The organism is uncultured Paracoccus sp. (assembly GCF_947487305.1).
Lineage (GTDB): Bacteria > Pseudomonadota > Alphaproteobacteria > Rhodobacterales > Rhodobacteraceae > Paracoccus.
In genome coordinates this window covers 1-109,200 of sequence record NZ_CANKWH010000007.1, presented here as the reverse complement: position 1 = coordinate 109,200, position 109,200 = coordinate 1, and the positions used below count along the sequence as shown (strand labels likewise).

Annotated in this window: 111 protein-coding genes and 1 tRNA gene; 54 read left to right on the top strand and 58 right to left on the bottom strand. The window is 65.8% G+C overall.

The window, feature by feature from the left end; genetic code table 11:
* Window positions 1-227: 227 nt before the first annotated feature.
* Window positions 228-488 (top strand): GlsB/YeaQ/YmgE family stress response membrane protein, encoded by a 261-nt coding sequence (locus tag Q1A36_RS10570; RefSeq protein WP_299843297.1) that lies wholly within the window; start codon window positions 228-230, stop codon window positions 486-488.
* A 149-nt stretch (window positions 489-637) separates the two neighbouring features.
* Entirely contained in the window at window positions 638-2,266 is a 1,629-nt protein-coding gene (locus Q1A36_RS10565; protein ID WP_299843294.1) for an MFS transporter, read from the top strand.
* 17 nt (window positions 2,267-2,283) lie between these two features.
* On the opposite strand, the gene Q1A36_RS10560 is transcribed toward Q1A36_RS10565, so the two are convergent.
* A complete protein-coding gene (locus Q1A36_RS10560; protein ID WP_299843291.1) occupies window positions 2,284-2,670 on the bottom strand; it encodes a helix-turn-helix domain-containing protein in 387 nt (128 codons plus the stop codon).
* A 79-nt stretch (window positions 2,671-2,749) separates the two neighbouring features.
* Between Q1A36_RS10560 and Q1A36_RS10555 the strand changes: the two genes are divergently transcribed.
* Complete coding sequence (locus Q1A36_RS10555) at window positions 2,750-3,598, top strand: SDR family oxidoreductase (protein ID WP_299843288.1); 849 nt, start codon at window positions 2,750-2,752, stop codon at window positions 3,596-3,598.
* A 9-nt stretch (window positions 3,599-3,607) separates the two neighbouring features.
* Here the strand turns inward: Q1A36_RS10555 and Q1A36_RS10550 are convergent, their stop codons facing one another.
* The 4 genes from Q1A36_RS10550 to Q1A36_RS10535 form a co-directional block, all read right to left on the bottom strand.
* Entirely contained in the window at window positions 3,608-5,185 is a 1,578-nt protein-coding gene (locus tag Q1A36_RS10550) for a dipeptide ABC transporter ATP-binding protein (protein WP_299843285.1), read from the bottom strand.
* Complete coding sequence (locus Q1A36_RS10545) at window positions 5,182-5,994, bottom strand: ABC transporter permease (protein WP_299843282.1); 813 nt, start codon at window positions 5,992-5,994, stop codon at window positions 5,182-5,184. The genes Q1A36_RS10550 and Q1A36_RS10545 overlap by 4 nt, the downstream gene beginning before the upstream one ends.
* The gene (locus tag Q1A36_RS10540; protein ID WP_299843279.1) at window positions 5,991-6,932 is read right to left on the bottom strand and encodes an ABC transporter permease; all 942 of its coding nucleotides are present in this window, start codon (window positions 6,930-6,932) and stop codon (window positions 5,991-5,993) included. The genes Q1A36_RS10545 and Q1A36_RS10540 overlap by 4 nt, the downstream gene beginning before the upstream one ends.
* A gap of 270 nt (window positions 6,933-7,202) precedes the next feature.
* Complete coding sequence (locus Q1A36_RS10535; protein WP_299843276.1) at window positions 7,203-8,861, bottom strand: NAD+ synthase; 1,659 nt, start codon at window positions 8,859-8,861, stop codon at window positions 7,203-7,205.
* A 138-nt stretch (window positions 8,862-8,999) separates the two neighbouring features.
* Here Q1A36_RS10535 and Q1A36_RS10530 point away from each other — a divergent pair, with 138 nt between their 5' ends.
* Together Q1A36_RS10530 and Q1A36_RS10525 are read left to right on the top strand one after the other, a co-directional pair.
* A complete protein-coding gene (locus Q1A36_RS10530; protein WP_299843273.1) occupies window positions 9,000-10,547 on the top strand; it encodes a 2-isopropylmalate synthase in 1,548 nt (515 codons plus the stop codon).
* A gap of 136 nt (window positions 10,548-10,683) precedes the next feature.
* Entirely contained in the window at window positions 10,684-11,841 is a 1,158-nt protein-coding gene (locus Q1A36_RS10525; protein WP_299843270.1) for a GAF domain-containing protein, read from the top strand.
* 12 nt (window positions 11,842-11,853) lie between these two features.
* Here the strand turns inward: Q1A36_RS10525 and Q1A36_RS10520 are convergent, their stop codons facing one another.
* Together Q1A36_RS10520 and Q1A36_RS10515 are read right to left on the bottom strand one after the other, a co-directional pair.
* Window positions 11,854-13,017: a TIGR01620 family protein gene (locus Q1A36_RS10520; RefSeq protein WP_299843267.1), complete on the bottom strand. Its 1,164-nt coding sequence runs from the start codon at window positions 13,015-13,017 to the stop codon at window positions 11,854-11,856.
* Complete coding sequence (locus Q1A36_RS10515; protein ID WP_299843264.1) at window positions 13,014-14,384, bottom strand: YcjX family protein; 1,371 nt, start codon at window positions 14,382-14,384, stop codon at window positions 13,014-13,016. Before Q1A36_RS10515 ends, Q1A36_RS10520 begins: the two co-directional genes overlap by 4 nt.
* Before the next feature lie 105 nt (window positions 14,385-14,489).
* On the opposite strand from Q1A36_RS10515, the gene hrpB reads away from it, so the two are divergent.
* On the top strand, window positions 14,490-16,913 hold the full coding sequence (gene hrpB, locus Q1A36_RS10510; protein ID WP_299843261.1) for an ATP-dependent helicase HrpB: 2,424 nt from the start codon (window positions 14,490-14,492) through the stop codon (window positions 16,911-16,913).
* Window positions 16,914-17,015: 102 nt separating this feature from the next.
* Window positions 17,016-17,309 carry a hypothetical protein gene (locus Q1A36_RS10505; RefSeq protein WP_299843258.1) on the top strand — a complete coding sequence of 98 codons (294 nt, stop codon included), beginning with the start codon at window positions 17,016-17,018 and terminating at the stop codon, window positions 17,307-17,309.
* A gap of 43 nt (window positions 17,310-17,352) precedes the next feature.
* Here Q1A36_RS10505 and dinB read toward each other — a convergent pair whose 3' ends face one another.
* The 3 genes from dinB to Q1A36_RS10490 are packed head-to-tail and all read right to left on the bottom strand — an operon-like array spanning window position 17,353 to window position 20,954.
* Entirely contained in the window at window positions 17,353-18,480 is a 1,128-nt protein-coding gene (gene dinB, locus Q1A36_RS10500; RefSeq protein WP_299843255.1) for a DNA polymerase IV, read from the bottom strand.
* On the bottom strand, window positions 18,477-19,208 hold the full coding sequence (locus Q1A36_RS10495) for a folate-binding protein (RefSeq protein WP_299843252.1): 732 nt from the start codon (window positions 19,206-19,208) through the stop codon (window positions 18,477-18,479). The genes dinB and Q1A36_RS10495 overlap by 4 nt, the downstream gene beginning before the upstream one ends.
* Before the next feature lie 3 nt (window positions 19,209-19,211).
* Complete coding sequence (locus Q1A36_RS10490) at window positions 19,212-20,954, bottom strand: ABC transporter ATP-binding protein (RefSeq protein WP_299843249.1); 1,743 nt, start codon at window positions 20,952-20,954, stop codon at window positions 19,212-19,214.
* A gap of 131 nt (window positions 20,955-21,085) precedes the next feature.
* On the opposite strand from Q1A36_RS10490, the gene Q1A36_RS10485 reads away from it, so the two are divergent.
* Complete coding sequence (locus Q1A36_RS10485; protein WP_299843246.1) at window positions 21,086-22,258, top strand: aminotransferase class V-fold PLP-dependent enzyme; 1,173 nt, start codon at window positions 21,086-21,088, stop codon at window positions 22,256-22,258.
* A 15-nt stretch (window positions 22,259-22,273) separates the two neighbouring features.
* Here the strand turns inward: Q1A36_RS10485 and Q1A36_RS10480 are convergent, their stop codons facing one another.
* The 3 genes from Q1A36_RS10480 to Q1A36_RS10470 form a co-directional block, all read right to left on the bottom strand.
* Window positions 22,274-22,558 (bottom strand): DUF305 domain-containing protein, encoded by a 285-nt coding sequence (locus Q1A36_RS10480; protein WP_299843243.1) that lies wholly within the window; start codon window positions 22,556-22,558, stop codon window positions 22,274-22,276.
* Window positions 22,559-22,640: 82 nt separating this feature from the next.
* On the bottom strand, window positions 22,641-23,207 hold the full coding sequence (gene rsmD / locus Q1A36_RS10475; protein WP_299843240.1) for a 16S rRNA (guanine(966)-N(2))-methyltransferase RsmD: 567 nt from the start codon (window positions 23,205-23,207) through the stop codon (window positions 22,641-22,643).
* Window positions 23,204-24,406 carry an FAD-dependent oxidoreductase gene (locus Q1A36_RS10470; RefSeq protein ID WP_299843237.1) on the bottom strand — a complete coding sequence of 401 codons (1,203 nt, stop codon included), beginning with the start codon at window positions 24,404-24,406 and terminating at the stop codon, window positions 23,204-23,206. The genes rsmD and Q1A36_RS10470 overlap by 4 nt, the downstream gene beginning before the upstream one ends.
* Before the next feature lie 76 nt (window positions 24,407-24,482).
* On the opposite strand from Q1A36_RS10470, the gene Q1A36_RS10465 reads away from it, so the two are divergent.
* Together Q1A36_RS10465 and Q1A36_RS10460 are read left to right on the top strand one after the other, a co-directional pair.
* On the top strand, window positions 24,483-24,971 hold the full coding sequence (locus Q1A36_RS10465; protein WP_299843235.1) for a peroxiredoxin: 489 nt from the start codon (window positions 24,483-24,485) through the stop codon (window positions 24,969-24,971).
* The gene (locus tag Q1A36_RS10460; protein ID WP_299843232.1) at window positions 24,968-25,564 is read left to right on the top strand and encodes a class I SAM-dependent methyltransferase; all 597 of its coding nucleotides are present in this window, start codon (window positions 24,968-24,970) and stop codon (window positions 25,562-25,564) included. The genes Q1A36_RS10465 and Q1A36_RS10460 overlap by 4 nt, the downstream gene beginning before the upstream one ends.
* On the opposite strand, the gene Q1A36_RS10455 is transcribed toward Q1A36_RS10460, so the two are convergent.
* On the bottom strand, window positions 25,561-26,490 hold the full coding sequence (locus tag Q1A36_RS10455) for a LysR family transcriptional regulator (protein ID WP_299843229.1): 930 nt from the start codon (window positions 26,488-26,490) through the stop codon (window positions 25,561-25,563). The genes Q1A36_RS10460 and Q1A36_RS10455 overlap by 4 nt on opposite strands.
* 100 nt (window positions 26,491-26,590) lie before the next feature.
* Between Q1A36_RS10455 and Q1A36_RS10450 the strand changes: the two genes are divergently transcribed.
* Window positions 26,591-26,947 (top strand): hypothetical protein, encoded by a 357-nt coding sequence (locus tag Q1A36_RS10450; protein ID WP_299843226.1) that lies wholly within the window; start codon window positions 26,591-26,593, stop codon window positions 26,945-26,947.
* A 76-nt stretch (window positions 26,948-27,023) separates the two neighbouring features.
* Here the strand turns inward: Q1A36_RS10450 and Q1A36_RS10445 are convergent, their stop codons facing one another.
* The 10 genes from Q1A36_RS10445 to Q1A36_RS10400 form a co-directional block, all read right to left on the bottom strand.
* Complete coding sequence (locus tag Q1A36_RS10445) at window positions 27,024-27,992, bottom strand: nitronate monooxygenase family protein (RefSeq protein WP_299843223.1); 969 nt, start codon at window positions 27,990-27,992, stop codon at window positions 27,024-27,026.
* A 100-nt stretch (window positions 27,993-28,092) separates the two neighbouring features.
* The gene (locus tag Q1A36_RS10440; RefSeq protein WP_299843221.1) at window positions 28,093-28,347 is read right to left on the bottom strand and encodes a hypothetical protein; all 255 of its coding nucleotides are present in this window, start codon (window positions 28,345-28,347) and stop codon (window positions 28,093-28,095) included.
* 90 nt (window positions 28,348-28,437) lie between these two features.
* Window positions 28,438-29,880, bottom strand: a complete 1,443-nt coding sequence (locus Q1A36_RS10435; RefSeq protein ID WP_299843218.1) for a DUF692 family multinuclear iron-containing protein — start codon at window positions 29,878-29,880, stop codon at window positions 28,438-28,440.
* Between the two features lies 1 nt (window position 29,881).
* The gene (locus Q1A36_RS10430; protein ID WP_299843215.1) at window positions 29,882-30,304 is read right to left on the bottom strand and encodes a hypothetical protein; all 423 of its coding nucleotides are present in this window, start codon (window positions 30,302-30,304) and stop codon (window positions 29,882-29,884) included.
* A 208-nt stretch (window positions 30,305-30,512) separates the two neighbouring features.
* Window positions 30,513-30,833 (bottom strand): L-rhamnose mutarotase, encoded by a 321-nt coding sequence (locus tag Q1A36_RS10425; RefSeq protein WP_299843212.1) that lies wholly within the window; start codon window positions 30,831-30,833, stop codon window positions 30,513-30,515.
* A gap of 60 nt (window positions 30,834-30,893) precedes the next feature.
* Window positions 30,894-31,673 (bottom strand): SDR family oxidoreductase, encoded by a 780-nt coding sequence (locus Q1A36_RS10420; protein ID WP_299843209.1) that lies wholly within the window; start codon window positions 31,671-31,673, stop codon window positions 30,894-30,896.
* A 66-nt stretch (window positions 31,674-31,739) separates the two neighbouring features.
* Window positions 31,740-32,666 (bottom strand): ABC transporter substrate-binding protein, encoded by a 927-nt coding sequence (locus tag Q1A36_RS10415; protein ID WP_299843206.1) that lies wholly within the window; start codon window positions 32,664-32,666, stop codon window positions 31,740-31,742.
* A gap of 82 nt (window positions 32,667-32,748) precedes the next feature.
* The gene (locus Q1A36_RS10410) at window positions 32,749-33,744 is read right to left on the bottom strand and encodes an ABC transporter permease (RefSeq protein ID WP_299843203.1); all 996 of its coding nucleotides are present in this window, start codon (window positions 33,742-33,744) and stop codon (window positions 32,749-32,751) included.
* Window positions 33,741-35,261 (bottom strand): sugar ABC transporter ATP-binding protein, encoded by a 1,521-nt coding sequence (locus Q1A36_RS10405; RefSeq protein WP_299843200.1) that lies wholly within the window; start codon window positions 35,259-35,261, stop codon window positions 33,741-33,743. Before Q1A36_RS10405 ends, Q1A36_RS10410 begins: the two co-directional genes overlap by 4 nt.
* Entirely contained in the window at window positions 35,258-36,262 is a 1,005-nt protein-coding gene (locus Q1A36_RS10400; RefSeq protein WP_299843197.1) for a zinc-binding alcohol dehydrogenase family protein, read from the bottom strand. The genes Q1A36_RS10405 and Q1A36_RS10400 overlap by 4 nt, the downstream gene beginning before the upstream one ends.
* Before the next feature lie 108 nt (window positions 36,263-36,370).
* Between Q1A36_RS10400 and Q1A36_RS10395 the strand changes: the two genes are divergently transcribed.
* Together Q1A36_RS10395 and Q1A36_RS10390 are read left to right on the top strand one after the other, a co-directional pair.
* On the top strand, window positions 36,371-37,273 hold the full coding sequence (locus Q1A36_RS10395; protein ID WP_299843194.1) for a GntR family transcriptional regulator: 903 nt from the start codon (window positions 36,371-36,373) through the stop codon (window positions 37,271-37,273).
* Window positions 37,274-37,360: 87 nt separating this feature from the next.
* The gene (locus Q1A36_RS10390; RefSeq protein WP_299843191.1) at window positions 37,361-38,191 is read left to right on the top strand and encodes an amidohydrolase family protein; all 831 of its coding nucleotides are present in this window, start codon (window positions 37,361-37,363) and stop codon (window positions 38,189-38,191) included.
* Between the two features lie 62 nt (window positions 38,192-38,253).
* Here Q1A36_RS10390 and clpB read toward each other — a convergent pair whose 3' ends face one another.
* Window positions 38,254-40,890: an ATP-dependent chaperone ClpB gene (gene clpB, locus Q1A36_RS10385; protein WP_299843188.1), complete on the bottom strand. Its 2,637-nt coding sequence runs from the start codon at window positions 40,888-40,890 to the stop codon at window positions 38,254-38,256.
* Between the two features lie 162 nt (window positions 40,891-41,052).
* On the opposite strand from clpB, the gene pyrF reads away from it, so the two are divergent.
* From pyrF to Q1A36_RS10370, 3 genes are all read left to right on the top strand, one after another.
* Window positions 41,053-41,730, top strand: coding sequence for an orotidine-5'-phosphate decarboxylase (gene pyrF, locus Q1A36_RS10380; protein WP_299843185.1), 678 nt, complete (start codon window positions 41,053-41,055; stop codon window positions 41,728-41,730).
* 212 nt (window positions 41,731-41,942) lie between these two features.
* Window positions 41,943-42,383, top strand: a complete 441-nt coding sequence (locus tag Q1A36_RS10375; RefSeq protein WP_299843182.1) for a hypothetical protein — start codon at window positions 41,943-41,945, stop codon at window positions 42,381-42,383.
* 94 nt (window positions 42,384-42,477) lie between these two features.
* Window positions 42,478-43,197, top strand: a complete 720-nt coding sequence (locus tag Q1A36_RS10370) for a hypothetical protein (protein WP_299843180.1) — start codon at window positions 42,478-42,480, stop codon at window positions 43,195-43,197.
* 27 nt (window positions 43,198-43,224) lie between these two features.
* Here Q1A36_RS10370 and Q1A36_RS10365 read toward each other — a convergent pair whose 3' ends face one another.
* From Q1A36_RS10365 to Q1A36_RS10345, 5 genes are read right to left on the bottom strand one after another with little or no spacing between them, the layout of a single operon-like run.
* Window positions 43,225-43,695, bottom strand: a complete 471-nt coding sequence (locus Q1A36_RS10365; RefSeq protein WP_299843177.1) for a ferritin-like domain-containing protein — start codon at window positions 43,693-43,695, stop codon at window positions 43,225-43,227.
* A 43-nt stretch (window positions 43,696-43,738) separates the two neighbouring features.
* Window positions 43,739-44,197: an NUDIX hydrolase gene (locus tag Q1A36_RS10360; protein WP_299843174.1), complete on the bottom strand. Its 459-nt coding sequence runs from the start codon at window positions 44,195-44,197 to the stop codon at window positions 43,739-43,741.
* Window positions 44,190-44,465, bottom strand: coding sequence for a hypothetical protein (locus tag Q1A36_RS10355; protein ID WP_299843171.1), 276 nt, complete (start codon window positions 44,463-44,465; stop codon window positions 44,190-44,192). Before Q1A36_RS10355 ends, Q1A36_RS10360 begins: the two co-directional genes overlap by 8 nt.
* Window positions 44,462-45,352: an SPFH domain-containing protein gene (locus tag Q1A36_RS10350; RefSeq protein WP_299843168.1), complete on the bottom strand. Its 891-nt coding sequence runs from the start codon at window positions 45,350-45,352 to the stop codon at window positions 44,462-44,464. The genes Q1A36_RS10355 and Q1A36_RS10350 overlap by 4 nt, the downstream gene beginning before the upstream one ends.
* A gap of 36 nt (window positions 45,353-45,388) precedes the next feature.
* Window positions 45,389-46,255 carry an N-formylglutamate amidohydrolase gene (locus Q1A36_RS10345; protein ID WP_299843165.1) on the bottom strand — a complete coding sequence of 289 codons (867 nt, stop codon included), beginning with the start codon at window positions 46,253-46,255 and terminating at the stop codon, window positions 45,389-45,391.
* Between the two features lie 163 nt (window positions 46,256-46,418).
* Here Q1A36_RS10345 and Q1A36_RS10340 point away from each other — a divergent pair.
* The 6 genes from Q1A36_RS10340 to rpsO all read left to right on the top strand — a co-directional run bounded on the left by Q1A36_RS10340 (window position 46,419) and on the right by rpsO (window position 49,628).
* A tRNA-Val gene (locus tag Q1A36_RS10340) sits at window positions 46,419-46,493 on the top strand.
* Between the two features lie 74 nt (window positions 46,494-46,567).
* Window positions 46,568-46,693, top strand: a complete 126-nt coding sequence (ykgO, locus tag Q1A36_RS10335) for a type B 50S ribosomal protein L36 (protein WP_101460224.1) — start codon at window positions 46,568-46,570, stop codon at window positions 46,691-46,693.
* A gap of 76 nt (window positions 46,694-46,769) precedes the next feature.
* Window positions 46,770-47,291: a DUF1643 domain-containing protein gene (locus tag Q1A36_RS10330; protein ID WP_299843156.1), complete on the top strand. Its 522-nt coding sequence runs from the start codon at window positions 46,770-46,772 to the stop codon at window positions 47,289-47,291.
* Between the two features lie 90 nt (window positions 47,292-47,381).
* A complete protein-coding gene (locus Q1A36_RS10325) occupies window positions 47,382-48,293 on the top strand; it encodes a calcium-binding protein (RefSeq protein ID WP_299843154.1) in 912 nt (303 codons plus the stop codon).
* A gap of 39 nt (window positions 48,294-48,332) precedes the next feature.
* Window positions 48,333-49,217: a hypothetical protein gene (locus Q1A36_RS10320; RefSeq protein ID WP_299843151.1), complete on the top strand. Its 885-nt coding sequence runs from the start codon at window positions 48,333-48,335 to the stop codon at window positions 49,215-49,217.
* A 141-nt stretch (window positions 49,218-49,358) separates the two neighbouring features.
* Window positions 49,359-49,628, top strand: coding sequence for a 30S ribosomal protein S15 (gene rpsO / locus Q1A36_RS10315; RefSeq protein ID WP_101753788.1), 270 nt, complete (start codon window positions 49,359-49,361; stop codon window positions 49,626-49,628).
* 64 nt (window positions 49,629-49,692) lie between these two features.
* Here rpsO and Q1A36_RS10310 read toward each other — a convergent pair whose 3' ends face one another.
* Both Q1A36_RS10310 and Q1A36_RS10305 read right to left on the bottom strand, forming a co-directional pair.
* Window positions 49,693-50,631 (bottom strand): DMT family transporter, encoded by a 939-nt coding sequence (locus Q1A36_RS10310; RefSeq protein ID WP_299843146.1) that lies wholly within the window; start codon window positions 50,629-50,631, stop codon window positions 49,693-49,695.
* A 10-nt stretch (window positions 50,632-50,641) separates the two neighbouring features.
* A complete protein-coding gene (locus Q1A36_RS10305; protein WP_299843143.1) occupies window positions 50,642-51,220 on the bottom strand; it encodes a peroxidase-related enzyme in 579 nt (192 codons plus the stop codon).
* Between the two features lie 570 nt (window positions 51,221-51,790).
* Here Q1A36_RS10305 and Q1A36_RS10300 point away from each other — a divergent pair.
* Window positions 51,791-52,561 carry a LytTR family DNA-binding domain-containing protein gene (locus Q1A36_RS10300; protein WP_299843140.1) on the top strand — a complete coding sequence of 257 codons (771 nt, stop codon included), beginning with the start codon at window positions 51,791-51,793 and terminating at the stop codon, window positions 52,559-52,561.
* Window positions 52,562-52,576: 15 nt separating this feature from the next.
* On the opposite strand, the gene Q1A36_RS10295 is transcribed toward Q1A36_RS10300, so the two are convergent.
* The gene (locus Q1A36_RS10295) at window positions 52,577-53,416 is read right to left on the bottom strand and encodes a LysR family transcriptional regulator (RefSeq protein ID WP_101754422.1); all 840 of its coding nucleotides are present in this window, start codon (window positions 53,414-53,416) and stop codon (window positions 52,577-52,579) included.
* 110 nt (window positions 53,417-53,526) lie between these two features.
* Between Q1A36_RS10295 and Q1A36_RS10290 the strand changes: the two genes are divergently transcribed.
* The 10 genes from Q1A36_RS10290 (at window position 53,527) to rpmE (ending at window position 59,488) form a co-directional block, all read left to right on the top strand.
* The gene (locus Q1A36_RS10290) at window positions 53,527-54,114 is read left to right on the top strand and encodes an NAD(P)H-dependent oxidoreductase (protein WP_299843134.1); all 588 of its coding nucleotides are present in this window, start codon (window positions 53,527-53,529) and stop codon (window positions 54,112-54,114) included.
* Window positions 54,115-54,315: 201 nt separating this feature from the next.
* The gene (ffh, locus tag Q1A36_RS10285) at window positions 54,316-55,812 is read left to right on the top strand and encodes a signal recognition particle protein (protein ID WP_299843131.1); all 1,497 of its coding nucleotides are present in this window, start codon (window positions 54,316-54,318) and stop codon (window positions 55,810-55,812) included.
* On the top strand, window positions 55,812-56,336 hold the full coding sequence (locus Q1A36_RS10280; RefSeq protein ID WP_299843128.1) for a GNAT family N-acetyltransferase: 525 nt from the start codon (window positions 55,812-55,814) through the stop codon (window positions 56,334-56,336). The genes ffh and Q1A36_RS10280 overlap by 1 nt, the downstream gene beginning before the upstream one ends.
* A gap of 100 nt (window positions 56,337-56,436) precedes the next feature.
* A complete protein-coding gene (locus Q1A36_RS10275) occupies window positions 56,437-56,733 on the top strand; it encodes a chorismate mutase (RefSeq protein WP_101753794.1) in 297 nt (98 codons plus the stop codon).
* Between the two features lie 48 nt (window positions 56,734-56,781).
* Entirely contained in the window at window positions 56,782-57,144 is a 363-nt protein-coding gene (gene rpsP, locus Q1A36_RS10270) for a 30S ribosomal protein S16 (RefSeq protein ID WP_101753795.1), read from the top strand.
* A 3-nt stretch (window positions 57,145-57,147) separates the two neighbouring features.
* Complete coding sequence (gene rimM, locus Q1A36_RS10265; RefSeq protein ID WP_299843123.1) at window positions 57,148-57,672, top strand: ribosome maturation factor RimM; 525 nt, start codon at window positions 57,148-57,150, stop codon at window positions 57,670-57,672.
* The gene (locus tag Q1A36_RS10260) at window positions 57,669-58,010 is read left to right on the top strand and encodes a hypothetical protein (RefSeq protein WP_299843120.1); all 342 of its coding nucleotides are present in this window, start codon (window positions 57,669-57,671) and stop codon (window positions 58,008-58,010) included. The genes rimM and Q1A36_RS10260 overlap by 4 nt, the downstream gene beginning before the upstream one ends.
* Window positions 58,007-58,861 carry a tRNA (guanosine(37)-N1)-methyltransferase TrmD gene (trmD, locus tag Q1A36_RS10255; RefSeq protein ID WP_299843118.1) on the top strand — a complete coding sequence of 285 codons (855 nt, stop codon included), beginning with the start codon at window positions 58,007-58,009 and terminating at the stop codon, window positions 58,859-58,861. Before Q1A36_RS10260 ends, trmD begins: the two co-directional genes overlap by 4 nt.
* A 4-nt stretch (window positions 58,862-58,865) precedes the next feature.
* Entirely contained in the window at window positions 58,866-59,255 is a 390-nt protein-coding gene (rplS, locus tag Q1A36_RS10250; RefSeq protein WP_101753798.1) for a 50S ribosomal protein L19, read from the top strand.
* An 11-nt stretch (window positions 59,256-59,266) separates the two neighbouring features.
* Window positions 59,267-59,488 carry a 50S ribosomal protein L31 gene (gene rpmE, locus Q1A36_RS10245; protein ID WP_299843113.1) on the top strand — a complete coding sequence of 74 codons (222 nt, stop codon included), beginning with the start codon at window positions 59,267-59,269 and terminating at the stop codon, window positions 59,486-59,488.
* A gap of 79 nt (window positions 59,489-59,567) precedes the next feature.
* On the opposite strand, the gene Q1A36_RS10240 is transcribed toward rpmE, so the two are convergent.
* The 3 genes from Q1A36_RS10240 to Q1A36_RS10230 form a co-directional block, all read right to left on the bottom strand.
* Window positions 59,568-59,837 (bottom strand): hypothetical protein, encoded by a 270-nt coding sequence (locus tag Q1A36_RS10240; RefSeq protein WP_299843110.1) that lies wholly within the window; start codon window positions 59,835-59,837, stop codon window positions 59,568-59,570.
* Window positions 59,834-60,076: a hypothetical protein gene (locus Q1A36_RS10235; RefSeq protein WP_299843107.1), complete on the bottom strand. Its 243-nt coding sequence runs from the start codon at window positions 60,074-60,076 to the stop codon at window positions 59,834-59,836. The genes Q1A36_RS10240 and Q1A36_RS10235 overlap by 4 nt, the downstream gene beginning before the upstream one ends.
* Before the next feature lie 120 nt (window positions 60,077-60,196).
* Window positions 60,197-60,664 (bottom strand): Rrf2 family transcriptional regulator, encoded by a 468-nt coding sequence (locus Q1A36_RS10230; protein ID WP_299843104.1) that lies wholly within the window; start codon window positions 60,662-60,664, stop codon window positions 60,197-60,199.
* Between the two features lie 145 nt (window positions 60,665-60,809).
* On the opposite strand from Q1A36_RS10230, the gene Q1A36_RS10225 reads away from it, so the two are divergent.
* The 3 genes from Q1A36_RS10225 (at window position 60,810) to Q1A36_RS10215 (ending at window position 66,027) form a co-directional block, all read left to right on the top strand.
* Window positions 60,810-61,580, top strand: a complete 771-nt coding sequence (locus Q1A36_RS10225) for a division plane positioning ATPase MipZ (RefSeq protein WP_299843613.1) — start codon at window positions 60,810-60,812, stop codon at window positions 61,578-61,580.
* 182 nt (window positions 61,581-61,762) lie between these two features.
* Window positions 61,763-62,974, top strand: coding sequence for an efflux RND transporter periplasmic adaptor subunit (locus tag Q1A36_RS10220; RefSeq protein WP_299843102.1), 1,212 nt, complete (start codon window positions 61,763-61,765; stop codon window positions 62,972-62,974).
* Complete coding sequence (locus Q1A36_RS10215; RefSeq protein WP_299843100.1) at window positions 62,971-66,027, top strand: efflux RND transporter permease subunit; 3,057 nt, start codon at window positions 62,971-62,973, stop codon at window positions 66,025-66,027. Before Q1A36_RS10220 ends, Q1A36_RS10215 begins: the two co-directional genes overlap by 4 nt.
* A 396-nt stretch (window positions 66,028-66,423) precedes the next feature.
* Here Q1A36_RS10215 and Q1A36_RS10210 read toward each other — a convergent pair whose 3' ends face one another.
* The 6 genes from Q1A36_RS10210 to Q1A36_RS10185 form a co-directional block, all read right to left on the bottom strand.
* Window positions 66,424-67,734: a pyruvate dehydrogenase complex dihydrolipoamide acetyltransferase gene (locus tag Q1A36_RS10210; protein WP_299843097.1), complete on the bottom strand. Its 1,311-nt coding sequence runs from the start codon at window positions 67,732-67,734 to the stop codon at window positions 66,424-66,426.
* A gap of 12 nt (window positions 67,735-67,746) precedes the next feature.
* On the bottom strand, window positions 67,747-69,129 hold the full coding sequence (locus Q1A36_RS10205) for a pyruvate dehydrogenase complex E1 component subunit beta (protein WP_299843094.1): 1,383 nt from the start codon (window positions 69,127-69,129) through the stop codon (window positions 67,747-67,749).
* A gap of 15 nt (window positions 69,130-69,144) precedes the next feature.
* Complete coding sequence (pdhA, locus tag Q1A36_RS10200; RefSeq protein WP_299843091.1) at window positions 69,145-70,191, bottom strand: pyruvate dehydrogenase (acetyl-transferring) E1 component subunit alpha; 1,047 nt, start codon at window positions 70,189-70,191, stop codon at window positions 69,145-69,147.
* A gap of 159 nt (window positions 70,192-70,350) precedes the next feature.
* Window positions 70,351-70,644, bottom strand: coding sequence for a septum formation initiator family protein (locus tag Q1A36_RS10195; RefSeq protein WP_299843088.1), 294 nt, complete (start codon window positions 70,642-70,644; stop codon window positions 70,351-70,353).
* Between the two features lie 29 nt (window positions 70,645-70,673).
* Window positions 70,674-72,869, bottom strand: coding sequence for a hypothetical protein (locus Q1A36_RS10190; RefSeq protein ID WP_299843085.1), 2,196 nt, complete (start codon window positions 72,867-72,869; stop codon window positions 70,674-70,676).
* Window positions 72,870-72,948: 79 nt separating this feature from the next.
* Window positions 72,949-74,217, bottom strand: a complete 1,269-nt coding sequence (locus tag Q1A36_RS10185) for an acetylornithine deacetylase/succinyl-diaminopimelate desuccinylase family protein (RefSeq protein ID WP_299843082.1) — start codon at window positions 74,215-74,217, stop codon at window positions 72,949-72,951.
* Between the two features lie 130 nt (window positions 74,218-74,347).
* Here Q1A36_RS10185 and Q1A36_RS10180 point away from each other — a divergent pair, with 130 nt between their 5' ends.
* The 11 genes from Q1A36_RS10180 (at window position 74,348) to Q1A36_RS10130 (ending at window position 85,887) form a co-directional block, all read left to right on the top strand.
* Complete coding sequence (locus tag Q1A36_RS10180) at window positions 74,348-75,421, top strand: hypothetical protein (RefSeq protein WP_299843079.1); 1,074 nt, start codon at window positions 74,348-74,350, stop codon at window positions 75,419-75,421.
* 2 nt (window positions 75,422-75,423) lie between these two features.
* Window positions 75,424-76,557 (top strand): hypothetical protein, encoded by a 1,134-nt coding sequence (locus Q1A36_RS10175; protein ID WP_299843076.1) that lies wholly within the window; start codon window positions 75,424-75,426, stop codon window positions 76,555-76,557.
* A 3-nt stretch (window positions 76,558-76,560) separates the two neighbouring features.
* Window positions 76,561-77,121 carry a putative glycolipid-binding domain-containing protein gene (locus tag Q1A36_RS10170; RefSeq protein WP_299843074.1) on the top strand — a complete coding sequence of 187 codons (561 nt, stop codon included), beginning with the start codon at window positions 76,561-76,563 and terminating at the stop codon, window positions 77,119-77,121.
* On the top strand, window positions 77,122-79,047 hold the full coding sequence (locus tag Q1A36_RS10165) for an ATP-binding protein (RefSeq protein WP_299843071.1): 1,926 nt from the start codon (window positions 77,122-77,124) through the stop codon (window positions 79,045-79,047).
* Between the two features lie 105 nt (window positions 79,048-79,152).
* The gene (locus tag Q1A36_RS10160) at window positions 79,153-79,569 is read left to right on the top strand and encodes a YbjQ family protein (protein ID WP_299843068.1); all 417 of its coding nucleotides are present in this window, start codon (window positions 79,153-79,155) and stop codon (window positions 79,567-79,569) included.
* A gap of 211 nt (window positions 79,570-79,780) precedes the next feature.
* A complete protein-coding gene (locus Q1A36_RS10155) occupies window positions 79,781-80,137 on the top strand; it encodes a hypothetical protein (RefSeq protein ID WP_299843065.1) in 357 nt (118 codons plus the stop codon).
* The gene (locus tag Q1A36_RS10150; RefSeq protein ID WP_299843062.1) at window positions 80,134-81,522 is read left to right on the top strand and encodes a DUF6638 family protein; all 1,389 of its coding nucleotides are present in this window, start codon (window positions 80,134-80,136) and stop codon (window positions 81,520-81,522) included. The genes Q1A36_RS10155 and Q1A36_RS10150 overlap by 4 nt, the downstream gene beginning before the upstream one ends.
* Window positions 81,519-81,800, top strand: coding sequence for a hypothetical protein (locus tag Q1A36_RS10145; RefSeq protein WP_299843059.1), 282 nt, complete (start codon window positions 81,519-81,521; stop codon window positions 81,798-81,800). Before Q1A36_RS10150 ends, Q1A36_RS10145 begins: the two co-directional genes overlap by 4 nt.
* Window positions 81,801-81,809: 9 nt before the next feature.
* Window positions 81,810-82,502 carry a DUF1523 family protein gene (locus tag Q1A36_RS10140; protein ID WP_299843055.1) on the top strand — a complete coding sequence of 231 codons (693 nt, stop codon included), beginning with the start codon at window positions 81,810-81,812 and terminating at the stop codon, window positions 82,500-82,502.
* Between the two features lie 93 nt (window positions 82,503-82,595).
* On the top strand, window positions 82,596-83,546 hold the full coding sequence (gene deoC, locus Q1A36_RS10135) for a deoxyribose-phosphate aldolase (protein ID WP_299843052.1): 951 nt from the start codon (window positions 82,596-82,598) through the stop codon (window positions 83,544-83,546).
* 7 nt (window positions 83,547-83,553) lie between these two features.
* The gene (locus tag Q1A36_RS10130; protein ID WP_299843049.1) at window positions 83,554-85,887 is read left to right on the top strand and encodes an aldehyde dehydrogenase family protein; all 2,334 of its coding nucleotides are present in this window, start codon (window positions 83,554-83,556) and stop codon (window positions 85,885-85,887) included.
* A 13-nt stretch (window positions 85,888-85,900) separates the two neighbouring features.
* Here Q1A36_RS10130 and Q1A36_RS10125 read toward each other — a convergent pair whose 3' ends face one another.
* The 13 genes from Q1A36_RS10125 to Q1A36_RS10065 form a co-directional block, all read right to left on the bottom strand.
* Entirely contained in the window at window positions 85,901-86,662 is a 762-nt protein-coding gene (locus Q1A36_RS10125) for an aldolase/citrate lyase family protein (protein ID WP_299843046.1), read from the bottom strand.
* An 81-nt stretch (window positions 86,663-86,743) separates the two neighbouring features.
* On the bottom strand, window positions 86,744-87,781 hold the full coding sequence (locus Q1A36_RS10120) for a Gfo/Idh/MocA family oxidoreductase (protein WP_299843043.1): 1,038 nt from the start codon (window positions 87,779-87,781) through the stop codon (window positions 86,744-86,746).
* Between the two features lie 4 nt (window positions 87,782-87,785).
* A complete protein-coding gene (gene aroQ / locus Q1A36_RS10115; protein WP_299843040.1) occupies window positions 87,786-88,220 on the bottom strand; it encodes a type II 3-dehydroquinate dehydratase in 435 nt (144 codons plus the stop codon).
* Window positions 88,221-88,461: 241 nt separating this feature from the next.
* Window positions 88,462-89,970 (bottom strand): malonyl-CoA synthase, encoded by a 1,509-nt coding sequence (locus Q1A36_RS10110; RefSeq protein WP_299843037.1) that lies wholly within the window; start codon window positions 89,968-89,970, stop codon window positions 88,462-88,464.
* A 31-nt stretch (window positions 89,971-90,001) separates the two neighbouring features.
* The gene (locus Q1A36_RS10105; protein ID WP_299843034.1) at window positions 90,002-91,318 is read right to left on the bottom strand and encodes a TRAP transporter large permease; all 1,317 of its coding nucleotides are present in this window, start codon (window positions 91,316-91,318) and stop codon (window positions 90,002-90,004) included.
* Window position 91,319: 1 nt separating this feature from the next.
* Window positions 91,320-91,829: a TRAP transporter small permease gene (locus Q1A36_RS10100; protein ID WP_299843031.1), complete on the bottom strand. Its 510-nt coding sequence runs from the start codon at window positions 91,827-91,829 to the stop codon at window positions 91,320-91,322.
* A 55-nt stretch (window positions 91,830-91,884) separates the two neighbouring features.
* Window positions 91,885-92,871, bottom strand: coding sequence for a TRAP transporter substrate-binding protein DctP (dctP, locus tag Q1A36_RS10095; protein WP_299843028.1), 987 nt, complete (start codon window positions 92,869-92,871; stop codon window positions 91,885-91,887).
* Between the two features lie 165 nt (window positions 92,872-93,036).
* A complete protein-coding gene (locus tag Q1A36_RS10090; protein WP_299843025.1) occupies window positions 93,037-93,927 on the bottom strand; it encodes a hypothetical protein in 891 nt (296 codons plus the stop codon).
* Window positions 93,928-94,068: 141 nt separating this feature from the next.
* Window positions 94,069-94,911: an NAD(P)-dependent oxidoreductase gene (locus Q1A36_RS10085; protein WP_299843023.1), complete on the bottom strand. Its 843-nt coding sequence runs from the start codon at window positions 94,909-94,911 to the stop codon at window positions 94,069-94,071.
* On the bottom strand, window positions 94,908-97,028 hold the full coding sequence (locus Q1A36_RS10080) for a xanthine dehydrogenase family protein molybdopterin-binding subunit (RefSeq protein ID WP_299843021.1): 2,121 nt from the start codon (window positions 97,026-97,028) through the stop codon (window positions 94,908-94,910). Before Q1A36_RS10080 ends, Q1A36_RS10085 begins: the two co-directional genes overlap by 4 nt.
* Window positions 97,025-98,035, bottom strand: a complete 1,011-nt coding sequence (locus Q1A36_RS10075) for a xanthine dehydrogenase family protein subunit M (RefSeq protein WP_299843018.1) — start codon at window positions 98,033-98,035, stop codon at window positions 97,025-97,027. The genes Q1A36_RS10080 and Q1A36_RS10075 overlap by 4 nt, the downstream gene beginning before the upstream one ends.
* The gene (locus Q1A36_RS10070; protein WP_299843610.1) at window positions 98,032-98,541 is read right to left on the bottom strand and encodes a 2Fe-2S iron-sulfur cluster-binding protein; all 510 of its coding nucleotides are present in this window, start codon (window positions 98,539-98,541) and stop codon (window positions 98,032-98,034) included. The genes Q1A36_RS10075 and Q1A36_RS10070 overlap by 4 nt, the downstream gene beginning before the upstream one ends.
* 87 nt (window positions 98,542-98,628) lie before the next feature.
* Window positions 98,629-99,081, bottom strand: a complete 453-nt coding sequence (locus tag Q1A36_RS10065; protein WP_299843015.1) for a nucleoside deaminase — start codon at window positions 99,079-99,081, stop codon at window positions 98,629-98,631.
* A 154-nt stretch (window positions 99,082-99,235) separates the two neighbouring features.
* Between Q1A36_RS10065 and Q1A36_RS10060 the strand changes: the two genes are divergently transcribed.
* Window positions 99,236-100,879 (top strand): pseudouridine synthase, encoded by a 1,644-nt coding sequence (locus Q1A36_RS10060; RefSeq protein ID WP_299843012.1) that lies wholly within the window; start codon window positions 99,236-99,238, stop codon window positions 100,877-100,879.
* A gap of 3 nt (window positions 100,880-100,882) precedes the next feature.
* Here the strand turns inward: Q1A36_RS10060 and Q1A36_RS10055 are convergent, their stop codons facing one another.
* The gene (locus tag Q1A36_RS10055) at window positions 100,883-101,059 is read right to left on the bottom strand and encodes a hemin uptake protein HemP (protein WP_101753830.1); all 177 of its coding nucleotides are present in this window, start codon (window positions 101,057-101,059) and stop codon (window positions 100,883-100,885) included.
* Window positions 101,060-101,182: 123 nt separating this feature from the next.
* Window positions 101,183-102,100 carry a zinc ABC transporter substrate-binding protein gene (locus Q1A36_RS10050; RefSeq protein ID WP_299843007.1) on the bottom strand — a complete coding sequence of 306 codons (918 nt, stop codon included), beginning with the start codon at window positions 102,098-102,100 and terminating at the stop codon, window positions 101,183-101,185.
* A 90-nt stretch (window positions 102,101-102,190) separates the two neighbouring features.
* Here Q1A36_RS10050 and Q1A36_RS10045 point away from each other — a divergent pair, with 90 nt between their 5' ends.
* The 5 genes from Q1A36_RS10045 to Q1A36_RS10025 all read left to right on the top strand — a co-directional run bounded on the left by Q1A36_RS10045 (window position 102,191) and on the right by Q1A36_RS10025 (window position 107,419).
* Window positions 102,191-102,703 carry a Fur family transcriptional regulator gene (locus tag Q1A36_RS10045; RefSeq protein WP_299843003.1) on the top strand — a complete coding sequence of 171 codons (513 nt, stop codon included), beginning with the start codon at window positions 102,191-102,193 and terminating at the stop codon, window positions 102,701-102,703.
* The gene (locus Q1A36_RS10040) at window positions 102,700-103,506 is read left to right on the top strand and encodes a metal ABC transporter ATP-binding protein (RefSeq protein WP_299843000.1); all 807 of its coding nucleotides are present in this window, start codon (window positions 102,700-102,702) and stop codon (window positions 103,504-103,506) included. Before Q1A36_RS10045 ends, Q1A36_RS10040 begins: the two co-directional genes overlap by 4 nt.
* Window positions 103,499-104,281, top strand: coding sequence for a metal ABC transporter permease (locus Q1A36_RS10035; RefSeq protein ID WP_299843608.1), 783 nt, complete (start codon window positions 103,499-103,501; stop codon window positions 104,279-104,281). Before Q1A36_RS10040 ends, Q1A36_RS10035 begins: the two co-directional genes overlap by 8 nt.
* 192 nt (window positions 104,282-104,473) lie before the next feature.
* Complete coding sequence (locus tag Q1A36_RS10030) at window positions 104,474-104,683, top strand: hypothetical protein (RefSeq protein ID WP_299842998.1); 210 nt, start codon at window positions 104,474-104,476, stop codon at window positions 104,681-104,683.
* Window positions 104,684-104,992: 309 nt separating this feature from the next.
* A complete protein-coding gene (locus Q1A36_RS10025) occupies window positions 104,993-107,419 on the top strand; it encodes a hypothetical protein (protein ID WP_299842995.1) in 2,427 nt (808 codons plus the stop codon).
* Between the two features lie 144 nt (window positions 107,420-107,563).
* Here Q1A36_RS10025 and Q1A36_RS10020 read toward each other — a convergent pair whose 3' ends face one another.
* Window positions 107,564-108,478, bottom strand: coding sequence for a LysR family transcriptional regulator (locus tag Q1A36_RS10020; protein WP_299842992.1), 915 nt, complete (start codon window positions 108,476-108,478; stop codon window positions 107,564-107,566).
* Window positions 108,479-108,545: 67 nt separating this feature from the next.
* Between Q1A36_RS10020 and Q1A36_RS10015 the strand changes: the two genes are divergently transcribed.
* Window positions 108,546-109,154, top strand: coding sequence for an NAD(P)-binding domain-containing protein (locus tag Q1A36_RS10015; RefSeq protein WP_299842989.1), 609 nt, complete (start codon window positions 108,546-108,548; stop codon window positions 109,152-109,154).
* Window positions 109,155-109,200: the final 46 nt, after the last annotated feature.

Below are 109,200 nucleotides of genomic sequence, written 5' to 3'. Positions count from 1 at the left end.
AAGTTCGGAACCGCGCCGACGGCAGAGCCAGCGTGATTCGAGCCAATCTTTATCAGCCTGTCGGTGCCGTGTGGCGTCAACCCTTGCAGGCCATTCGGCTCGAATTAGCCGCAACACTGTTGCCATTCGGCAAGGTCGGTACCCGAAGCGGAACTTTTCGCCGGCATAATAGTTAAATTGCATGATTTCCGGTGCTTGCGCCGGATGACCTGCACAGGAGCGCAACTATGACTGTTACCGGACTTCTCATTACCCTGCTGATCGGTGCGATCGCGGGCTGGCTGGCTGGCGAGATTGTGAAAGGGCACGGACAGGGGCTGGTGATGAACATCGTCATCGGCATCCTCGGCGCGGTGATCGCGTCCTTCCTGTTCCCGGCCCTCGGTCTCGCCATCGGCGGCGCCGGCTCGATCATCGGCTCGATCATCTATGCCACCATCGGCGCAGTGATCCTGCTGCTCATTGTCAGGCTGGTCAAACGCGCCTGACGACCGATCCCAACGTTGAACGAGTGTTACGGCCCCGCCCTCCCCAAGGGCGGGGCCTTTTTCCACGCTCGCCGACCCGCGCGCAGGCGCATTGCCCCGCCCGGAACATCCGCCTAGTCTGACCCCAGACCCGTAGCCCGGTAGCCGTCTTGCCCAGTCAGCCCTCTGCCCTCGCGCCATTCCGCCATGTCGATTTCCGCACGCTCTGGGCGGCGACGCTGGTGTCGAATTTCGGCGGGCTGGTGCAGCAGGTGGGCGCGGCCTGGATGATGACCCAGCTGACCGACAGCGCCACGCTGATCGCGCTGGTGGCGGCCTCGAACACGCTGCCGATCATGCTTTTGGCGCTGATGTCGGGGGCGCTGGCCGACATGTTTGACCGCAAGACGCTGCTCTTGACGGCGCAGGTGTTGATGGCAAGCTTCTCGGCGCTTCTGGCCCTCGCCGCCTGGCAGGGAATCCTGACGCCTTGGCTGCTTCTGGGCTTCACCTTCCTGATCGGCGCGGGGCAGGCGCTCTATAACCCGCCCTGGCAGGCCAGCATGGGCGACCTGGTCCCGCGCGAGGATCTGCCGGCGGCGGTGACGCTGAATTCGGTCGGGTTCAACCTGATGCGCAGCGTCGGACCGGCGGCGGGCGGGCTGATCGTCGCGGTCTTTGGCGCCGCGGCGGCGTTTTTCGTCAATGCGTTCAGCTATATCCCGCTGCTGGCCGCGCTTGTCCGCTGGTCGCCGCCCAAGCGGCCCGTGACCCATACGCGCGAACCCTTCATCAGCGCTGTCGGCACTGGGCTGCGCTATGTCGCGCTGTCGCCGAACCTCCTGCGCGTCATCGGACGGGCGGCTTTGTTCGGCTTCGGCGCGGTCTCGGTGCTTGCGCTGCTGCCGCTGGTCGCCAAGGCCCATCCGCAGGGCGGATCGATGCTGTTCGGCGGGCTTCTGGGCTGTTTCGGTCTGGGTGCGATCAGCGGGGCGATCCTGAATCCGCGCATCCGCGCGCGCATGGATAACGAGCATGTCATCCGCCTGGCCTTCCTGGGCTTTGCGCTGGCGACCTTGGCGCTGGGGCTGACCGATACGATCTGGCTGCACGCGCTGGCAATGCTGCCGGCGGGTGCCTCATGGGTGCTGGCGTTGTCGCTGTTCAATGTGACGGTGCAGCTCTCGACCCCGCGCTGGGTGGTGGCGCGGGGGCTGGCGCTTTACCAGACGGCCACGTTCGGCGGCATGGCGGCGGGGTCATGGATCTGGGGCGGGGTGGCCGGGGCGCATGGCGTCGGCTCGGCCTTCGTCTGCGCCTCGGCGGTACTGGGTCTGGGCCTGCTGATCGGCTTCGTGTTCAAGGCGCCGGAATTCGGCAATCTCGACCTCGACCCCGCCGATCGCTTCCGCGAGCCGCCCTTGGCGCTGGATCTGCGCGGGCGCTCGGGGCCGATCAAGATCATGGTCGATTACCAGATCGCCCTGAAGGATGTGCCGGAATTCCTGCGCCTCATGCGCCAGCGCCGCGTGATCCGCCGCCGCGACGGCGCGCGGGCCTGGAGCCTGTTGCGCGATCTGGAACATCCCGAGATCTGGTCGGAAAGCTATCAGATCGCCACCTGGGACGATTACGTCCGCCACAACCTGCGCCGCACCAAGACCGACAACGAGGTCACGCAGGCGCTGCGCCAGTTGCATCGCGGCGAGGCTGATCCGCTTGTCCACCGGATGATCGAGCGCCACACCGTCAGCCCCAGCGACGACGTGCCGCTGGTCGGCAAGATCGAGGTGCCCTGAGCAAGGCTGTCTGCGGCTCAGCCCGTTCCGGGTTCCGCGTCTCGCGCCGCAATGATCTCGGGCAGGCTGGTCTCGATCCAGTCGGCCAGCCCCCTGACCCGCTCTGCCGCCTGCAGACCCAGCGGCGTCGGCCGGTAATCGACATGGGGCGGCACCACCGCATAGGCGGTGCGCTGCACCAGCCCGTCGGCCTCGAGCCATTGCAACGTCTGCGCCAGCATCCGCTCGCTGACCCCGCCGATCATCCGGCGCAATTCGCCGAAGCGCCGGGTCTCGCTTTCAAGCGCCATCAGCACCAGCACGCCCCAGCGGCTGGTCACATGTTTCAGCACCTCGCGCGAGGGGCAGTCGGCTGACATCAGGTCGCCACGACGCAGCTTTTCCGACAGGGACATTTTCTCCATACTTACAAGAATGTGCGTTCTTACTTTTCGTAAGTAGGCACTCCAGATCGGTTTCACCAGAACCGAAAAGGAGACAGACATGACCATTGCCGTGACAGGCGCGACCGGCCAACTGGGCCGGCTGGTGATCGAGGCGCTGAAATCCAGAGTGCCGGCATCCGAGATCGTTGCGCTCGCGCGCAGCCCGGAAAAGGCCGCCGAACTGGGCGTAACGGCGCGCGCTGCCGATTACACCGCACCCGAGGCGCTGGAGCAGGCGCTGCAGGGGATCGATACGCTGCTGCTGATCTCGTCGAACGAGATCGGCCAGCGGGCGGCGCAGCACGCCAATGTCATCGCCGCTGCCAAGGCCGCAGGGGTGGGTCGCATTGTCTATACCAGCCTCCTGCATGCTGATCGCTCTCCCCTCAGCCTTGCAGAGGAGCATCGGCAGACCGAGGCGGCGCTGAAGGCGTCTGGTCTTGCCCACAGCATCCTGCGCAACGGCTGGTATAGCGAGAACCATACCGGCTCGATCCCGGCGGCGCTGGTCGGCGGTGCGTTTCTGGGCAGTGCGGGCGAGGGACGCATTTCCGCCGCTACCCGGGAAGATTTCGCCGAGGCGGCGGCGGTGGTGCTGACCGGCGAGGGGCACGAGGGCAAGACCTATGAGCTTGCCGGGGATGAGGGCTTCACGCTGGCCGATCTGGCTGCCGAACTGTCGCGCCAGACCGGGCGGGATATCCCCTATCGCAACCTGCCCGAGGCAGAATATGCCGCGATCCTGCAGGGTGCCGGTCTGCCCGCACCGCTGGCCGAAGCCATTGCCGGTTGGGACGCCGACGCGGCGCAGGGCGCGCTGCAGGAGGATGGCCGCGCTTTGTCGCGGCTGATCGGTCGTCCGACCACGCCCTTGCGCGATGCGGTGGCGGCGGCACTGGCGGGGTAGGGCGCGGCCTCACACCCAGCCTGCAGGAATCTCGGGCGCGGCGGCGATAAGCTGCCGCGTATAGGGATGGGTCGGCGCGTCCATGACCTTGGCCGTTGGCCCCTGTTCCACGATCCTGCCGTTCTGCATGACCAGCACCCTGTCGGTCACGCCGCGAACCACGGACAGGTCATGGCTGATGAACAGATAGCTGAGGCCATGGCTGCGGCGCAGGTCGGTCAGCAGATCCAGCACCTGCGCGCGCACGCGGACATCCAGCGCGCTGACCGCTTCGTCCAGCACGATCAGGCGCGGGCGGATGATCAGCGCGCGGGCGATGGCGATGCGCTGGCGCTGGCCGCCGGAGAATTCGTGGATGTATTTGCGCGCGTCGTTCGCGGCCAGCCCGACCTCTTCCAGCGCCGCCCCGACCCGCGCCCGCCAATCACGCGGGCGGCCGGTCAGGTGGAAGGGTTCGGCCACCAGATGCTCGACCCGCCAGCGCGGATCGAAACTGCCGAACGGGTCCTGAAACACCACCTGCATCTTCGCGCGCAGATCGCGCGGCATGGCCCGCCCCGCCGTCACCGCCTGCCCATCCAGCCAGATGCGCCCGCCCTGCAGTGGATCGAGACCCAGAATGGCGCGGGTCAGGGTGGATTTGCCTGAACCGGATTCGCCGACCAGCCCGACGCTTTCGCCATCGGCAATCTCGAAACTCACCCCGTCCACCGCGCGCAGCACTGCAGGCGCCGCTAGGGCCGATGCGCGGGGCAGGGAATATTCCCGCCGCGCCTGCTCGACCCGCAGGATCGGCGTCTCGTCGGGTGCGACCGGCACACGATCCGGCACATGGCGCGAGGCGGCGAAAAGCTGGCGCGTATAGGGATGGGTCTGGGCGCGGAACAGCGCCTCGGTCTCGCCCTCCTCGACGATCTCGCCCGCCTTCATCACCGCCACCCGGTCGGCCATGCCCGCCACCACCGCAAGGTCATGGGTGATGAGGAGCAGCGCCATGCCCTCGTCGCGGACCAGTTCGCGCAACAGGGCCAGAATTTGCGCCTGCGTGGTCACATCCAGCGCCGTGGTCGGCTCGTCGGCGATCAGCAGGTCCGGGCGCAGCGCGATGGCCAGCGCGATGGCGACGCGCTGCCGTTGGCCGCCCGACAGCTCGTGCGGGTAGAGGCTGAGCGGAAAGCGCGGCGCGGTCAGGCCGACGCGATCCAGCCGCTCGCGTGCGCGGGCCAGCGCCTCCGCGCGGGCCATGTCCTGATGGATCCGCAGAGTCTCGGCCACCTGATCGCCGATTGTCATCAGCGGGTTCAGCGCCGTCATCGGTTCCTGGAAAATCATTCCGATGCGCCGGCCGCGGATGCCGCACAGCGCGGCTTCCGGCAGGTCGAGCAGGTTCTGCCCGTCGAGCAGCACCTGGCCCGACGCGGCGGCCCGCCCCGGCAGCAGCCCCATCATGGCCAGCGCGGTCATCGACTTGCCGGAACCGGATTCGCCCACCAGCCCGGTGATCGTCCCGGGCATCAGCCGCAGATCGACATCGCGCAGCAGGCGCGCCGCGCCGATGGTGACGGCCAGATCGCGGATCTCGATCACCGCATCACCCTCAGCCGCGGGTCCAGCGCATCGCGCAACCCGTCGCCCAGCAGGTTCAGGCCCAGCACGGTCAGAAGGATGCAGAGGCCGGGAATGACCGCCACATGCGGTGCGATGGTGACCATGGTCTGCGCCTCGGCCAGCATCCGGCCCCAGCTTGGCGTCGGCGGCTGCGCACCTAGGCCGACATAGGAAAGGCCCGCTTCCGCCAGAATGCCAAGCGAAAACTGGATGGTGCCCTGCACGATCAAGAGGTTGGCGATATTCGGCAGTACATGTTCAAGGCTGATGCGCCCGCGCGACTTGCCGGCGACTTCCGCCGCGCGGATGTAATCGAGCGTCCAGAGCGGCAGCGCACCGCCGCGCGTGACCCTTGCAAAAACCGGGATATTGAAGATGCCGATGGCGATGATGGCATTGACCGCCGAGGGGCCGAAGACGGCGGTGATCAGGATGGCGATGACGAGGCTGGGAAAGGCGAAGATCAGGTCATTGCCGCGCATGATGATCTCGTCCAGCCAGCCGCCCCGGTTCGCGGCAGCCAGCAGGCCAAGCGGCACGCCGAAGCCCATGCCGATCCCCACCGCGACCAGTGCCACGGCGATCGAGGTGCGCGCGCCGACCATGACCATCGACAGGATGTCGCGGCCGTAATGGTCGGTGCCCAGCCAATGCGCCATGCTCGGCGGTTGCAGCTTGTCGGCGATGGCCATGGTGGTGACATCATAGGGTGTCCAGACCAGCGACAGCAGCGCCGCCAGCAACGCCAGCCCGGACAGCAGTCCGCCAAGGATAAGCCCCCATCTCATCGCTTGCGCAGCCTCGGATCGACAGCGGCATAAGCCAGATCGACAAGGAAGGTGACGGCGATGACCGCGAAGACCAAGACCAGCACTGCCGATTGCACCACGATCAGGTCGCGTTGGGTGATGGCCTGAAAGATCATCCGGCCAAGGCCGGGCAGGTAGAAGACATTTTCGATGATGATCGCCCCGGCCAACAGGAAGGAGAACTGCATCCCCAGAATCGTCAGCACCGGGATCAGCGCGTTCCTCAGCGCATGGCGGCGCAGGGTCTGGCCACGGGTCAGGCCCTTGGCGCGGGCGGTGCGGATGTAATCCTGCTCCTGCGTCTCGATCAGGGCCGAGCGCAACACGCGCGCGAGGATGGCGGCTTGCGGCAGGGCCAGCGCGATGGCGGGCAGCAGCAGCGACCTCAGCGCCGCCAGCGGATCACCCCAGCCCGAGAAGCCGCCCGCCGGCAGCCATTGCAGCTTCACCGCGAAGAGAAGGACCAGCAGCATCGCGAACCAGAAATTCGGCAGCGCGATGCCGATCTGCGTGGCACCCATCACCGCTGCATCGCCAGCCCGGCCCCGCCGCGCCGCTGCATAGAGGCCCACGGGAAAGGCAATCAGGGTCGACAGCGCCAGCGCCATCAGCGCCAGTGGCAGCGACACCTGCATCCGGTCGGCGATCATCCCGGCAATCGGCGTCTTGTAGGTGAAGCTCTGGCCGAAATCGCCCTGCAGGATACCGCCGATCCATTGGGCATAGCGCAGCGGCAGCGGCTGATCGAGACCCATCTGCTGGCGCAGCGCGGCGACGGTTTCGGGCTGCGCCCCGGTCCCCAGCATGAAGCTGGCCGGATCGCCCGGCACCAGCTCGACCACCGAAAAGATCAGCGCCGAGGCAACCGCGAGGCTGACCCCCAGCACGATCAGGCGGCGGATGACATAGCGCAACATGGGGCGACGCTAGACCGGGGGACGGCAGCTCTGCAAGCGGCGGCTATCGGGGGTGGGTGGGACGCCATATCCCCGATCCGCGACGTTTCTTGTCAGGGATCGGGGCAGTATGGGGTAATGTCCGACGAACGCCCTGCCTGGCTTGGGCAGGCAGGGCGCCCGCTTCGGTCACGGTGATCGGCGTTATGCCTGTTCCGTAGGGCGAGACTATCCGCCGAAAGGTTAACAAATCCCTAACACGGCAGGGGTCTCAGCAGATTTTCTGCGGGCTCAGCTTTCGTCGCGCCAGCGGTTGACCAGCGGATAGCGGCGATCGAGCCAGAAGGCCTTGGTGGAAATGCGCGGTCCGGGGGCGGCCTGATAGCGTTTCCACTCGCTGCCATAAAGCAGCTTTTCGACCTGCTTCACCACCTCGGGGTCAAAGCCCTGCGCCACCAGGTCCTTGCGGGCAAGATCCTTCTCGACCAGCCCTTCGAGGATCGCGTCCAGCACCTCATAGGGCGGCAGGCTGTCCTGATCCTTCTGGTTCGGGCGCAGCTCGGCCGAGGGCGGCTTGCTGATGATCTGCGGCGGGATGACCTCGCCCGCGTGGCCCATCATCCAGTCGCGGTGATTGGCGTTGCGCCAGCGGCAGGTCTCGAACACCCTAGTCTTGTAGAGATCCTTGATCGGGTTATAGCCGCCGGCCATGTCGCCATAGATGGTGGCATAGCCCACGCCGACCTCGGACTTGTTGCCGGTGGTCAGCAGCATCTCGCCGAACTTGTTCGAGATCGCCATCAGCATCAGCCCGCGCAGGCGGGACTGGATGTTTTCCTCGGTGGTGTCGGGCTTGGTGCCCTCCATCAGATGCGCCAGCGCGTCCTCGACCGCATCCCGCGCCCCGTCGATCTTCACCGTGTCCAGCCGCACCCCCAGACGGGTGGCGCAATTGGCGGCATCGTCCAGCGAGGCCTGCGAGGTGTATTCCGAGGGCAGCATGACGCAGCGCACGTTCTCGGGTCCGATGGCATCGGCGGCGATGGTGGCGACCAGCGCGGAATCGATACCGCCCGAGAGGCCCAGCAGCACCTTCTTGAAGCCCGACTTGCGCAGGTATTCGCGCAGGCCCAGCATCATCGCGTTGTAATCCTGTTCCCATTCGTCGGGCTGGGTCTCCATCACCCCTGGCTCGGCCAGCCAGCCATCGGGGCCACGGGTGAAGTCGACATGCACCACGCGCTCCTGGAACGGGGCCAACTGCACGACCTTCTTCGCGCCCGGGTTCAGCACGAAGCTCGCGCCGTCATACAACTGGTCGTCCTGCCCGCCAACGAGGTTCAGATAGACCAGCGGCAGGCCGGTCTCGATACAGCGCCCGACCATATGGCCCATGCGCAGGTCCAGCTTGTTGCGGTGATAGGGCGAGCCGTTCGGCACCAGCAGGATCTCGGCCCCGGTCTCGGCCAGCGTCTCGGCCACGTCGGGATACCAGCTGTCCTCGCAGATGGGCGAGCCGATGCGGATCGGGCCGATGCGATAGGGACCGCTGACCGGGCCGGAATCGAACAGGCGCAGTTCATCGAACAACTGTTTGTACGGCAGGTGATGCTTCAGCACCCGCGCGACCAGCTTGCCATGCTGGTAGACGTAATAGGCGTTGTAGCGGTTGTCGCCCTCGACATAGGGGCCGCCGATGCCGATGGCCGGGCCGTCGACCAGCTCCTCGCCAAGCGCCTTGACCGCTGCCATGGCGTCCTCGACGAAGGCGGGCTTCAGCACCAGATCCTGCGTCTGGTAGCCGGTGATGAACATTTCGGGCAAAGCCAGCATGTCGGCGCCGGCCGCCTTGGCCTCGGCCCAGGCCTCGCGCGCCTTCTGCGCATTGCCGGCCAGATCGCCGACAGTGGCGTTCAATTGGCCAAGGGTCAGGCGGAATTTATCGGTCATGGTCGCCTCATTTGCCTCTCGGCCCCGTGATAGGGGAAGGCCGCGCAAAGGGAAAGTCGGGCTTTGCGCGCGCGCGCCGGCTGCGCTACACCATGGGCCGATCATCGAGAACCTTGGCCAGAACGGAAGGCGGGCGGAATGAAGGCAGGCATGGGCGGGCTGGCGCTTCTGATCGCCATTGCCGGGACGGGGATTTCTGCGGGCGGCAATATGGCCTTCGCGCAGGACATCGTGACCCGGCAATACGAGGATGGCGCCATCTACGAAGGCACCTTCCGCAATGGCCGCCAGCACGGGCGCGGCACCTATACCCTGCCAAGCGGATATCGCTACGAGGGCGACTGGGTCGATGGCGAGATCAAGGGTCAGGGTCTGGCGAAATATCCCAATGGTTCGGTCTACGAGGGGCGCTTTGCCGGCGGGTTGCCGGATGGCAAGGGCAAGATCACCTATGCAGACGGCTCGACCTACGAGGGCGACTGGCTGGCGGGTGACATCACCGGCGCGGGCGTCGCCACCTATGCCAATGGCAGCAGCTATACCGGGCAATTCGTCAAGGGGCTGCATCAGGGCAAGGGCGTGATGAGCCAGCCCAACGGCTTCCGTTACGATGGCGACTGGGTCAGCGGCGTGAAGGAGGGTCAGGGCAAGATCACCTATCCCGACGGCTCGATCTACGAGGGCGGGATGCTGGCCGGGCAGCGCGCGGGTCGGGGCAAGCTGACCATGCAGGACGGCACCGTCTATGACGGCATCTGGGCCGCCGGGCAGATGGCCGGCACCGGCCGGCTGACGCAGGACGGTACCGGCTATGCCTACGAGGGCCAGATGGCCGATGGCAAGCGCGAGGGGCAGGGGATCGAGACCTATGCCAATGGCGATGTCTATGACGGCCAGTTCAAGGCCGACCAGCGCCACGGCACCGGCACCTTCACCGGCAAGGGCGGCTATGTCTATACCGGCACCTGGGTCGAGGGCCGCATGGAAGGGCAGGGCACGCTGACCTATGCCGATGGCTCGGTCTATCAGGGCCAGATGAAGAACGACCTGCCGGATGGCAGCGGCAAGATCACCTATGCCGATGGCTCGACCTATGAAGGGGCTTGGCTGAACGGGCTGATCACCGGCGATGGCAAGGCCAGCTATGCCAATGGCATGGTCTACGAGGGCAGCTTCCGCGATGCGCGCTATCAGGGGCAGGGGCGGATCACCTATCCCAACGGCTATGTCTATAACGGGGCCTGGGCCGACGGCAAACGCGAGGGGGCCGGACAGGCGACCTATCCCGATGGCACGGTTTATACCGGCGATTTCGTCGGCGGGCTGCGCGAGGGCAAGGGCAAGCTGACCTCGCCCGACGGCTTCACCTACGAGGGCGGCTGGCGCGAGGGCCAGATCGACGGCGAGGGCGTGGCGACCTATGCCAATGGCGACAGCTATACGGGCCATTTCGAGGCCGGGAAGCGTCAGGGCGAGGGTGTCCTGCGCTATGCCTCGGGTGAGGTGGCGGCGGGAGAATGGGACGATGACCGGCTGACCCGCGAGGCCGCGCCCGAAGGCGGGGGTCAGGCACCGGCCACCGAGGGCAGCGATGTGGAAGGCGCGCCGGAAGCACCGGCCACCGCCCCCGTCACGCCCGAGGACGAGGCCACCGATGCGCAGGTCGGCGAAGCGGCGGGCAACTGACCGCTGCCTGTGATCGGTCCGGAAAGTTACGTTGCGTCGCCCGGCGCTGCGGCGGAATGCCGCAATAATCGGTGGACGGGCGCGCGAATGTCTTTATGACAGAACCTTGCGCAGCTGTTCCGGCGACTCCCCCAACGTGATACATCCCTTTCCCGATACCGAGACCGAGGCCCATCGACGGGAGCTTGCCAGCCCTGACCGGCTGGCTGCGGTAACGGCCACCGGATTGATCGACAGCCTGCCGGAAGAAGCCTTCGACCGGGTGGTTCGGCTGGCGACCAAGGTGACGGGCGTGCCAGTGGGGTTGTTCACGCTGGTCGATGACCGGCATCAGGCCTTCAAGGCGCGCGAGGGGCTGGCAGGCGAGAATGCCACCGTCACCGAGACCCCGCTGTCCAGTTCGTTCTGCCAATATGTCGTGACCTCGGATCAGCCGCTGGCAGTCAGCGATGCCCGCACACATCCGCTGCTGTCGCAGAACGGCGCGGTGGCGGGGCTGGGGGTCATCGCCTATCTGGGCGTGCCGATCCACGCGCCGGGCGGGCAGGTGATCGGTTCGCTCTGCGCCATCGATCATGAGCCGCAGGACTGGACCGAGGATCAGGCCGCGTCGCTGCGCGATCTGGCGGCAGTGGTCGAGACGGAGCTGGCCCTGCGTCACAGCATGGCCGAGCGGGCAATGATCCTGACCGAGCTGAACCACCGGGTGAAGAACCTCTTTGCCATGGTCGGCGGCATGGTGCGGCTGGCCCGGCGCGAGCATCAGGATGTCGAGGCGCTGGCCGGCGATATCGAGGCGCGGGTGAATGCGCTGGCGCGTGCGCACCAGTTGATCGTGCCGACTTCGGCGCTGGACCCTGCTGCGGCAGCCGGTGTGCCGCTGGACGAGCTCTTGGCCTCGCTTCTCGCGCCCTATGACCAAGAGAGCGATGCGCACCGGATCGAAGCGATCGGCCCGGACGTGCCACTTGGTCCCAAGGCCACCACCCATCTGGCGCTGGCACTGCACGAACTGGCGACGAATTCGGTGAAATACGGGGCGCTGTGCCTGCCCGATGGCCGCCTGCGGCTTGGCTGGCGCCTTGGCGCGGATCATCTGCAACTCGACTGGATCGAGCAGGGCGTGGCCACGGCCCAGCCTGGTACCGAGGGGCCGGCGAACGGCTCGGGCTTCGGTTCGCAGTTGCTGGAAATGACCATCGAGGGTCAGTTGCAGGGGCAGTTCGAGACCAGCCGCAGCGAGGCCGGCCTCAGTCACCGGATCAGCATTCCCCTGCCGCAACTGGCGCGCTGAGCCGCAAGCGGCTCAGTCCTCGCGCTCGGGCCTTGGCTGTTGCGCCGCCGGGCTGTCATCAGTGCCGAAAAGCCCGCGCAGCCCCCGCGTGACCAGATTGCCGACCTTTGGGCGGGGCTGGTGGATGAAGGGCAGCGGGCGGCAGACCTCCATCGCGGCAATGCCCACGCGGGCGGTCAGCGCGCCATTGACCACGCCCTCGCCAAAGCGGCGGCTGACCTTGGCCAGAACGCCGCCGCCGGCCATGGTGTGGATCAGGTCATCGCCCGCCGCCACTGCGCCGGTGGCGACCAGATGGGTCATCACCGTGCGCGCCAGCCGCCAGCCGCCGACCGCGCCGGCGCGGCCGCCATAGATCTCGGCCATTCGCCGGATCATCCGCAGGTTGGCCGCCAGCGCCGCCAGCACATCCGCGAGCGCCAGCGGGATCAGCGCGGTGGCGGCGGCGACGGTGCGGGCGGCGGCCTCGATCTCGCGCCGCGCCTGCTGGTCCAGCGGCGCCAGCAGGTTGGTCTCGGCCATGCCAAGCAGGGTTGCCGCGTCGAAGGCATCGCCCTCGCGGTCCTTCAGGTTCTGCCGCGCCCAGTCCAGTTCGGGCCGCTTGCCATAAAGCGATTGCAGCTGGCCCGTGACCTGCCGCGCCGCCGCCAGATCGCCATTGGCCAGCGCCGTTCCCGCCGCGCGGTGGATCTGGTCGATCCGCGCGAACCGTGCCCAGGCCCGGTATTCGCGGAAGGCCATCAGCAGCGCGGCAAAGGTGAACAGCGCGAATAGCGCCACCCCGATCCAGCCCAGAAGCGGATAGGCGTTCATCAGCCGGTTGATGAAGTTCAGCGCGGCGATGGACAGAAGAAAGGTGAACAGCGCCACCCCGCTGTTGATGAAAAAGCGGGTGAGCGGCGAAGGGCCGCTGCCCACCAGCCGGGTCACCATCTCCATCGTCCGCGGGCGGGGCAGGGCGGCCATGCCATCATCGATGGGTGCGGCATCGGCCGGGTTCGGCGTGCTGTCGCGGCTCTCGGTCCGGGCCTCGACGCGCGGGGCGGCGGGGCGGGGCTGCGGCGCAGGCTCTGGCTCGTCACCGGCAAAGGGGCGCGGATCCGGGCGCGGGGCGCGCGACGGCTCGCCCAGTTCGATCAGCACCGGGCCGCGTTTCTTGGATGTCTCGTCGCTCATATCCGGTCCCCGATCAGGAATTCAGCAGCGCGGTCCAGCCGGATATGCGGCGGCCCGTCGCCTTGCCGCGCGGTCTGGGCGGCGGGGGCAAAGTTCATGATGGCATAATCCGCATCCAGCCAGTGCTCGGCCCCCTCGCGGGCGGGATGCAGCAGCACCGCCGGATCGGCGGGCAATTCGCCGGGATAGAAGGCCGCCTGCCGCCCGTCCATCAGCGTGCCGCGCACGGCCGGCAGCTCTTCGTCGCCCTGCCGGATCACGTCCTCGGTGGTGGTGCGCAGCGCGGCGATCGACATGGCCTCGGTCCGCGCGCCCGAAAAATCGGCGCGGTCGCGGGCCTCGCGCAGCATCGCGGTCAGGATATTGGTCAGGCGCGGATGCTGGACATGGTTCAGATGGTCGGCCTTGGTAGCAGCGAACAGGATGCGCTCGACCCGCCGCGTGCCCAGAAGCTGCGACAGCCAGCCGGCGCGGCCGGGGCGGAAGGCGGTCAGGATATCGGCCATGGCCCGGCGCATGTCTTCGACCGCCTGCGGCCCCTGATGGATAGCACCCAGCACATCAACCAGCACCACCTGCCGGTCGATCCGGGCGAAGTGATCGCGGAAGAAGGGCTTCACCACCCGCGACTTGTAGGCGTCGAAGCGGCGGCGGAATTCACGGTAAAGCGGGCTGCCCGACAGGGTCGCCGGCAGCGGCGCAAAAGTCAGCGCGGGCGAACCCGCCATCTCGCCCGGCAGAAGGAAGCGGCCCGGGGTGCAGTCAGAGAATCCGGCCTCGCGCGTCTCGCGCAGATGCGCGGTATAAATCTCGGCCAGCCGCTGCCCCGTGGGTTCGTCAAAGCGCGCCTCGGGGTTGATCGCCGCCAGCGTGGCCTCATAAGCCTCGGTTCCGGGGCGTCCCTGCATCCGGTCCAGCGTCTCGGCCGACCATTCGGCAAAGTCACGCTCCATCAGCCGCAGGTCCAGCAGCCATTCGCCGGGGTAATCGACGATATCGAGATGGATGGTCTGCATCCCCTTCAGCCCGGCAAACAGGCCTTGCGGCTGCACCCTGAGCGACAGGCGTAGCTGGCTGACATGGCGCGTGCCCTCGGGCCAGTGCGGGTCGGGGCCGGTCAGTGCGGCAAGGTGGCGTTCATAGTCGAAACGCGGCACGGTATCGTCGGGCTGGGGCTGCAACCATGCGGATTTGATACTGCCATCGGCGGCGGCGCGCAGCGCGTGCATCCGCCCGCGATCCATCAGGTTGGCAACGAGGCTGGTGATGAACACGGTCTTGCCGGCACGGCTGAGCCCGGTGACGCCAAGCCGGATGACCGGGTCGGAAAGACCCAAGCCCTGCATCAGATCGCTGCCAATACCCATGCCTGCCTCTGTTTTTCTTGTCGGCCCGGTGAAGATAGCCACGGGGCGCCTGATTTCCTAGGGCCGGACTTTCACGACCTGCCACGCTCTGCCATAACCCCCGACATGCTGGATCGGTTGCCCATAGATGATGCTTTGCCCGCGCTGCGTGCGGCGCTGGCGGCGCATGGCCGGGCGGTGCTGGTGGCGCCGCCGGGTGCGGGCAAGACGACGCGGGTGCCGCTGGCGCTGCTGGATCAGGTGCCGGGCAAGATCATCATGCTGGAGCCGCGCCGCCTGGCAGCGCGGGCGGCGGCGGAGCGGATGGCCTCGACCCTGGGCGAGCCGGTGGGGCAGCGCGTCGGCTATCGCATCCGGGGCGAGACGGTGGCGGGCAGCCGCATCGAGGTTGTGACCGAGGGGATCCTGACCCGGATGATCCAGTCCGATCCGGGGCTGGACGGCGTCGGCTGTGTCATCTTCGACGAGTTTCACGAACGCAGCCTGAATGCCGATCTGGGTCTGGCGCTGGTCTGGGAGGCGCGCGGCGCGCTGCGTCCCGATCTGCAATTGCTGGTCATGTCGGCGACGCTGGAGGCCGAGCCGGTGGCGGCGCTGCTGGAGGATGCGCCGGTGGTCCGGTCCGAAGGTCGCGCCTTTCCGGTCGAGACCCGCTGGCTGGACCGGCCCCTGCCGGCAGGCGCGCGCTTCATCGACGCGGCGGCGCGGCTGATTGCCGAGTCCGAGGCCGAGACGCGCGCGACGGGGGGCACGGTTCTGGCCTTCCTGCCGGGCGAGGGCGAGATCCGGCGAGTCTCGGGCTTGCTGGGTAGCACCGGCTGCGAGGTGCTGCCGCTTTATGGTGCGCTCGATGCCAAGGCGCAGCGAGCGGCGCTGTCGGTGCCGGGGACGCAGCGGCGGATCGTACTCGCGACCTCGATTGCCGAAACCTCGTTGACCATCCCCGAGGTGCGGGTGGTGGTTGATGCCGGTCGGGCGCGGCGGGCGCGCTTTGACCCGGGCAGCGGCATGTCGCGGCTGGTGACAGAGCGGGTCAGCCGGGCCGAGGCCGATCAGCGGCGCGGCCGTGCGGGCCGGGTGGCGCCGGGGGTCTGTTACCGCATGTGGGCGCGCGCCGAGGAGGGCGGCTTGCCCGCCTTCGCCCCGCCCGAAATCGCCGTGGCCGATCTGGCCGGGCTGGCGCTGGAACTTGCGGCCTGGGGGGCGGAACCGGGCGCTCTGGCTTTCCTGACGCCGCCGCCCGAAGGTGCGCTGACCGAGGCGCGGGCGCTGCTGTCGGGGCTGGGGGCGCTGGATGCCGCAGGGCGGATCACCGATCACGGCAAGGTGCTGGCGCGCCTGCCGCTGCATCCCCGTCTGGCGCATATGCTGACGGTCGCCGGCCCGGAGGCAGCGGATCTGGCGGCGCTGATCGGCGATCGTGATCCGCTGCGCGGCGCGCCCTCGGACTTGTCGCTGCGTCTGACCGCGATCCGCGATCCCAAGGTGCGGCTGGCGCACGACGCCTCGTTACCCGCGCTGCACCGCATCCGCGACGAGGCGAAACGTCTGAAGCGACTGGTGGCCTCCTGCGAGGGGCGGGGGGCCGCCGCGCTGTCGCCGGGGGCGATGGCGGCGCTGGCCTATCCCGACCGGATTGGTCTCAGGCGCAAGGGCGACGAGCCGCGTTTCGTGCTGTCGGGCGGCAAGGGCGCGGTGCTCGATGTCGGCGATCCACTGGCCGGGCAGCGGCTGATCGTGGCGGTCGATCTTGACGGCGACGCGCGCGAGGCGCGGGTGCGGCTGGCCGCACCGATCCGCGAAGACGAGTTGCGCGACCTTTACGGCGAGCGGATCGAGGCGGTGGCGCTGTGCGACTGGTCACGGCGCGAGGGCCGGGTGCGCACCCGCCGGCAGGAACGGCTGGGGGCGCTGGTCCTGTCAGATCAGGTCTGGCCCGATGCGCCCGAGGACGCGGTGGCGCGGGCGGCGCTGGAAGGGCTGCGGCTCGACGGGCTGACATGGAAGCCCGCGGCGGCGCGGCTCAGGGCGCGGATCGCGCTGGTTCCGGGCATGCCCGCCGTGGATGATGCCAGCCTGCTGGCCGAGGGTGACTGGCTTCTGCCCTGGCTCGGCAAGACGCGGACGCTGGCCGACCTGAGGGCGCTCGACCTGACCCAGCCGCTGCTGGCGCTGATCGGGTGGGACGGGCAGCAGCGGCTGGACCGCGAGGCACCGCCGCATTTCACCACCCCGCTGGGGCGCAAGGTGCCGATCGATTACGACCACGAGACGCCCTCGATCGAGCTGCGGCTGCAAGAGCTCTTCGGCGTCACCCGCCACCCGACCGTCGGCGGGCGGCCGCTGCGGATTTCGCTGCTGTCACCGGGCGGCAAGCCGGTGCAGGTGACGATGGACCTGCCGGGTTTTTGGGCCTCGTCCTATTCCGATGTCAGGAAGGACATGCGCGGGCGCTATCCGCGCCACCCCTGGCCCGAGGACCCGACCGAGGCCGACCCGACCACGCGGGCCAAGCCGCGCGGAACCTGACCTTGCGTCACGCCCCTGAAATCTCTTGCGTTAATCTTTGTTAATGATCCAATCCCGCCAGCCACACTCCGCGAAAAGGAGGGGCATCAACGGGAGGAAGATATGGAACAGATACTGGGGCAGCTGATCGGCGGTATTGCCGGCGGCGCCGGGGGCGGCAAGATCGTCAAGGGCTCGGACATGGGCGGTCTCGGCAACATGATCGCCGGGGCGCTCGGGGGGCTGGGCGGGGGGCAGATCCTCGGCGGGCTGCTGAATTCGGGCGCGGCGGATGCTGCAGCCGCGACCGGCGGCATGGATATCGGCGCGCTGGCCTCGAACCTGGTGGGCGGCGGCGTCACCGGGATGATCCTGCAGATTGTCGTCGGGATCGTGCTGAAGAAGATGCGCGGCTGAACCGCCCTGTGAACTGGCCCCTTCCGGGCACGGGCGGGGCCGTTCAGTCGAAGAGGTCAAGCTGCGTCATCTCGGCCTCGCTCTCGGGGTGATCGAAGCCCGAAAGGGTGATCCCCAACAGCCGCGCCCCGCGCGGATCGGGCAGCACCGTCGCCGCCAGTTCGCAGGCGATGGCCAGCATTTCGGCCTCGGATGCCACCGGTCGGGGCAGGCTGCGGGCGCGGGTGATCTGCTGGAAATCGGCGAACTTCACCTTCAGTGTCACCGTTCGCCCGTGCAACTCGCGCTGGTCGAGATGCCGCCAGACCTTGCCGGCCAGCGGCGCTAAGGCCTCGGTGATCTCATCAAGCGTCATCAGATCGGTAAAATAGGTGTTCTCGGCCCCGACGGATTTGCGGATGCGGTCGGGGCGGACCTGCCGATGGTCGATGCCGCGCGAGATGTTCCAGTAATATTGCCCGGACTTGCCAAAGCGCTTTTGCAGGAACTCCAGCGGCTGCGCCCGCAGGTCCGCGCCGGTGGCGATTCCCATGGCCTGCATCTTCTTCGCCGTGGCCGGGCCGACTCCGTGGAACTTGCCGACCGGCAGCGACAGCACGAACTCCGGCCCCTTCTCGGGCGGAATGACGCACAGCCCGTCGGGCTTGTTCTGGTCCGAGGCGAGCTTTGCCAGGAACTTGTTATAGCTGACCCCGGCGCTGGCGGTCAGTCGGGTGGTCTCGCGGATGCGGGCGCGGATCTCGCGGGCGACCTCGGTGGCGGTCTGGCCGGGCCAGAGATGATCGGTCACGTCCAGATAGGCCTCGTCCAGCGACAGCGGCTCGACCAGCGGGGTGTAATCCTTGAAGATGTCGCGGATCTGGGCGCTGACGGCCTGATAGACATCGAAGCGGTGTTTTACAAATATCAGGTCGGGGCAGAGCCGCTTGGCCGTGACCGAGGGCATGGCCGAGCGCACGCCAAAGACCCGCGCCTCGTAACTCGCCGCCGCCACCACGCCGCGCAGGGACGAGCCACCCACGGCCACCGGCTTGCCGCGCAATTCGGGATGGTCGCGCTGCTCGACCGAGGCAAAGAAGGCATCCATGTCGATATGGATGATCTTGCGCGTGACCGGGCGCGTGACCGGGACGGGCGGCGCGCCGGGGGGCGGTTCCGCCCCGGGGCTCATTCCAGAAAGACCCGCGCCTCGCCTGCCTGCATCCCCTCGCCCAAGCGGTCGAAGCGGACATGGGCGATGCCCCGCCCGCCGGATTGGGTATAGAGGGTACCGACCTCTTTCCCGTCGCGGGTGATCGGCGTGCCCATGGGCGCCTCGCCCTCGACGCGCAGGGTTCTGAGGCCTTTCCGCAGCTCGGTCTTGTGCTTCATCCGCGCCGTCACTTCCTGCCCGACATAGCAGCCCTTGCGGAAATCGACGCCATGCAGGCGCTCGAACCCGGCTTCCAGCGGGTAGGTGTCGTTGGGGATCAACTCGGCCAGCGTCTCGGGGATGGTGTGCTCGACGCGGATGGCGTCCCAGTTGCTGCCGTCATCGCCCGTGCCGCCATAAAGCCGCCAGCCAAGCGCCGGGTGGCGCGGATCGGCAATGGCGCCATCCGGCGCGGGGCCGGTGCCGCGAGCGACGGTCAGGTCAGTCAGTTCCAGCCCGATCTTGGCGCGCAGCCTGTACATGGTCAGCCGGCGCATCAGATCCTCGGCCAGCCGCGCATCCACATCCAGCAGCAGGCTGTCGCCATCGGGAATGGTCAGGAAATCGGCCAGATATTTGCCCTGCGGCGTCAGCAGTGCCGACCAGGCGGGGCCGTGCGAAATGTCGTTCGTGACGAGGTTCTGCAGAAACGGAACCCGGTCCTCGCCGGTGACGCGGAAGATGCGGCGATCAGTATTGAGGGACATAGTTCACTCTTCCCCGAATTGAAGGCGGACAAGGCGGGCATAGGCGCCGCCCTTGTCCATCAACTGGTCATGCGTGCCCTCTTCGACAACCCGTCCGGCCTCGAGCACCACGATCTTGTCGGCTTGGCGGATTGTCGACAGGCGATGCGCGATGACCAGCGTGGTGCGGCCCTGGGACAGCGTGTCCAGCGCCTCCTGCACCATGCGCTCGCTGGCGGTGTCCAGCGCGCTGGTCGCTTCATCCAGCAGCAGGATCGGGGCATCGCGCAGCACCGCGCGGGCGATGGCGACGCGCTGGCGCTGCCCGCCCGACAGGTTCGAGCCGCGCGGACCGGCGGGACTGTCGAGCCCGGCAGGAAGGCCCTCGGTGAATTCGGCCACATGGGCGGCGGTAACGGCGCGGGACAGATCGGCGCTGTCGGCGCCGGGGCGGCCCATGATGATATTGTCGCGCAGGGTTTCATCGAACAGCGCCGATTCCTGCGCCACGGTCGAGAACTGGTCGCGCAGTGTCTCCAGCGTGAAGTCGCGCACCGGCACGCCGCCAAGAGTGATTTCGCCACTGTCGGGATCGATCATCCGGGTGATCAGGTTGAAGACCGTGGACTTGCCCGCGCCCGAGGGCCCGACCAGCGCGGTGGTCTGGCCGGCCTCGGCGGTGAAGCTGAGGCCCTGCAGCACCGGATGGCCGTCAAAGCCCAGCCAGACATCCTCGATGCGGATGGTGGTGTCGGCCGGCGGCTCGCTGCGCGGGCCGGAAAAGACGGTCGGGCGGGTGTCGAGGATCTGGTAGATCCGCTCGAGGCTGGCTGCGGCCGTCTGCCAACTGCCGGCCAGAAGGCCCAGGCGGCGCAGCGGCTGGAAGGCCAGCGACATGGCGGTGAAGAAGGACATGAAATCGCCCACCGTCCGCTCGCCCCGCGTGACCTCGGCCCCGCCAAGGGCCAGCACGCCGACGAAACCGAGGCCCGTCACGATGTCGATCAGCGCCGGGATCGTGGCGCCGATGGTGGCGACCTTGACCTGTGCCTCCTTGATGCGCTCGACGATCTGGCCATAGCTGGCGGTCTGCGCCTCTTCCATCCGGTTCAGCCGCACGGCGCGGATGCCATGCAGCACCTCGTCCAGCCGCGTGGCGCGGGCGCTGGCCTGTTCGCGGGTCTGGCGCATCTTGCGGCGGATATAGCGCTGTACCATCAGCATCGGCAGGATCAGCACCGGCGCTCCGATCAGCGCGGCCAGCGTCCACCACGGGTCGATGATGATCGCCACGGAAAACAGCGAGACCAGCGCCACCACGTCGCGCCCCGCCCCGGTGATCAACGTGGACCAGATCCCCTGAACGGCGGTGGTGTCGCCCTGCACCCGCTCGATCAGCGCGCCGGGCGGATTGACCTGGAAGAAGCGCGAGTCGAGCGTCAGTATATGGCGCAGCATGTCGGTCTGCATCGCCGTCGAGACCGATAGCGAGACCCGCGTCAGAATGGTGCGGTTGAAGATCAGCGTGATGGCGCGGATCAGGAACAGGCTGAAGATGATGCCGCCCACCCACCAGATCGCGCCGGTTTCGCCGCCGACAAAGACCCGATCGAAAAGCGGTTTCAGCATCCAGGACAGCACCGCGAGGGTCGAGCCCTCGATGGTCATCAGGATGAAGGCCAGCGTCATCGACGGCCAGTGCGGGCGCAGATAGTCCTGCCACATGCGGGCGAACAGGCCGGGCGTTCTGTCGGGTTTCGTGCTCATGCCTGTCCGTTCGGGTCGCTTGCTCCCTGTTAGCGCAGGAGAGCGCCGCGCGGCAAGGCGCGGCTGCGGGGCGTTGACGATGGCGGATGCGCGGCTTAGCGATTGGCGCGGAACATAAAACAGGTCCCCCCATGCGCCTTGCCACCGGACATCCCGTCATCGCCATTCCCGGCCCCTCGCCGACGCCCGACCGGGTGCTCAGGGCGATGCACCGCGCCTCGCCCGACATCTATGGCAAGGGGATGCAGGCCGCGATCGAAAGCGTTGTGGCGCGGCTGAAGCAGGTTGCGGGGACCAAGGCCAACCTCGCCTGCTATATTGGCAATGGCCATGCCGGATGGGAGGCGGTGACGGCGAACCTGTTCAACCGCGGCGACCGGGTGCTGGTGATCCAGTCCGGGCATTTCGGCCGCAGCTGGGCCGAGGTGATGGCGCGGCAGGGCGTGGCGGTCGAGGCGATGGATTTCGGCCTCGCCCCGCCCGATCCGGCGCGGCTGGCCGCGCGGTTGGCGGCGGCTGATGCAGAGGGGATCGTCGCGGTCTGTGTCTGCCAGACCGATACCGCCAGCTCGGCGCGGGCCGATATTCAGGCGCTGAAATCGACCATGGGCGATCACCCGGCGCTGCTGGTCGTGGACGCCATCGCCTCACTGGGTTGCGCGCCGATGAAGATGGACGACTGGGGCGTCGATGTGCTGATCGCCGCCAGCCAGAAGGGGCTGATGTGCCCGCCGGGTCTGGCCTTCGCGTGGTTCTCGGACCGGGTAGAGGGGCGCGGCCCGACCGATCTGACCACGCCCTATTGGGACTGGCATCCCCGTGCCTCGGCCGAAGCCGCCTGGCAATATTGGGGCGGCACACCGCCGGTGCAGCTTGTCTATGGGCTGGACGAGGCGCTGCGGATGCTGCTGGAAGACGAGGGTCTCAAGGCGGCCTGGGCGCGGCATCAGCGACTGGCCGAGGCCTGCTGGGCAGCCTTCGATGCCTGGGGCGCGGACCATCCGGCGATCCGGCTTGTCGTGGCCGATCCGGCGCGCCGGGCGCAATCGGTGACGGCGGCGACGGTGCCGCAGGCCGATGCGCTCAGGGCCTGGCTGAGCGACAACCTGGGCGTGACGCTTGGCGTGGGCCTCGGGGCCGAGGATCCGGCGACCGGGCTGCGCGTGGCCCATATGGGCTATTGCAACGCCGCCATGCTGCTCGGGACGCTGGCGGCGATGGAGGCCGGGATGATCGCTCTGTACATCCCGCATGGCAGCGGCGCGGTCGAGGCGGCGGCGCGGGTGATCGCCCGGCGGGGCTAGGCGCGGAGCGGAAGCCTAGACGGATGCCTGGCCGCGATCATCCAGCCATTGCCGCATCAGCGCGAGGTCCTGATCCTGCGCGGCGATGACCTCGCGGGCGAGGGCAAGGATTTCGGGGTCGCTGCCCTGCTCCAGCACGGTCCGCGCCATGGCCAGCGTGTCCTGATGATGCGGGATCAGGCTGCGGACGAAATCAATATCGGCATTGCCTGTCGGGCCGGCCTCCTGCGCATAGGCGCCAAAGGCCAGCGCGAAGAGAATGGGGCTGAGGGCGGCGACGGCGGCGGTCTTGCGGGTCATGATTGGCCTCGTTCGTTGTGCTCGTGGCGCAACTGAGCCTGTGACGGCGCGGCAAGGCAAAACAAACCCCGCTCACCGGGGATCACATGGATGGCATCCGGGCGAGGGTGACGATGCTGTCGCCATAGCGCCGCTGATCGATCTGGGTCAGCGGGGCGGGGATCACGGGCGGACGCGATTCCTCCCACACGATCATCGCGCCGGGCGCGATCCAGCCGCCGGCAAGGGCCGAGGCGATGGCGCGCTCGCCAAGTCCCTGACCATAGGGCGGATCGAGGAAAATCAGGTCATATGCGGCACCACGGTTTTCGCCCAATGCGGTGGCATCGCGCCGCCACAGGTCGGTGACGCCCATGGCGCGGGCCTTCTCGACATTGCTGCGGATCAGCGCCCGGGCCTTCACCCCGTCATCGACAAAGGCCGCCCGCGCCGCGCCGCGCGACAGCGCCTCGAGCCCCAGCGCGCCGGTGCCGGCGAAGAGATCCAAGACCCGCGCGCCGGGGACCGGGTTGCCATGGGTGCCGTTGATCAGCAGGTTGAAGATCGCCTCGCGCACCCGGTCGGGGGTCGGGCGCAGATGGGCGGCGGCATCGCCCTCGCCGACATCGGCAAGCTTCAGCCCGCGCAGGTTGCCGCCGACGATCCTCATTTCAGCAGGGCCTTGAGGTCGGTGGTCGCGGCAAGGGTCTCGGGCGCGATCGAGCGTCCAGCATCGATCAGGCGCTTGCCGACCATATAGGCGCGGGCGTCGTTCAGCGCATCGACGGCGATCAGCTGGCCCTCGCGGAAATACCAGGTGCTGCCGCCATGGTCGCCCTCGCCGGGGCGGCTGATCGTGCGGTCATAGCCGGTATTCAGCCCGGCGATCTGTAGCTTGGCGTCGAACTGGTCAGACCAGAACCATGGTTTCGCGACATAGGGCGTGGCGGCACCCAGCAGGTTGTCCGCCACAGCCTCGGCCATGTCGATGGCATTGCCGACGCTTTCCAGCCGGATGCGCTGGCCGTGCTGGGGGAAGCTGGCGCAGTCCCCCGCCGCCCAGATGGCGGGATCGGAGGTCTGGCCGAAGGCGTCGGTGGCGATCCCGTTGTCGAGGGTCAGCCCGGCAGAGGCGGCCAGCGCGGTATCGGGATCGATACCGATGCCCATGACGACCAGATCGGCCGGAAGGTGGCGGCCATCGGCCAGTTCCACGCCATCGGCGCGGTCCTCTCCGGTGATCCGGGAAAGCGCGGTGGCTTCGAGAATCTCGGTTCCATGGGCGCGGTGCAGGGCGCGGATCATATCGGCGGTCTCGGGCGCTGCGACCCGGCCGAGGATGCGCGGGGCGGCTTCGATCAGCACCACCTCGAGCCCCAGCTTGCGGGCGACCGCCGCGGCCTCGAGCCCGATATAGCCACCGCCGATGACGATCAGCCTGCGACCGGGCTGCATCAAGGGCGCGATGGCGGCGATATCGGCGAGGTCGCGGATGGTGAAGGTGCCGGGCAAATGGCCGCCCATGGACGCCGGCAGGCGGCGCGGCGTGGCACCGAGCGTCAGCGCAAGTGCGTCATAGTCGTGACGGCCCCGGTCGGTGGTGACGGTCCGCGCGGCGGGGTCGATGGCAAGGGCGCGTTCTCCCAGATGCAGGTCGATGCCATTCTCGGCCCACCACTCGGCCCCGCGCAGCATCAGCCGGTCCAGCCCCATCTCGCCCAGGAGATAGGCCTTGGACAGCGGCGGGCGCTGATAGGGGGCGACCGGCTCGGCGCCGATCACGCTCAGTGGGCCGTCATGGCCCTTGGCGCGGAGCCGCGCGGCCAGCGAGGCTGCCGCCTGACCGGCGCCGATGATGAGAATGCGCATGGAGGCCCCTGCTGGTCTGTGTTCGGCCTGCACCCTATATTCGCCGCGAATCTGTTGCAATTGATGGAGAGAGCGCATGACGATCAAGGTTGGTGACACGCTGCCCGCGGGCAATCTGATGCGGCTGAACGAGAGTGGCCGGCCCGAGCCGGTGGACATGGCCGAACTGGCCTCGGGCCGCGTGGCGATCTTTGGTCTGCCCGGTGCCTATACCGGCACCTGCACCACCGCGCATATGCCCAGCTTCATCCGCACCGCCGACCAGTTCCGCGCCAAGGGCGTCGACCGGATCATCTGCCTGACCGTGAACGACGCCTTCGTCGCCACCGCCTGGGGCAAGGAAACCGGCGCCGATGCCGCCGGGATCGAGGTTCTGGCCGATGCCGATGGCAGCGTCACCCGCGCCATGGGCCTTGATTTCGACGCCCCGCCGGCCGGCCTTTATGGTCGCTGCAAGCGCTGCGCCATGCTGACCTCGGACGGGTCGGTCGAGGTGATCCAGATCGAGGAGTCGCCCGGAGTCTGCACCGTCTCCGCAGGCGAGGCGCTGCTGGAGCACGCGTGAGCCGCTTCTCGGATGACGAGACCCTGCGCTTTTATGCGCAGTCGTCTTCCGACTATGCGAATGAGGGGGCCGGCCGGATCTGGGCCGGCCTTTCTGATTTCATCGCCCTGCTGCCCGAGGGGGCCGAGGTGCTGGAACTGGGTTGCGGTGCCGGGTGCGAAGCGGCGGCCTTGCTTGCGGCGGGATTCCGGGTCGACGCGACCGATGGTTCGGCCGAGATGGTGGCCGAGGCGCGGGCGCGGACCGGGATGAGCGTGCGCCGGATGCGCTTCGATGAACTGGCGGTCGTGGCGCGCTATGATGCCGTGCTGGCCAATGCCAGCCTGTTGCATGTCCCGTTTGCAGGCCTGCCCGAAATCCTTGTCCGGGTTCGCCGGGCCCTGAGGCCCGCCGGGGTTCTGGTCGCAACCTTCAAGACCGGGGGCGAGGCGGGCCGGGATGCTGCCGGACGCTATTTCAACCGACCCGCGCGCGAGGCGCTGGAAATCGCGTTCCGCAGTGCCGGCTTTGACGATCTGTCCATCGGTCAGGCGCGTGGCGGCGGCTATCGTGGCGAGCCGACCGAATGGCTGACGGTGGTTGCGCGGCCCTAGCTCGGGGACCCGCCCCCCTGCCGCTCGAGCCGGCGGCAGGTGTCGATGGTCAGCTGTCGCAGCCAGTGATGCGCGCGGTCATTGCGGAAGCGCGGATGCCAGCCAAGGCTGATGGCCGGCGGGTCCTGCGCGAAGGGCAGAGGGGATGAGACCAGCCCATCGCCGTCGAAATCGAGGATGGTCTCGGGCAGCACGGCGATGAAATCCGTGGCCCTGACCAGCGACGGCGCCAGCACATAGCTGGAGATCGAGGCGCTGATCCGGCGCTTCTTCCCCATCGCAGTCAGGATCTGGTCGATCGGACCCTGAAAGCTGCCCTCGACCGGGGTGACATTCAACTGCGGCAACTCGCAGAACTGATCAAGCGTGATCTCACCCGTCAGGCGCGGATGGCCCTGCCGCCAAATCACGCAATTCGGGGCGGTCAGCAGGCGGGTGGTCTGGAAACCCTGCGGCATCCGAATGGCCGCCGTGATGACCAGATCGAGTTTCCCGGCCTCGGCCGCCGCCACCATGTCGTCATGATCGAGCGAGCCGGTGGTGATGCGGATGCCCGGTGCCTGGGCGCAGATCGTGTTCAGCACCGAGGGCAAGATCACCGCCAGCGAGACATCGGTGGCGGCGATGTGGAAATGCCGGTTGCCGGTGGTGGGGTCGAAATCGGTCTCGGCAAAGATCAGGTCGGACATGTCCGAGAGCAGCGCGTGCAGCGGCGCTTGCAAAGCCTGCGCGCGTGGGGTGGCAACCATGCCATGCGCGTTGCCGACGAGGATTTCATCCCCCATCAGGTCGCGCAGCCGCGCGAGTTGAGCCGACAGCGCCGGCTGGCTGATGCCGAGGCGGCGGGCGGCGGCGGTCACGCTGCGCTCGGTCAGCAGCGCGTCGAGCGAGACCAGCAGGCCGAGATCGCTGCGGCGTAAATCCATTTTGGTTATGCCAATCATATCGTGGATCGATTTTTATTATTCTTCGGGAAGCCCCACTTGTCCAGTCATCGAAATACTGCATCTCAATGGGAGACCCGACATGACCCTGAAACTTGCCACCGCCGCCCTGCTGGCGACCCTCGCCCCCGCCGCCGTTCTGGCCGAGAGCGTTACCCTGACCGCGCCGCAGAATGGTGTCACCCTGCAGGGCGAGAGCGTCGACATGAGCCTCTATTTCACCGATGGCGAGGCCGGCGCCTACGAGTTGGTCGCCACCTATGTCAGCGACGCCGCGCCCGATCAGCCGCAGCGGCTGGTGATGGCGCTGAGCGATGGCGATGATGTCAGCTTCTCGCTGCCCGGGCACGAGGAAACCCTCTACAATTTCCAGCGGGTTGGCAGCATCGTGACCGTCACCGGCGAGCCGGCGACCTTCTCGGCGGCGAATAACAGCTAGATCCGAGCTGACATCCGATAGCAGAAGGCCCGCCGGTCAAACGGCGGGCCTTTGGTCGTTTCGGGGGACGCGCCACTTACATCGCGGCGAGTTCGGCCTTGGCAGCGGCATATTCGCCTGCCAGACGGTCGACCAACTGCCCCGCTGGCTGGATCTCGCGTACCGCGCCGATCCCCTGACCCGATCCCCAAATGGTGCTCCACGCTTTGGGCTTCGACGAACCTTGGCCGAAATCCATGCTGCTCGCGTCGGCATGGGCCAGCGCCTCGGGGTCGAGGCCGGCATTGCGGATCGAGGGGGCGAGGTAGTTGCCCGACACCCCGGTAAAAAGCGAGGAGGTGACGATATCCATCGCGTCCGATTCGACGATCATGTCCTTGTATTCGGCGGGCGCGTTGGCTTCCTCGGTGGCGATGAAGGGGCTGCCGATATAGGCCAGATCGGCACCCATGGCACGGGCCGCCAGAATGGCGCGGCCGGTGGCGATGGCGCCCGACAGCAGCAGCGGTCCATTGAACCAGTCGCGAATCTCCTGGATCAGCGCGAAAGGCGATTGCGGGCCGGCATGGCCACCGGCACCGGCGGCCACGGCGATCAGCCCGTCGGCGCCCTTCTCGATGGCCTTCTTGGCGAAGACATTGTTGATGATGTCATGCAGCGCGATGGCGCCGCAGTCATGGGCGGCGGCATTCACCTCGGTCCGGGCACCAAGCGAGGTGATCCAGATCGGCACCCGGTGGCGGTGGCAGATCTCGATATCGCGTTCCAGCCGGGCATTGCTGCGGTGGACGATCTGGTTGACGGCGAAGGGCGCGGCCGGGCGGTCGGGATTGGCCTGATTGTGGCGATCCAGTTCCTCGGTGATCCGCGTCAGCCAGGCTTCCAGCTGGATCGGATCGCCGTCCTTCTCGCGGGCATTCAGCGCCGGAAAGCTGCCGACGATGCCGGCCTTGCACTGGGCGATCACCAGATCCGGGCCGGAAACGATGAACATGGGCGAGGCGACGACGGGAATGCGCAGGTTCTGCAGGATCGGCGGCAGCATGGGGTCCTCCTTGACGTTCGCGTCAATATGCGGAGGTCGCCCCGTCTCGGCAAGCGTGACGCGAGGGCAATGCCTGCGCCGCCGCCGCGTCACGTCACGTTCAGCACTTGCCCTTGAAGCTCCACACGTCCTTCTTGCTCGTCAGCTTGAAGGTCGCCGGTTCCGCCCCGCCACAGACCGAGGTTGCGGCCTCCCGTTTCAGCTCGGCGCCGGTCCATTCCGGTCCGGCCTTGCCGCTGAACTTGCCGCCGCCGTCATTCTCAAGCTGCAGTTCGTTCGAGGCGGGGGCATCGCCGGAACAGGCGGCCAGCGTGGCGAGAAGGGCGAGGCAGGGCAGGGCGGCAAAGAGGCGCATGGGCGGAACTTCCGGGCTGGTGAAACAGCGCGGGTGTCGCCGCAGGGTGCCGTCCTGTCAATGGCTTGCGTGAGCTTGTTCAAAGTGACGTTACAGCGCCGCCGCACCGGGGGTGAAGTCGGCGAGGGTGAAGCCGTCGGGCAAGATTTCAACCTCCCATTCCGGGCCGTCAGGCAGGTTCGCGGGCAGGCGCGCGACCGCAAGCGCCTCGAACAAAGTCGTAGGGTCGCCGGGAAAGCGTACGAGTTGCGCCTTGCCCTGCCGCACGATCCTGAGGAATGCGAGATCGTAGCTGAGAAGCGCCAGCAGCCACGGATCACCCTCGCCCTCGCCGATCAGGTAGTCGGCAAAGCTCTCGGCCTCGAGCGGGGTGAACAGGCGCGGGTCGCGGGCGGTGTGAAAGCGGCCCAGCACGGTCTCGGTGCCATTTCCGTCGCGCAAGAGCAGATAGCGCAGCGAGCGCGGCATGGCGCGGACCAGCATCGAGCCGCGGAAGCTGCGGGCGAGTTTGGCGTAAAGCCGCAGCGCCTCGGCGTCATCGGGCCAGGGATGCTGATCGGGATCGGCCTGCCAGACCGCACGGGTCGCGCCCTCTTCCCAATCCGCCGAGGCAGGGCCGGGGGCGTTTGGACGGGGACGAAGCGCAGATGGCGGCGCGTCCGAGCGGCTGATGCCGGCGCGGTCCCAGATTTCGCGTAATTCACCCACGGTATTGTCCAGCTCTTCGGCTGCCATGCGCTCGAGAAAGGTGTCGTAGATTTCAAAGTTCAGCGCGCCGAGATTGGGCAGGCTTTGCACCACCTCGCGCGAGAAGGCGGCAAGATCGACCGGCATTTCGCCGGAATGGCTGTCCAGCCAATAGCCGTCCATTTCCTGCCCGCCGGCCAGATGGATTTCCCAGACCCGGTCCAGCGGGATCTGTGCCAGAAAAGCCTGCATCCGGATGCGGCCGTTGCGTTCGTTGCAATAGAGGTTGTGCAGGTCCAAGAGGATGCCGCAGCCGGTTTCCTCGCAGATGCGCGCGACGAATTCACCATCGGGCATCTCGAACTCCTTGCGGGCGAAATAGGCGACGCCGGTTTCAATGGCGACGGGGCGGCCGACACCTTCGGCAAAGGCGCGGATGTTCCGGGCGGCGATCTGGACGCCCTCATCGGTCTGCAGCGGCGGCAGGAGAAAGCCCGCCGCCTTGTGCGGAGTGCCCGCGATCGACAGATGCTCGCTGACCCAGGTGCTGTCCAGCCGCTCGGCCACGCGGCGCAGCAGCGACAGTTGCGACGGATGCGGGCGGCGGGTGCCGCCGATCGGCATGCCGACCGAATGCACGAGCTTCTTCTGCGGCAGTTCGGCAAGCATGTCGAAGGCCGGGGTGAATTCGAAGAAGGGCCCGTCGAACGGGTCATCGGCCAGCCAAAGCGTCTGTGGCTCGATCTCCAGCACGTCCAGTGCGGTGGGACGGCGCTGCAGGAAGGGCTTCAGCGCCGTCGAGAAGATCATGCCGATTCCGAGCTTGGGGGCCTGGAATGCAGCCATGTCAGCCAATGGTCATCACCTGTTCGCGAAGGTTCATCCGGGCGTCGAGCACCAGCGAGCGTTCGAGGTTGAAGCGCCAGTCGCAGCCGGTGGCGCAGGCGACATGGCCGGTCAGTTCGGCCAGCTTGTCGATGGCGGCAAAGACCGTGTCGATATTGCCGGCGGCGTCGGGGTTGAGGCCGATATCGAGGGTCTTGCCGGCGGCAAGCCCGCGCCGACCGGGCATCGACACCGGATGCTCGCGCACATCCTTTTCAAAGATGAAGTCGCGCTGCAGTTCGAACAGGATGTCGTGACCCGAGCAGCAGGCCTGGCAGCCCAGATGGCCCAGCACGCTGCCGACCGCCTTTTTCAGCCGGTCGATATCCGAGGCGACGCTGGCCGGCAGCGAGACCCGGACGGGGTTGGTTGCGATGTCTTTCATAATCGATCCCTACTCCAGAGATATTTGCGCGAATCTGCGCAAATTAATAAATATCATAATTATTTTAGAATGGAGATTTAATTTAAATAAGTGACATTATAATAATATCATTATTAACGATAACATCCGCGAAAATTCGCCCGCAGTCGTGCGGGTCATGCATATCCGGGGGCCTGTGCCGATACGTTCGGGCTATGCCCGTGGAGCGCTAGTCATGATGAAACACCTCGTCCATCATCGCCCACCACTCACCCGGTGCGCGGCTTGGCAGCGGTTCCTGGCAGGGATCGGTCAGCCGCCACCAGTCTTGCGTTACCGGATCGGCGGCGATGGCGGCCATGTCGGCGGCGAAATCGGTGCCGTGGTATTCCCATGTGCCGAAGAGGATATTTTCCGGCTCGCGCAGGAAGATGGTATAGTTGCGGATGTTCGATGCCGAGATCCGCGCAAGGACGGCGGGCCAGACCGCCGCGTGAAGCGCCTTGTACTCCGCCAGCTTCTCGGGCTTCAGCCCGATCATCATGCCCATGCGTTGCATCGGGATACCTCGCTCGTTTACCTCAACTTTGTGCCCGAGATCCGACGGGTCTCACGCGCCGACCCCGGCCAAGGCGCGGTCCAGATGGGTATAGCCGCCATCGACGAACAGCCATTGCCCGGTCAGGTGCCGGGCGCGGTCCGAAAGGGCAAAGACCGCCATCGCGGCGATCTCGTCAGCCTCGGTCATCCGCTGCCCCAGCGGGATGCGGGCGGTGATCTCGGCCAGCTTGGCGTCCGGGTCGTCGAAACCCGCGATCCAGCGGGCATAAAGCGGCGTCATCACTTCGGCCGGGATGACCGCGTTCACCCGCACGCCATGGGGCGCGAAGGCCGCCGCCCATTCCCGCGTCAGACCCAGCTGCGCCGCCTTGGCCGCGACATAGGCCGAGGTATTGCCCTGTCCGGTCACGGCGGTCTTGGAACTGATGTTCACGATCGCGCCGGCGCTGGCCTTGAAATCATCGGCCAGCAGGTGAACCAGCGTGTAGTAATGGATCAGGTTCTGGTCCAGCGAGGCGCGAAAGGCCTCTGGCCCGGCCTCGATGCCCACGCCATCATTGACGCCGGCATTGTTGACCAGCCCGTAGATTTGGCCGAAACGCTGGCGCGCCTCGGCCGCGGCGGCCCGGCACTGATCGTCATCCGCCAGATCGACCTTGATCCACCCGGCACGCGGCCCCAGCCCGGCCAGCCAGTCGGGATCGGGTGCCCGTCGCGAGAGGATCACCGGCACCGCACCCTCGGCCGCCAGCGCCTCGGAAATGGCACCGCCGATCCCGGCACCGCCGCCGGTCACGATCACGGCTTTTCCGGCAAGTCCCATATCCATCACGAAAGTCCTTGTCAGAGGGCCGGCCCCGAACCGGGACCGGCATTTTGCCTGCGTGCCGGAGCCTCAGTCGTAGAGGACCGCCGCAACCTCGGGATCGTCGATATTCGTCTTGTCATACCACTTGAAGCCCGAGTCGATGGTCTTGGGCAGCGTCTCGCCCTTGGTCGCCGCGATGGCGGCCTTGACGGTCTCGTAGCCGATGCCGACCGGGTTCTGGGTGATGGCGCCGGCCATGGCGCCGGAACGGATCGCCTCTTTTTGCGCCGCGCCCGAGTCATAGCCGATCACCACGACGCCGGTGGTACCGGTTTCCTTGATCGCGTTCAGGACACCGATGGCCGAGCCCTCATTGGCGCCGAAGATGCCCTTGAGGTCGGGATTGGCGGTCAGGATCGCCTTGGTGATCTCGGTCGATTGCAACTGGTCGCCGGCGCCATACTGGATGTCGACGATCTCGATATCCGGATGTCCCTCTTTCATCCGGTTCACGAAGCCATCGCGCCGGTCGATGCCGGTGCGCGAGGTCTGGTCATGCACGACCAGCGCCACCTTGCCGGCCCCGCCGATCAGCTCGGCCATCTTGTCCGCCGCCATCCCCGCCGCCGCGAGGTTGTCGGTTGTCACGGTCGTCGCCGGAATGTCGCTGTCGACGCCCGAGTCGAAGGCGATGACCGGGATACCCGCATCCTGCGCCTGCTTCAACAGCGGCGTCGCGGCCTGGCTGTCCAGCGCGGCAAAGCCGATGGCGGCGGGCTTTTTCGCCAGTGCGGCGGCCAGCATGTCCATCTGCTTGTCGACCTGCGCCTCAGTATCCGGCCCCTCGAAGGTCACGTCGACGCCGAACTCGGCCGCCGCCTTGTCCGCGCCGGCCTTCACGGCCTGCCAGAACTGGTGCTGGAACCCTTTCGAGACCAGCGGGATGTACATCTTGTCCTGCGCCATGGCGAGGCTGCTGGTCGCCAGCAGGGTGCCGGCGGCCAGTGCGGCCATGAGGGATCTTCTGTTCAGCATCTTGATTACCTCCTGGTTGGGATGGGTGTTGGGGTCTGGAACGTTGTCCGTTCTCTGTGGTTCATCCGGCGCGACGCCGGCGCAGCATGTCAGCGTAAACGGCGAAGATGATGATCGCGCCGGTCACGACGGTCTGCCATTCCTGCGCTACGGACATGATGCGCAGGCCGTTCAGCAGCACGCCCATGATGAGCGCGCCGATAATCGTGCCAAGGATCGAGCCGCGCCCCCCGGCCAGCGAGGTGCCGCCGATCACCACGGCGGCGATGGCGTCCAACTCGTAGCCTTGCCCCAGCGCAGGCTGCGCCGAATTGAGCCGCGAGGCGATCAGCAGCCCGGCAATGCCGCAGATGCCGCCGGCCAGCGCATAGATCGCGACCTTCCAGCCATCGGCATTCACGCCCGACAGCCGCACCGCCTCTTCGTTCGAACCGAGCGCAAAGCAATAGCGGCCAAGCGTGGTGCGGTTCAGCATCCAGGAAATCGCCAGCGCCAGCAGGAACAGGATCAGCACCCCATTCGGCACCGGCACCGCCGGAAAGATCGACCCGATCAGCGAGCCTGTCGAGATCAGCGGGAAGGACGGGGTGTCGTTGAAATAGATCGGTTTCGTCCCCGAGATGACCAGCGACAGGCCCTTGAGGATCAGCATCATCCCCAGCGTGGCGATGAAGGGCGGGATCTTCATGCGGGCAACCAGCGAGCCCGAGATGAAGCCGCAGGCGGTTCCCGCCGCGATGGCGGCGATGACGCCAAGCGGCATCGGCAGGCCCCAGAAGGTCAGCACCACCCCGGCGATGACGGCGGTGAAGGTCATCAGCGTGCCGACCGACAGGTCGATCCCGCCGGTGATGATGACCAGCGTGGCGGCGATGGCCAGCACCCCGTTCACGCTGGTCGCCTGCAGGATCGCAAGGATATTCGCAGTTTGCAGGAAATTCGGCGAGGCCAGCGAGAAGAAGACCAGAAGCGCGATCAGGCTGGCAAAGGCCAGAAGCTTCTGTTGCGCCCCCGAGGCGATGGCCCGGGGCTTGGCGGCGACGGGGGTTGCGGTCATGCGGATGCTCCTTCTGCGGCGTGGTCGCGCCGGGTGGCGAGGCGCATGATCTCGTGCTGGCTGGTGGCGGGGCCGCCGGGCAGGATGCCGGTCAGCCGCCCCTCGCACATGACGGCGATGCGGTGCGACAGGCGCAGCACCTCGGGCAGTTCCGAAGAGATGACGATGATCGCCTTGCCGGCCTCGGCGAGGCTCTGCAGCAGGCGATAGATCTCGGCCTTGGCACCGACATCGATGCCGCGTGTGGGCTCGTCGAAGATCAGGATGTCGCAGTCACGCAACAGCCATTTGGCGATGACCACCTTCTGCTGGTTCCCGCCCGAGAGCAGCCGCACCTCCTGCTGGTCCGAGGGCGTGCGGATCGCAAGGCTGGCGATATAGCTGGTGGCGACCTTGGCCAGCCCGGCTTCGTTCACCCTGAGGAAACGGTCCGAAAAACGGTCGAGCGAGGTCAGCGCGATATTGCCCCGCACGTCGATGCCAAGGGCCAGCCCGAATTGCTTGCGATCCTCGGACAGATAGCCGATGCCCGCGCCCACCGCGTCGCGCGGGTTGCGGATCGTGCGGGCACTGCCATGAACCAGGATCTCGCCCCCCTCGCGCGGATCGGCGCCAAAGATCACCCGCGCCACCTCGGTCCTGCCTGCGCCCATCAACCCGGCAAATCCCAGGATCTCGCCGCGCCGCAGGGTGAAGCTGACATCGCGCACCATCCGCCCGGCGCTCAGGCCCCGCACCTCCAGCGCCACGGGCGCATCGCCGAGATCGGGGATCGCGATGCTGGTCTGTTCGAGTTCGCGCCCGACCATCATCGAGATGATCGTCTCGATCGGCGTATCCTCGGCGGTGACGGTGCCGACATAGGCACCGTCGCGCATGATCGTCACCCGGTCCGAGATGCGGCGGATCTCGTTCATCTTGTGGCTGATATAGACAATCGCCACGCCCTCGGATTTCAGCCGGCGGATGATGGCGAACAACTCCTCCGTCTCGGTCTCGTTCAGGGCCGCCGTCGGCTCGTCCATGATCAGGATGCGCGAACGGAAGGACAGCGCCTTGGCGATCTCGACCATCTGCTGCTTGGCGATGGTCAGCCGGCGCACCTCGGCGGTGGGGTCCAGCGGCACCTTCATCGCGGCAAAGATCGCCTCGGCGTCACGGTTCAGCTGCGCCTCGTCCAAGACGCCCCAGCGGTTGCGCGGCTCGCGGCCGATGAAGATGTTCTGCGCGACCGTCAGATCGGGCATCAGCGCCAGTTCCTGATGGATGATGCCGATGCCCAGATCCTGTGCCGCGCGGGGACCATTGATGCGGACCTCGCTGCCGTTCACCTGCACGCTGCCGCTATCGGCGCTGTAGATGCCGGCGAGGATCTTCATCAGCGTCGACTTGCCGGCGCCATTCTCGCCCATCAGCGCATGAACCTCGCCGGCCTTCAGATCAAACTGCGCATTGCGCAGGGCATGGACGCCGGGAAAGTGCTTCTCGATGGCGCTCATGCGGATGACTTCGGTCATACCGCCGCCTCCATGGTGACGATGGCCTTGATCAGCCGACCACGGTCGGCGGCGAGATCCGGCAGGCGCCGGGGCAGGTCGGCCAGCGCGATCTGTTCCGACAGCAGCGCATCGGCCTCGATCGCGCCCGAGCGCAGCGCCGCCATCACCGTCTCGAAATCGTTGGCGGTGGCGTTGCGCGAGCCGATCAACCGCATCTCGCGCTTGTGGAATTCGGGATCCGAGAAGCCGATGCGGTCCTGCACGATGGAGATCAGGACATAACTCCCGCCATGAGCCACATGGGCAAATCCCGCCTCCATTGCACCTGCATGGCCAGTGGCGTCGAAGACCACGTCGAAGCCATCAGAGGCTGCCGGGTCGATGCTGCCGTGCAGCTGGTGAAACCCCAGCCCTTCCGCCTGCGCCAGCCGCGCGGGCGTGGTGTCCAGCAGATGCACCTCCGCCCCCCTCAGCCGCGCGAAGAGCGCCGCGCCAAGCCCGATGGGACCGCCGCCGGTGACCAGCACCCGGTCGCCCGCCGCGACCTCGCCCCGGCGCACCGCATGGGCGCCGATGGCCAGAAACTCGACCATCGCCGCCGCGTGCAGGGGCAGATCGCCCGCCGGGTAGAGATTCGCCGCCGGCACTGATATCCTTGCGCAAAGACCGCCGTCGCGATGCACGCCCAGCACCTCGATTCGGGCGCAGCAATTCGGCTTGCCACGCTGGCAGGCTCGGCAGTCACCGCAGGCGAGATAGGGGTTGATGACCACCGCATCGCCCTTGGCCCAGCCTGCCGCAGGGGCGGTGACCCGGCCCGACAGCTCGTGACCGATCACGCGCGGATAATTCAGGTAGGGATGCTTGCCCGCGAAAATGTGGAAATCTGTGCCACACAACCCCACGGCGGCGATGTCGACCAGCACCCAACCCTCGGGCGCGGTTTCCGGCAGATCGGCCTCGGTCAGCGCGAACTGGCCCGGGGTGACGCAGGTGCCGCAGAGCATCGTCCTTGCCATTCCAAGCGCCTCCCGTCGCTTTCGGGCTTTTATGATAAAGAACACTAGACGAAGGAATTCGGCGCTGTAAACTGTTTTTAATCGATCAGTACAAATGTACAGGACAGCATGGCCCGGACCGACAGCCGATTTCGTGCGGCCTACAATCAGGCCTTGGATCATCTGGGCGGTCTGACGCCAGGCGATGCCCTGCCGTCCGAGATGAAACTGGCCGAAACGCTGAAGGTCAGCCGGACGGTGGTGCGTGCCGTGCTGAAACGGCTGGCGGAAAGCGGCATCATCGGGCTTGATGGCCGGCACAAGCCGCTGCTCAGGGCGACGCGCAAGAAGGACCGGCTGGCCGAGCGCGAAGACTATATCTCGCTGCGCGAGTTGGAGCGCCGCTTTCTGGAATGGGTCCTGCGCTTCGATGTGCCGGCCGGCACACCGCTGAACGTGGCGCGTCTGGCCAAGCGATTCTCGGTTCCGCCACATCTCTTGCAGGAATTCCTCGCGGGCCTCGGCCAGTTCGGACTGGTCGAGCGGCGCTCGCGCGGTGGCTGGCGGCTTCTGGGCTTTACCGCCGATTATGCCGTGGAGCTGTCGGATTTCCGGCTGCTGCTGGAAGTGAACGCGGCGCGCTGTGTGACCCAGTTGCCAGACAGCCATCCGGTCTGGGCCGAACTGGACCGGCTCGACCGCGCGCATCTGGACCTGCTCGACCGGATCGACAGCGATTTCCACGCCTTTTCACGGCTGGACGAGGACTTTCATGCCGTGGTGAACGGTGTTGTCAGGAACCGCTTCATCGCCGACTTCCAGAAGGTCATCTCGCTGATCTTCCACTACCATTACCAATGGGACAAGCAGCTGGAGCGCGACCGGAACAAGGCGGCCATCGGCGAGCACCGGCGGGTCATCGCGGCGATGCGGTCCCGCGATCCGGTTGCGGCGCAGGCCGCGATGCAAGCGCACCTGGCGACCTCGAAGGAAACGCTGATCGCCTCGCTGCGGGTGAACCAGCTGGCGTGACCGCCAGACCGATTGACAGGGTATTTGCCGTCTCGATAGTGTTTTTTATCATTATGGACGAACGGTCCGGAACGGAGAGGGCTTCGCATGATCGATGCACATCAGCATTTCTGGCAATTGGGTCGCGGTGATTATGCGTGGCCCAACGCGGATGTGGAGCCGATCTTCCGTGATTTCGGCCCGTCGGACCTTGCGCCGCTGATCGAGGCGGCGGGGATCGACCAGACCGTTCTGGTTCAGGCGACGCCAACGGTGGCCGAAACGGAATTCCTGTTGCAGATCGCCGCCCGCACGCCGTTTGTCGCGGGGGTGGTGGGCTGGGTTGAGCTGACCGCGCCGGATGCGGTTGCCACAATCGAACGGCTGCAGGCAGACCCGGCGCTGAAGGGATTGCGGCCCATGCTGCAGGGCATCGAGGACACGGACTGGATCCTGCAGGCGGCAGCCGAGCCCGCCTTGCGCCACATGGCGGCGACCGGCCTTTGCTTTGATGCTCTGGTCCAGCCGCGCCATCTGGAGGCGATCGCGCGCATCGCCACCCGACATCCGGATCTGCGCATCGTCATCGATCACATGGCGAAGCCACACATGGGAGGCGGGCGGGCACCCGAGGCTGTCTGGCTCAACGGCATGGATGCGCTGGCGGCCCTGCCGAATGTCTGGTGCAAGCTGTCGGGTATGATCACCGAGATCGGACCGGACTGGACCATGGCTGGCCTGACCGCCCATGCAGCGCATGTGCTGGACCGCTTCGGTGCGGGCCGGGTCATGTGGGGCAGTGACTGGCCGGTGGTGAACCTCGCCGGCGACTATGCCGGCTGGTATCAGGCGGCGCTGGACCTGACCGCCGGGCTGTCGTCCGAAGACAGGGAACGGGTCTTCGACGGCACGGCGCGGGCGTTCTATGGCCTGACCTGATCCAAGTTGGCACCCAAGGAAAAGGCCCCAGGATCTCCGGGGCCTTTCCATTTCTCTGCGGCTCAGTGAACCGTGTTGCTGCGCGAGCCCTCGCCGACCGCGCCCAGCTTGTGCCCGGCGGTGCCGACATGGTTGCCGACCAGCAGGCCGTTCTCGTTGGCGCTGACATGGACGGTCTGGCCGTCCAGCACCTCGCCTGAAAGCAGCATCTCGGCCAGCGGGTCCTGCAGGGCGCGCTGGATCACGCGCTTCAGCGGACGGGCACCGAAGACCGGGTCATACCCCTCGTCGGCCAGCCATTTCATCGCCTTCTCGTCCAGATCCAGCGTGATCTTGCGTTGCGCAAGGCGCTGTTCCAGCAGCCACAGCTGGATGCGGACGATGCCGTCCATGTTCTCGCGCGTCAGGCGGCGGAAGATGATGATCTCGTCCAGCCGGTTCAGGAATTCGGGGCGGAAATGCGCCCGCACCGCATCCATCACTTCCTTCCGCGCCTCGCCGGAATCGGCATTGTCGGGCAGGGTCGACAGCGCATGGGAACCGAGGTTCGAGGTCAGCACGATCAGCGTGTTCTTGAAGTCCACGCGCCGGCCCTGACCATCGGTCAGCTGCCCGTCATCCAGCACCTGCAACAGCACGTTGAAGACATCCGGATGCGCCTTCTCGACCTCGTCGAACAGGATCACAGCATAGGGACGCCGCCGAACGGCCTCGGTCAGCACGCCGCCCTCGTCATAGCCGACATAGCCCGGAGGCGCGCCGATCAGGCGGGCGACCGAATGCTTTTCCATGAACTCTGACATGTCGATACGGATCATCGCGGATTCGTCGTCGAACATGTATTCGGCCATGGCCTTGGTCAGCTCGGTCTTGCCGACGCCGGTCGGGCCGAGGAACAGGAAGGACCCCAGCGGCCGGTTCTCGTCGTTCAGGCCGGCGCGGGCGCGGCGGACCGATTTCGAGATCGCAGTGACCGCCTCGGACTGGCCGATGACTCGCTTGCCGAGGATCTCTTCCATCTTCAGCAGCTTGTCACGCTCGCCTTCCAGCATCTTGGTCGTGGGAATACCGGTCCAGCGTTCGACTACCTCGGCGATCTGCTCGGGGCGAACACTTTCCTCGACCATCATGCCATCGCCACTGGTGCCATCGGCTTCTGCCAGCTTCTTCTCGAGGCCGGGGATGATGCCATAGGACAGTTCGCCCGCGCGGGCCAGGTTGCCCTCGCGCTTGGCCTGATCCAGTTCGGCCCGGGCCTTTTCCAGCTGCTCCTTGATGTTGCGCGAGCCTTCCAGCTTGTCACGCTCGGCCTGCCAGCGGGCGGTCATCTCGCTGCTGCGTTCCTGCAGGTCCGAGAGATCCTTTTCCAGCCGTTCCAGCCGGTCCTTGCTGGCCGCGTCATCCTCTTTCTTCAGCGCCTCGGCCTCGATCTGCATCTGCAGAATCTGGCGATCCAGCGCGTCCAGTTCCTCGGGCTTGCTGTCCACTTCCATGCGCAGCCGGCTGGCAGCCTCATCTACGAGGTCGATCGCCTTGTCGGGCAGGAAGCGGTCGGTGATGTAGCGGTTCGACAGTTCCGCCGCAGCGACCAGCGCCGCGTCCGAGATGCGGACGCCGTGGTGAAGCTCGTACTTTTCCTTGATGCCGCGCAGGATCGAGATGGTGTCCTCGACCGTCGGCTGCTCGACCAGCACCGGCTGGAAGCGGCGGGCAAGGGCCGCGTCCTTCTCGATATACTTGCGGTATTCGTCCAGCGTGGTGGCACCGACGCAATGCAGCTCGCCCCGGGCAAGCGCGGGCTTGATCAGGTTGGCGGCATCCATCGCGCCATCGGTCTTGCCAGCGCCGACCAGCGTGTGCAGCTCGTCGATGAAGAGGATGATTTCCCCGGCAGCGGATTCGATCTCTTTCAGGATCGATTTCAGCCGCTCCTCGAACTCGCCGCGGTACTTCGCCCCGGCGATCAGCGCGCCCATGTCCAGCGCCATCAGCTTCTTGTTCTTCAGGCTCTCGGGCACATCGCCATCGACGATGCGCAGCGCCAGACCCTCGGCGATGGCGGTCTTGCCGACGCCGGGTTCCCCGATCAGCACCGGGTTGTTCTTGGTGCGGCGCGACAGCACCTGCATGGCGCGGCGAATCTCTTCGTCGCGGCCGATGATCGGGTCGATCTTGCCTTCCTCGGCCGCGGCGGTCAGGTCGCGGGCGTATTTCGACAGCGCCTCATAGCCTTCCTCGGCGCTGGCCGTATCGGCGGTGCGGCCCTTGCGGATCTCGTTGATGGCGGCGTTCAGGTTCTGCGCGGTCACGCCGCCGGCGGTCAGCGCGTCCTTGGCATTGGTGTTGACGATCGCGAGCGCGGTCAGGATGCGCTCGGCCGGAACGAAACTGTCGCCGGCCTTCTTGGCCAGCTGCTCGGCCTCGTCCAGCACGCGCACCATCGAGGGGTCGACATAGACCTGTCCATTGCCGCCCGACACCTTGGGCAGCTTGGCCACGGCCTGATCGACCGCCTGACGCACGGCGCGGGCATCGCCGCCGGATTTGGTGATGAGGTTGGTTGCGAATCCCTGATCGTCATCCATCAGGGCCTTCAGCAGATGTTCGGGCATGACCCGCTGGTTCTCGTCGCGGATCGCGATGGTCTGCGCAGCCTGCATGAAGCCGCGAGACCGCTCGGTGAACTTTTCCATGTTCATCGGCAGTAGTCTCCTTCTGATTAGCCCCCGCTGTCGGACCACCCGTCAAGGCATGGTCAGGTGCGGGTCTTCACTGACCATTTGGTCACGCCCCCACACCCTTTCAAGACAGAAAAAATCATGGCATAAGCCGGGCGTTTGCACAATCTGCAGGGGGTCGGGATGGACGACAGGCTGATCGTGGCGCTGGACGTGCCGAATGCCGTTGCCGGGCTGGAACTGGCGGGGAAACTGGGCGATTCCGTCAGCTTCTACAAGATCGGGCTGGGTATGCTGACCGGGGGCGGGCTGGCCTTGGCCAACGAGCTGAAGGAAGAGCATGGCAAGCGCATCTTCCTCGACATGAAACTGTTCGACATCGGTGCGACGGTCGAGGCGGCGGTGCGCGGGCTGGCGCAGTTCGATCTGGATTTCCTGACCGTCCACGGCGATCCCCATGTGATCCGCGCGGCCAAGGAAGGCGCGGCGGGCAGCAACACCAAGATTCTGGGCGTGACCATCCTGACTTCGCTCGATCGCGCCGATCTGGATGCCGGGCTGATCCTGCCGGGGGATATCCACGAGATCACCGTGGAACGGGCCGCGCGCGCTTTTGACGCGGGCGCCGACGGCATCATCTGTTCGCCGCGCGAGGCGGCGGCGATCCGGGCCCTGCCCAATGCGCGTCTGATCGTGACCCCCGGCGTGCGCCCCGCCGGGGCTGACCTGGGCGATCAGAAACGGGTCGAGACCCCGGCCAGCGCCATTGCGGCGGGGGCGGATCACATCGTCGTCGGTCGTCCGATCTGGAAGGCTGCGAACCCGCGCGCGGCGGCCGAGGCGATCCTGGCCGAGATGTAAGGGCAGCGTTTGCCAAGTGCGATTGATTGTTCTGCCGAAATGTCTGCCGTGGCGAATTGCTAGAACCACATGAGGGCGGACACCACTATTTTGAATTATTAACAGTTTGTTAACCATATATGGCTAGGCAGGTCATGAGGCTTCATACGGGCCCGGTGGCTCGCTTCGCGTTGCTGTCTGCTTATCACGAGATCGCTTGCGAGGGCCGAAAGATGATTAAACCACGTTTCTCTCTGCTGCTGGTCGCCGTCGCGATCACCGCATGTGAAGTCGATCCAAATGCACCTCAATATCAAGAAACGTTTGTTGAGGTAGGGAATGTTTCAGTTGATGTTGAGACCGCCTATCAGATGTGCAGCATTTTTGCGAACGACGCGAGGCAAGCATCGTTGGCAAACGCCGATAGAATCAGCCAGGTTTCCGGCCCGGAGCGATACAATACTCAATGCAGAACGAGCTTCGGCGTGATGTCGTGCCAAAGCGATCGTGTCGTGTCCGACCGGAGTGGCAATGCGTGGAGTTCCATCGGAGATGGCATGCGTGAATCAAGGCAGGCAAATCAGATAGGCAAGGCCACTTTAGCCTCTTGTATGCTACGCGCAGGTTACGTGAGTCGGTCCGTGTGCGTAGCAAACTGCGCTCCGCCTGCCTGACCCCCGACGAGAGATATCGGCGCTCCACCAGAAGAGCAGTTGACCGCCACCGCCACCGCCTGCCACCTTCCCGGCACCAGGCGGAGGGCGGGCGATGGATCAGGATCTGTCAGGCATCAGGCAACAGGCCGAGAATGATCTGGTCCTGTCCTTTCTCGCCGTGCGCCGGGCCATCGGCCTCCTGGGGCTGTTCCTGCCGCTGGCGCTGATCGCCTATGGCATCCTCAGCGGCGAGGGCATCCGGGGCAGCCTGTCGTCTTATTACTACTCGCCCATGCGCGAGATCTTCGTCGGCACGCTTTGCGCGCAGGCGGTGTTCCTGTGGAGTTACGAGGGCTATCGCACTGTCGAGGCCAACTGGCTGACCGACCGCAATCTGTCGCGGGCGGCGGCCTTGGGTGCCGCCGGGATCGCGCTGTGGCCGACGATCCCCGAGGCTGGCGCGCCAGAGGTGGTCTGCACGCTGACGCAATGCCTGCTGGGTCTGCAGCTTACGCGGTTCGTGCATTTCGCCGCCGCGCTCATGTTCTTCGGGGCGATGGCGGTGACGTTCCTGTGCCTCTTCACCCGTGGCGACGAGGGCGAGCCACTGAAGCGCGGCGCGAACCGCATCTATCGCATCTGCGGCTGGACCATCATCGCGGCCTTGCTGCTGATAGGTCTGGTGCAGTTCACCCCGCTCGGGGCGGCGATTGCCGCATGGAGCCCAGTCTTCTGGCTCGAGGTGCTGGCCAGCGCCGCCATCGCCGCCAGCTGGTCGGTGAAAGGCCGCTCGCTGCAGCCGCTGGTGCAGATGATGGTGCCGCAACGCTAGGCTGCGGCACCTTCGGGTCGGAGCCGTTCAGGCATTGACCTTGGTCACGGCGATGCCGGTCAGCTTGTTGTTGGCGGCCTTTTCCATGTCGAGGATCTGGCCCAAGATGTCGGCGGCGTCCTTGTGGCCCAGTTCCTTGGCCCATTCGCGCAGGGTGCCGTAACGGGCGATCTCGTAATGCTCGATCGCCTGCAGGCAACCCAGTGCCGTGGCGTCCAGCGCCACGCCTTCGGCCTCTTCAAGCACGCCGTCACATTCCTTGATCAGCCCTTCGATGGCATCGCATTTCTCGCCCTCGGGCTTTTCGCCGATGGCCTTGAACACGTCCTTCAAGAGCGCGATCTGGGACTTGGTTTCGTCCATGTGACCCTCGATCGCCTTCTTCAACTCGGCATTCTTCACGGCCTTGGCCACTTTCGGGCCGGCCTTCAGGATCGCGTTCTCGGCGTAATAGACGTCTTTCAACGTATGCGAGAAAGCGTCGGCAAGCGTCTTCATGATGGTCCTCCAATTGGCCGCTCTGGCCCTGGTAGACCAACCTTCAGGGGCGCGCGGGGGTTGCCTTGGGACCGCTTGATAATTGTTGGCCAAGCGCCGCACTGATCCAGTTGCGGAAGGCCGGAACGGATCGCGGATGGGCAAGGTAGTCGGCGATCGGCATCATCCGCCATTCCTGCCCCTCATCACCAAAGCGGATCGCGGCGATCTCGGCCTCGGTGATGGCGCCAACCAGCAGCCATGAGAAAAGGCCGGGGCGTGACATCGAGGGAAAGGCCCGCGCTGTCAGCCGCTCGGGCGGCAGCGTCAGGCTGTATTCCTCGAAAAGTTCGCGCAGCCCGCACTCCATCGGCGTTTCGTCACCCTCGCGGCCGCCGCCGGGAAGGTCCCAGTGGCCGGGATAGGGGATGCTGTCGATCTCGTCGCGCAGATGGGTCAGCATCTCGCCGCCCCGCATCAACAGCAGCTTGGTCGCGGCGAAATCGGTGGAGGGCTCAGTCATTGTCGTTGATGTCGCGTTCCCAGACCCGGACCTGATCCTTGCGGACCCCGGCCATGCGGCGCAGGAGATACCAGATCACCCCGGAGAAGATCGCGGTGACGACCAGCGCCATGGGCAGCCCGCCGGACCAGAGCCCGATCAGCAGCACAAGCCCCATCAGCGCCACGGCGATGGCAAGGCCCAGAAACACCCATGCCGGCACCAGCAGTTCCAGCAGCGCCAGCACCAGCGCCGCAATCAGCCAGAGCCAGCCATTGTCCCAGCTCATTTCCGCGTCCCCGCCAGCAGCCGGAAGGCGTCGGTGAAGCTGTCGAGCGCGGCGGCGGGCAGGATGACGGTCTGCTTGCCGCTGCCTTGCCCCACGGTGGTCAGCGCCTCGACCTGCTTCATCGCCACCTGGTATTGCGCCGCCTCCAGCCCGCCCTTGGCGATGGCCTCGGCGATGGCGGTGGTGGCAAAGGCCTCGGCCTCGGCCAGAATGCGCTTGGCCTTGGCCTGCTGCTCGGCGGCATAGAGATCGGCATCGGCCGCCAGTTCGGTGGAGCGGCGCTTGCCCTCTGCCTCCGTCACCTGCGCGCGGCGGGCGCGTTCGGCGTTCAGCTGCTGCAGCATGGCGGCGCGGGTGGCTTCGTCCAGGTTCACGTCAAGGATCTCGGCCCGTGTGACCTCGATACCCCAGTCATCGACGATATTGGCCAGCGATTCGCGGATCCGTTCGATCAGATGGGCGCGGTTCGACTGCACCTGATCCAGTTCCATCGTGCCGATCTCGGACCGCACGATACCTGCCACCGTGGTCGAGATGGCGGCGTCCACATCACGGATGCGGTAGACGGTCTTTTCCGGCTCGATGATGCGATAGAAGACCGAGGTCTCGACCTGCACCAGCACGTTGTCGGCGGTGATCGCGTCCTGCCGCGTGGTCGGCAATTGCCGCTCGAGGATCGAGATCTTGTGCGCCACCCGGTCCAGATAGGGGACGATGAAGTTGATCCCCGGCCCCAGCACCGAGCGCAGGCGGCCGAAGCGCTCGACCACGTATTTCTCGGATTGCGGCACGATGCGGACGGCCTTGCTGACGGTAACGAAGATGACGATCGCCAGAACGATCAGCGCGATGTTCTGGGTCAAAAGGCCGATTAGCTGGTCTTCCATCAAGATATCCTGTGACTGGTGAAGAAACTGCCGCGATCATTCGGCGGCATAAGGACGGCGTGCGGCGCCGCCGGCATCGAGCGATGACAGAGTTCGGATCACCCGCGCGATGCGGGCGGCGAAATCGTCGAAGTCGGGGCGCTTGGTAATCGTCGCCTCGTCCATGTAGAGTCGGCGGTCTATCTCCAGCTGCACCACATGGATATTGCGCGCCGGCTGGCCATAAGTGGCGGCGATATAGGCGCCCGAGAAGGGCGAATTGCGCCGCACCCGCCAGCCCTCGGCCTCGCAGGCGCTGGCGATGGCATCGGTGACGCGGGCCGAGGCCGAGGCACCGTGCCGATTGCCCAGCACGATATCGGGGCGCGGTGCGGTCAGATGGTTCAGCGCGTCATGCGGCATGGAATGCATGTCGATCAGAATCGCCTGACCGAACTGCGCTCGCGCCTCGTCGATCAGCCCGCCCAGCACGGCGTGATAGGGGCGCCAATAGGCGTTCAGCCTGCGCTCGGCCTCGAACTGGCTGATCGGCGTGTAATGGATGGCGCGGCCCTGCGAGACGACGCGGGGAATGACCCCCAGCCCAGCCATGGTGCGCTGGTTCAGCGGTGCGCGCGGGGTGCCGCGGACGACCAGCGGATCGATCTCGTCGACGCCGCGATTGAGATCGACCATGGCGCGCGGATAGCCGGCGCTGAGCGTCACCGCCCCCATCTCGGGCGCGCAGGCGATGATCTGGTCGACAAAGGCATCCTCGGAGGAGCGCAGCAGGTTCAGCGGCAGCCGGCTCGATTCGAGGAACCAGTCGGGATAGATGCGGCCCGAATGCGGCGACCCGAAGATCACCCCGCTCTGCCATTGCCGCGGGCGGGTCACCGTGAAGGCCGTGCCGGTTTCGCTCATCCGGTTCAGATCCGTTTCTTTGCCTGCCCTTCTTCTCTATATAGAGGTTTGGAAATCCGCGCCAATACCACTTGAAACCCCCGGATCACCCCTATATAGGCATCCGGACCGACGCGATTTCAGCTGGATCACCCAAGCGGGGCTGGCAGAATCACCAAGGTAGGGGCGGTTAGCTCAGCGGTAGAGCACTACGTTGACATCGTAGTGGCCACTGGTTCGATCCCAGTACCGCCCACCATATTCGCGCCCCCGGAGGACCGGGGGCATTTGTTTTAACGGCGCCGTCGCGGCGCCCTCAGCAGGAGAAGACCGATGAAGGTTGTCAACTCGCTCCGGTCGCTGAAGAACCGGCACCGCGACTGCCAAGTCGTGCGTCGCAAAGGCCGGATCTACGTGATCAACAAGACGAACCGCCGCTTCAAGGCCCGCCAGGGCTGAGCCGCGGATCGCGCCAGACGACGAATGGACCCGCCCTTGCCGGCGGGTTTTTTCATGGCTGGCGATGCCCTCTGCCATGACCAAGCCTGACTTTGTGATCCGCCGCCACCGGGCCGGAGCCGTCCGGTCCTTCGCCGCCTATTCGCCTTGCGAAACCTATCGCTATGGCCTGTCGCGGCGATGGGCGGCGGGGCCGGCGCTGCTTTACGTCATGCTGAACCCCTCGACCGCGACCGAGCTTGCCAATGACCCGACCATCGAGCGCTGCGAGCGGCGGGCGAGGGCACTGGGATATGCGGGGCTGGGCGTGGTGAACCTCTTCGCCTTTCGCGCCACGCGTCCGCAGGACCTGATGCGGGCCGACGACCCGGTCGGCCCGCTGAACGATGCGGCGATCCGCTTCGCGCTCCGCCGCGCCGACGGGGTGCTCTGCGCCTGGGGGGCCCATGGCAGCCATCGTGGACAGGACGCAAGGCTGCTGTCGCTGCTGCGGCAATCGAGCCGTCCGTTGCTGCATCTGGGGCTGACCAAGAGCGGCGCGCCCCGTCATCCGCTCTATGTCGCCTATGCCCGGTCTCCCGAGTCCTGGGCCGGTTAACCCATTATTAACGAAAGGCTTAGTCGGCATTCGATTCCTTGGTAGGGTGGAGGTGCGGTGTGGATGCCGCGCCTTGTTCTGGGTGTAGTCATGTTAATGATTGCCGGGCTGATCGGCCTGATGCTGGTCGGTGTGGCCTTGGATCTCGGCATCGCCACCAATGGGTCGCCGTCTGACGAGGACGAAGGCGATGATCCGCAGGCCGCGCTTCTGACCGGACCGGGCGACGAGGACGAAGCTTTCGAGTCTGCCCCCGACGAACTGCAGATCGGCACCGAGTTCTTCGACGCGATGATGGGCGATGGAGCCGATGATCTGCTTGAGGGACGGGGCGGCGCCGATGATCTTCGCGGCGGCCAGGGCGATGACACGCTGCGTGGCGGCGATGGCGATGACTGGATCCAGGGCGAATCGGATTACGGCCCCGGCGGCGATGATCGGCTGGAGGGTGGGGACGGCGGCGACCTTCTGGCCGGACAGGGTGGTGATGACACCATCCACGGCGGCGCCGGCAATGACAGCCTACAGGGCGGCGATGGCGATGACCTGCTGGAGGGTGGCGCTGGCCGTGACTGGATCGACGGCGGTGCCGGCAATGACCGGCTTGTGTCAGGTCCGGGTGAGGACGATCTGACCGGTGGGGCCGGTGACGATCTGCTGATCGGCAATGACGGGGTTGAGACCAGCTGGCTGCACGGTGGTGCGGGCAATGACACATTGGTTGCCGGCGCAGGTGATTTCGCCGAGGGGCAGGAGGGCAATGATGTCTATATCGTCCATCCGGGTGACGGGCCGCTTCCGGTGATCGCCGGCCTTGACGGCAGGGCCGACCGGCTCGAACTGCATCTGCCCGACGATATGGCCTCAGGGGCCGAGATCGGTCTTGCCGATGGCCATGATGGCGATCTTCTGCTGCGGGTGAATGGTGCTGCCGTGGCTCGGTTGATTGGCGCGGTGAATGCCGATGGCCTGCATGTTATCGTGCAACATCGCGAAGTCTGAAAGCTTCCCTGCAGATCGCGTAACCAGCGATATGGCGCAATGGTCGATTTCGGGCTATCCCTGTGGCCAAAGATTGTCTCGATCTTATTGGCAGGCGGTGGACCCGGTTACATGATTGCAGAAACGAATTGCGCCCCGGGTTATCAGCCGCCCTTCGTGGTCTGTTGCCTGAGCAACGATCCGGAGATTCTGAACCGGAATCTGCGGGCTTCTCCGGCAATCGTTTCGGGTCGCCTGAAACTGGATGTCGAGGAAAACCCGCCGTCGGCGACCATCGGCTATAACCGCCTGCTGGATCGGAATCCCGACGCGGTCTGCATTCTCGCGCATCATGATGTCTACCTTCCCGAAGGCTGGGACCAGGTGCTGACGGATCGTTTGGCGGAGGTCGAGGCGCTGGACCAGAACTGGGGCATTGTTGCGGCCTATGGCGTCGGGTCGGACGGACGGCATTGGGGGCCGGTCTGGTGTTCGGCCTTGTCCAGCGTGATCGGCGGAGTTGCGTTGCAACCCGAACCGATCATGAGTGCCGACGAGTTGTTGATCATCCTGCGGCCGGGAATGGGACTGCGATTTGACGAGAAGCTGCCGCATTTCCATTTCTATGGGCTCGATATCGTTCAGACCGCGCGCATGGCAGGGCTGGGTGTCTATAACGTGCCGCTGCCGCTGGTCCATAACGACCGGTTCTCGAAGGATCTGGGGGAAGGCTATCGCGACAGCTACGACTACATGCATCGAAAATGGCGGGCACAATTGCCGCTGCGGGCAACGACGACAACGATTTCTTGGCACAAGCTGCATCTCTATCGTTCGCTGCGGAACATGGCCGCCTATGCAGAAACCGGCGCGGCGCGCGCAGCGCCGGTCTCGGTCGCGCCTGAGAGCTATGCCGAACGCTGCGGCTGGAGCCGGCTTGGCTAGGCCGAAAGTGCTTTCCTTTTCTCGGGTATTTTCCTATACGCCGCCAGTCGGCCGGCTGCTTCCGGTACGACACCTCCATGGGCCTTGCTGGACGACATCCCGGCCTGCGCCATAACCCTTTGATCCGAGAAGGAGACCCCGATGTCGATCACGGTTGAAGAGAAGAACAAGGTCATCAGCGAATTCGCCACCAAGGCCGGCGATACCGGTTCGCCCGAAGTTCAGGTCGCAATCCTGACCTCGCGCATTTCCACGCTGACCGAGCACTTCAAGACCCACAAGAAAGACAACCACAGCCGCCGCGGCCTGCTGATGATGGTCGCGCAGCGCCGCAAGCTGCTGGACTATCTGAAGGGCAAGGACGAGGCCCGTTACCAGGACCTGATCAAGCGCCTCGGCATCCGCCGCTAAGCGCCCGGTCTTTCCGGTTTCGAACGCCCGTGCCGAAAGGTGCGGGCGTTTTGCTTTGGCGGCGTCAGGCGAACAGCCGGCGGGTCAGCCGCCCGTCAATCAGCGCCAGCCCTGCGGCGATCATCAGAACACCCAGCAGATGCGCCAACCCTAACGACTCGTTCAGGAACAGCCAGCCCAGCAGGATGGCCGAGACCGGGACGAGGAAGGTGACCAGCGACAGGTTGGTCGCGCCGGCGCGGGCGAGGATGCGGAAATAGAGCACATAGGCCAGCCCGGTGCAGATCACGCCCAGAAGGATCACCGACAGCCAGACCGTGCCCGGCACGTCGGCGCCCGGCAGCCCGTCCACGGCCAGCATCACCGGCAGCAGGATCAGCGTCGAGCCTGTGACCATGCCGGCGCTGGTGGTGATCGGATCGACGCCCATGCGGCGGAAGCGGCGGCCAAAGGTGCCGGCAAAGGCATAGGAGATCGCCGCACCAAGGATGGCCAGCTGAGGCAGAACGGCATGGCCAAGTCCGGCCAGCGTGTCGAGCCCGATCATCACCGCCACGCCGCCCAGACCCAGAACCACGCCCATCAACTTGGCCGGGGTCGCTGCCTCATCACTCAGGAAGGCCGAGGTGACGATGACGGTCCAGAGCGGCGTGGTGGCGTTGAGGATCGAGGCCAGACCCGAGGGGATCGCCGTCTGGCCCCAGACGATCAGCCCGAAGGGCACCACGTTGTTCAGAAAGCCCATGACCAGAAACGCGCCCCAGATCGCCGGCTCGCGCGGCAGGGGCACACCGCTCAACGCCACGACCAGCCACAGCACCACGGCCGCCACGCCGACGCGCAGGGTGACGATGGTAAGGACCGGCAGGCCGGTGACGGCGAGGGCGATGAGGAAGAACGAGGCGCCCCAGATCAGCGACAACAGCAGAAGCTGGGCCCATTCTGCCTTGCCCATCTGCACGTCGATGGCGGCTGTGGGGGCGGGGATCCGGGGGCGGTTCATGCCGATCGGCTCACGACCGGCCCAGCATGTAGAACTCGTCGTTGGGCCGGATGTCGCCCGCGTTCACCAGCCGGTTCGACATGCCGAAAAAGGCGGCGATGGCGGCAATGTCCCAGATCTCGTCGGCGGTGAAACCCGCCGATTCCAGCGCCTGATGATCGGCATCGGTGATGGACTGGGCGTCCAGCGTGACCTTTTCGGCATAGGCCAGCATGGCGCGCTGACGGTCGGTCAGATCGGCCTTGCGCCAGTTCACCGCCACCTGATCGGCGATATGCACATTCTTGGCCCGAATGCGCAGGATGGCGCCATGTGCAACCACGCAATACTGGCAGCGGTTCAGCCCGCTGGTGGCGACGACGATCAACTCGCGCTCGGCCTTCGACAGGCCCTCGTCGCTGTCCATCAGCGCGTCGTGATAGGCGAAGAAGGCGCGGAATTCGGCCGGGCGATGGGCCAGCGCGAGAAAGATATTGGGGATGAAGCCCGATTTCTCGGACACCTTGGCGATGGCCTCGCGCAGGTCCTCGGGCAGGCTTTGCAGATCGGGAATGGCGAAGCGGCTGATGGGATGGGCGTCTTGGGTCATGGGGGCCTCCTTCGCGGGCAGATTGCGCCAGTTCATTCCCGGATGGAAGACGGGGCTGACGGCGAGACTGCCAGAAAACGGGAAGCAGCGGGCGCGAGGAACGGGCGCCTCATTCGGGCAGGCAACTTGCCCTGACCAGCCGGCCAGATTCAGCCTGCCGCAGCGTCATCGGCTTGGGCGCGATCAGCAGAAACTGGCATCAACGGCAATGTGCTGTCATAATAGACCTATGACAATTTGAGCCTACAGGAATTGACTGGAAATTCCCTGACGAACACGACCGGGGCGAGGGAAAGGTTTCACGAGGCTGGCCGCGCGCGAGGGTGTGGTCAGTGCCGGGAACCGACCCGGAATTACTTGTTAAAACTAAACAATCACTGACCAACCCTCGGCGCTTGCAACGGCCATAACCTCGGGAAGGGGCCAATTGAGCTGAACGAGTAGTCAGCCGATAGCAGAACAGAACAGATGAGCCAAAACGACAGTCTTAAACTTCACGTTGTGCTCGTGAACGGTGGGATTGTGCACTTCACGTCACGTGAATTGCGCAAGTTGATCTACAGCCGCCGGGTGCTGATTCTGCTGGCCGGATTCTTGCTGGCCATCGGAACCAGCGATCCGACGCTGTTTCCCAGCCTGCCGGAATACCAGTCGCGACTGTTCTACTGGACAGTTTCGGTCGCGCTCTACCTTCTGCTGCTTCCCTTCTGGGTCGATGCGCTGATCCGTTTCTGGCCCAAGGTTTCGACGGGTCCGCTGCCGATGATCGGGGCAACCGTCCCGCTTGTGATTGCGCTGACCGCCTTTGCCTCGGCCATGCCGGTGATCTTTGGCGACCTGGTACCGGCGCGGGGCCATTCGATCAACTGGATCACCATCATCAAGAACTGCTTCATCGCCCAGGTGATCGAGACGATCGCGCTGGTCTGGCTGCTGCCGATCCAGCGTCTCGAGGCCGAGAAGAGCCGGGCCAGTGCAAATGCGGACAGTGCCCCCGCGAAGCCGGCGGCGCCCGCGGCCCCGGCGATCCGCTATGTCGTGCTGAACGGTCGGTCGCTGCCGGTGCCGCTGATCCGCAGCGTCCGCAGCGCCGAGCATTACCTTGTGGTGACGACCAAGACCGGCACGGCCGAGTTCCGCGCCCGGATGAAGGATTTTCTGGAGCAACTCGAGGATGGCGACGGTATCCAGACGCACCGATCCTACTGGGTGTCGCGCGCCGAGGCGGTGGAAATGTCCGGATCGAACGTCAAGACCGCCTCGGGCGAGATCATTCCCGTCTCGCGCGGCAAGCTTCAGGATGTGCGCGACTGGTTCCGACGGCAGGGCAAGCCGCATTAGCTGGTGATGTTGCTGCTATTTCGCCTTCAGGGCCGACAGCACCGCCTGCACCTTGGCCGTACGGTGCAAGTCGACATGGGTGACGAGCCAGAATTGCGCATCCCATTCCGACAGCGACAGCACCTCGACCAGCCCGGTGGCGCGCATCGGGCTGACCCAGCCCAGCCCCAGCCCGGCCCGGATCGCCGTCAGCCGTGCTTCGAAATCATTGCTGACAAGGACCACGTTCTCGGGCGGGATCTGGTCGGCCAGCCAGCGCATCGCCGGCGAACGCCGGGCCTCAGGGCCCGGCAGGATGAAGCGATGGGCGCTGACATCCTCGATCATGCCCACCTCTTCGACATAGGCGGGAGAGCCGTAAAGCGCGGCATGGAGCTGCATCAGGGGCTGGGCGATGTAATCGGGTTCGGTCGGGCGGGCGCCGGCACGGATGGCGATATGGGCCTCGCCCGTGTCCAGCCGATAGAGCCGGATGTCGGTCATGTAGCGCAGCCTGAGGCCGGGGTTCGCGCGCATCAGCTCGATCAGCCTCGGCATGATCATCTCGGTCAGGTCGGGCAGGGCGGTGACGACGATCTCGCCTTCGATCCTGTCGCCCGAGCCGGCGATCCGCGCCGCCATCTGGGCGAAGCGGGCATCGGCGGCGCTGGCCTCGTCCATCAGGGTCTGGCCGGCCTCGGTCAGCGAATAGCCGCGCGGATGGCGCTGGAACAGCCTTGCCCCAAGGCGATCCTCCAGCGCGTCGATATGGCGGATGACCGTCGCATGATGGACACCAAGCGCGGAGGCCGCACCGCTGACCGTGCCTGCACGCGCGACGGCCAGTGCCGTACGAATACCGTCCCAATCTTCCATTTTTGTGCGCACCTGAACAGAACCTGCGCGATTATTGCGGATATGCGCAGAGCTGCAAGGGCTTATATCGGCGCAAACAGATCGTCACCAGATTTCGGGAAGAGAGCCACATGAACATCCTGCACCTCGACAGCGCCATCACCGGCGACGCCTCGGTCTCGCGCAAGCTGACCGCCGATATTGTTTCCAAGCTGAAAGCCAGCCATCCGAATGCCAGTGTCACCTACCGCGATCTCGCCAAGGGTGTCCCGGCAATCGACGGCACTTGGGTCGAGGCCACCCGCGGCACCGCCGGTGACGCGTCCACCGCACATGCCACGGCTGTTGCCACCTCGGACGCCTATCTGAAGGAAGTGCAAGAGGCCGACGTGCTGGTCATCGGTATGCCGATCTACAACTTTGCCATCGGCGCGCCGCTGAAAAGCTGGATCGACCAGATCGCCCGGACCGGCATCAGCTTCCGCTATACCGAGGCCGGCCCCGAGGGCCTCTTGACCGGCAAGCGCGCCATCGTGGCCTATAGCGCCTCGGGCACGCCGATCGGTTCGGAACTGGACCATGCCTCGGCCTATATCCGCTTCATCCTCGGCTTCTTCGGCATCACCAATGTCGAATTCGTCGCCGCTGACCGTCTGGTCTTCGACCGCGAGGCCTCGCTGGCCCGGGCGAGTGCAGACCTGGAAAAACTGGCCGCCTGATCCTTCCGTGCCAGCCAAAAACGGCCCTCGTTGACTCGGGGGCCGTTTTTTCTTATCAGAGCCTCAATTCCCGGAAGGCCAATCCTTCCGGTCCCCGTCCGATACGGGGATCGCCCCCCGTCAGCGCGTCGCGCCCACGGGGGCATTACTGTTTTTCTTGGTCCGTCCGGGCCGGGGTAGTTGGACCGCAGGAGGCCCGCGATGTTCGAGAACCTGTCAGACCGCTTGGGCGGCGTCTTCGACCGGCTGACCAAGCAGGGCGCACTGACCGAGGATGACGTTACCGCCGCCATGCGCGAGGTGCGCACCGCGCTGCTGGAGGCCGATGTCTCGCTGCCGGTGGCGCGGAACTTCGTCAAGACGGTGACCGGCAAGGCCACGGGCGCGGCTGTGACGAAATCGATCACCCCGGGCCAGCAGGTGGTGAAGATCGTCCATGACGAGCTGATCAAGGTGCTGCAGGGGGAGGGCGAGCCCGAGGCGCTGCGCATCGGCAACCCGCCCGCGCCGATCCTGATGGTCGGTCTGCAAGGCTCGGGCAAGACCACCACCACGGCGAAGCTGGCGAAGCGCCTGAAGGACCGCGAGAAGAAGCGGGTGCTGATGGCCTCGCTCGACACCAACCGCCCGGCGGCGATGGAGCAGCTGGCGATCCTTGGTCAGCAGATCGGCGTCGATACGCTGCCGATCATCAAGGGCGAAAGTGCCGTGCAGATCGCCAAGCGCGCCAAGCAGCAGGCGACGCTGGGGGGCTATGACGTCTACATGCTGGACACCGCCGGTCGTCTGCATATCGACGAAGTGCTGATGGACGAGGTGCAGGCGGTCCGTGATGTGGCCAACCCGCGCGAGACGCTGCTGGTCGTCGACGGTCTGACCGGTCAGGACGCGGTGAACGTGGCGACCGAGTTCGATGGCAAGGTCGGCATCTCGGGCGTGGTGCTGACCCGGATGGATGGCGACGGGCGCGGCGGTGCGGCGCTGTCGATGCGGGCCGTGACCGGCAAGCCGATCCGCTTCGTCGGTCTGGGCGAAAAGATGGACGCGCTGGAAGGCTTCGACGCGCAGCGCATCGCCGGCCGCATCCTCGGCATGGGCGATATCGTCGCGCTGGTCGAGAAGGCGCAGGAAGTGCTGGAGGTCGAGCAGGCCGAGCGCATGATGAAGCGTTTCCAGAAGGGCCTGTTCAACATGAACGACCTCAGGAACCAGCTTGAGCAGATGCAGAAGATGGGCGGGATGCAGTCCATCATGTCGATGATGCCGGGCATGGGCAAGATGGCCAAGCAGGCCGAAGAGGCCGGCATGGATGACAGCGCCATTCGCCGCCAGATCGCGCTGATCAACTCGATGACCAAGAAGGAACGGGCCAATCCCGACCTCTTGCAGGCCAGCCGCAAGAAGCGCATCGCCGCCGGTGCGGGTCTGGACGTGGCGGAACTGAACCGGCTTCTGAAGATGCAGCGCCAGATGGGCGACACGATGAAGAAGCTCGGCAAGATGGGCAAGGGCGGCATGCTGAAGCAGGCCATGCGCGCGATGCAGGGCAAAGGCGGCGGCCTGCCCGACATGGCCAATGTCGATCCGGCGAAAATGGCCGAGGCGACCAAGATGCTGCAGGACCCCAAGGGTCTGGGCGGTCAACTGGGCGGCGCAGGGCTGCCGGCGGGTCTTTCGGGGCTGTTCGGGAAGAAGTAATGACCACCCTCTCCGTCGATATTCCGGTGATCGAGACCGAACGCCTGATCCTGCGGGAGCCGCGCCTGTCGGATCTGGATGCGATGATCGCGTTCGGCGTTTCGGACCGGACTCAATATGTCGGCGGCAAATTCGAACCCTGGCAGAGCTGGGGCGCGCTCAACGCGACCATCGGCCATTGGATCACCCGTGGCTTTGGCTGGTGGATGCTGGAAGACAAGGCCAGCGGCGCGACCGCCGGCCGCGTCGGCGTCGGCCATCACCTCGACTGGCCCGAGCCGGAACTGGGCTGGCATATCTATGAGGGCTTCGAGGGCAAGGGCCTTGCCCATGAGGCCGCGCTGGCCGCCCGCAACCATGCACAGGGCGAGATGGGCCTTGGCCCGCTGATCTCGCTGATCGATCACGGCAATATTCGGTCGCAGCGCCTTGCCGAACGCCTTGGCGCGGTGATTGAAACACCCAACTTCCAAATCCGTGGCGCAAGCTGCGCGATCTACCGCCACCCGGCAGGTGTCGCATGAGTGCCGCTTTCATCTTGGCAAAAATATCCTCGGGGGGCACGGGGGGCGGAAAGCCCCCCGCCTTCACCCTGATCGCCACGCCAGCCATCGGAGCCAGCGCATGACTGACGCAACGACCCGCGCCGCAAGCCTGCTGAAAGAGCATCGTGCCAGCATCGACCGGCTGGACGCGATCATCGTCTATACGCTGGCCGAACGCTTCAAGCATACCCAATCCGTCGGCCGCCTGAAGGCCGAACACGATCTTCCGCCGTCCGATCCTGCCCGCGAGGCTGTTCAGATCGAGCGGCTGGAACGCCTCGCGCGCGAGGCCGACCTGGACCCGGAATTCGCGCGCAAATTCCTCAATTTCGTGATCGCGGAAGTCATCCGCCACCACGAAACCTTCCAATCGTAGGTTGGGAACCATTCCCACCACACCACGCCATTCTAAAGGAGAATCCCAATGGCAATGAAGATCCGTCTGGCCCGTGGCGGCAGCAAGAAGCGCCCGCATTACGCCATCGTCGCCACCGATTCGCGCATGCCGCGCGATGGCCGCTTCCTCGAGAAGCTGGGCACCTATAACCCGCTCTTGCCGAAAGACAGCGAAGACCGCATCAAGATGGACATCGAGCGCGTGCAGCACTGGCTGGGCCAGGGCGCGCAGCCGACCGATCGCGTGGCCCGCTTCCTCGAAGCTGCCGGCGTCACCGCCAAGACCGAGCGCAAGAACCTGAAGAAGGGTGAGCCCGGCAAGGCTGCCAAAGAGCGCGCCGAGAAGAAAGCCGCGCGCGCTGCTGCTCCGGCCGAAGAAAGCGCCGAGTAATCCATGGCCTCGGCGGGCCGCATCTGTGTCGGCGCGATCGCGGGCGCCTTTGGCGTCCGTGGCGAGGTGCGGCTGAAAAGCTTCACCTCTGAACCGCGCGACATTGCAAGTTACGGCCCGCTGAGCAGTGAAGACGGCAAGCGGTCCTTCACCATCAGCCTGACCCGGCCCGTCACCGGCGGGTTCGGGGCAAGGCTGAGCGGCGTAGACACGCGCGAGGCCGCCGAGGCGCTGAAGGGCGTCACGCTCTGGGCGCCGCGCGAGGTGCTGCCGAGCCTTCCCGATGACGAGTTCTACCATGCCGACCTGATCGGGCTGGAGGTGGTGGATACCGGCGGGCAGGCGCTTGGCCGGGTTCGCGCCATCTATGACCATGGCGCGGGCGATATTCTGGAAGTGGTCGGCCGCGAGATCCTGCTGCTGCCCTTCACCCGCGCGGTGGTCCCGACGGTCGATCTGACCGCCGGGCGCATCGTCGCCGACCCGCCGGGCGAGGATAATGATCCGGCCGAAGGAGAGGGCGCATGAGCCGCGATCCGCTGACCCTGGTTCTGGCGCTTGGCATGTTGGCCGGGCCGCTTCTGCAGGGGCTGACCGGCCAGTCCGATCCGCTGGCCTATATCTTCGCCATCCTCATTTCGGTCGCGCTGCTGCGCCCGCCGGTGCAAAGCTCGGGCCGCGAGGTCGGGGTGTTTGTGGTCGGCTTCCTTGTCATCGGGGGCCTGTCGCTGGGGCTCTGGTGGCTGGGCGGGCAGATGGGGCCGCTGACGGATTGGCCCAGTTGGCTGCCGGTGGGCGTCACCGTGGTCTTCGTGCTGGCCGCCATGGCGCGCCGGCACCTGATGCCGCCGGGGCCGGGCGTGTGAGCGAAGCGCCGACGAAATCCCATGGGCGGTTGACCATCCGTCCCAGCCTGAAGCCGCGTGAGCTCATTACCGAACCGCAGGTTAAAGGGGCGTGGACGGTGAACATCGTCACGCTGTTTCCCGAAGCCTTTCCCGGCACGCTTGGCCTGTCGCTGACCGGCAAGGCGCTGGCCGAGGGGCTGTGGAACCTGCGCACGATCCCGCTGCGCGAGCATGGCATCGGCAAGCATCGCAATGTCGATGACACGCCGGCAGGGGGCGGGGCCGGCATGGTGATCCGTCCCGACGTGATGGCCTCGGCGCTGGATCAGGCCGATCCGCGTTTGCCGGTGCTCTATCTCTCGCCGCGCGGACGGCCCTTCACGCAAGCCCGTGCCCGTGCGCTGGCCGAAGGTCCGGGCGTCACCCTGATCTGCGGCCGCTTCGAGGGCGTGGACCAGCGGGTGCTGGAGGCGCGCGGCATCGAAGAGGTCAGCATCGGCGACTATGTCCTGACCGGCGGCGAGCTTGCAGCACAGGTCTTGATCGACGCGACGGTTCGCCTTATACCGCGCGTGCTGGGGAATCAGGCGTCACTGACCGAGGAATCCTTTTCCGAAGGTTTGCTTGAGCACCCGCACTATACTCGCCCCGCCGAGTGGGAAGGCCGCAGGATCCCCGATGTCGTCATGTCGGGAAATCACGCGGCCATTGCTGCTTGGAGGCGCGAACAGGCCGAAAGCCTGACCAAGGAACGCCGCCCCGACCTGTGGCGGGCATTTGCGGAGACGCAAGTGGACCCGACAAAGGACCGACAGCTCTCGGGCGCATCAGACCAATCGCGGGGCTACCGCGAGCATGAAAAGGACTAATGCGATGAACCTGATCGCCCAACTGGAAGCCGAGCAGATCGCCGAGCTTGGCAAGACCATTCCGGACTTCAAGGCCGGCGACACCATCCGTGTCGGCTACAAAGTGACCGAAGGCACCCGCACCCGGGTGCAGAACTATGAAGGCGTCTGCATCAGCCGCAAGGGTGGCAGCGGCATCGCCGCCAGCTTCACCGTGCGCAAGATCAGCTTTGGCGAGGGCGTCGAGCGCGTCTTCCCGCTGTACTCGACCAACATCGACTCGATCGAAGTGGTCCGCCGCGGCCGCGTGCGTCGCGCCAAGCTGTATTACCTGCGCGACCGTCGCGGCAAGTCGGCCCGTATCGCCGAGAAAACCAACTACAAGCCCAAGTCGGGCGCTGACGCGAAAGCCTGAGGAGACCTCTGATGCGGAAAGACATTCATCCCGATTATCACATGATCGAGGTCAAGATGACGGACGGCACCACCTTTGCGGTGCGGTCGACCTGGGGCAAGGAAGGCGACACCATGTCGCTGGACATTGACCCGACCTCGCACCCCGCCTGGACCGGCGGCTCGGCCAAGCTGATGGATACCGGCGGCCGCGTGTCGAAGTTCAAGAACAAATACGCCGGCCTCGGCTTCTGAGAAGCCCGACCTGCGTGGAAATGCGAACGCCGCCCCTTGGGGCGGCGTTCTTCGTTGGGCATGGGTGACGGCTGCAGGATCAAAGGGAGGTCGTCAGCGATGCCCACCACCCTTTCGGGGCAGCCCCTCCGATCGGGTGTCCGGTGATCTCGCGCTCGCCCGCCTCGATGGTGACGCGCCCGTCGCGGTAGCGGCGCAGGACCGGCCCTTGCGCCGATCGCTGGCCGCTGAGCTCGATCGTCGCAAAGCCCAGATCGCGCTGCCGGGCCGCCGGCGGGGGTGACTGGAACAGCTCGGGCAGAAGCGGGGTCACATGGGCGGTGAAGCCCTGGAAGATGATGGCGTTCATTGCAGCTGTCCTTCCAGAGGCGTGGCGCGGGTCGTCCAGCGCAGGGTGTCGCGGTTGCGCAGCAATTCGGCGCTGGCGGCGGCCGGGTCCCGGGTCATGACCGTCACCGGGATGCCGGCGATGCAGTGGTGCCGGCCCGTGTCGCTGTCGATCAGATCGACCGCGAAGACCGGAGGCAGCGGGCGCATCGCTTGATAGGCGGCACCGGCAAAGGCGGTCAGGTGGTTCAGCATCGTCATGGCGGATACTCCGTCGTTGCTCCGTCAGCTTGCGCCGACAGGTTTATTACGACTTATCGTATCGTGTTTATCAATAAAAAACGACCGCTGAAGTCGAGATTCTTGTAGCGCCTTGATTTCTCAACCTTCGGGCGAGGCGTCTGCCGGGTCGGACAGCAGTTTATGGCCCGGTTCACCGACCAGATCGGCCAGGGTCAGCGATTCGACCAGCAGGAGATAGGACCAGAAAATGCCGCTGAACATGCGCCGCAGCTGGCAGGTCGCCTCGTCCACGCAATCCTCGCAGCGTTGATAGGCGCTGCGCGACAGGCAGGGCAGGGGCGCGAGCGGCCCCTCGATCCGGCGCATAAGCGGCTCCAGCGGCACCTCGCCCGGATCGCGGATCATCCGGTAGCCACCCTTGCGCCCGCGGATCGAGGCAATGATGCCGGCGTCACGGATCTGCAGCAGGATATGCTCGAGAAACCGTTTCGGCGCGCCAGAGCGCCGGGCGATTTCCTCGATCTGCAGGGCTCCGTTCGGGCCGGCGCGTTCTTCCGCCAGCACGATCAAGGCCTTGAGCGCATATTTCATCTTCTGGGTAATCATATTCCATTCCTAGGCATCGCCGGGCCGTCGGGCAAGGGCGATGCGAGTTTTCGCCGCGGATTACCTGCCACGGTTCTGCCTTGGCCCGCTTCCCAACCCCGCGCGCATCTCCTATGGTCCGATCCGTTCGCAGGCCGGAGGATTCGTGGCGCATATCATCGTTGTCGGGAACGAAAAGGGCGGCTCGGGCAAGTCCACCACCTCGATGCATGTGGCCACCGCGCTGGCGCGGATGGGGCACCGGATCGCCGGGCTGGATCTGGACGTGCGCCAGCGCAGCTTTGGCCGCTACCTGGAAAACCGCATGGCCTTCATGGCGCGCGAAGGGATCGAGCTGCCGACGCCCGAACTGGCCTTCATGGCCGAGGGCGCCGATCCGCTGAGCCCGGTTCTGGCCGAGTTGGACCCGCGCTGTGATTTCATCCTGCTGGACTGTCCCGGTTCGCATACCAAGCTGAGCCAGATGGCCCATGCGCTGGCCGATACGTTGATTACGCCCTTGAACGACAGTTTCATCGATTTCGACCTTCTGGCGCATATGTCGCCCGATGGCGACGTGCTCGGGCCGTCGATCTATGCCGAGATGGTCTGGGCGGCGCGGCAGATGCGCGGGCAGGCCGGGGCGGGGCCGATCGATTGGCTGGTGCTGAGGAACCGCCTCGGCACGCAGGCCATGCACAACAAGCGCAAGGTCGGCGACGCGCTGACCAACCTGTCGCGCCGCATCGGCTTTCGCGTGGCGCCGGGCTTTTCCGAACGGGTCATCTTCCGCGAGCTGTTCCCGCGCGGGTTGACGCTGTTGGACCTGAAGGATGTCGGCACCGAGACGCTGAACATGTCGAACATCGCCGCCCGGCAAGAGCTGCGCGACCTGATCGCGGAACTGAAACTGCCGGGCGTCACCGTCACGTTCTGACCTCGTTTCCGCAACGTCAGGCACGGCAAGGTGACCGATTCCCGACGATCTGACCGCTCTGGACCATTGAGAGCAATTACGTTTGCCCTCATTGTTCGCGGGGCCGATCCGGCCTAAGTAAATGGTTCTTACATTTCGGCCCCGGGTGATCCGGGCTGTAGGATGATGGGGGCACGTGCCGCGTGAAGATCTATCTCAGCATCGCCATGGCGGCCCTTGCGCTGTCCCGTCCGGTCTGGGCTGAAGTCAGCGCGGCAACGACAGCGACTGAACCCTCGATCCCCTCGGTGACGGTCGCCACGGCGGCGATGACCGAGATGCAGGCGCGCGTGCTTCTGTCGGGCACGCTGGTCGCGCGGCAGGAGGCGCTGATCTTTCCACAGGTTTCGGGGTTCGAGATCACCGAATTGCTGGTCGAGGCCGGCGATACGGTCGAGACCGGGCAGGTGCTGGCGCGGCTGAGCCGCGACACGCTGGCGGCGCAGCTTGCGCAGGCCGAGGCGGAATATCAGCGCGCCGAGGCCAGCGTCAGTCAGGCGCAAAGCGCCATTGCCAGCGCCGAGGCGACGCGCGTGCAGGCTGTGGCCTCGCTGGACCGGGTGCGGCGTCTGCGCAGCAGCGGCAGCGCCTCGCAGGCGGCGCTGGATGATGCCGTAGCCGCTGAGGCCGGGGCGCAGGCACAGGCGGCCTCGGCCAGTGATGGGCTGGCAGTGGCGCGGGCGGCACTGGCACAGGCCGAGGCGGCGCGGGGCATCGCCCGGCTGAACCTCGCGCGCACAGACATCACCGCCCCGACCGACGGGGTGATCGTCGAGCGGCAGGCCGAACTGGGGGCGATTGCCGGGTCCAGCGGCGATCCGTTGTTCCGGCTGATCGCCGGGGGCGAGATCGAGCTGTCAGCCGAGGTGATCGAGACGGCGCTGCATCAGCTGTCGGTCGGCGATCCGGCCGAGATCGAGGTGGCAGGCGTCGGGCTGGTTCAGGGACGGGTGCGGCTGTTGCCGGCGCGGGTCGATCCGGTGACGCGGCTTGGCAGCCTGCGCATCGCGCTGGACCCCGATCCCGGCCTGCGCACCGGGCTTTTCGCCAATGGCGCCGTCATCACCGCGCGGCGCGAGGCGGTGGCACTACCGGCGCCAGCGGTTTTGGCCGATGACGAGGGCGAATGGGTGCTGCTGGTCCGGGACGGCACGGTCGAGCGGCGCGAGGTCAAGGCCGGGATCCTGTGGCAGGCGCAGCGCGAGATTGTCACTGGGCTTGAGGCCGGCGAGACGGTCATCGCCCGCTCGGGTGCCTTTTTCCGCGATGGTGATCGCGTGAAGCCGGTGACGGCGAAGGTGCCGGAGGCAAGCGGGGAACCCGCCACGGCGGAGGCGGGCGGAGAGAAGCCATGAACCTCTCGACCTGGTCGATCAAGCATCCGGTCCCGCCCATTGCCATCTTCCTGGTGCTGCTGATTGTCGGGCTGTTCAGCTTTCAGCGCCTGCCGGTCACGGCCATGCCGAATATCGACCTGCCCCTCGTCAATGTCACCGTGGTCCAGCCGGGTGCCGCACCGTCGGAATTGACGGCGCAGATCATCCAGCCGATCGAGGACAGCATCGCCGCCGTTACCGGCGTGCGGCATATCCATTCGACCGCCAGCGACAGCGCCGCCACCATCACCGTCGAATTCGAGTTGGAAACCGACAGCGACCGGGCGGTGAATGACATCAAGGACGCGGTGTCGAATGTCCGTAGCGACCTGCCCGAAAGCATCGTCGAGCCGATCGTGCAGCGCGTCGATGTGGAAAGCTTTCCGATCCTGACCTATGCGGTCAGCGACCCGACCCAGACCATTGAGGAACTGTCGCGCTTCGTAGATGACGTGATCGACCGCGAATTGTCGACCGTCGATGCCGTCGGCAAGACCGAGCGGATCGGCGGGGCCGAGCGCGAGATCAAGGTGGAACTGGACCCCGAACGGCTGCTGGCGCAGGGGCTGACCGCAGCCGAGATCTCGAACCAGCTGGTGGCCAAGAACATCGATCTGGGCGGCGGGCGCGGCGATCTGGCCGGCAGCGAATATTCCATCCGCACGCTTGGCGCCGCCAATACGGTCGAGCTTCTGGCCGCCACCCCCATCGCTATCGCCAATGGCGCGACGATCCGGCTGGACCAGCTGGGCGAGGTCATCGACGGCGCCAGCGAGGAGCGCAGCTTTGCCCTACTGAACGGCCAGCCGGTCGTGGCCTTCGGCGTCTATCGCGCCAGCGGTAAATCGGACCTCGTGGCGGGCGATGGCACCAAGGCCAAGCTGGCCGAGATCGCCGGCCGTTATCCCGATACCCGCATCACCCTGATCGACGATTCCACCACCTACACGTCCTCGAGCTATCACAGCGCGATGGAGACGCTGTATGAAGGTGCGGCGCTGGCGGTGATCGTGGTCTTCCTGTTCCTCAGGAACTGGCGGGCGACCCTGATCGCCGCCGTGGCGCTGCCCCTGTCGATCATCCCGACCTTCTTCGTCATGGACTGGCTGGGCTTCACCCTGAACGGGATCAGCCTCTTGGGGATCACGCTGGTCACTGGCATTCTGGTCGATGATGCCATCGTCGAGATCGAGAACATCGTCCGGCATATCAACATGGGGATGCCGCCCTATGAGGCCAGTGAAGAGGCCGCGACCGAGATCGGCATGACCGTCATCGCGATCAGCTTCTCCATCGTCGCCGTCTTTGCGCCGGTCAGCTTCATGGGCGGGATTCCGGGGCAGTATTTCAAGCAGTTCGGCCTGACCGTCGCGGTCTCGGTTCTGTTTTCGCTGCTGGTAGCGCGGATCATCACGCCGATGCTGGCCGCCTATTTCATCCGCGACCGCGCCCATCCCGAGGTGCAGCGCGACGGGTTCCTGATGCGCGGGCTGATGCGCATCCTGCGCTGGACCATGCGCCATCGCGGGCTGACGCTGCTGGCGGGACTGGGTGTCTTTGCCGGTTCGATCTATTCGGCGACGCTGCTGCCGACCGAGTTTATCCCGGCCTCGGATTACGGGCGCAGCCAGATCGAGCTGGAATTGCCGCCCGGATCGACCATCGGCGAGACCGAGGATGCGGCGCGGGCGATCAGTGCCATGGTCCGCGAGACGCCCGAGGTGCAATCGGTCTTCGTCAATGGCGGCGGCGCGGCGATCACCAAATCCCGCCTAATGATCAACTACGGCCCGAAGGATTCGCGCGAACGCAGCCAGTTCGTGCTGGAGGCCGAGTTGAAGGATCGGCTGGCCGATGTGCCGGACATGCGCATCAACTTCCAGAACGAGAACGGCCAGAACGACTTCACCATCAGTGTGTTGGGTGAGACCGAGGAAGGCGCGGCGCTGGCGGCCGAGCGTCTGGTGGAGAAGATGAAGACGCTGCCCAGCCTCGAGGGTGTCACCTCCTCGGCCAGCCTGCAGCGGCCCGAGATCCAGATCCTGCCCCGCGCCGATGTCGCGGCGCAGCTGGGCGTATCGGCCAGCGCGCTGGCGACAACGCTACGGGTGGCGACGCTGGGGGATACGGAATCGAACCTCGCCAAGTTCAATACCGGGCAGGAACAGGTGCCGATCGTGGTGCGGCTGAACCGCGCGGCGCGCGAGGACTGGCAGCTGATCGAAAGCCTGCGCGTGCCTTCGGCCGTGGGGCAAATCCCGCTTGGCGTCGTGGCCGATGTGGTGTTGTCGCGCGGCGCGACCGAGATCGGCCGATATGACCAGCAATACCGCACCACGGTCTCGGCCAACCTTGCCGATGGCGCGCTTCTGGGACCGGTCAGCGCCGAGGTGACGGCGCTGCAAAGCGAGGTCGAGATGCCGCCGGGCACCTCGATCCAGGCGGCAGGCGATGCCGAGATCATGGCCGAGGTCTTTGGCGCCTTCGGGCTGGCGATGGGCTCGGGCATCCTCTTGGTCTATGTCGTGCTGGTGCTGCTCTTCCACAATTTCGTCACCCCGATCTCGATCCTCCTGTCGCTGCCTCTGGCCATCGGCGGCGCGATCCTTGCGCTCTACATCACCGGCAATTCGATCAGCATGGCGGTGGTGATCGGCTTCCTGATGCTGATGGGGATCGTGACCAAGAACGCGATCATGCTGGTCGAATTCGCCCTGACCTCGATGGGCGAAGGGACGCCCAAGCGCGAGGCGATCCTGGACGCGGTCCACAAGCGCGCCCGCCCCATCGTCATGACGACCATCGCCATGAGCGCGGGCATGGTGCCCTCGGCGCTGGCCGTGGGCGAGGGCGGCGAGTTCCGCGCGCCGATGGCCATTGCGGTGATCGGCGGGCTGCTGCTCTCGACCGTGCTGTCGCTTCTCTTCGTGCCCTCGCTTTTCTCGGTCGTGCATGGCTCGCAGCACCGGGTCTTTGGCTGGATCGGGCGCAAGATCGGGCTGAACCGGGCGCGGACACTGCCGGCGGAGTAGGGGTGCGGTGAGACCTGGGGACGTCGCGTCCCCCGGACCCCCTGCGGGAAATTTGGGCCAAGATGAAGGGGCCGTTCATCGTTGACGCCTTCGGAGGTTGCCTTCGCATGACGAGCCGTCTTGGGACTCGTCGGTAGCGTCAAGGTTTGATCGGGCGTGCCACTGAACCAGAAGATTGCAGGTGATCTCCGATCCTTCGTCGACCAGAAGCCAGATGATGCGGCCCGCCGGGCGGTCGGGAAGACAAGATCCTGGCTGCCAGCGTCGAACCCGGTACCGAGTCCCTCTGCGTCATGGACCCCCAATTACCAAAACCGGCGCAAGATTGCGCCGGTTGGTTGGTGCTCCGGTACGGTTTCCCGCAGACTCGGGTGGTGCGAATGCGGATCGACCAGATCAGGCCAGCATACCCATCGGATGTTCCAGATGGTTGACGATGGCTTCCAGCAATTGCGCGCCAAGCGCCCCGTCGATGACCCGGTGATCGACCGACAGCGTCATCGACATGACGTTGCGAATCACCACCTCGCCATTCTCGACGACCGGGGTTTGGATACCGGCGCCGACGGCAAGGATCGCGCCATGCGGCGGGTTGATGACCGCGTCGAAATTCTCGATCCCGAACATGCCGAGGTTCGAGATCGCGAAGCTGCCGCCCTGATATTCATGCGGGGCCAGCTTCTTGGTCTTGGCGCGGTTGGCCAGGTCCTTCATCTCGGTGGAGAGGGCCGACAGCGTCTTCTGCTGCGCGTCCTTCAGGACCGGGGTGAACAGACCGCCCTCAATGGCGACGGCAACCGCGACATCCGAGGGTTTCAGCTTCAGGATCCGGTCGCCGGCCCAGACCGCATTGGCATCCGGCACCTCTTGCAGGGCCAGCGCGCAGGCCTTGATGATGAAGTCGTTGACCGACAGCTTGACCTTGCGGCCTTCCAGCTGCTTGTTCAGGTCGGCGCGGAACTTCATCAGCGCATCCAGCTTGGCCGAGCGGCGCAGGTAGAAATGCGGGATGGTCGACTTGGCCTCGGTCAGGCGCGCGGCGATGGTGCGGCGCATCCCGTCGAGCTTGACCTCTTCGGTCGGGCGGTCGGCATAGATCTTGAGGATCGCTTCCGCCGAAGGACCGGCCGGCGCGGCAGCAGCCGCAGCCGGGGCGGCAGCCGCAGGGGCGGCGGCAGCAGCGGCAGGGGCCGGGGCGGCGCCGGGCTTGGCACCCTCGACATCGGCGCGAACGATCCGGCCATTCGGGCCGGAACCCTTGATCCCGGCCAGATCCACGCCCTTTTCCGCCGCGATGCGACGGGCCAGCGGCGAGGCAAAGACCCGACCGCCGTCAGCCGCCTTGGGGGCAGCCGGGGCAGGGGCGGGTGCAGCAGCGGCCGCAGGGGCAGCAGCGGCCGGAGCAGCAGCAGCGGGCGCGGCAGGTGCCGCAGCCGGGGCGCTGCCGATATCGGCGGCGCTTTCGCCCTCTTCCAGCAGGATGGCGATGGCGGTGTTCACCTTCACCCCCGCCGTGCCTTCGGCGATGAGGATCTTGCCCACCTTGCCTTCATCGACGGCTTCGAATTCCATCGTCGCCTTGTCGGTCTCGATCTCGGCCAGGATATCCCCGGATTTGACCTCGTCGCCCTCTTTCACCAGCCATTTGGCCAGCGTGCCTTCCTCCATCGTCGGAGACAGCGCGGGCATCAGGATTTCTGTCGGCATCTCGCGTTCTCCTTACTTGTAGGTGACTTTCTTCACCGCCGCGACAACCTCGGGCGCGGTGATGAGGGCCAGCTTTTCCAGATTGGCCGCATAGGGCATCGGCACATCCTTGCCGGTGCAGTTGATGACCGGCGCATCGAGGTAGTCGAAGGCGTTCTCCATCAGCACGGCCGAGATGTGGTTGCCGATGCTCGCCACGGGCCAGCCTTCCTCGACGGTGACGCAGCGATTGGTCTTCTTGACCGATTCGATCACCGTGGCCGTGTCCATCGGGCGCAGGGTGCGCAGGTCGATCACCTCGGCCTCGATACCCTCGGCGGCCAGCGTTTCCGCCGCAGCCAGCGCATGGGTCATGCCGATGCCGAAGCTGACGATGGTCACGTCGCTGCCCTGGCGGGCGATGCGGGCCTTGCCGAAGGGGATGGTGAAATCCTCGAGATCGGGGACTTCGAAGCTGCGGCCATACATGATCTCGTTTTCAAGGAAGATCACCGGGTTCGGGTCGCGGATGGCCGTCTTCATCAGGCCCTTCGCGTCAGCCGCCGTATAGGGCATCACCACCTTGAGGCCGGGCACCTGCGCATACCAGGCGGCATAGTCCTGGCTGTGTTGGGCGCCCACCCGGGCGGCGGCGCCGTTCGGGCCGCGGAAGACGATGGGGCAACCCATCTGCCCGCCGGACATGTAGAGCGTCTTGGCCGCCGAGTTGATGATGTGGTCCATGCCCTGCATGGCGAAGTTGAAGGTCATGAACTCGACGATCGGGCGCAGGCCACCCAGAGCGGCGCCGGTGCCGATGCCGGCGAAGCCGATCTCGGAAATCGGCGTGTCGACCACGCGCTTCGGACCATACTTCTCAAGAAGACCCTGCGAGATCTTGTAGGCGCCCTGATACTCGCCGACCTCTTCCCCCATCAGGAAGACGGTTTCGTCGCGGGCCATTTCCTCGTCCATGGCCTCGCGCAGAGCCTCGCGCACGGTCATGGTCTTCATCTTGGTGCCCTCGGGCCAGTCGGGCGAGACATCGCGCGGCATGGCGGGGGCAGGAGCAGCCTGGGCGGCCACCGTGGCGGGGGTGCTTTCCGACTCGGTCGAGACGGCAGCGGGCGCGGCGGCAGGGGCAGCGGCGGCGGGGGTGTCGGAGACGCTTTCGCCTTCCTCGACCATCACCGCGATAGGGGTATTCACCTTCACGCCCTCGGTGCCTTCGGCGATCAGGATCTTGCCGAGGATGCCTTCATCCACCGCTTCGAATTCCATCGTCGCCTTGTCGGTCTCGATCTCGGCGAGAATGTCGCCGGATTTCACCGCATCGCCTTCTTTCTTCAGCCATTTCGCCAGTGTGCCTTCCTCCATGGTCGGCGACAGGGCGGGCATCAAAATCTCGGTTGCCATGGTCTTGTCCCTCCCTCAGGCTTTCTCGCCGGCGTAGATGTCGGTCCAGAGTTCTTCCAGCGCCGGTTCCGGGCTTTCAGCGGCGAACTTGGCCGAGTCGTTGACGATATCCTTGATTTCCTTGTCGATGGCCTTCAGGTCGTCTTCCGAAGCGTGCTTGCCGTCCAACAGCATGGTGCGCACATGCTCGATCGGGTCGCGCTCGTCGCGCATCTTCTGCACCTCTTCGCGCGTCCGGTACTTGGCTGGGTCTGACATCGAGTGGCCGCGATAGCGATAGGTCATGACCTCGAGGATATAGGGCCCTTTGCCCGCGCGGCAGTGGGCCACGGCCTTCTCGCCCGCTGCCTTGACCGCCAGCACGTCCATGCCGTCGACCTGCTCGCCCGGGATGCCAAAGGCTTCGCCACGGCCGAAGAAGGTGGTGGATTTCGTCGAACGCTTGACCGACATGCCCATGGCATACTGGTTGTTCTCGATCACGAAGATCACCGGAAGATCCCAAAGCTCGGCCATGTTGTAGGTCTCGTAGACCTGACCCTGGTTGGCGGCGCCGTCACCGAAATAGGTGAAGGTCACGCGACCATTGCCCAGATACTTGTCGGCGAAGGCCAAGCCCGCCCCCAGCGGCACCTGCGCCGCCACGATGCCGTGGCCGCCGTAGAAATGCTTCTCGCGACTGAACATGTGCATCGAGCCGCCCTTGCCGCGCGAATAGCCGCCTTCGCGACCGGTCAGCTCGGCCATCACGCCGCGTGCTTCCATGCCGCAGGCCAGCATGTGGCCGTGGTCGCGATACGAGGTGATGCGCTTGTCGCCCTCTTCCGCCGCGGCCTCGAGGCCGACGACGACCGCTTCCTGCCCGATGTAAAGGTGGCAGAAGCCGCCGATCTGACCCATGCCGTAAAGCTGGCCAGCCTTCTCTTCGAAGCGGCGGATCAGCAGCATGTCACGGTAATATTGAAGCAGCTCTTCCTTGGAAGTGTTCGACTTGCCTTTGGCCGGTGCGGCGGCTTTCGTCGATGATGCTGCGGGCTTGGCGGCTGTAGCTTTCCTGGCCATTCGGTCCCCCACTCGTGCTTAGGTCGGAATTAGTTCAGCGTTAAACTATCCGTAGACGATCGCGTGGGGGGGTGCAATCCGTCAAACGCATGGCGAATTGCCCGGTGGCGAAAATCGCCCGGAGGTGGTGAAGCGGGGAGAAAACTGCCTGTTTCGCGGTCAGCGCAACACGGCTTCGTCGGCGCGGATCAGGCCCAGAACAGCCCGCGCACGCTCGTCCAGAAGGTCGAGATCGAGGTAGTCATCCGACAGGCGGCGGGTCAGGTTCTGCATCTGCGCCGATTCCTCGGCCAGGGCCTGCCGCTCGGTCATCAGATCGGCCGTTTCCGCCTCAAGCTGCACCCGGCGCAGGATGCCCGAAGGGCCCTGCACGGCGGCAAAGGCGAAATAGAGGCAAAGGCCGGCGGCCAGCACGAAAAGCACCGCCGAACTGATCGAGAAACGCTGAGACATGGTTTTTGACTGCCCGTATTTTTCCGGCATCATGCCACAAGCGGCGGCTTGGGGGAATCCCTGTCGGAAACGGTGTTCCCGGGGGTGTCGGTCCGGGTCAATGCGCCGCGCAGCGCCGACCAGACATTGCGGTCGGTCCAGTAGCCGGTATGGCCGTTCGGGCCGACGCGCAGATTCTCAACCAGCCCGCCCTGCACGCGGACCTGCGTGCCGACGAAATCATCGCAGCGATAGATGTTGATCCAGCGCGCCAGCCGCCCGGCCAGCGGGTCCAGCCCGAAGCCCTTGGCGAAATACTGGCCGTAGATATGGGTCAGCGGCGAGCCCATGGTCAGCAGGAAGCGCGGCCGGTCGGGAAACACCCCCTCGGCCAGCGACTGCGCCGCGATAACCGTGCCTTGCGAATGCGACACCACGATCAGCCGGTCATAGTCCATCTGCCGGGCCAGGTGGTCATGCACCAGTCGGAAGCGGGCAAGGATGCGCTCGCGCTGTGCATAATGGCTGTCGCTGCCGGGGCCGGGCTTTCCGGCCAGCGTCCGGGTCGAATAGACCGAGATGTCGCGCGCCACGCCAAGGGCCGCCGCGATGAAGGACGCGCCGCGATAGATGGCGAGGCCCAGAAAGGCAGTGACAGCGACGGCCAGCACGTTCAGCGCGGTGATCCGATCGTGAAAGCTGCTCAGGCGGCCGATCAGCGTGTCGGTATTCCATTCGTAATAGGGGATGCCGACGACATCCATCGTGGTCTTGCTGGCCTGGAACAGCCCGCCGAAGGCAATCCACAGGATCAGCACGAACAGCAGCTGGTTCAGCACCGGGTTCAGGATCAGCCGCCCGCACCAGATGTCCAGCACCGTCGGCTGCTCCTGCGCCAGCTGCCCGCGCCGGATGCGCCGGATCATCAGCGGCACCACCCCGACCAGCACCAACGCGGCCACCGCGATCATGATATAGGCCATGGTGCTGAGCAGCAGACCCGAATAATCCGCATAGACTTGGGCCAGCAGGGTCTTGCCACCCTCCTCGCCGTCCAGCTTCTGCACCACGCCCGAGAACAGTGCCCAGAGCGCCGAGGTGATCAGCATCCACAGGATCAGCATGGCATTGCAGAGCGACAGATAGATCAGCCGGCGCTGGCTGAAGAACACGGTGATGCGGTTGGCCGTGCGGATCAGACGGCGCCGGGCCGGCGGGATCAGCACCAGCGCCGCCAATGTTCCCAGGGCGACCAGCAGCCAGTCCCGGCTGCCCGCCGGGGCGCCCTGCGCGGCGACGATCAGCAACACCGGCAGGCCGAAAACCAACAGCGTTCGCCTCAGCCCCAGATCGGTCAGGGTCGAGGTGACGAACAGCGCCAAGAGGATCGCCACGGCGCCGAGCCAGATGGCCCCCATCAGCAGCGTTGCCCCCCAGGCGAACATTGCGATGTCCTGATGGTCGAGCGACCAGCAACTGGTCATCTCGATCGACCGGCACGAGGCCTGCCGCATTGCCTCGATCCAAGGCGCGTCGGGCATCAGCCAGACCAGGAGCGCCGCCAGCGCAGCCATTGCAGACAAGCCGCCAAGACCCGCGACGAAGGCCCGTACCATATAGGAGCTTTGCGGGCTGCGGATCATCGCGCGCCAGAAGAGGCAACAGAGCGCGACCACTCCGCCCATTGCGGCGATCAGTAGCGCGCCCGGCAATTGCCCCGGACCGTTGCCGATCTGGACCACGAAAGGATCGACCAGAAGCGAGATCGAGGCGATGAACAGAAGCGCGTTGAAGGGCGCGATCAGGGCGAAGAAGATCCAGACGAACAGATAGACCGCGCGGCGCGACCAGGGGCTGACCTCGGCAGCGCTGTCATCGACATTTTCCAGCGCCAGATAACCAAGGGCCAAAATCGTCCGCAGCAGGTCGAAGGCCGTGTCGAGTGAGCCTTTCGGCGCGCGCGACAGGTCCGACCAATAGACCTCGCCGGCCAGAATCTCCTGATCTTCCGGTAGCTTGTTGGCAGCGGTCGCCGGAACCGTGGTGCGGCGGATGGTGCAGGGGAAGAGCTTCAGCAGCTCGCTGCCCTCGACCTTCTCGGCGATCATCTCGGTGCGGCCCTCGATCGGGCCGGGCAGACCCAGTTCCTGCACCGCGCCGCCGGTCAGGGCGTCGATGGTTTCACCGGGCGCCTGTTCGCCAATGCCGTGAACGATCAACAGCAGGGTCTTTTTCAAAACGACCATCCGTCATTTTGCGAGATTCCAACAGTTTATCGAAAGGGCGTGCTGAAATAAATATCGTTCAGCGGGTATTGGTAAGGTTTCACTTACCTGAAAGCAGATCGTCCAGAACCAGCGCCATGACCTTGGCGCTGTCGATCATGTCACCGACGCCGACCCATTCATCGGGCTGATGGGCAAGGTCCAGCACGCCGGGGCCATAGGCGATGCAGTTCTTCAGCTTGCCGATGCGGTCGATATGTTTCTGGTCATAGGTGCCGGGCGAGACGACATAGCCGGCCTCGCGCCCCAGCACCCGCTCGATCGCGGCGGCGGTGGTGCGCACCACCGGGGCGTCCTTTTCGGTCATCGAGGGGATGACCTCGAAAAGATCCCGGATTTCATAGGCAAAGCTGGGCCGTCGCGCCTTGACCTTTTCCAGAAGGGCTGTGACCTCGGCCTTCACCTCGGCCAGGTCCTCCTCGATCAGGAAGCGTCGGTCGATCACGATGCGGCAGCGGTCGGGCACGCAGGGGGCAGGCAGTCCCGTAAAGCCTTCCGGCTGCTCCACCGCGCCGCCATGGATCGAGTTGATGTTCATCGTCGAGGATCGCGCGCCTTCGGGGATCACCGGCATCTCGGTGTGCTTGCCGGCCAGCAGCGGCCACAGCGTCGCTTCCATCTCGTCCAGCACCGCGCCCATGTGGCGCACGGCGCAGTCGCCAAGGAAGGGCATCGAGCCGTGGGCGATGCGGCCCTGCGTCTCGATCTCGGCCCACCAGACGCCGCGATGACCAAGGCAAATGCGGTCCTTGTGCAGCGGTTCGGGGATGATGACGTGATCCACATCGGCGAAGGCGCCCTGTTCGGCCAGGTAGGCCACGCCGCCATAGCCGCCGGTTTCCTCGTCCGCCGTGGCGCTGATCTCGATGCTGCCGGCATGATCGGGGTTTGCCGCCACGAAGGCCTCGGCGGCGATGATGCTGGCCGCCAGCCCGCCCTTCATGTCGCAGGCGCCCCGGCCATAGATGCGGTCGCCATCCAGCTCGCCGCCGAAGGGATCGCGGGTCCAGCCATGGCCGACCTCGACGACATCGTGATGGCTGTTGAAATGCACGCAGTCGCCGGGCCGCGTTCCCTTGCGCCGGGCGACAAAATTCCAGCGCGGGAAATCGGCGCTGTCGCCCGGTGTGCCATGGGCGCGGATCAACTGGCAGTCCCAGCCCTGCGGTGCCATCCGCGCCTCGAGATAGTCGCAGATGTCGCGATAGCGCCGGCCGGGCGGGTTCAGCGTCGGGATGCGGATCAGATCCTGCGTCAGGCGGATCAGCGCCTCGCGGCGGTTCTGAACTGATCGGGTCAAGTCGTCCATGACGTGCAGGTTAGGCAGCCGGTTCGGCGCTGACAACGGCCAAATTCGGCGCGGTTTCCCGCGCATCCACTTGCACTGGCGGGCGTTCGCCCTAACATCTTTCCCAACGAACATATCAGGGGGGAAGGCGATGGCATCGCTGGAACAACAGATTACCGAAAGCCAGAAGCAGGTGGCAGCGGCGCAGGGCAAGATCGCCCAGATGACCGAGGCGCTGGACCGCGCGTCGGCTAGGGCCGACGTGGCCAGCCTGCCCATCGACGTGGCCAATGCGACGCTGCAGGATGTCCATGCCCATACCGAGGCGATGAACGCCAATATCGCCGAGCTGATCATGGGGCTCGATGACGTGACGGCGGGCTTCTCGCAGGATTTCGAGGCGCTGCGGTCGAAGACGGGCTGGGAAAGCTTTGTCGGCATCTTTGCCAGCGGCAAGTCCGAGGCGATGCGGCAGGAGCGTCTGCGCGATGCCAGCATCGACGACAAGCTGCAGGACCTGATCTCCAAGTCCGACACCATCACCCGGCTGCTGCAGGGACAACTGGACCTGCTGAACGACCAGAAGGCCAAGGTCGAAGCGAACCTGACCGGCACGCTGGAGGAGCGCGAGGCAACCGTCGGCACGCTCGAGGCGCTGCGCGAGAAGATCAAGGCGATGGACCCGCAGCTGATCGAGCTGGAGAACAAGATCTCGACCACCACCGACGCCAGCGACCGCACGCGGCTGGAGACCGAGTTGGCCAATGCCAACAAGGATCACAACGCGCTGGTGCAGGACGAACAGGTGGCGCTGGCCAAGTCGCAGACGCTGGAGCGTTACATCGAGGCCGGCAAGACCTGGGTGGATAGCCTGCAGAACCAGGCCGCGACGCAGATGGTGCTGATCAACAAGCTGCAAACCGACACCCGCCAACGGGTCGTGCTGTATGACGCGCTGACCAAGTCGCTGAAAACCGCGCAGCAGCAGGACGTGGCCCATCGCATCAACGAGATCGGTGTGCGGACGGATCAGGAGGCGCAGGCCGCCATGGCCGCCATCGGCACCGCCACCAATGACAAGATGGCCGACATGCTGGAAGCTCATGGCGATCACATGGTTTTCGCCCGCAAGGTGCTGGAAGAGAAAGCCAAGGCCGACGAACGCTTTGCCCGCCGCTTTGCCGAGATCGTCAAGAAGCATGACAGCAATCTCTATGGCAGTTGAGCGTGGCTGAAACCGGAACCCTCGACGCCGACCACCGGAAGCTTGACGACGACCTGCAGGCGCGGGCCTTCATCGACCAGACGCGCCACATTGCCGAGGTGCTGCCCGGCGCGCTGGACGAGATGGTGCGGGACGGGCTGTTCACCCAGGTCGAAACCGAGGTGATCGATGGCTATCTGGGCGCGCTGAAAGCCAGCATGGATGCGCTGGCGATGAAATATCTCGTCGCCGGTCGGATCGAGGGGCCGCTGCAGCGGCATCTGACCATCGATATCCATGAATCCGGCTTCCCGGTCTGGCAGGAGATCGCCCAGACCGCCGCCGATGCCGCGCAGGCGCAGGCGGAACTGGCCCGCACACCCGACGCCGCCGCGATCAAGGACGACATGGTGCGCGAGATCGTCGGCCGCCAGACCATCCCCACGCGGCTGCAATACGCGCTGTCGCAGCGATATTACTACGAGGCGCTGGCGGCGGGCGGGCTGTTCTGGCCGCAGATGCATCCGCAGGGCTTCTGGCTGTCGGGGCATGACAGCAGCCGGCGGCGCTGGCTGCTGCACTGGGCGGTCTATGACAGCCAGCTGAACGTGCCGATCCTTTACCTGATGGATGTGGACGATACCGGCCGCCGCGCGCTGACCGATGACCCGAAGCGCTGGCCCGAGGTCCGGGCGCATCTTCTGGCGCAATCGGTCTCGGGCCTGCAGCTTCTGACCATCGCGCAGGGGTTCGACCGCGATTTCGAGACGCTGCACCCCCATCGCCTGCGCCGGATCACGCTGGGGCCGGCCTATTCCAGCGGCTATACCGTGCAGGAAGGCCCGATCCGCGAGGTGCTGGACAGTGCCGCCGCGCCTGCGGGCGAGGATTGGGCGCTGGCCATGACCGTCGAGGATCTGCAGGCCGAGCGCGCGGTGATGGAATCCTCGGGCTTCTTCGGCGTGACCGAGCGGCAGATCTTCAAGCTGGACCCGCTGAACCAGTATGGCGCGGGGCAGGGGGCCACATCGGCCACCCGGCTTCTTGTGCTGCCGGCCCGTCCCTATCAGGCGCTGGCGACGCTGGACCCGCCGGGCTTTCGCAACATCCGCAAATACGTGCCCGGCCCCGATGGCCGGGTGACGAGCTATCGCTAGGCCATGGGCGAGGGCGGCGCACAGATCGTCTGGCGGCGGCTGGATCACCCCGGACATGATGCCTGCCGGCTGTGGTCGGAAGGCAGCCTGTGGCGGATCGAGGGTATGGCGGTGTGGCTGGATCCTGAGGGCCCGGCACAGATCGCTTATGAGGTCTCCGCTGGCGAGGACTGGATCACCCGCTCGGCCCGGATCATGGGGCGGGTGGGCAAGCGCGCGTTCAGCCTGTCGATCCACCGCGACGCGATGGGCAACTGGCGGGTGAATGGCGAGGCGCTGCCCGAGGTGACGGGGCTTGCGGATATCGATCTGGGCTTTACGCCTGCCACCAACACGCTGCCGATCCGGCGGCTGCGTGGCGCAAGGCAGGAGAGTGCAGATCTGGCAGCGGCCTGGCTCGATCCCGGCGACTGGCAGGTGAAACCGCTGCCGCAGCATTACGAAGTCCGGGACGACGGGCGCTGGTCCTATCGCTCGCCCGGCCATGGGTTCGAGACCGAGATGACGATTGATGGCGACGGGCTGATCACCGACTATCCGCCGCTTTGGGTGAAAGAGGGCTGAATGGACGCGAAAAGTGAGATGGAACTGCCCGAGGCCGAGATCCGGGGCCATTACCCGCAGGCGCTGAGCCTGCTGACCGGCTTCGATCATGCGCCGCGTCTTGGCAAGGCGGCCGCCGTTGCCACCGCCCCCGAACGCTCGCCCGGCATCCCCTCGGCCTCGCGCTTCCGCTCCACCACGCCGGGGCTGGCGGCACGCTCTACCGCCCGCCCCAGCGGCGTCCGGCTGATCGAGCGGATCGAGGGCGCGGGCGGCGAAGACCTGCCATCCCCCGCCGCCGCCACCACCGCCCGCGCGTTGCGCCGGGCGCTGGCCATCTCGCTGGCGGTCAGTGACGAGGTCGCGGCGCGGTCCGGCGCGGCGGAACTGAAGCGCGCCAATCTCGAAGGCCGCCTGCCGCCCGAGCGACGCAGAGAGTTCACCGAATTGCTCGCCGTGGAATCGCTGGCGGCGCTGTCGGTCTTTGCCAATGCCACCGCCTTCCTGCTGGCCGAACATGCCGGTCCCGAGACGGTCGAGGGCATCACCGCCGACGAGGTGCTGACCGACAACCCGTTGACCGCGCTGCAAGGCGCGCTGTGGGAACTGGACCAGAACCTCGCCCGCGCCACCGATGACAAGACCCTGATCGCCAGCACCCTAGCCTTTGCCGAGGCGCTGGCCGCCGCCGTGCAGGCCCGCGCCGAGACCGCCCCGCGCATCGGCGCCTTCACCGGCGCGAGCTGGCGGGTGGCGGCGGATGATTTCCCCATTGCCGGTTTCGCCCCGGCCACCAAGGCGCGCGGCAAGCCGCTGTCCATGGCCTTCAAGAAGCCCGAGGAGGTCATCGGCAACGCGATTGCGAAACATCAGGCGATGCGGCTGGCGCGGATGATGGTGGCTTATGATTTCGACCGGCGGATGAACCCCTTCGTCGAACTGGGCGGCTTCGTCTTTACCTTTCTGGGCGACGGCAGGCCCGGCACCGGCAAGACCACGCTGATCCAGATGATGGCCGGGATGCTGAACGATTATTGCACTATCGGCGGCTATCCCTTCCGCTATGCCAACCTGTCGGTCGACAATATCGACAGCTATCAGGGCAAGTCGGGCCAGAACGCCAAGGCCTTCATCACCTCGATCATCGACCCTGCGGTGATCGGCTTCGGCACCATCGACGACATCGACCAGATCGCCGGCAAGCGCGGCGACCGCCAGTCATCCGCCGGCCAACAGGAGATCACCGCCGTGCTGATGGAGGCTTTTGCCGGCGCCTCGACCGTGGTGCGCGGCAATTGCACCTTCGGGATGTTCTCGAACTATGCCGAGGCCATCGACGACGCCCTGCGCCAGCGCGCCTCGGCCCGCTTCCTGATCGACGGGCCGAAAACGCAGGCCGATTATATCGACATCCTCGCGCTGCTTCTGGGCAAGCGCCATGACATCCCGGTGGGCGAGCACGACCTGATGAAGGCGCAGGCGATGCAGAAGGCCGTTGCCGACAGCTATGCCGGCCATTCCCGCCCGCAGGAGGCGGGGCTGGAAAAGGTGTTCAACGAGGTCTCGGGGCGCTTTGGCGAGCTGGAAAACCTCGCCGAGCTTGGCAGCTATCTCTATGCCATTTCGCAGGCCGAGCCGCGCTTTACCGGTCGCGCGGTGAAGAACATCACCGATGCGGTCAAGGCCCGCGCGATGGATTTTGACATGCCGGACGAGTGGTTCACCACGCCCGAACCCTTCCTGCACCAGCCCTATGAGCGGAAGCTGGAGATGATCGGCGCGCTCCGCCAGCCGATCACCACCGAGATGGTGGTGCAGGAGATCAATCGCTATGCCGACAGTGAATGGCGCTATTCGGACAGCGCGGACGAGACGGCGATAGCGGAAACCGTGCGCGGGATGGAGCGGATGGAAGAGGCGCGGAAGCGGTTTGGGGGGCAGGGTTAGGCGATGGCGGCTTGTATCGATTGTGGGCGTGAAGCAGGTTTCTTCGAGAGGATCGGAGGGCGATGCAGCGATTGCCACTTGGCCAATCTAAATCGGGCTAGGCATGTGCGTGAGCAGGGTCCAGTCTCGGCGGAGGAAATTGAGCGTCAAAGAGCTCAAGAAATTCTGGAGAGGCAAAAAGAAGAGAAGCAGATAGGTCAAATTCTCCTGACGACCGAGAACGCGCCAGACATCGAGATCGTCGAACGTATCGAGATCATCACGGCGGAATGCGCCTACGGAATGCACATCTTCAAGGATCTCTTTGCCGGTGTGCGTGACATTGTTGGCGGGCGCTCGAAGGCCGTTCAGAAAACAATGAGAGAGGCGAGGCGTACCGCTCTGTTGGAACTCAAGCGCGAAGCTCACGCAGTTGGTGCAAATGCTGTCGTCGGCGTTGATCTCGATTATGTGGAACTTTCCAGTCCTGGAAACATGGTCATGCTGGTCGCGTCGGGGACAGCCGTGAAAGCAAAGCTTTGATCACTTTGGACAAGCTCAAGCTCGTTCCCCGCCCGATACGCGGGCGTCAGCCCGCCGGGCAGCGGCCGACCGCCCCCCAGGGCGGCCGCTTTGGTGACGCCCCACGCCGAACAGCCGTTCGACGCACTGGCACCATAAAGGCGCTTCCACGAACCGCCCCAGCGGCCCCCCGCGGTCGGCCTCTGCCCTCCGTTGCGCTCCGGGCCACCCCATGAGCCCCGTCGAACGCGCCGCCCTCGCACTAACCGCTTTGCCCGTCCTATCCCTCGGTCTGGCCCATTTCTCCCTGCGCCGGCTGAAGCTCAACCGGTGTGACAACCTGATCGGCGCTGCATTTCTGATGCTGCAACAGGTCTGGCGGGTGGCGAGCCGGTTTGGCACGCTGGTCTTCGTGTTCTGGTTTTACGGCACAAGATACGACCCCGAGGCCTACGAGGCCGCCATGGACGCACCAAGTACCGTTTTCGTGCTGATGGGCTCGGCGATGCTGGCCTATCTATATCTCATTATCCGGTGGTGCTGGCAGATGTGGCTGCTGCGCCGCGCCCCGCGGGAGCTTGCGAAATGAAACGCCTGATCGAAAAGGGCCTGATGTTCGGCAACCTGATCCGGGTGAACTCCACCGCCTGGGTCGCGCTTTACAATCGCGCGCTGAAGAAGGTGACGGGCAAGGAAACCGCGCTCACGGAATTCCACATCGACATCAGTGGCTATTCCCCCGAGATCGGGGACGAGCTGGACGATATGGATTACTTGCGCCCCGATGGTGGCAACCGGCAGTTCATCCTGCTGACGACCGAGCAGAAGACCGCGCCGCTGTTGAATGCGGATCTCTCGGTGCTACGCGACGTGCTGCGTGCCTTCATCACCCAAAATGAAAGCCAGCTGTTCAGCCTGACCGCGCGGGATGCGGTGCTGGGCGAGATCGACGATCAGGTCTGGCAGGTCGGTGGCCCCGCCGATCTGGCTGCGATCCGGCACCTGACGATCAGCGCCGACACCACCGGCAACCATGTGGCCGAGGCCGACCGGCTGACCGCGCTGATCGAGCGGTTCCGCACCGAGCCGGATGGCTGGTGGGATGACGTGCTGATCGCCGAGATGATCGAGCAGGCGAAAAAGACCGGCGACGTGGTGCGTAACCCGGTGCATCTGCAGCATACCGGCTTTGACGTGCAGGATTTCTGGACCTCGGAATTCGGCGGGGTCTATGTGATCCGCTCGGCCAAGCAGCCGGCGATGATCTTCAGCGATCCCAAGGCGCATATCGACCTGCCGGGCTTCCAGACCATGACCACGCTGCAGGTGAACCAGATCGCCGCGTGGCTGGCGCGAAACGCTCTGGCCGAACCCATCGCCAGCGCGCGCGGCGCCGATGCCGCGCCGATCCTGCGCCAGAAGATCGATTTCATCCTCGTCGATGCCGCGACCCGGCTTGGCATCGATACCGGCAGCGGCACGAGGGCCGAGCTGCGCCGCGCCGCCGCGCGCATGGGGGCGCAGCTGCCGGCCGAGATCCGCGGGCTGTCGGCGCTCTCGCGCTATTCCGAACAGGGCGGCGACTGGCCGGTGATCGACAGCGCCGATCCGGCCTATTTCTACGCCATCCGCGCCACGCCCGGCCCCGCCCGCGGGCTGATCAACCGGCTGCTGTCGGAACTGGGCCCCAGCGACGTGCGGCAGCTGTTCATCACCCACAAGCCACTGTTCTACAAACTCTACCAGACCTGGTCCGAGCCGAAGCAGACCTATGTGGCCGATTTTCTGGCTCGCGAGTACCAGATCGACAAGCAGGGCACCCGCGACGCGCTGTTCGGGCCCGAGCCGGGCATGGCCGAGCCAGCGATGGCGGCCCATGCGGCACCCGCTGGTCCATGGGGCGGTGCGCGTGCTAGCCTGTCGGAAGGGGCCGCGCGGCCACCCGTCACGCCGCCTTGGGGGTTCAGCCGTTGACCGCACTGTTTCGTCTCATCGTGCTGGTGCTGCTTCTGGAGGCGGCGCTGTATTTCCTGCTCTGGATCTACATGCGCTCGCTGAGGCGCGAGGCGCTGGAAGGGGAATGGGACGAGCGCCATCCCGAACAGGCCGGCGACAGCGCCGACCGGGACGAGTTCGTGCGCCGCTCGATGGTCAATTTCGAGAAGAGCCTGCGCGCAAGGTTGCTGTGGCTGGTCTTTATCATTCCGACCGCGGCGATTATGGGGATCATCTATTGGGTCAACTGGCAGTAGGGGTATCAGATGCATTACGTCAAGGTCGTGCTGGGAGTTCTGCTTGGCGTCCTCGTCTTCGCCTTTCTAGACTATGCGCTGCCGTCAAAGAACACGGTCAGGATCACCAATACCTATAACCGGCTGACCTATATCAGCCCCACGAACAGCATCTTCTATGCCAGCGACGATACCGGCACGGTCGAGAACCAGCAGGGTCAGCGCGACATCCGCTTCATCGATACGGTGCGCCCGAACGGCAAGGTCTTCGTCTATCGCAACGAGGATACCGGCTGGATCTGGCCACCCTATTTCAAATACGACAGCTCGAACCTGCATTCCGAGGCGACCAACCTGCAATCCACCGCGCAGGCGCCGCAATGGGTCAGCATCACCGCCTACGGCTGGCGGATTCCGTGGCTCTCGACCTATCCGAACGCGATCTCGATCGACACCGTGGCCGGGCCGAACGAGCATCCGCGCAACTGGCCGGCGATGATCATCCTGATCGTGCTGTTCTTCGTCCTGCTGCTCGTCTGGCGGATGTGGGCGCAGTTCCGCCAGCGCACCATCGACCCCGCCGTGGCCCGCGTCGATCAGGCCTGGGATGACGTGGAAAACCGCGCCGATGCCGCCCGCGACCGGGTGGTGTCCGAGGCCAGCGAAGCCAAGGGCAAGGTCTCGGGCTGGCTGGGCACATGGCGGGGCAAGCCGCGTCCCTGATCGGGCGGGCCCCGAAAAAGTGACGCCCCTTGGCGACTTGTGGGCTGGCCGGTGCATCGCTAGGCTGGCGCGATCCGACTGGCCGAGGGGACCATGACCGCGACAACACGAAATCCCGGCACCGCTCTGCGTCCCGACTGGTTCGAGGCCATCCGCATCAACACGCCCGCCGTCGAACGCCGCGCGGCCACGCTGCCGGCGCGGCGCAGCCTGAAGAAGGACTGGCAGGCGGCCTGGTTGCTGAATGCCGTGCGCTGCATCGACCTGACCACGCTGGCGGGCGATGATACCGAGGACCGGGTGGCGCGGCTTTGCTCCAAGGCGATGCAGCCGATCGCGCCCGAGCTGCTGGAGGCCATGGGCGTCGAGGGCCTGACCACCGGCGCGGTCTGTGTCTATCCGACCATGGTTGCGGCGGCCAAGCGCGCGCTTGGTAATTCCGGCGTGCCGGTCGCCTCGGTCGCCACCGGCTTTCCCGCCGGGCTGATGCCCTTGGACCTGCGTCTGGCCGAGATCCGCTATGCCGTTGATCAGGGCGCCGACGAGATCGACATCGTCATCACCCGCGCCCATGTGCTGCAGGGCGATTGGGCGGCGCTTTACGACGAGGTCAGCGCCATGCGCGAGGCCTGCGGGGCGTCGAAGATGAAGGCCATCCTTGCCACCGGCGATCTGAAATCGCTGGAGAACGTGGCCAAGGCCAGCCATGTCGCCATGCAGGCCGGATCCGACTGGATCAAGACCTCGACCGGGAAAGAGGGGGTGAACGCCACGCTGCCCGTCTCGCTGGTCATGTGTCGCACCATCCGCGACTACCAGGCGCTGTCCGGGAATACCGTCGGCTTCAAGCCCGCCGGCGGGCTGCGCACCGCCAAGGATGCCATCGCCTGGCAGGTGCTGATGAAAGAGGAACTGGGCCGCGACTGGTTGCGTCCCGACCTATTCCGCATCGGCGCCAGCTCGCTTCTGGGCGATATCGAGCGCCAGATCAGCCACCACGTCACCGGCCGCTATGCGGCTGCCCATCGCCAAGCCATCGCCTGAGGGGAACATGTCAAACGTGAGCAAGATCATGGAGAGCATGGATTATGGCCCCTCGGTCGAGGACAGCGCGGCGGTGCGCGACTGGCTGAAGGCCAAATCACCCTTCGGTCATTTCATCGGCGGCAAGTTCCAGAAGCCCGGCAAGACCTTTGCCAGTTCCAATCCCTCGACCGGCGAGGCGCTGGCCGAGGTGTCTCAGGGCACACCTGCCGATGTCGAGGCGGCGGTGAAGGCCGCCCGCAAGGCGCAGAAAGGCTGGGCGGCGCTTTCCGGCAGCGAGCGGGCGCGTTACCTCTACGCCATCGCGCGCCATGTGCAGAAGCGCGAGCGCTTCCTGTCGGTGCTCGAGACGCTGGATAACGGCAAGCCGATCCGCGAAAGCCGCGACATCGACATTCCGCTGGTCGCCCGGCATTTCTACCACCATGCAGGCTGGGCCGAGCTGCGAGACGCGGAATTCCCCGGCCATGCGCCTCTGGGGGTCTGCGGGCAGATCATCCCGTGGAACTTCCCACTGCTGATGCTGGCGTGGAAGATCGCGCCGGCGCTGGCCGCCGGGAATACGGTGGTGCTGAAACCCGCCGAATACACCTCGCTGACCGCGCTGGCCTTTGCCGAGATCTGTCAGGAGGTCGGACTGCCTGCGGGCGTGGTGAACATCGTCACCGGCGACGGCGCGACTGGCGCGGCCATCGTCGAGGCCGAGGTCGACAAGATCGCCTTTACCGGCTCGACCGAAGTGGGCCGGGCCATTGCCGCGAAGCTTTCAGGGACGGGACGCAAGCTGACGCTGGAACTGGGCGGCAAGTCGCCCTTCATCGTCATGGAGGATGCCGATCTTGATGCTGCGGTCGAGGGCGTGGTGGATTCCATCTGGTTCAATCAGGGGCAGGTCTGCTGCGCCGGCTCGCGCATTCTGGTGGCCGAGGCGGTGGCGGGGCGGTTCGAGGCTTTGCTCAACGCCCGCATGGCGAAGCTGATCGTGGGCCCGCCGCTGGACAAGTCCACCGATATCGGCGCCATCGTCGATCCGGTGCAGAAGGACCGCATTCAGGCCATCTGCCGCGCCGCGACGGATGCCGGTGCGGAACTGGTCGGCGGTCAGCCGGGCGAGGGCTGTTACATCGCCCCCGGCTATCTGAAGAACATCGCCCCGGCCAATCCGGGCATGGTCGAGGAGATCTTTGGCCCGATCGCCACGCTATCCACCTTCCGCACGGCGGACGAGGCGGTCGAGCTGGCCAACAACACCCGCTACGGCCTTGCCGGTTCGGTCTGGTCGGAAAGCGCCACCGTCGCCACCGATCTGGCGGCGCGGATCAAGGCCGGGGTCATCTGGATCAATTGCGCCAACATGTTCGACGCGGCGGCCCCCTTTGGCGGCTATCGCGAAAGCGGCTTCGGACGCGAGGGCGGGTTCACCGGCATGCTGGATTATCTGGCCGAGCCGCCGGTTAAGCCGCGCAAGGAACCCGAGGCCGGCGCAGCGCAGACCGCGCCCGGCGGTGACGGGCAGGGCGGCGGCATCGACCGCACCGCCAAGCTCTACATTGGCGGCGCGCAAAAGCGGCCGGATGGCGGGGCGAACTACGCCGTGCCGGGCGGCATGGCACCGCTTGGCAGCCGCAAGGATATCCGCAATGCCGTCGAGGCGGCGGCCAAGGCCGGAAAATGGGCCGGCATGGGCGGCCATGCCCGGGCGCAGGTGCTCTATTACATCGCCGAGAACCTCTCGGCCCGTGCCGACGAGTTTGCCAAACGCAGCAGCAAGGCTGAGGTGCAGGCCGCCATCGCCCGCGCCTTCCACTATGCCGCATGGGCCGACAAGTTCGACGGCCGCAACGTGCAGGCCAAGCCCGCGCATCTGGTGAACCTGCTGCCCGAGCCTTACGGCGTCATCGGCATCGCCTGTCCGAACGACCAGCCGCTGTCGGGTTTCATGTCGCTGGTCATGCCGGCGATCGCGATGGGCAATGCGGTCGTGGTCGTGCCGGCCCAGGATGATCCGCTGCCGGTGCTGGATCTCTATCAGATCTTCGACACCTCGGACCTGCCGGGCGGCGTGGTCAATATCGTGACCGGGCCCAAGGACGAGCTGGCCAAGGTACTGGCCGCGCATGATGAGGTCGCGGGGCTGTGGTATGTCGGCGACCGTTCCGGGCTGGCTGGCGTCGAACAGGCGGCGGGCGGGAACCTGAAGCCCGTCTGGTCGCCCGCGCATCGCGACTGGACAGGGGGGCAGGCGCAGGGGCGCGAGTTCCTGCGACAGGCCACCCAGACCAAGACCATCTGGCTGCCCTACGGCGCGCTGCCCGCCGGAACCGGCAGCGCGGCTTACTGAGCGGCGTGGCGCGTCAGCGCCACTCCTCGCGCCGTGCCACCGCACTGCGCCTGAGCAGCGCCGTATCCAGATCGACGGCCACGAACAGCGCGCCGGCGTCGGCGGCGGCGCGCGCCATCTGCTGATCGGCGGACAGGAACCCGGCGGGCATACCGGCGGCGGTCAGGCGCCGGATCGTCTCGACGATCTTGGCCCTGACCTCGGGATGACCAGCATTGCCCAGATGACCCATCGAGGCCGCCAGATCCGCCGGACCGATGAACACCCCGTCCACACCGTCGATGGTGCAGATCTCGTCCAGATGCTCGATCGCCTCCACCGTCTCGAGTTGCAACAGCAGGCAGATTTCCTCCTCGGCGCGGATGTTGTAATCCTTGATCGCCCCGAAGCGGCTGGCCCGCGACAGGCCCGACACGCCGCGCATCCCGCGCGGGGGATAGCGCACCGCCGCCACCGCCGCCCGTGCCTCGTCGGCCGATTGCACATAGGGGATCAGCAGCGACTGTGCCCCCCCGTCCAGAAGCCGCTTGATGTCCACCATGTCGTTCCAGCCCGGCCGCACGATGGGCGTGGTCGGATAGGGCTCGGCTGCCCGCAACAGCGCCACAGCCTCGGTCGATTCGATCGGCGTATGCTCGGTATCGATCAAGAGCCAGTCATAGCCGCAATTGGCCAGAAGCTCGATATTGTTGGGATCGGGGATCGAGCACCAGATGCCGATCTGGCGCTGGCCGGCCTTCAGCGCGGCCTTGAAGCGGTTCTTGGGCAGGTCCATCTCGCGCGGTCCTTCGGTGGGTTCGGGGTCTGGTATACAGTTTGAGCCTTGGCGCGCGCCGATTGCAACCCGTTCCGCGCCTCAGGTCTCGCCGGGAACGACCATCTGGCCACGCGCCGCCGCCTGCCTGACCGCCTCGACCACCTCGAGCGCGGCCAGCCCGTCGCGGGCCGTGACCAGCGGCGATTCCTCGCCCCGGACCACCCGACCGAACTGCGCCGCCTGCAGCACGAGAGGATCGGCGAAATCGAAGGGAAAGCGGGTGGCGCTGACCGGGTCGTGCCAGCCGGGCTGGCGCCAGAGCGTCAGGCTGGGCAGCGCCAGCGCGCCATTCGTGCCGGCGATCCAATAGCAATCCTGTCCAGTAGCGGGATAGGCCGGGTTCTCGCGTGCGGTCAGCTCCCAGCTCCATGGTGCGGGAACGGTGTCGCTGACGGTGATGGTACCAAGCGCGCCGCTGCGAAACTGCAGCGACACCACGGCCGTATCCTCGACCGCGAAGCCACGGATGGCATTCGAGGTCATCGCCTGAAGCCGTGCCACCGGACCGCAGAAATGCATCATCAGGTCAATGTCATGGATCAGGTTCAGGTAGACCGGGCCGGCACCCGGCTTTCGCCGCCAGTCGGCCTCGAAATAGGCATCGGGCTTCAGGAACCATGTGCTCCCATGGATCGCGGCGATTTGGCCAAGCGCGCCCTCATCGATCAGCGCTTTGGCTCGGACGATCAGCGGGTTGTGGCGGCGGTGATGGCCGGTTGCGACGGCAATACCGGCGGCTTCGGCGGCGGCGAGAATAGCGCGGGCACCGGCCAGATCGCCGGCCAGCGGCTTCTCCACAAGCACCGGCAGCCCTGCCGCGATACAGGCCAGCGCGCCCGGTAAGTGCAACTGGTTCGGCGTCGCGAGGATCACTCCGTCGAGGCCGCCGGCATCGATCAGGCTTTCGAGGCTTTCATGAAGCGGCACGGCAAACTCGGCCGCCACCGCCTGCGCCTCGGGCGAGGGATCGACGATCGCGGCAAGGGTCACGCCGGGCGCGATGGCGATGGCCTTGGCATGCATGCGGCCGATCACCCCGGCACCGACAATGGCGATGCGGCTGATCGGCATCGTCATCGCCTCAGCCCTGCGTCAGTTGCACGATCCGGCGGGTGGCGGCGGCATAGCCCTCGATCCCCAGCCCGGCGATCACGCCATCGGCGCGCAGCGAAACATAGGAATGGTGCCGGAAGGCCTCGCGCTTGTGGACCTGACTGATATGGACCTCGATCACCGGCCCTTCGAAGGCGTGCAGCGCATCCAGCACCGCCACCGAGGTATGGGTCAGGGCGGCGGGGTTGATGACGATGCCGTCGGCCTTTTCGCGGGCCTCGTGGATCCAGTCGACGATCTGGCCCTCGTAATTCGATTGCAGCAGGCGGATGTCATAGCCCGCGCCTGCGGTGTCGCGGCACAGTTTCTCGACATCCTCCAGCGTCTCGCGGCCATAGATCTCGGGCTGGCGCTTGCCCAGGAGGTTCAGGTTCGGCCCGTTCAGGACGTAGATGGTTTTCATGTCGGCCCCCGTATCGCTTGGGTTGTTTCTAGCGCGCGCCGCGCGGAAAGGGGAAGGCCAAAGGCGCAGCGGAAGGCCGGCGGCTGCCCGTGGGACGGCATCGCAACGGGGCGTCGGTGCGGTTTATGCTGCCAAGCCCCTCGCCGCTCTGAACTCGGGACCTGTGGCTGAAAAGCGCCGGCCCGCCGGGACGGGCGGCGCTGGCCCGGGCCGCTTGCGCCGGGTATCCGGGCCGGGTCTGTCAGCGGGCGAACAGCCCCTCATGTTCCTTGCGCAGTGCTGCCTTCTGCACCTTGCCCATGGTGTTGCGGGGCAGCTCGTCGACCACGATCACACGCTTGGGCTGCTTGAACTTCGCCAGCCGGTCGGCCAGCGCGGCGATGATCGCCTGTTCCTCGACCTCGGCACCCTTTTCCCGCGCGATCACCGCCACCACACCCTCGCCGAAATCGGGATGGGGCAGGCCAATCACCGCGCTTTCCAGGACGCCCGGCAGGCGGTCGATCACATCCTCGACCTCGATCGGATAGACGTTGAACCCGCCCGAGATGATCAGGTCCTTGCCGCGCCCTACGATGCTGACATAGCCGTCCGGATCGATCAGCCCCAGATCGCCGGTGATGAACCAGCCATCGGGCTGCAACTCTTCGGCGGTCTTTTCTGGCATCCGCCAATAGCCCTGAAAGACATTCTCGCCGCGCACCTCGATGGTGCCGATCTCGCCCGCTGCCACCTCGGCCCCGCCCTCCATGATGCGCAGCTCGACACCGGGCAGGGGAAAGCCCACGGTCCCGGCCCGCCGCTCGCCCTCATAGGGGTTCGAGGTGTTCATGTTCGTTTCCGTCATGCCATAGCGTTCAAGGATGCGCTGGCCGGTGCGGGCTTCAAACGCCCGGTGCGTCTCGGCCAGCAAGGGCGCGCTGCCGGAGGTGAAGAGCCGCATATGGCCGGCAAGGGCGTGGTCGAAGCCCGGCTGGTCCAGCAGGCGGGTATAGAAGGTCGGCACGCCCATCATGCTGGTGGCGCGCGGCATCAAGGACATGACCTGTTTGGCGTCGAACTTCGCCAGCCAGATCATCGCGCCACCGGCCAGCATCAGGACGTTGGTGGCGACGAAAAGCCCGTGCGTGTGAAAGATCGGCAGCGCATGCAGCAGCACGTCATCGGCGGTGAAGCGCCAGTAATCCGTTAGCACCTCGGCATTCGACAGCAGGTTCCGGTGGCTCAGCATCGCGCCTTTCGAGCGGCCCGTGGTACCCGAGGTATAGAGGATCGCCGCCAGATCATCCGGGCCGCGTTCGACCGGCTCCTGCGCATCGTTCATCCTGGCCGCGCCGGCCATCAGGCTGCCGGTGCCATCACCCGCCAGCGTCATCAAGACCGCCGGGCTGTCGCCCATGAAGGCCGCGCGCTGCGCCTCGCGGGACGGATCGCAGACCACCATCGCGGGTTCGGCGTCACCGACGAAATAGGCGACCTCGGCGGCGGTATAGGCGGTGTTCAGCGGCAGAAAGATCGCCCCCGCCCTGAGGCAGCCGAGATAGAGCGCCAGCGCCTCGGGCGATTTCTCGACCTGCACCGCCACCCGGTCGCCGGGGGTCACGCCTTTGGCGATCAGCAGATTGGCCAGACGCGCCGACAGCCGGTCGATGTCGCCATAGCTCAGCGCATTGCCGTCGGGCAGGATCAGGAAGACCCGCTCCGATCCCCGATGCGGACCCATCAGCGCGTCGAAAAGCGTATTGGTCATGGCTGGCCTCCGTTGCTGCGCGCCTGTCTTCTCACCTTGCCGGCCCCATCACAAGATCGGGCAGGCCGGTGGCGATCTGGGGGAATATCGACAGGATGACGATGCCCAGAACCATCATGCCGACGAAGGGCAGCGAGCCCATCAGGATGTCGCGCAGCGAGATGCGGGGCGCGATGGAGTTGATGACATAGAGGTTCAGCCCGACCGGCGGGGTGATCAGCCCGATCTCCATGTTGATCGTCAGGATCACCGCGAACCAGTAGGGGTCGAAGCCATGCGCGTCGAGGATCGGCATCAGGATCGGCGCGGTCATCAGGATGATGGCGACCGGCGGCAGGAAGAAGCCGGCGAACAAGAGGAACAGGTTGATGATGCCCATCAGAACCCAGCGGTTCACCTCCAGCCCGGCGATCCAGCCGGCCAGCGTCTGGGTGATGAAGAGTGACGACAGCGCAAAGGCGAACAGTTCCGCCGCGCCGATGATCAGCATGATCATCACCGCCTCGCGGATGGTGTCGCGGAAGATCGCGGCCATCGGGCGCGGGTTCCACATCTTGTAGATCACCGCGACCAGCAGGATGCAGATCAGCGCGCCAGCACCTGCGGCCTCGGAGGGCGTGGCGACGCCGCCGTAAAGCACGAACAGGATCGCCGCGACGATCATCAGGAAGGGCAGCACGCGGGGCAGGTTCTCCAGCCGCTCGGCCAGCGAATAGCGCCGGGTCAGATCGCCCAGCCCGATGCCGCGCCGCCAGCAGTCGAACAGCGCCCAAGCCATGAACAGCCCGGTCAGCATCAGCCCCGGCATCAACCCGGCCAGGAACAGCCGGCCGATGCTGGTCTCGGTCGAGATGCCATAGACGATCATCGTGACCGACGGCGGGATCAGGATGCCAAGCGTGCCCCCTGCCGCGATCGAGCCGGCGGCAAGGCTGTCGGGGTAGCCGCGCTTGGTCATCTCAGGGATGCCCATCTTGCCGATGGCGGCGCAGGTGGCCGGGCTGGACCCGGAAAGCGCGGCGAACAGCGCGCAGGCGCCGATATTCGACATGACCATGCCGCCCGGAACCCGGTAGAGCCAGCGGTCCAGCGCCTCGTAGAGGTCCTTGCCGGCGGGGCTGGAGGCGATGGCCGCGCCCATCAGGATGAACATGGGGATCGAGACAAGGCCGAAATTCGCCAGCCCCACCCAGAAGGTCTCAGCCACGCCGTCGAGCGCGAAAAGCCCCTCGGACAGGACCAGCGCGACGATGGCCACGGTGCCAAGGGCGAAGGCGATGGGCGTGCCGACGGCCAGAAGCAGCAGAAGGCCGATGAGGACGAGGAAACCTGCCATTGCCGGGGACATCTCAGACCTCCGCCGCGTCGGCTGGGGCCAGGTCGGGCCGCAGCGCCAGCACCACATCGGCCAGAAGCTGCGCCAGCATCAGGATCATGGCAACGGGCAGCGGCCAGAAGGGGATCCACAGCGGCAGCGCCCAGACCGTGTCGGTGGTCCAGCCGCCAGCGAGGGCTTCCAGCAGGAAGTGCATTCCCGACCAGGCCATCGCGCCGACAAAGATCAGCGAGGCGATGGCAGCGATCAGGTTGAATACCCGCCGCCAGCCGGCGCCTGCCGCCTCGACCAGCACATCGACGCCGACATGACCGCGCAGCGCCAGCACATAGGGCGAACCCAGAAGCATCGCCGCCGTGGTCGCGTAGATGACGAATTCCGTCTGCCAGATGGTCGAGCCGTTCAGTACATAGCGGATCACCACCATCTGCGTGACCACCAGCACCGCCGCGACCAGAAGCAGCATCGCCAGACCGCCGCACAGCCGGGCCAGCCAGCCCAGCACGCCAAGATATGTCTTCATCCCTGCCTGTCCCCCGCAGAAGAAGCCCGGCGAGGCTGCACCCCGCCGGTTCAGGTCATTCGACGGCCAGCGCCTGGTCGATCAGATCCTTGCCACCCTCGACCTCGTCGGCGAAGGTCTTGTACGAGGTTTCCTGGGCAATCTTCAGCCAGGCGTCGTAATTCTCGGTGGTCATCGACACGACCTCGACCCCCGACTCCTCGAACTGCTTGATCATCGCCTCGTCCAGCCCGGGTGCCTGCTCGGCGAACCAATCCTCGGCCTTCTTCCCGGCATCCACCAGCGCCTGCTGCTGTTCCGGTGTCAGTCGGTCATAGACGGTCTTGGACATCAGGATCGGCTCATACATGAACCACAGCGCATTCTCGCCCGGTGCGGTCAGGCATTTGGCCTGCTCGAACAAGCGATAGCTAACCATCGAGCCGGACGAGGTATTGGCGGCATCCAGCACTCCGGTCTGCATGCCCGTATAAATCTCGGATGAGGGCATCGACGAGATCGAGGCACCTGCACCGACCAGCATCTGCTCGAAGGCGGGACCGGCGGCGCGTGTGACCTGACCGGCGATGCTTTCGGGCGTCTCGATGCAGTTCTTCTTGCTGACGAAGCCACCGGCCAGCCAGGCATCCGAAAGGACGATGACATTGTTCTCCTCGATGATCCTGTGGATCGATTCCATGAAGGGCGAGGCGTTCAGCCGCGTGGCACGTTCATGGTTGCGCACCAGCCCCGGCATCAGCGTCACGCTGAACTGCGGCACCCGGCCCGAGGCGTAGTCGAGCGGGAAAGAACTTATGTCGAGTTGGCCGCGGGTCAGCGCGCTCCACTGGTCGCGGGCTTTGTAGAGCGATTCACCGGGATAGACGCGGATATCGATCCCGACATTGGCAGCGGCAACCTCGCTGGCGATCATCTGCACCATCTCGTCGCGGGCATCCCCCTTGCCGCCGGGAAACTGGTGGCTGGCCTTCAGCGTCTGCGCAGAGGCCGCGACAGGCGCAGCCAGCATCATGGCCAGAGCGGCCACGCTTATGTTCTTCATGTTGTCCTCCCTTTGCCGGTCGGCGGTGGTGGCGCGCGCTCCTCTACGCGGTCATCCAGCCCAAAGACCGATTGGTGCAGTCTGGCGAAGAAGGGGGCCTGAGGCAACCCTGCAGAGACTGCAAGGCGCCCTGCGGATTTCGTTCGTGGAGATCAGGAATTGGGATCAGTAATCCAGCTTGCCACTGCCGTCGGTTCTGGCCTTGGGATCGGCTGTCACCACGCGCCAGACCAGATCCTGCATCCAGGCGGCCTGTTCGGCGCTTGGTCCGCCATTGTTGGGCACGCCATGCGGCAGCCCATGCGGATCGCGGTTATAGATCACCGCGAAATGCGCCAGCGCGATCATGTAATTGCCCAGCAGGTTGATGTGGATGGTGTCGTGGAACAGCTGCTTCATCTCGGTCAGGCCCGGCGCGGCTCCGGCGGCGATGTCGTCAAAGGCGGCCGCCATGATCCGGGTTCCGGGGATCAGCTTCATTTCAGGCGAGCCCTGCGGGCGGTTCTGGTTCACATGGTCGAGGATCTGTTCCCAGCCTACGGCCTCGCGGTCCAGGCGCTCGCGGAAGGGGATCTCGGCATCGGGATCCTTGTCCGGGTTTTCGTTGCCCGGTCCACTGGTGACCTCGACCCAAGTCGCATAGAGAATGCTGGCTGCGCCCTTGCCGTCGCGACCATTTTTCCAAGCGTGGTCGAAGAATTTCAGCGCATAGCCGGAGGAATCATGCCATTGCGCCGTGTTCGACAGCGGCACCCGTTCGGTATTCACCACGAGGTCGAAACCGGCCATGACTTCTGGCTGCAGTATGTCCGGGTCGGCCGGGTGTTCCCAACGCCATTGCATCGGGCTGCCGGGGATGGTTGATTTCACCAGCTCGGTTCCCCGGCCTCCTGCGGCGTTGATCATGTCGCGCAGGGGTTCGATGACACCGTCGGTCAGGCTGTGGCCGGTTTCGACAATGCGCAGGATCGGCAGCGGTTGCTGCGCACGCGCCAGCCCGGCAGATGCAGCAAGACCCGCCGCTACCGCCGTGGCCGAGAACTGCCGCCTGGTCATGGGCAGGCGCGGCCCATCTCTACGCGAAATACCCTTCATCATTGCCCTCGACATCACCACCGCTGATTTCGCCGAGGGTAGCCCGGTAGCCAGGTCGCCGCAAGAAGTTGAAAATGCAAGACAACCGCAACCTCGGGGTGATCAGCGCCCCCTGTCTAGGAATGCCTGCAGTCGGGCAATCTGCTCCGCCTCACCCTGCCGGTCATCGGCAATCATCTGGTAAAGCCCGGCAAGCCCTTGCCAGACTTGCGATTCCGGCCGGTCGGGGCCAAGGAAATCGACGATCTGTTCCATCTCGTTCACCCAGCGATAGGCCTTGGGGACCATGTCGGGCAACGCCCCCTCGGCCCGCTTCAGCAGCTGCGGCTGGCTGCGGGACAATTCGGCGTGAAGCGCCGCGCCGATCCCGGCGCGCTCGGCGGCGAGGAACATCGCAGCCATCAGCCCGGTCAGACCCTTGGTCATCGAGCCATAGCACATCTTCAGCGCCGAGGCTTCGCCGATGCCGCCGGACATCACCTGAACAGGTAGCCCGTATCGCGACATGATCGCGGCGGCGTCATCCGCCTCGCCCGAGAGATAGATCAGCGGCGGCTTCGCGCCGTCCGCCGCAGGTGGCATCCCGATGATCCCGCCATCGACGATCCGGGCCCCCGCGCCTTCAACCAGTCCCGCGATTTCCGCCATACGCGCCGGGCTGATGGCGTTCAGATCGGCATAGATCGGGCGATGGCCGGGCGGCAGCACCTCCATCAACGCCTCGGCTGTCTCACGGGCGATCGCTGGCGGCACCACCGAAAGGATCAGCTCGGCCGCTGCCATCTCGGCCAGCGTGGCCTCGGTCATGCCGGCATCAGCGGCGCGTTGGCGGGTGGCGGCGCTGCGGCCTTCGGTCCGGGTCAGCACGGTGGCGCCCTCTGCGGTCAGGATGCGGGCCAGACCTGCACCCATGGCACCGGCGGCGGGCAGGGCGATGAGGGTCATGGGGTCAGCGCTCCGGACATCAACAGCTTGTCGGGCGTGAAGGGCATGTCGCGCAACCGGATGCCGGTGGCGTTGAAGATCGCATTGCCGATCGCGGCCGGCACGCCCACGATGCCGATCTCGCCGATGCCCTTGGCGCCGGTCGGCCCGAACCAGGGATCGAATTCGTCGATCCAGATGGCGTCGAGCTGGCCGATATCGGCATGGGAGGCGATGTGATAGCCAGCGAAATCGGCATTCACCACATGGCCGAAACGCGGATCGAGCACGCTTTCCTCGAAGAGCGCAGCCGAGATGCCCATGGTCATGCCGCCGATCATCTGCGAGCGCGCGGTGATCGGGTTGATGATCTGCCCGGCGGCATAGGCGCCCAGCATCCGTGGCACCCGCACCTCGCCCGTGACCGCATTCACCCGAGCCTCGGCGAAATGCGCGCCATAGGCGTGCATCGAATAGTTCTTGTAGCCCTTGGGCGGGCCGCCTCCGGCCACGACCTGCGCGCCCTCTGTCGGGGCCTCGCCATGCTTGGCGCGGAACTTCTCGGCCGCCCGGATGATCGCGCCGCCCCAGCTGTAGGTGCCGGCGCTGCCGCCCGCGACCATGGCGAGGCTGAGGCCGGTGCGCCCGATCTCCAGCGCGATCTGCTCGATCGGCACCGCCAGCGCATCGGCGGCGATCTGCGGCAGGATGGTCCAGGCGCCGGTGCCGATATCGCTGGCCCCCAGCGAGACCTGATACCGCCCGCCCTTGAAGCGGATGCGGCAGCGGGTCGGCAGCATGTAGACATGCGGAAACACCGCCGCCGCCATGCCAAGCCCGATCAGCCATTCGCCCTCGCGCCGCTGGCCGGGCTTCGCCTGCCGCGCCGACCAGCCAAAGGCAGCCGCGCCCTCGGCATAGCAGGCCGTCAGGTTGCGGGTGCTGAACGGCTTGCCGCTTGCCGGGTCGGTCTCGGGTTCGTTGCGCAGCCTGAGCTCGATCGGGTCCAGCCCGCAGGCATGGGCCAGCTCGTCCATCGCGGTTTCCAGCGCGAACATGCCGGTGAATTCGCCCGGTCCGCGCATGAAGGTCGCGGGCGCGATGTCCAGTGTCTGGCTGCGGTAGAGCGTGCGGCAGGCCGGCGCGGCATAGAAGGATTTCGAACTGCCCGCCGAGGCATCGATATAGGTCTTCAGCCGGGCGGTGGGGGCCGTTACCTCATGCTCGATGCCCAGAAGCCTGCCCTCGGCATCGGCGGTCAGGCGGATATGGTTGGCGCTTTCGGGCCGGTGGCCGGTTGTCGCGAACATCTGCCGCCGGGTCATGGCGTATTTCACCGGCCGCCCGCGCAGCATCTTGGCGGCAAGGATGGTCAGCACGACATGCGGCAAGGGCAGCCCCTTGCCGCCAAAACCGCCGCCGGTATAGGGCGCGATGATCCGCAACTGGTTCGGCAGGATGCCGAAGAGCGGCGGCAGATAGGCCTGCGAGGGCAGGACGCCCTGATTGGCGTCCCATATGGTCAGCCTGCATTTGCGCGGGTCAAGGCTGCGGTCATCGCGCCATTGCGCGATCAGGGCATGGGGTTCCAGCGGATTATGGTGATGGATCGGATGGCTGTAGGCCTGATCCACGCGATGCAGTGCCGCCGCCTCTGCCGCGCCCAGATCGCCGCGCGTCATCTCGCCGGGGCTGCCGCCGACCTTGCGGGGGACGGTGGAACCCGTGCCGTCCGGGTGGAACGTGGCCTCGAAAGACGCGGGGGTGATCGAGACGCGAACCAGGTCGGCCGCCTGCCGCGCGGTGTTGGCATCCGCGGCCACGACCGCGCCGATGAACTGGCCGTGATGGGCGATCTCGGGCGATTGCAGGATCTTCAGCGAGGCATCATTCCCAAGCCACAGCCGGGGCGCGTTCAGATGGGTCATCACCAGCAGGACGCCGGGCAGCGCCTCGGCCTCGCTGCTGTCGATCTCGGCGATCTCGCCCCGCGCGACCGGCGCGGTCAGTGGCCAGAGATAGGCCGGGTTCGCTGAGGGATGTTCATAGGCATAAGGCGCCGTGCCGCTGACCTTCAGCGGGCCTTCGACCCGGCGGCGGGGCGCGCCGACCGATTGCGGATCATTGGGGCGGTTCATGGCCGGACTCCTTCGCCAAGACCGATTTCACCAAGACCGGCCAGATCGGCCAGCACCGCCACCACCGCATTCCTCAGCATCGGCAGCTTGTAGGCATTGGCTTCCGTGACCCGGGCCGGGGCCAGCTCCGCCTCGATGGCGGCAAGGAAGCTTTCCCGTGTCGCGGGTTGCCCGCGCAGCGCCGCCTCGGCCAATTTCGCCCGGTGCGGCCTGTGCGAGACGCCGCCAAGCGCCAGCCGGACGTCCTGCACCACCCCGTCCCGCATCTCCAGCGCCGCCGCAACCGAGACCAGCGCGAAGGCATAAGAGGCGCGTTCGCGGATCTTGCGATAGTGCGAGCGGGCGGCGAAGGGCAGGGCGGGCAGTTCGACGGCAAGGATCAACTCGTCCTCGGCGAGAGTGCTGTCGCGCTCGGGCGTGTCGCCGGCCAGCCGGTGGAAATCCGCAAAGGGAATCCGCCGCTCTCCCGCATGACCCTGCACCACCACCACCGCCTCCAGCGCCGCCAGCGGCACGCAGAGGTCGGAGGGGTGGGCTGCGATGCAGTCGCCATCGGTGTCAAAGATCGCGTTGTAGCGCCCGAACCCCTCGCGCGCCGGGCAGCCGCTGCCGGGATCGCGCTTGTTGCAGGGCGTGGTCAGGTCCTGGAAATAGACGCAGCGCACCCGCTGCATCAGATTGCCGCCGGTCGAGGCCATGTTGCGCAACTGCCCCGAAGCCCCCGCGAGCAGCGCCTGCGCCACGAAGGGATAACGCGCCCGGATCAGCGGATGGGAGGCCAGATCGCTGTTGCGGACCATGGCGCCGATCCTGAGGCCGCCCGCGCCGGTTTCCTCGATCCGGTCGAGCGGCAGGCGGTTGATGTCGACAAGCTGCGCCGGTCGGGCGATGCCCAGCTTCATCAGGTCCAGAAGATTGGTGCCGCCGGCGAGGAAATGACTGCCCGGGGTCAGCTGGGCAAGGGCATCGGCGGGGTCTTGCGCGCGGGTGTAAGCGAACGGGGTCATGATCTGTCCGCCCCGGCGACTTCGCGGATCGCAGTCAGGATGTTGGCATAGGCACCGCAGCGGCAGAGATTGCCCGACATGCGCTCGCGGATCTCGTCATCGGTCAGGCTGACCGGGGCGCTCAGATCGGCGGTGACATGGCTGGCCATCCCCTCGCGCGCCTCGGCCAACATGCCAACAGCGGAACATATCTGCCCCGGGGTGCAATAGCCGCATTGCAGCCCGTCATGGTCGATGAATGCCTGCTGCATCGGGTGCAGGTCGCCCGGCAGGCCCAGCCCCGCCGCCGTGGTAACTTCGGCCCCGTCCTGCGAGACGGCGAGGGTCAGGCAGGACAGCACCCGGCGACCATTGATCAGCACCGTGCAGGCCCCGCATTGCCCGTGATCGCAGCCCTTCTTGGCCGAGAAATTCCCCAGATGATCGCGCAGCGCGTCGAGGATGGTGACGCGCGGGTCCAGCGACAGCGTGACGGGCTTGCCGTCTACGGTCAGGCTGACGGGTATTGGCATCGGAAAACTCCTCCTCGGCCTTGCCTGCCTTGCAGATTAGGCGGGCGTGGCGCGATGTAAAGCCGCCCGCCCTGGTCTGATCTAACGCCGCTCGGCGAAGAAGGCCTGCAACAGCGCCCGCGAATCGCCCGCGTTGATGCCGTCATAGACCTGCGGTAGGTGGTGGCATTGCGGATGGTCAAAGACCCGCGCGCCATGGGCAACGCCGCCCATGCGCGGGTCGTCGGCGCCATAGTAAAGCAGTTCGATCCGCGCGGCCGAGATGGCGGCGGCGCACATCGGGCAGGGCTCCAGCGTCACCCACAGCGCATGGCCGGGCAGGCGCTGCGAACCGGCGGCGCGGCAGGCGGCGCGGATGACCTGGACCTCGGCATGGGCGGTGGGGTCCGACAGCTGACGCGTGCGGTTACCATCGGCGGCCACCACCCGGCCCGAGGGATCGACCAGCACCGCACCCACCGGCACCTCGCCGCGCAGCGCGGCGGCGCGGGCCTCGGCCAGGGCCTGATCCATATGCGAGGTAAAGCGGTGCATGGGCGTGTTCTGGCCCGAGCGAGCGCGCGCCGCAAGATGCCCGTGACGTGACGCGGCCCCCTGCGACGCGCAATCCGCTTCCCTTTCGCCATCCTGAGGCGTATGACCGCCAGCTTAACCAAAACCATCGCAGTGATGCGCAGGAGAGATCGCCATGACCGACGACCACACCCCCGACACCAATTCCGAAAAACCCGCCGATGTGGACCGCATCGCCAAGGTCATCGCCCGCGCCGGCGTGGCCAGCCGCCGCGATGCCGAGCGGATCATCCTCGAGGGCCGGGTGACGGTGAACGGCGAGAAGATCACCTCGCCCGCGCTGGACGTGCGTCCCACCGACCGCATTACCGTTGATGGCAAACCTCTGGACGCGCCGCAGGAAACGCGGCTCTGGATGTATTACAAGCCGGTCGGGCTGGTCACGTCGGAAGCCGACGAGAAGGGCCGGCAGACGATCTTCGACGCTCTGCCCCGCGATCTGCCCCGGGTGATGACCGTCGGACGGCTGGACCTGAATTCGGAAGGGCTGCTGCTTCTGACCAATGATGGCGAGCTGAAGCGGCGGCTGGAACTGCCGGCGACCGGCTGGCTGCGCCGCTACCGCGTGCGGGTGAACGGCACGCCGACCGACCTGACCTTTGACCCGCTGCGCCGGGGCGTCACCATCGATGGCGAGGATTTCCAGCCGATGGAGGTGCGTCTCGACAGCCAGCAGGGCGCGAATGCCTGGCTGACCGTCGGCATCCGCGAGGGCCGCAACCGCGAGATCCGCCGCGCCATGACCCATATCGGCCTGCAGGTGAACCGGCTGATCCGCATCGGCTATGGCCCTTTCAAGCTGACCGGCATGGAGGAGAACGAGGTCCGCGAGGTGAAGCGCAAGGTGCTGCGCGACCAGCTGGGCGGGCTTCTGACCGGTGAGACCGAGGACGAGAAGCCGCGCGACTTCCGTTCCCGTGGTGCCGAGTCCGGCCCGCGCCGGTCCGCTGCGGATGGAGAGCACAAGCCGCGCTTCGGCAAGCCCGATGGCGAGCGCAAACCCTTTGGCCGCAACGACGACCGGGGCGAGCGCCGCGACGGCGGCAAGCCGTTCGCCCGGCGTGAGGACGGTGACCGCAAGCCCTGGGCCAAGCGTGAGGACGGTGATCGGAAACCGTTTGCGCGGCGTGAGGACGGCGACCGCAAGCCCTGGGCCAAGCGCGAGGATGGTGACCGCAAACCGTTCGCCCGGCGCGAGGATGGCGACCGGAAACCGTTTGCGCGGCGTGAAGACGGCGACCGGAAGCCTTGGGCCAAACGTGAAGAGGGTGATCGCAAGCCGTTTGCCCGGCGTGAAGATGGTGACCGCAAGCCTTGGGCGAAGCGTGAGGATGGCGACCGCAAGCCTTGGGCCAAGCGCGAAGAGGGCGACCGCAAGCCGTTCGCCCGGCGCGAGGATGGCGACAAGAAACCCTGGGTGAAACGCGACCGCAGCGATGACGGCTTCAAGCCCCGTGGTGAGGGTGGGTTCAAGCCGCGTGGCGAAGGTGGGTTCAAATCTCGCGGTGAAGGCGGTTTCAAACCGCGTGGCGAGGGAGACTTCAAGCCGCGCGGTGAGGGGTTCAAACCCCGCGGCGAGGGTGGTTTCAAGCCGCGTGGCGATGGTTTCAACTCCGGTGGTCCGCGCAAGGGCGGCTTCTCGGGCGGCCCGGCCGGCGGGAAAGGCCGACCGGCTGCGGGCAAGGGGCCGCGTCCCGGTGGTGGAAAACCCGGCGGCGGCCGTCCCGGTGGTGGCAAGCCGCGCGCACCGCGCGGCTGAGCCTTACTTTGTCAGGATCAGTTTGCCCGCCCGGGTGATCCGCAGCTGATAGACCTGATCCTTCAACACGATCAGTGCCTGATTGCCGCCGGCAGTCAGCAGCTCGGCATCATGCGCGGGCAGACGGCTCAGCACGGAGACGCCGGGGCGGGAAAACTCGGCAGGGCGGGTCGCGGTCATGATTCTGTCCTTCGTGAGTGAGGGCGTGACATTGGGCCTGACCACAACCTGACAAGATTAGTCGGGTATGTCAAAGAAAAAGAGTCGGGTATTATTCCTCCGGCCTTTCCGCGCCTGCCAGGGTCACTCCGGCTGGCCGAGACAGGCCGAGATCGTCTCGCCCATGCCGGTCAGGATCGCCGGATAAAGCGCGGGCCCCATCGGCTGCCCGCTGCCCGTCGGGTCCAGTGCCTCGCCTGCACGAATCGGGGTGCCTGAAATCAGGGACTCGATCAGCGACGGGTCATGCCCGGCCTCGGAAAAGGCGCAACTGACCTGTTCCGCCGTGATCCTGTCCCGAATCGCCGACAGCCGCGCGGCCGAGGGCGTGCTGGCATCGCCAAGCGCCACGGGGATCGCCGGGGCAAGGCCGAAGGCCCCGGTGAAATAACCATAGGCATCGTGAAAGACCACGAAGCGATCTTGTGCGAAAGGGGAGAGCTGCGCGGTCACGGCCTCCGCCGCGTCGTCGATCTTTGCCACGCCTGCTTGGGCATTCGCGGCATAGGTCGCGGCGTTCTCGGGATCGGCCTTGGACAGTGCGCCGGCGATGGCCGATAGCCAGGTCCTTCCGTTCTGCGGGTCAAGCCAGGCGTGGGGGTCGGTCGGGCTGTGCGCGTGTTCGTCCTCTTGCGCATGGTCGTGATCATCTTCATCTGAAAGCGCGCGCAGGCTTGTCTCGGGCAGGTCCATCAGCCGCAACGAGACGCCGCTGCTGAGCGAATCGGCGGACCGCGCCAGCCAAGGGGTCAGGTCGGGGCCGATCCAGACCAGAAGTCCGGCATCCTGCAGCGCGGCGGCATCCGAGGGACGGATCTGGTGGTGATGTTCGTTCCCGCCTGCCGGCAGCAGCACCCGCACCTCGCCCAGATCGCCCAGAACCTGCTGCACCAGTGAGCCGGTGGCGGGAATATCCGCGATCACCGAGGGCACGTCGGCAGTCGCGGAGGCGGCGCCGAGGGCAATGAGAAGCGGGGCAGAGGCGATGGGCAGAAAGCGCATTGCAGGGTCCGTAAGCAGGAAAGGGTTGAACGACCCCTCTGCCTGAATGTAATAACATCACAAGTCAACCGTAATGTTATGAGATAACTCATGTCTGTCGAAAATCACGCCGCGGATGACGCGGCCACCGCCTTTGCCTCGCATGACCACAGCACCTGCCGCGCGCAGGCGCTGCAGGCGGCCGATGATCTGGCCGCCGCTCAAGGCGTGCGCCTGACCCCGGTGCGCCGCCGCACGCTGGAGATCCTGCTGGAAACCCATCGCGCGCTTGGCGCCTATGAAGTGCTGGAACGGCTGGGGGCTGAAGGCTTTGGCAGCCAGCCGCCGGTGGCTTACCGGGCGCTGGATTTCCTTGTTCAGCATGGGCTGGCGCATCGAGTGCAGCGGCTGAATGCCTTTGCCGCATGTCTCAGCCCAGGCCATGACCACGCCCCGGCCTTCCTGATCTGCCGCGCCTGCAACAAGGTGGCCGAGGCCGACGCGCCCGAGATCCGCAGCGCGCTGCGCGCAGCGGCGGTTGGCGTCGGCTTCTCGGTCGAGCGGATGACGGTCGAGGCGCTTGGCCTCTGCGACGCCTGCGCCGCAGCGGAGAGGCCGGAATGACCCCGCTGATTCGCGCCGATGGCCTGACCATCCATCGCACCGGCACCACCGAGCCGGTGCTGAGCGGCGTCGATCTGAGCATCGCGCCGGGTGAGATTGTGACCGTGGTCGGGCCGAACGGCTCGGGCAAGTCGTCGCTGGTCCGCGCGCTTCTGGGCCATGTGGCGCTCGCCTCGGGTCAGGTGACGCGGCAGGCCGGGCTGCGCATCGGCTATGTGCCGCAGCGCGTGCATATCGACACAGCCATGCCGATGACCGTGCGGCGTTTCCTGTCGCTGCCACATCGGGTCAGCGATTCGGCGGCAAGGGCGATGCTGCAGCGCGTTGGGGTCGACGGCGTCGAGCGCCAGCAGATCACCCAGCTCTCGGGCGGCCAATTCCAGCGCGTCCTGCTGGCACGCGCGCTTTTGTCGCAGCCGCAGCTGCTGGTTCTGGACGAGCCGACGCAGGGTCTGGATCAGCCTGGGACCGTCGGTTTCTACAAGCTGATCGAGGAGATCCGGGCCGAGACTGGCGCGGCCATCCTGCTGGTCAGCCATGATCTTCTGGTGGTGATGCGGGCCTCGGACCGGGTGCTCTGCCTCAATGGCCATATCTGCTGCGAGGGCACGCCCCAGCAAGTCAGCGGCGCGCCCGAATATCGTGCCCTGTTCGGGGCGGGGTCCGAGGGCACGCTGGCGCTGTATCAGCACCATCACGACCATGAACACGATCACCCGCTTGGCCATGCCCATCATGCACACGGCGATCAGGGGCAGGACCCCCATGGCCATGACTACGCGAAAGACCATCATCATGCTTGACGATTTCCTTGTCCGCGCTGCGCTTGCGGGGTTCGGGCTGGCGCTGGCGGCAGGGCCGCTCGGCTGCTTCGTGGTCTGGCGAAGGATGGCCTATTTTGGTGATTCGACGGCCCATGCGGCGATTCTCGGTGTGGCGCTGAGCCTTGCCTTCGGCGTTTCGATCTATGCCGGCACGCTGGCGGTGGCGCTGGCCATGGCGCTAATGGTCTCGGCGCTGGTCGGGCGCGGTCATGCGATGGACACGCTGCTGGGAGTTGCCGCGCACTCCGCGCTGGCCCTGGGCCTGGTTGCGGCCAGTTTCGTGCCCGACCTGCGGGTCGATCTGACGGCTTTTCTGTTCGGCGATATCCTGGCGGTCGGTCGGATCGATCTGATCTGGATCTGGGGCGGGGCGCTGGTGGTGCTGGCGCTGATGATATGGCGCTGGCAGCAGCTGGTCAGCGCCACCGTGAACGAGGAACTGGCCATGGCCGCCGGCATCGACACCCGCCTGGAGCGGTTGATTCTCGCAGTGGCACTAGCCCTAGTGGTCGCCGTGGCCATCCGCATCGTCGGCGCGCTGTTGATTTCGGCCATGCTGATCGTTCCGGCCGCCGCTGCCCGCGCGTGGTCGCGGACGCCCGAGCAGATGGCGATCATTGCGACCGGGCTTGCGGCGCTTTCAGTCGCCGCAGGGTTGTGGTCCAGCCTGCGGTTGGATTCCCCCGCAGGTCCCTCGATCGTGGTCGCGGCGGCCCTGTTCTTCGCCGTTGGCGCGATCCTGCGGCGCGGTTAGTGCAAGAATGCAACGGTCCGAAATCGTGGCAGAATCGGCGGAACCAGAGCAGTCTTGATGGTGTTGGCGAATATGCAACAGTGGGCGCAAACCCGCCGGGATTCTGAAATGACCCGGCTTTTCAAAGACCCGGGTTTATGCGACTGTCGCAGCGATGTTGCCGGTGACGGCATCTGTCAAATGAAACGGAGCATGATCATGACCAAATTTGCTACTTTCGCCGCCGTCCTCGGCCTGACCGCAACCTCGGCGCTGGCCGGTGGCTATGTCGCCCCCGTCGTCGAAGTCGAGCCGGTTGTTGTTGAAGAACAGCCCGCTTCGTCGAACGCCGGCCTGGTTGTTCCCGCCCTGCTGCTGCTGGGCGTGATCGCTGCCGTCGCTTCGGACGACGACGACTCGTAATCGGGATAGAAATTCCTTTAGGGATTTCGAAAGGGGCTGGCCTTGTGCCAGCCCTTTCTCGTTTGCGATATCAGAAGACGTGCGAGGACCGACCTGCGCCCGCCTGGAAGAGGCCATGAAAAAACCCGCCGGGCGGCCCTGACGCATTCCGGGTTTTGGGACATGACCTTCGCGCCTGCCGAGATTTTTCTCGGCAGGCGTTTGTTTTTTATTAACCTTTTTCAGAGAGGATTCAGGGGACACGCGGGAGAATTGTCCCGCGGCAACACATTGTAGAAAAATCGTTTCGGGATTTCGGTTTCGCCAGAAATGGCCAAGCTCCCGATCGGCTCGGGGGCGCTCTTGACACAACGAAAGATCGGAGATCGCGTGGTCAAGAGCATTCAGCAACTGTCATTGCAGGCAATCTATCCTGCGGTTCCGTCAAAGATCAACCTCAACACCTGCGGCGATCCTGATTGCGGCAACTATGGGCTGGCACCCGACTTTTCGCTACCGACATTCAGGGGACTCGGCGCAGGCGCTCGAAAGCAACTCGCGGCGACTGAACGACCAGCGCTCGCGATGGGCCGAGGCAGCTACAGGCTCAACGGTAGCGCCAAGAACAGCCGGACCTCCGACGCCTTCGAATACGCCGAGGAACCGGTGATCTGGGAAGATGGCCGCTCCATGGTCTGTGAGCATCAACGGGGGAACGGGCAGTGCGGCGTTTCCTTCAACGTTCTCTCCAATCAGCATCTTCTGGACGAGGAAGATCGGCTGCAAACGATCAACGGTCTGTTGACGGGGCCGAGTTGCGGCGCCTGTGGCGTGCGATATCTCGAGCGCCCGGATGAGTTCGTCTTCAACGGCGCCCATGGGACCCTCAAGGCCGGCGGCAATCGGCGCAAAGCCAAGCCTTCGGCATTTCGGATCATCCATCGCCCCTGCAAGGGCAAGCCTGGGGCTCGGATATCCGTGTCGCTGGATCATCAGGCACAGCAGGTCCAGCGCGACAATGTCAGGATCCTGCGGGCCCTGGTCAACGGGGCCAGCATCAACGACCTGCGCCGCCTGCTGGCAGATCCCGACACCGGAAAGCAAATCGGCGTCAGTCGGGTCTATAGCCGCATCTTCTGGCTGGAGAAGACCCTGCTGGCCTTTGAGCGTGCCAAGCTGCGCGAATGGAAGTCTGGTTTCGAGGCCTCCGGGCGGTTCAGTCACATGCGGATCGCCCATGATGATGTCACGATCTCGGTCAACTGGGAAAGCAGGACGGATCGGCGCCTCACTCCATTGCTGTTCTCTGTCTCGGCCGACATTCGCAGTGGCTATGTCTTCCGGATCGATGCGAATTTCGATCCGCGGGTCGATGCGGTCGAACTGGTCGAGCGCAGCTATCTGGATGAGGCTGGCCAGCCGGCCAATATCCGGAACACCTATACCCAGGCATCCGGCAAGACCTTCACGGCGCCGTTGCTCGGCTTTCAGCGCCCGACCGGGCGCTTCGACGAAGCCATGCTGTTCGCCAGCGCCGAAGGCAGCTGGCGGGTCTTCACCGATCGGCTCGAGCTGGCCTACGAAGATCAGATTCCACTGGGTCTGGTGCTGCCGCCGGAGGTTCAGGAACGCCTCGACCATGCCACGGCCCGACGGGCGCTTCTCGACGACATCCGGCATCGATATTTCGGGTTCCAGGAAACCAACCGCGACAATCGCAGCAGCTTCAAGGGCGGTCTGGTCAAGCCGACCTATACGAAGGCCGCGCATCTCGCCTGCCTGCGCGACATGCTGCCGACCGGAAAGATCACACTGGTCGGCGAGCAGGAAGCGGCGATGGTGCGTGTGGTTCCCCACGTCTTTCGTGACATGATCGCGGAGGACCGCTTCGAGTGGTTCGTGATTTCCTTCGACAAGGAGGCTTCGGTCCCGAAGAGCGCGGCGCGAATCGCCGACTTCAAGGCGGGTCTCCATCGGTTCAAGGCCAGCGCGGCACGTCCGCAAGGCGCATCTGTGACAGACTACGATTTGCTCGAGCAATTCTGCGCCCAAGGGCTCACGACGGCCGTTCACACCGATCGTCAGCGCAACGCGTCGCCTTTCTGCATCGCGAACTTCCAGTCCAGTCAGTTCCCTCAGATCTGGGTGCGGTCGCCGGTGCAGCACTTCGGCGAGACCGAGAAGGTCATTGGCTTCCCTGTGCTTCGTAGCCAATATCGCAGCCAGATGAAGGGCATGGCCTTCGACCAGGACATCATGGACCCGGATCTGCGCGCGGCCCTGTCCCGGCGCGTGCTGCGGTCGACGCTGCAACCTGTTTCCGCCTTCATGAACTCACTGCGCATGCGAACCAGTCCGACCGGGCGTGCGGGCGGCAAGGGGTCCAGGAACGGTCCCGCCTATATCAACGGCGCGGTCTTCAACCCGGCGGTCCTGATCGCGCTGCTGAATATCTATCGGGTCTACTACAACTGGTTCGAGGCCCGGCAATATGTCGGCCCGGGCGCGAAGGGCGGGAGCAGCATGGTGGTCGATCGGGGCGCGTCATCGATCAGGGTTCCGGGTTCCAGTGAAACGATCCCTGTTCCGAAGCGGCGAGCCACGGCGCCAATCCTTCGCACGCCGGCCATGCGGCTTGGGGCTGATGTGCCGAAGGCGGGATCGAAATCACTTCAGGCGCCCGACCCGCGCCGCGTACTCTATCGTCCATGGCTCTATCATGGCACCCCGCTCTGGCGGAAATTCGAGACGCGGTAAGATCGGTCCTTGTGTGCTCACGACATCACGGAGGCTCGGACGACAGTAGCGGTGACCGCATTGTTACCGGTTTTCAACGGTGGCAATGGAGAGACTCCGGCTATGGCACGTCGCGGCGCTGGTTCGAAGCCCACGCGCGCATGATCAAGATCGGTGCTCACCAACTCCGGATAATCGCCGTTGCAGGCTGTCAACGATGGTGTCGAACACCACACGCACCTTCGGCTGGGTGACGGCCGTCTGTTGCCGCCAGACATAGAGTGGCCAACTCAAGCGCTCTTCCTCGGCGAGGATCTCGACCAAGGCACCCGACTGAAGGTAGGGCTGGCAAACGATTTCCTGTATTGCACCGATGGCGATCCCCTTCAGGGCAACGGACAGGTGCGCGCCTACCGACCCAGCGACGATCCGCGGTCGTTGGGGGTGAAAATGATAGTCGGCTCTCAGATACCAGGGCCATGGCCGCCCGGTATTCGGATTGAGGATCACGCTGAGCGGAAAGTTGTCGTGCAAGTCATCAAGGGAGTGCGGCAGACCATGGCGCGCGATCAGTTCAGGTGACGCGACGATGCGGTCGCGCGTCTTGCCGACCTGACGAATGATCAGGCCGCTGTCGCTGAGCGGTCCGACACGGACGCCCAGATCAACGCGTTCCATCACCGGCTCAGCCCGAGCGATGCTGGCGCGCCAGTCCAATTGCAGATCAGGGAACTCCACCAACCGGTCCAGCAGATCCTCAAGAACAGAACCCATGATCGGAAAATCGGGGACCGTGACACTGACCAGCCCCCGGATCTCCCGCGCTGCCGAGGCCGGCAGAAAAAGCCGTTCGCTGTCAGCAACGAGCTGGGCGGCACCCGGCAGCCAACTCTCGCCGAATGCCGTCAGTCGGACCTGTCTGGTGCTCCGCATCAGTAATGGTTCGCCAAGCTCCCGTTCCAGCTCGGCAATGAGGCGTGTCACCACTTGGGGTGAGACGCCGAGTCTCTGGGCCGCCGCCCGGAACTGCATGGTTTCTGCAACGGTGCAGAAGGCACGGACGCTGGATAGTCTGTCCATTATTCTTCATTCAGGAATTATGACTTCCATTTTTATGCCATTATTGTGAATCACAAGCCAGCTTATCTTGCCCGTTGTACGAACAACGAAAGGCAATATCATGAAAGTTTCCATCATTGGACCTGGCGGCATCGGTGGCGTGGTCGCAACTTTGGCCGCACGGCGCGGCCACGACGTTATCCTGACGAACTCGCGCGGTGCCGCGACACTGGAGGATCAGGTTCGGACACTCGGTCCGAATGCCAGAGAGGCTTCGCTGGTGGAGGCGGTGCAGGCCGCCGACATCGTGGTCCTGGCCATACCATTGACAGCACTGTCTCGACTGCCGGCCAAGGATTTCGACGGCAGGATCATCATCGATATGATGAACTATTATCCTATGCGCGAGAGCCAGATCGCGGTTCTTGACGATGGCGAGATGACCTCGGCCGAAATGGTGCAGCGAGAGCTGCCGGGCGCGCATGTCATCAAGGCACTGAACAATCAGGACGCACCGCATCTGCTGTTGAACGCGGGCACCGGATCGGCACTGCCGGTCGCCGGAGATGATGCGGAGGCCAAGGAAAGCGTCGCAGCGTTTCTCCGCGATCTTGGCTATGAGACCATCGATGCCGGGATGCTGAGGGACAGTTGGCGGATGGAGCCGAGTAACGCGCGAAAGTTGGTGATGCCCTGAGGGGCGGCATATCATGGCGGTGTTCAGACGCCGTCAATTCTCAGCC

What these genes read in the sequence shown, in the direction of transcription:
- Q1A36_RS10570 (WP_299843297.1), top strand. Translation starts at nt 228, where the DNA reads ATGACTGTTACCGGACTTCTCATTACCCTGCTGATCGGTGCGATCGCG.
- Q1A36_RS10560 (WP_299843291.1), bottom strand. Translation starts at nt 2,670, where the DNA reads ATGGAGAAAATGTCCCTGTCGGAAAAGCTGCGTCGTGGCGACCTGATG.
- Q1A36_RS10555 (WP_299843288.1), top strand. Translation starts at nt 2,750, where the DNA reads ATGACCATTGCCGTGACAGGCGCGACCGGCCAACTGGGCCGGCTGGTG.
- Q1A36_RS10545 (WP_299843282.1), bottom strand. Translation starts at nt 5,994, where the DNA reads ATGAGATGGGGGCTTATCCTTGGCGGACTGCTGTCCGGGCTGGCGTTG.
- Q1A36_RS10540 (WP_299843279.1), bottom strand. Translation starts at nt 6,932, where the DNA reads ATGTTGCGCTATGTCATCCGCCGCCTGATCGTGCTGGGGGTCAGCCTC.
- Q1A36_RS10535 (WP_299843276.1), bottom strand. Translation starts at nt 8,861, where the DNA reads ATGACCGATAAATTCCGCCTGACCCTTGGCCAATTGAACGCCACTGTC.
- Q1A36_RS10530 (WP_299843273.1), top strand. Translation starts at nt 9,000, where the DNA reads ATGAAGGCAGGCATGGGCGGGCTGGCGCTTCTGATCGCCATTGCCGGG.
- Q1A36_RS10520 (WP_299843267.1), bottom strand. Translation starts at nt 13,017, where the DNA reads ATGAGCGACGAGACATCCAAGAAACGCGGCCCGGTGCTGATCGAACTG.
- Q1A36_RS10515 (WP_299843264.1), bottom strand. Translation starts at nt 14,384, where the DNA reads ATGGGTATTGGCAGCGATCTGATGCAGGGCTTGGGTCTTTCCGACCCG.
- hrpB (WP_299843261.1), top strand. Translation starts at nt 14,490, where the DNA reads ATGCTGGATCGGTTGCCCATAGATGATGCTTTGCCCGCGCTGCGTGCG.
- Q1A36_RS10505 (WP_299843258.1), top strand. Translation starts at nt 17,016, where the DNA reads ATGGAACAGATACTGGGGCAGCTGATCGGCGGTATTGCCGGCGGCGCC.
- dinB (WP_299843255.1), bottom strand. Translation starts at nt 18,480, where the DNA reads ATGAGCCCCGGGGCGGAACCGCCCCCCGGCGCGCCGCCCGTCCCGGTC.
- Q1A36_RS10495 (WP_299843252.1), bottom strand. Translation starts at nt 19,208, where the DNA reads ATGTCCCTCAATACTGATCGCCGCATCTTCCGCGTCACCGGCGAGGAC.
- Q1A36_RS10490 (WP_299843249.1), bottom strand. Translation starts at nt 20,954, where the DNA reads ATGAGCACGAAACCCGACAGAACGCCCGGCCTGTTCGCCCGCATGTGG.
- Q1A36_RS10485 (WP_299843246.1), top strand. Translation starts at nt 21,086, where the DNA reads ATGCGCCTTGCCACCGGACATCCCGTCATCGCCATTCCCGGCCCCTCG.
- Q1A36_RS10480 (WP_299843243.1), bottom strand. Translation starts at nt 22,558, where the DNA reads ATGACCCGCAAGACCGCCGCCGTCGCCGCCCTCAGCCCCATTCTCTTC.
- rsmD (WP_299843240.1), bottom strand. Translation starts at nt 23,207, where the DNA reads ATGAGGATCGTCGGCGGCAACCTGCGCGGGCTGAAGCTTGCCGATGTC.
- Q1A36_RS10470 (WP_299843237.1), bottom strand. Translation starts at nt 24,406, where the DNA reads ATGCGCATTCTCATCATCGGCGCCGGTCAGGCGGCAGCCTCGCTGGCC.
- Q1A36_RS10465 (WP_299843235.1), top strand. Translation starts at nt 24,483, where the DNA reads ATGACGATCAAGGTTGGTGACACGCTGCCCGCGGGCAATCTGATGCGG.
- Q1A36_RS10455 (WP_299843229.1), bottom strand. Translation starts at nt 26,490, where the DNA reads ATGGATTTACGCCGCAGCGATCTCGGCCTGCTGGTCTCGCTCGACGCG.
- Q1A36_RS10450 (WP_299843226.1), top strand. Translation starts at nt 26,591, where the DNA reads ATGACCCTGAAACTTGCCACCGCCGCCCTGCTGGCGACCCTCGCCCCC.
- Q1A36_RS10445 (WP_299843223.1), bottom strand. Translation starts at nt 27,992, where the DNA reads ATGCTGCCGCCGATCCTGCAGAACCTGCGCATTCCCGTCGTCGCCTCG.
- Q1A36_RS10440 (WP_299843221.1), bottom strand. Translation starts at nt 28,347, where the DNA reads ATGCGCCTCTTTGCCGCCCTGCCCTGCCTCGCCCTTCTCGCCACGCTG.
- Q1A36_RS10435 (WP_299843218.1), bottom strand. Translation starts at nt 29,880, where the DNA reads ATGGCTGCATTCCAGGCCCCCAAGCTCGGAATCGGCATGATCTTCTCG.
- Q1A36_RS10430 (WP_299843215.1), bottom strand. Translation starts at nt 30,304, where the DNA reads ATGAAAGACATCGCAACCAACCCCGTCCGGGTCTCGCTGCCGGCCAGC.
- Q1A36_RS10425 (WP_299843212.1), bottom strand. Translation starts at nt 30,833, where the DNA reads ATGGGCATGATGATCGGGCTGAAGCCCGAGAAGCTGGCGGAGTACAAG.
- Q1A36_RS10420 (WP_299843209.1), bottom strand. Translation starts at nt 31,673, where the DNA reads ATGGATATGGGACTTGCCGGAAAAGCCGTGATCGTGACCGGCGGCGGT.
- Q1A36_RS10415 (WP_299843206.1), bottom strand. Translation starts at nt 32,666, where the DNA reads ATGGCCGCACTGGCCGCCGGCACCCTGCTGGCGACCAGCAGCCTCGCC.
- Q1A36_RS10410 (WP_299843203.1), bottom strand. Translation starts at nt 33,744, where the DNA reads ATGACCGCAACCCCCGTCGCCGCCAAGCCCCGGGCCATCGCCTCGGGG.
- Q1A36_RS10405 (WP_299843200.1), bottom strand. Translation starts at nt 35,261, where the DNA reads ATGACCGAAGTCATCCGCATGAGCGCCATCGAGAAGCACTTTCCCGGC.
- Q1A36_RS10400 (WP_299843197.1), bottom strand. Translation starts at nt 36,262, where the DNA reads ATGGCAAGGACGATGCTCTGCGGCACCTGCGTCACCCCGGGCCAGTTC.
- Q1A36_RS10395 (WP_299843194.1), top strand. Translation starts at nt 36,371, where the DNA reads ATGGCCCGGACCGACAGCCGATTTCGTGCGGCCTACAATCAGGCCTTG.
- Q1A36_RS10390 (WP_299843191.1), top strand. Translation starts at nt 37,361, where the DNA reads ATGATCGATGCACATCAGCATTTCTGGCAATTGGGTCGCGGTGATTAT.
- clpB (WP_299843188.1), bottom strand. Translation starts at nt 40,890, where the DNA reads ATGAACATGGAAAAGTTCACCGAGCGGTCTCGCGGCTTCATGCAGGCT.
- pyrF (WP_299843185.1), top strand. Translation starts at nt 41,053, where the DNA reads ATGGACGACAGGCTGATCGTGGCGCTGGACGTGCCGAATGCCGTTGCC.
- Q1A36_RS10375 (WP_299843182.1), top strand. Translation starts at nt 41,943, where the DNA reads ATGATTAAACCACGTTTCTCTCTGCTGCTGGTCGCCGTCGCGATCACC.
- Q1A36_RS10370 (WP_299843180.1), top strand. Translation starts at nt 42,478, where the DNA reads ATGGATCAGGATCTGTCAGGCATCAGGCAACAGGCCGAGAATGATCTG.
- Q1A36_RS10365 (WP_299843177.1), bottom strand. Translation starts at nt 43,695, where the DNA reads ATGAAGACGCTTGCCGACGCTTTCTCGCATACGTTGAAAGACGTCTAT.
- Q1A36_RS10360 (WP_299843174.1), bottom strand. Translation starts at nt 44,197, where the DNA reads ATGACTGAGCCCTCCACCGATTTCGCCGCGACCAAGCTGCTGTTGATG.
- Q1A36_RS10355 (WP_299843171.1), bottom strand. Translation starts at nt 44,465, where the DNA reads ATGAGCTGGGACAATGGCTGGCTCTGGCTGATTGCGGCGCTGGTGCTG.
- Q1A36_RS10350 (WP_299843168.1), bottom strand. Translation starts at nt 45,352, where the DNA reads ATGGAAGACCAGCTAATCGGCCTTTTGACCCAGAACATCGCGCTGATC.
- Q1A36_RS10345 (WP_299843165.1), bottom strand. Translation starts at nt 46,255, where the DNA reads ATGAGCGAAACCGGCACGGCCTTCACGGTGACCCGCCCGCGGCAATGG.
- ykgO (WP_101460224.1), top strand. Translation starts at nt 46,568, where the DNA reads ATGAAGGTTGTCAACTCGCTCCGGTCGCTGAAGAACCGGCACCGCGAC.
- Q1A36_RS10330 (WP_299843156.1), top strand. Translation starts at nt 46,770, where the DNA reads ATGACCAAGCCTGACTTTGTGATCCGCCGCCACCGGGCCGGAGCCGTC.
- Q1A36_RS10325 (WP_299843154.1), top strand. Translation starts at nt 47,382, where the DNA reads ATGTTAATGATTGCCGGGCTGATCGGCCTGATGCTGGTCGGTGTGGCC.
- Q1A36_RS10320 (WP_299843151.1), top strand. Translation starts at nt 48,333, where the DNA reads ATGGTCGATTTCGGGCTATCCCTGTGGCCAAAGATTGTCTCGATCTTA.
- rpsO (WP_101753788.1), top strand. Translation starts at nt 49,359, where the DNA reads ATGTCGATCACGGTTGAAGAGAAGAACAAGGTCATCAGCGAATTCGCC.
- Q1A36_RS10310 (WP_299843146.1), bottom strand. Translation starts at nt 50,631, where the DNA reads ATGAACCGCCCCCGGATCCCCGCCCCCACAGCCGCCATCGACGTGCAG.
- Q1A36_RS10305 (WP_299843143.1), bottom strand. Translation starts at nt 51,220, where the DNA reads ATGACCCAAGACGCCCATCCCATCAGCCGCTTCGCCATTCCCGATCTG.
- Q1A36_RS10295 (WP_101754422.1), bottom strand. Translation starts at nt 53,416, where the DNA reads ATGGAAGATTGGGACGGTATTCGTACGGCACTGGCCGTCGCGCGTGCA.
- Q1A36_RS10290 (WP_299843134.1), top strand. Translation starts at nt 53,527, where the DNA reads ATGAACATCCTGCACCTCGACAGCGCCATCACCGGCGACGCCTCGGTC.
- ffh (WP_299843131.1), top strand. Translation starts at nt 54,316, where the DNA reads ATGTTCGAGAACCTGTCAGACCGCTTGGGCGGCGTCTTCGACCGGCTG.
- Q1A36_RS10280 (WP_299843128.1), top strand. Translation starts at nt 55,812, where the DNA reads ATGACCACCCTCTCCGTCGATATTCCGGTGATCGAGACCGAACGCCTG.
- Q1A36_RS10275 (WP_101753794.1), top strand. Translation starts at nt 56,437, where the DNA reads ATGACTGACGCAACGACCCGCGCCGCAAGCCTGCTGAAAGAGCATCGT.
- rpsP (WP_101753795.1), top strand. Translation starts at nt 56,782, where the DNA reads ATGGCAATGAAGATCCGTCTGGCCCGTGGCGGCAGCAAGAAGCGCCCG.
- rimM (WP_299843123.1), top strand. Translation starts at nt 57,148, where the DNA reads ATGGCCTCGGCGGGCCGCATCTGTGTCGGCGCGATCGCGGGCGCCTTT.
- Q1A36_RS10260 (WP_299843120.1), top strand. Translation starts at nt 57,669, where the DNA reads ATGAGCCGCGATCCGCTGACCCTGGTTCTGGCGCTTGGCATGTTGGCC.
- rplS (WP_101753798.1), top strand. Translation starts at nt 58,866, where the DNA reads ATGAACCTGATCGCCCAACTGGAAGCCGAGCAGATCGCCGAGCTTGGC.
- rpmE (WP_299843113.1), top strand. Translation starts at nt 59,267, where the DNA reads ATGCGGAAAGACATTCATCCCGATTATCACATGATCGAGGTCAAGATG.
- Q1A36_RS10240 (WP_299843110.1), bottom strand. Translation starts at nt 59,837, where the DNA reads ATGAACGCCATCATCTTCCAGGGCTTCACCGCCCATGTGACCCCGCTT.
- Q1A36_RS10235 (WP_299843107.1), bottom strand. Translation starts at nt 60,076, where the DNA reads ATGACGATGCTGAACCACCTGACCGCCTTTGCCGGTGCCGCCTATCAA.
- Q1A36_RS10230 (WP_299843104.1), bottom strand. Translation starts at nt 60,664, where the DNA reads ATGATTACCCAGAAGATGAAATATGCGCTCAAGGCCTTGATCGTGCTG.
- Q1A36_RS10215 (WP_299843100.1), top strand. Translation starts at nt 62,971, where the DNA reads ATGAACCTCTCGACCTGGTCGATCAAGCATCCGGTCCCGCCCATTGCC.
- Q1A36_RS10210 (WP_299843097.1), bottom strand. Translation starts at nt 67,734, where the DNA reads ATGCCGACAGAAATCCTGATGCCCGCGCTGTCTCCGACGATGGAGGAA.
- Q1A36_RS10205 (WP_299843094.1), bottom strand. Translation starts at nt 69,129, where the DNA reads ATGGCAACCGAGATTTTGATGCCCGCCCTGTCGCCGACCATGGAGGAA.
- pdhA (WP_299843091.1), bottom strand. Translation starts at nt 70,191, where the DNA reads ATGGCCAGGAAAGCTACAGCCGCCAAGCCCGCAGCATCATCGACGAAA.
- Q1A36_RS10195 (WP_299843088.1), bottom strand. Translation starts at nt 70,644, where the DNA reads ATGTCTCAGCGTTTCTCGATCAGTTCGGCGGTGCTTTTCGTGCTGGCC.
- Q1A36_RS10190 (WP_299843085.1), bottom strand. Translation starts at nt 72,869, where the DNA reads ATGGTCGTTTTGAAAAAGACCCTGCTGTTGATCGTTCACGGCATTGGC.
- Q1A36_RS10185 (WP_299843082.1), bottom strand. Translation starts at nt 74,217, where the DNA reads ATGGACGACTTGACCCGATCAGTTCAGAACCGCCGCGAGGCGCTGATC.
- Q1A36_RS10180 (WP_299843079.1), top strand. Translation starts at nt 74,348, where the DNA reads ATGGCATCGCTGGAACAACAGATTACCGAAAGCCAGAAGCAGGTGGCA.
- Q1A36_RS10170 (WP_299843074.1), top strand. Translation starts at nt 76,561, where the DNA reads ATGGGCGAGGGCGGCGCACAGATCGTCTGGCGGCGGCTGGATCACCCC.
- Q1A36_RS10165 (WP_299843071.1), top strand. Translation starts at nt 77,122, where the DNA reads ATGGACGCGAAAAGTGAGATGGAACTGCCCGAGGCCGAGATCCGGGGC.
- Q1A36_RS10155 (WP_299843065.1), top strand. Translation starts at nt 79,781, where the DNA reads ATGAGCCCCGTCGAACGCGCCGCCCTCGCACTAACCGCTTTGCCCGTC.
- Q1A36_RS10150 (WP_299843062.1), top strand. Translation starts at nt 80,134, where the DNA reads ATGAAACGCCTGATCGAAAAGGGCCTGATGTTCGGCAACCTGATCCGG.
- Q1A36_RS10140 (WP_299843055.1), top strand. Translation starts at nt 81,810, where the DNA reads ATGCATTACGTCAAGGTCGTGCTGGGAGTTCTGCTTGGCGTCCTCGTC.
- deoC (WP_299843052.1), top strand. Translation starts at nt 82,596, where the DNA reads ATGACCGCGACAACACGAAATCCCGGCACCGCTCTGCGTCCCGACTGG.
- Q1A36_RS10130 (WP_299843049.1), top strand. Translation starts at nt 83,554, where the DNA reads ATGTCAAACGTGAGCAAGATCATGGAGAGCATGGATTATGGCCCCTCG.
- Q1A36_RS10125 (WP_299843046.1), bottom strand. Translation starts at nt 86,662, where the DNA reads ATGGACCTGCCCAAGAACCGCTTCAAGGCCGCGCTGAAGGCCGGCCAG.
- Q1A36_RS10120 (WP_299843043.1), bottom strand. Translation starts at nt 87,781, where the DNA reads ATGACGATGCCGATCAGCCGCATCGCCATTGTCGGTGCCGGGGTGATC.
- aroQ (WP_299843040.1), bottom strand. Translation starts at nt 88,220, where the DNA reads ATGAAAACCATCTACGTCCTGAACGGGCCGAACCTGAACCTCCTGGGC.
- Q1A36_RS10110 (WP_299843037.1), bottom strand. Translation starts at nt 89,970, where the DNA reads ATGACCAATACGCTTTTCGACGCGCTGATGGGTCCGCATCGGGGATCG.
- Q1A36_RS10105 (WP_299843034.1), bottom strand. Translation starts at nt 91,318, where the DNA reads ATGTCCCCGGCAATGGCAGGTTTCCTCGTCCTCATCGGCCTTCTGCTG.
- Q1A36_RS10100 (WP_299843031.1), bottom strand. Translation starts at nt 91,829, where the DNA reads ATGAAGACATATCTTGGCGTGCTGGGCTGGCTGGCCCGGCTGTGCGGC.
- dctP (WP_299843028.1), bottom strand. Translation starts at nt 92,871, where the DNA reads ATGAAGAACATAAGCGTGGCCGCTCTGGCCATGATGCTGGCTGCGCCT.
- Q1A36_RS10090 (WP_299843025.1), bottom strand. Translation starts at nt 93,927, where the DNA reads ATGACCAGGCGGCAGTTCTCGGCCACGGCGGTAGCGGCGGGTCTTGCT.
- Q1A36_RS10085 (WP_299843023.1), bottom strand. Translation starts at nt 94,911, where the DNA reads ATGACCCTCATCGCCCTGCCCGCCGCCGGTGCCATGGGTGCAGGTCTG.
- Q1A36_RS10080 (WP_299843021.1), bottom strand. Translation starts at nt 97,028, where the DNA reads ATGAACCGCCCCAATGATCCGCAATCGGTCGGCGCGCCCCGCCGCCGG.
- Q1A36_RS10075 (WP_299843018.1), bottom strand. Translation starts at nt 98,035, where the DNA reads ATGACCCCGTTCGCTTACACCCGCGCGCAAGACCCCGCCGATGCCCTT.
- Q1A36_RS10065 (WP_299843015.1), bottom strand. Translation starts at nt 99,081, where the DNA reads ATGCACCGCTTTACCTCGCATATGGATCAGGCCCTGGCCGAGGCCCGC.
- Q1A36_RS10060 (WP_299843012.1), top strand. Translation starts at nt 99,236, where the DNA reads ATGACCGACGACCACACCCCCGACACCAATTCCGAAAAACCCGCCGAT.
- Q1A36_RS10055 (WP_101753830.1), bottom strand. Translation starts at nt 101,059, where the DNA reads ATGACCGCGACCCGCCCTGCCGAGTTTTCCCGCCCCGGCGTCTCCGTG.
- Q1A36_RS10050 (WP_299843007.1), bottom strand. Translation starts at nt 102,100, where the DNA reads ATGCGCTTTCTGCCCATCGCCTCTGCCCCGCTTCTCATTGCCCTCGGC.
- Q1A36_RS10045 (WP_299843003.1), top strand. Translation starts at nt 102,191, where the DNA reads ATGTCTGTCGAAAATCACGCCGCGGATGACGCGGCCACCGCCTTTGCC.
- Q1A36_RS10040 (WP_299843000.1), top strand. Translation starts at nt 102,700, where the DNA reads ATGACCCCGCTGATTCGCGCCGATGGCCTGACCATCCATCGCACCGGC.
- Q1A36_RS10035 (WP_299843608.1), top strand. Translation starts at nt 103,499, where the DNA reads ATGCTTGACGATTTCCTTGTCCGCGCTGCGCTTGCGGGGTTCGGGCTG.
- Q1A36_RS10030 (WP_299842998.1), top strand. Translation starts at nt 104,474, where the DNA reads ATGATCATGACCAAATTTGCTACTTTCGCCGCCGTCCTCGGCCTGACC.
- Q1A36_RS10025 (WP_299842995.1), top strand. Translation starts at nt 104,993, where the DNA reads ATGGCCAAGCTCCCGATCGGCTCGGGGGCGCTCTTGACACAACGAAAG.
- Q1A36_RS10020 (WP_299842992.1), bottom strand. Translation starts at nt 108,478, where the DNA reads ATGGACAGACTATCCAGCGTCCGTGCCTTCTGCACCGTTGCAGAAACC.